Source organism: Lactobacillus sp. UCMA15818, assembly GCF_030400225.1.
Lineage (GTDB): Bacteria > Bacillota > Bacilli > Lactobacillales > Lactobacillaceae > Liquorilactobacillus.
On sequence record NZ_VJYB01000001.1, the window covers coordinates 403,699 to 519,041 of the forward strand.

The window sequence follows — 115,343 nt, forward strand, 5'->3', positions numbered from 1 at the left end:
TGCCCAAAATATCGGCCAACTTTGAACCCTGAGCTGCGGGAAACCAACTCATTAATACATACACTATAATCGCGAACGAATATAGCTCAAAAATACGATTAATAATTGTTAAAATCATATATATAACTCCTTGAATTAGTTAAAATCCGAATCTGTAAATTCTGACGTAACATTTCCCTCAACGACAAAACCAGCAGGTGTACAAAGAAAAATTTGGTCGCCAATTCTTTGAATTTCGCCATTGATTGCAAAAATAGTTCCCGTTAAAAAATCAACGATCCTTTTAGACTGTTGTTCATCCATCCGCTGAAAGTTTACAACGGCAGCTTGATCACTCAGTAAACGAGTGGCTATAGCCTTGACATCAGAATAAACTCTTGGTTCAAAAAGTGCAATCTTCTTCTCAGACATTGTTCGCCTCTTTCCATCAAGTGAAACAACGTTTTTATTAGTATCAACTTGCGGCGTTTGTTGCTCTTCATATTGATAATTTTCATCTTCATCAAATTGATCATCCGATATTCCAAAAAACTTGCCAAACTTTGCTCCTAAAGCCATTCTTTCACCTCCCAATCATAATTTTACATCTTATTTACGTCGATGACGGAAAAATGGAGGTGTATTCAACCCATCTTCATCATTATCATCTTGTTCTTTCTCAGTATCGGCCTTAAATATATCAAATTTTTTCTTTTCAATATTCCTAAATTCATCTGTTTTTGCTTCAGAAGCTGGATGTTCTTCTACAATTTCACGTCGCAAATCCCAATCTTTTAAGGGATCATTACTCTCAACTTCTCTTGTTACTTCGCTACCATCATTCTTGCGAATATTATTATGTTTAACTTGTGTCGCTCTCGATCCCCTGCTGTTCTGGTTTTTCTTATCAATCCCAGTTGCTATCACAGTCACGACCACTGTATCTTCAAGGTCTTCGTTGATTGAGGTTCCAAAAATAATATTAACATCACTTGTTGCAGCTTGAGCAACGATATCAGAAGCATCTTGTGCTTCAAAGAGGCTTAAATCAGGACCACCTGTAATATTAAGCAGCACTTGCTCTGCCCCATCAATTGAAACTTCCAATAATGGTGAAGAGATTGCTTTCTTTGTTGCATCAGCAGTTCGATTTTCACCGTTGGCCGAGCCAATTCCCATCAAAGCAGAGCCTTGATTTTCCATGACAGTTTTTACATCAGCAAAATCCAAGTTAACATATCCGGGAGAAGTAATTAAGTCTGAAATTCCCTGGACACCCTGGCGCAAAACATTATCAGCTTCCTTGAAAGCCTCCATCATTGGAGTCTTTTTGTCTACAATTTCAAGTAACCTGTTATTTGCAATGATGACTAATGTATCAACATGTTCCTTCATTTGAGCAACGCCCTCTGCTGCAAAACGAGCGCGCTTGGGACCTTCAAAGCTAAATGGTCGTGTAACAACACCTACCGTTAAAGCCCCTTGCTCTTTAGCAACTTTGGCAATAATAGGTGCAGCACCTGTCCCAGTTCCGCCACCCATTCCTGCGGTAACAAAAATCATATCTGCTCCTTTAAGAGATTCGGCTAAAGCCTCTTCACTTTCTTGTGCTGCCTTATCACCAACTTCAGGATTTGAACCTGCTCCTAATCCACGTGTAAGTTTCGGCCCAAGTTGAATTTTTGTCTCAGCCTTTGAACTCGCTAAAGCCTGCACATCTGTATTAGCAACAATAAATTCAACACCTTTTACATCATCAGCAATCATTCGATTTACTGCATTTCCGCCGGCACCACCAACACCAATAACTTTGATTGTTGCTCCTTTGTTTTCATTTGCATCCAGTGAAAATTCCATTGCATTCCCTCCAAATTATTCTCAGTCAAAAAAGGTATTGAAAAAGTTCTTGATTCCCTCAAAAGAACTGCTCTTTTTATTTTTTTGCTTTTTCTGCTCAGTCTCTTTACTATAATCGACCTGTTGTTCTTGTACACCAGCTGCAGTTCTATTTTCAATTTCCGGAGCGCTATCATCCAGAGAAGCCTTGACAACTTTTTCAATCTCGCTTTGCTTAGTCATATATGCAACCAACCCAATCGCTTGCGTAAACGATGGGTGTCGCAATCCCATTTGTTGCGGGATAAATAATTTAATATTTGTATCAAAGATGTCCTCTGCTAGTTCCTTAATACCTGGCAGCGCAGCAACACCACCAGTAATAACAATGCCTCCTGGAAGTTTTAGCGCATCAATTCCTTGTAACACATTTTTAAGCTTTATAAAGATCTGCGTCAATCGTGCTTCAATAATCTCACTCAAGTATTCTCCACTAATTTGAACAGCGTCAGCCTTGCCAACCACTTCTACCGAAAAAACATCATCTTTCGATGCTAAATAACTGGCAGCATATCCAAAATTACGCTTAATCTTTTCAGCATTCTCAAGCGACGTATTTAGAACAACGGAAATATCCTTGGTAACGAACTTCCCGCCTTCTTGATCAACATATGTATACTTTAACTTATGATCATGTACAACTGCTGCCGTTGTTTGACCGCCACCTAAATCAATTAAAACTGCCCCAAAATCTTGTTCGCCATCACTAAGTGCCTGTGTCGCAAGTGCCAAAGGTGCAACGACTATGTTCTTAACAACAAGTCCCGCACGCTCAACACACTTAACAGTGTTATGTAAAACCGTCTTTGGTCCAGTATATAAAACACCACTCATTTCAAGACGAACACCGACCATTCCGCGAGGATCCTTAATTCCATCAAATCCGTCAACCGTAAATTCATTAGGAATAACATCAATAATATCTCGTTCTGGTGGCAACTTTTGAATAAGTGCTGCCCTTGTTACATGATAAACGTCAGTACTATCGATTTCCTTAGAATTTCCATTACCATCACCGACAGCTATTATTCCATTGCATGGAACAATTTCTAAGAGATTAGCCGGTATACCAACTGTTATTTCTGAAATTTGAATATTCGCTTTTTGTTCCGCTTGATCAATTGCTGCTTTAATTGCATCTACAGCCCTGTCAATGTCAACAATGACCCCACGGCTCAACCCATCAGAACGCTCACTGCCTACTCCAATAATATTAAGTTGTCCCTTGACAAATTCTGCTACGATTACTTTGATCGAAGTAGTTCCAATATCAAGTCCAACATAAATTCCTGAATTATCCATTGGTTGAGCTCCCTTCTAAAAATAAAATTAACTAATATTTACTCAAACTAACAACTAGAATTTTACCACAACACTTAGCATTTATACACTTTTCAAGCTTTTTTATTGTACAAATTATTAATTTTTTTATTTTAATTCTGTTGAATATGCACCGACTTCAAAATTTATTTTAATTTTTCCAGTTGCTTTGGCTTTAATTTGTGAATAATATTTCATTTTTCCTGAAAAGGTTGGGAGTGTCGCAATGATTTCGTTTCCATCATTCATGTAAACCTTAATCCTCTCTGGATTAACAGAATCAGGAGCTGCATGAATTTCCGAAATACCTGTTAATAAACTTGTTGTCAGTTTATTCATCTCCTTTGCTAATAACTTAGTTTCAGAAGAAGTTTTAAAATTTGAGAAAACTGGCAAATTGCCTTCAGGTGACGTCCGTTGTACAATTGAAGCGTTCCCCTTACTATTCAACGCATAATAATTATTACTTATTAACAAATATCCAACAACTTTTTCCTTGGAAATTTGGATATTAACACTTCTATCTTTCAACACAAAACTAACATTTTTAACTTCACTAATATCATTTTTGATCTGTCCAGCTGCCTTTTTTTCTTCCAAGTATACTTGCAGCAGATAATCATTTGTTTTGATTCCGCTGGCCTTCTTAATCGCTTCTTGTGTAGCTTGATCCACCCCAGTAACATTTACTTCTTTAACTTTGCTGATTGGTAAAATAAAATAAAATGAAATTATAGTAATGAAGCCAAAAAAGATTAAATTAATAATCATTTTCTTATGCAAGAGCATTTTTCTTTGCTTGACCAATTTAGGCAATTTATTACCCATCCGCTTTTTTTTAAAATCTTTCTTTTTCAAAGCCGCCTTATGTCTCTTTTTTTGAGCTTGTTCCCAAGGTGTAAGAGGTTGGTTACTATTTTTTTCTCTGCCAAAAAAATTATTTAATCTAAATTTCATACCAACCTCCATTAATTTCTAATTATTGGTAATTAAATCTGTCAGCACTCTTTCAATTCGCTTAGATGAATCTGGAATGCCAGCCTTCCTAGCTTCTTTCGCAATTTGACTTCTTCTTTCATCATCTTTCATCAACTCGTTGACTTCATCTGCCAATGTTTGACCGCTTAGTACATCTTCCTTAATCATTATCGCTGCATCTATGTCAGCAAGACTACGTGCATTATAAGTTTGATGATCATGTGTTACATTGGGACTTGGAATCAATATTGAAGGGATTCCCAATACAGTTATTTCAGCCAGACTTGTTGCCCCTGATCGGCCAACTATTAAATCAATTTCGGGTAAAATCGCCGGCATATCCTGAATATACGGCTTAATCACAATGTTGTTTAACTGTTTTTCTCCAATTTCACTTTTTATTTTCTCATAGTAGATACTACCTGTCACAAATAAAACCTGGAATTCATTCGTGTCAAACAAAGCAAATGCATCCATTGCAGCTTCATTGATACGCCGAGCACCTCTTGAACCACCAAATATCAATACTGTCTTTTTGTTCTCCGATAGGCCCAATTCAGCTAATCGTCCGGTTGATTTAATATCAGCTACTTGTTGTGCCCGCGGATTTCCCGTAAAGACAACTTTTTGACTTGGAAATTCTGTTTTAGCAGCTTCAAAACAAATTCCAATTTTATCTACAAAATGACTTAAGAATTTGTTTGTCACTCCTGCAATGCTATTTTGTTCATGAATGAATGTTGGAATATGCAATTGCGATGCAGCATAAACAACTGCCCCACAAACATAACCACCAGTACCCACGACAACATCAGGTTTGAATTCCCTAATTATTTTCTTAGCTTCATGAACACTTTTTAAAAATAAATAAATAGTCTTAAAATTTTGCAACGATAAAGAACGTTTAAATCCTTGAATTTCAATCGTCTTAAAATCAATTCCTGCATTCGGAACAATTTTACTTTCCAGCCCTTTATTCGTTCCGACATACAGAAATGAACTACGAGTGTCATCTTTTTTTAAAGTCTCAATTAATGCTAGCGCCGGATAGATATGTCCACCCGTGCCGCCGCCAGATATTAGTAAGCGCACTATCTTACATCTCCAATTCTTTCTTTAAATCTTCGATTGCTTGAATAAACATATCTCCTCGCACTTCAAAAGTTGGATACTGATCCCAACTTGCACAAGCCGGTGAAAGTAAGATCACATCATTCTCCTTACTCATATCGTACGCAATCGGTACTGCAGTCTTAACATTTTCAGTTTTAACGATTTGTTTAACTCCTGCCTGCTTTGCCGCTTGTGCAACTAGATCACCAGTTTCACCAAATACAATTATTCCCCTCAAGTTTTTAAAATATGGAATCAACCTTTCAAACGTAAAACCCCGGTCCAAACCGCCGGCGAGCAGCACTACTGGATTGTTAAAACCAGCCAATGCCTTTTCTGTTGCTTCCATATTAGTTGCTTTTGAGTCATTATAGATTTTACGTTGATTAATCGTTGTAACATATTGCGTACGATGTCTAACACCTGAGAAGGTCTTCAGAACTTCCACAATATTTTTATTCTCTTGGCCCATTAATTTTACAACAGTAATAGCTGCAAGTGCATTCTCAATATTATGTTCACCCGGAATCTTGATTTCAGATGCGAGCATGATCTTTTCTTCTCTAAAATAAAGCCAACCATCCTTTTCGTAAGCCCCTGCTTTGCTGGTGCCCTTTCGAGAAAAAGGAACAATTGTTGCATTTGATTGTGTACTTAACTTGCGCCATTCTTCTGAATCCCAATTAACAACAAAGTAATCAGCTTTTGTCTGATTCTTTGTAATATTCATCTTTGCTTTAATATAATTCGCGCGCGTTCCATGGTAATCTGTGTGGGCCTCATAAATATTAGTCAGTACTGCTACATGTGGGCGAAGTTTTGTTGCTCCTAACAATTGAAAGCTTGATAATTCTGTGACCATCACATCTTTCTTAGTCGCCTTTTGTGCTACCAAAGTTGCAGGAATACCAATATTTCCCGCAACATATGCCTCTCCATCTTTTCTTCCTTGATTAAGCATCAATGAAATAAGAGTGGTTGTAGTAGTCTTGCCATTTGTTCCTGTCACACCAATCATTTGCGCATCCAAAATTTCATATGCTAATTCAGGTTCGGTAATAATCGTAAATCCACGTCTTACAGCTTCTGCAATCAACACATTACTATAAGGAATTCCAGGATTCTTTACAATCAAATCTGTGTCATCTAAAAGTGAAAGCGGATGGCCTCCTGTTATTACTTTGATTCCTTCAGCCTGTAAGTTATCTACAATATTTTGTGGTGCTTTTTTTAAATCATTCACAGTTACTTTTGAACCTAATTTGCAAAGAAGCTTTGCAGAATTAATTCCACTTTTTCCCAACCCAACAACTAACACTTTTTTATTCTTATAAGTTGTTGTTGTTTTCATAACAGCCATCCCTTTTCTAATAAAAATTTAAAGTATTACTATAAGGCTCAAGATACTTGCGCCCAGACCAATTAACCAAAAAGTTATATCTATGCGCCACTCACTCCAACCACTCAATTCAAAATGATGATGAATTGGGCTCATCTTGAAAATACGCTTTCCAGTTAATTTAAATGAAGCAACTTGCAACATTACACTTGCAGTTTCTATCACAAATATAATTCCAATTACAAGTAATGATAGTTCATGATGTAATAATAATGAGACTGCTGCCAATGCACCTCCTAAGGCCAACGACCCCATATCTCCCATAAATATTTTTGCAGGTTTATGGTTAAATAATAGAAAAGCAAAGAGTGCACCAATAACTGCTAAGCAAAAGAGCAAAACATCACTTTGCCTTTGATTAGCCGCAATTACAGCATATGTTCCAAAAGCTATTATAGCTTGTCCTGCTACAAGTCCATCAATTCCATCTGTCAGATTTACCGCATTTGAAAATCCAACAAGCCAAAAAACAACAAAAAACACAAACAGAAAACCAATATTAATCTCATTACCAAAAAAATGCAATGCAAGTGGAAATCTCTCATGCCAGTACACAGCAGTGAAGATCAAGCCACCAATTATTTGACCAAGCAGCTTCTGCCAAGCTTTTAATCCTTCATTTTGCTTCTTCCACAACTTGATAGAATCGTCCCAAAATCCTAATATTCCATATAGTAACAAAATGAAGTCTAATACCAGTAATCTGGCACTCAACTGTCTATAGATAACAGGAATTACAATTGCAGTTAATAATATCGCAATATTAAAAACAAAGCCTCCCATTGTTGGCGTTCCTGCTTTTTTTTCATGCCACTTTGGTCCCTCTTCACGAATCATCTGTCCTTGTTTTTTCTGATGTGCATAATCAATAAAGACCGGTAAAAAAATTAATGTTATTAAAAAACTAACTATTATAGTAAGAACCATTTCAATTGAATTCATCTAATTTCCCTGCTCCTTTAAATCGAGTGCTTTTCTTGCTTCCTCAACATCATCAAAATGGTGCTTTGTTTCTCCAATAATTTGATAATCCTCATGTCCTTTTCCAGCAATCAAGATAATGTCTTGTGGCTTTGCCATTGCAACGGCGAAATTAATTGCTGCACGTCTATCAATAAATGTTGGAATTTCCACTAGTTCAGGAACACCTAAGAGCATCTCATCGATTATTGTTTGTGGATTTTCTGAACGCGGATTATCTGATGTAAAAATGGGATAGTCACTATGCACAACGGCAATTTTAGCCATTTTTGGTCTCTTCAACTTATCACGATCTCCACCGCAGCCAACTACACAAAAAACTTTGCCCTTTGCAAAATCATTGATTGTCTCTAAGGCATTCAATAATCCATCCGGTGTGTGCGAATAGTCTATAATTGCAGATACTTTGCTTTCAGAGGTAATCAACTGCAATCTTCCCCTGACACCTGGAAATTGCTCAAGCGCCGTAATTACACTTTCAGAGTCTATTCCACAGGCATATGCAGCTGCAAATGCAGCCAAGATATTGTAGACATTAAATAAACCCACCATTTTGACACCTAGATGAAATTTCTCGCCAAAAACAATTAAATCAAAATCAGTTCCTTTGCTATGAATTTCAATATTTTCCGCCTTGATCATTGCCTCTTTTTTAATTCCATAAGTCAAAACCTCAGCAGCAGTATCCGCTGCAAATTGTTCGCCAATTGGATCATCAATATTCAATACCGCCACTTTAGGATTTCCAGAGTGTGTGTACTTGTTTCCTAGTTGTGAAAACAATAAGCTTTTTGCATGTGCATAATTTGCCATTGTCTTGTGATAATCCAGATGATCCTGTGTCAAATTAGTAAAGACCGCAACATCAAAATCAATTCCCCACACTCTTCCTTGAATCAATGCAATTGAAGAAACCTCCATTGCGACCGTGCTGACACCCTTTTCAACCATCTTATTTAAAGTACGCTGCAAAGTAATAATGTCAGGAGTTGTATTCTTGGTTTTTAAAATTTCATCATCAATTTTTCGGTACATCGTGCCAATCAATCCGGTTTTTTCACCTAGATTACGGAAAATTGCTTCTATAATGTGGGTGACTGTTGTCTTTCCATTTGTTCCCGTTACTCCAACTATTCGAAGTGCTTGGCTCGATGTTTCATAAAAAAAGCTACTCAAAATCGCCATCGCTTTGTTAGTATTTTGAACATATACAACTGGTACCGAAACTTCGCCCAGTTCTTCTTGTGCAATGATCATTGCCGTACCCTTTTTTATCGCTTCTTGTACCAATTCGTGTCCATCAACTTTTACTCCTTTAATCGCAACAAAAATACTCCCCGCAATAACTTCGCGTGTATCTTGTGTCAGTAAAGAAACCGAAAAATCTTCAAACTTTTCAGGTACTACTTTTTTAAATTTTAAACTCTTAATCAATCTGCTCGCTTGCATAAATTCACCATACTATCCCTATTTAAGCTTTACCGTAATATTTGTAGTTCCATCCAATGATTTATTGGCAACCAGGCTTTGTTCACTGACATAGCCTGAACCTTCAATATCAAAATTAATTCCTAGTAGTTTGCCAAGTTTCACAACATCACTTCTAGACCATCCCGTCAAGTCAGGCATCACCTTTTCCCCATCTGTCATTAAAATTATTCGTTCTCCAGACAAAGAGGTGCTTCCAGCTGTTTCTGATTGTGCCGTGATTTTATTACCATTCCCAACTTCTGTAACTAATAATCCAGCATTTCGTAACGTAGCTTTTATACTTGTAGCATTCTTACCTATATAATTTTTTATTGCAATTTGTGTATTACTTGCAGTTTGTCCAGAATTTTCGTCGAGTGCACGTTTTAAGAGCGGATTAAACACGCTGGCTAACATCTGGCCTGAAGTTCCACCAGCAAAAGTTGTTGGTTGCTTCATAGTGATGTACAAAATATATTTTGGATTATTTGCAGGTGCCACTCCTGCGACAGAGAAAATATAATTCATTTCTCCTTTGAGATATCCTGTTCCTGTACTATCGCCAATTTGTGCAGTCCCAGTCTTCACCCCTATCCGGTATCCATCAATTTTAAAAGCACTCCCTGTACCATTTTGATTATAAACAACATCTTGCATCATACTCAACACTTTTTTTGCGGTTGAGGCTTTAATCGGATGTCCTACAACTTTTTTGTTAAATTTATAAACTGTTTTTCCATTATTAGGATTCACAATTTTTCGAACTAACTGTGGCTTTACCATTTTACCATTATTAGTGATTGCTGAAAATGCTTGAAGCATCTGAAATACTGTTACAGTTATTCCCTGTCCGTATGCAGTATTCGCTTGGTCAATCGGATATTTATATTCTATACTACCCTTAGCCTCATTTGAAAGCCCTGAATTTGTCGACTTCAATAATCCAAAGCGTTTAATATATTTCAGCCAACTCTTGGCTCCCATCATTTGTTCTAAATGTGCCATTCCGACATTAGACGAGCGAATAAAGGCATCACGATAAGTGATATTGCCCCATCCACTTGGATACCAATCACTCACTGTCTGTCCATTAATCTTATAAGTTCCCGATTTATAAGTTGCATTTGCATTGTATTTTCCACTATTGATTGCCGCTGCCATCGTCAAAATTTTTATAGTGGAACCAGGTTCAAATCCATCTTCCACTAGGGTGTCACGCCACATGTCGCTCAACCCAGTCTTGGTTTGCGCATTAAAAGTCGGCCGTTGAGTTGCAGCAACGATTGCACCTGTTTTTGCATTCATCAAAACAGCATTCATTTCTTTTGCATGATACTTACTTTGTGCTTGCGACATCAAGGTCTCTAAGTAAGTTTGCAGCCTTGAGTCCAAGGTTGTATAAACATTATTGCCATTTTTGGCCTTCCTAGATTTTATTTTTGAACCAGGAATAGGTGTTCCTTTAATATCCTTCTCAAATTTTTTTACTCCATTTATACCTGTCAACAATTTATTATATTGACTTTCAAGTCCCATGACACCAGTCATTTTCCCATTATTATTCTCAGCAATCCCTATTAACTGAGAAGCAAAAGTTCCGTTAGGATAGAGTCGAGCTTGCGCTTCTGTAAAGTTAATTCCCTTTATGTTAGCATCTTCAATCTTATTTTTAGTTTCAAGTGAAATGTTTTTTCCGGCGGTTCCAAGTTCTACTTGGTATGTATCTTGGTTCTCTGGATTCAAAGCTTTCTTAACTTGTGCATATGAAATTGATAAATTTTTGCTTAAAACCCTTGCTGCTTTATCTTTATCCTTATCAGCCAAATATTCTCTTTTTCCAAATGCTACGGCGGTCTTTGATAAAACTATGTAAATTGTATAAGTTGAAGTATCTTCTGCGATTGGTTGATTATCAGCATCATAAATCGTTCCACGCTGGGCCTTTATCTCAGTCTTACTGGCATACAACTTAGCCACACTTTTTCTCAAATTCACATGATCCACAGATTGAAAAATTGCAATATAAAAAAAACGACCGATAAACATTGCGAAAATGATTGCAACGCTAAAGAAAATCCATCGACCGAATCGTTTCCTATTTTGCTGTCTTCGCTTTATTGTTTCTCGTCCATTTTTTTTAATCATTTTGAAACATTCCTTATTGAATTATCATTTATGGTTAAACCTGCATCTTGTGCAACCTTCATTAACCTACTTTTGTTTGAAAGTTCACTAACTTCTTGTTTTGTATTAACATTATCGTTTTGAATCTCGACAATTTTTTGATTCACATTCTGTAATTTATATTGAGTACTTGAAAGGCTCACCTTGGAAGACACCACAAAAATCATCATTCCCATGAATAATAGACTCAATAATATTGCACTCATAATTTCAAATCCTGAAAATGGTACTCGAGTGCTTTTTACTTTTGATTGTTTCTTATGTATTGGTGCCGTTTGTTCTTGTCGTTTAGGGAGTGTTGTTTCTAATTGTCTTGCGGTATTTTGTGCCATTTTCTTCACATCCTTTATTATCTTTTTATTCTTTCAATCACTCTCAATTTTGCAGAATGCGCTCGATGATTGTTAAGTAGTTCTTCTTCACTCGGTAGAATCGGCTTTCGTGATACTAATTTAAACTTCGGCTGTAATTCATCGGGAATCACTGGCAAGCCTTGTGGGATATCCTGCACTTCACTCTTTTCCTTGAAGATTGACTTAACTAGTCGATCTTCAAGCGATTGAAACGTAATGACACTAATTCTTCCGCCAATCTCAATCAGTTCCAAAGCTTCTTCCAATGACTGTTCCAGCGCCCCAAGTTCATCATTAACGGCTATTCTAATTGCCTGAAAAACCTTTTTTGCTGGATGTCCACCTGTACGCCTTGCCCTGGCAGGAATCGACTCTTTTATCAGTTCAACCAGTTGACCAGTTGTTTCAATTCGAGCAACTTGTCTCTCTTTTTCTATTCTTCTAGCAATCGATTTAGCATATTTTTCCTCACCATATCTAAAGAAAATACGAACTAACTTTTCATATGACCACTCATTAACAATCTCTTCAGCGGTCAATTCTTGAGCCTGATCCATTCGCATATCAAGCTTAGAATCATAACGATAGCTGAATCCACGCTCTGCATTATCAAACTGTGGTGATGAGACTCCTAAGTCATATAAAATCCCGTCTACGCTAGTAATACCCTCCGCTAATAATTTTGCATTAAGAAACCTGAAATTTGCTTTTACGAAGGTAACCTTTCCAGAAATCAACTCGTCTTTAAACCTGTTCTGATTGTATGTAATGGCTGTTTGATCTTGATCAAAGGATATGAGATGTCCCTCTTCAGAAAGCTTAGAAACAATTAATCCACTATGTCCGCCACCACCTAAAGTACAGTCAACATAGATACCATTTTGTTTAATTGCTAATCCTTCTACTGCTTCATTCAATAGAACAGTTGTATGTCCAAAATCTGCCACGTTAATCCCCCATTATTAAAGACCAAAATCAATCATATTTTCAGCAATTTCATCAAAGTTAGTTTCTGCTTCTGTCGAGAAGTCATCCCACCGTGCTTCAGACCATATTTCAAATCTGTTTGAGACGCCCACAACAACACACTTTTTATCAAGTGAAGCATGACTGCGAAGTGACTTTGGAATACTTACTCTTCCTTGCTTATCAAATTCACACTCAGTAGCTGCGGAATAAAAAAATCTTACAAATGAACGGGCATCTTTTTTTGTGAGTGGAAGTTTCTGCAGCTTTTCTTGCAAAATGTTCCATTCAGATTCAGGGTATCCAAATAAACAGCCATCCATTCCACGCGTTATTACAAAGACTTCGCCTAAATCTTCACGAAACTTTGAAGGAATAATCAAGCGCCCCTTCTCATCAATTGCGTGCCGATATTCACCCATAAACATGTAAGACACCCCCTTGACACTACTATATTTTGATACTACCACATTTCCCCACTTCACACCACTTTTTCACCCACAAATTACCACTTAATTATTAAATTCTCTTTTCAACCTCTAAAACAACTTTTTAATAGACAAAAACTTTCGTAATTAGAAAATTCTTCAATGCATTAAGATACTAAAAAAGCTGTCTCAAACAATTAAGTTTGAGACAGCTTTTGAAACCAATAAATCTTATATGCTAAGAATAAATAATGGGATAAATAAGCCATATACCGCAAGTCCACAAAAACGAAAATATGATTTAAAAAACACACGATAGATTATTTCGCCTTCAATATATGCATACACCAGAGTCATCATAATTCCTAGTAAGCCTAATCCAAAAAACAAGAACGGGATTACTGATAATTCCAGTTGTGTTAGTGAGGTCATAAAAATACAATATATCACCGGAATAATCATTAAATAAGGTATTCTAAGCTTTCTTCGAATTTTCCTAGGCAAAAATTTCTTCAGAATTACTAAAGACAAAAATACAATTAGAATTAGCAGTAACTGATAATACCATGTCATCTCAATCACCTATGCCCTTACTCCCGTAATAAAAAAGTATCATGCAACGCATTTACTGCTACTTCTAAATCGGCTGCCTTAACTAGCACCCAAATTGTTGTATAGCTATCTGTTGTTTGCAAGATTTCAATATCATGACTGGCCAGAGCCGTTACAATTCTTGCTGCTATTCCAGGTGTACCCATGATTCCAGCACCTACAATCGACACTTTCGCACAGTTTTCTACCAAGGTATGAACAATCTTTTTACTCTGAAGCAATTCCTTAGCTAGTTCAGATTCTTCATGGTTTAAGTTGAAAACCACTTTTTCAGGTAAAATATTAATGAAATCAACACTCAAATGATTATCTGCCAATAAGTTAAATACCTGATCAGCTGAAAGATTCTCTGTTAAAACACTGAATTGAGTCAACCCAACTTGATGAGCAATTCCTGTGACGCTCCGATAATCTTGTAAGGCAAGGTTCTTATCCGAAATTAGTGTTCCTAATTCGTCCACTCCGTCCCAAGTTGAACGAATTCTCAATGGGACATGCGCTTGCTGTGCAATTTCAACAGCCCGCGGATGAATAACTTTTGCCCCTTCATGTGCCATATTTGCAACTTCTTCATAGCTCACATTTTTTAAAAATTTAGCTTTCTTTACAAGCCGTGGGTCGCCAGTCATCATTCCAGAAACATCAGTAAAAATATCAACTCTTTTAGCTGATAAAGCTGCCCCCAAAAGTGCAGCCGATGTGTCACTACCACCTCTGCCTAGAGTTGACATATGACCTTCTCTCGAAAGTCCTTGGAAACCAGCCACGATCACTACATCATTTTCAGAAAAGGCTTTATTGATATTTTCGGTTTTAACATCTAAAACCTTAGCATTTTGATAATCATTGTTAGTCCTAAAGCCAGCATCTGGACCAGTCATTGCCGCTGCAGAAATGCCCTCTTTTTTTAATAGCTGTGTAAATACAGCAGTTGAGATAATCTCACCAACTGAGACAATCATATCTAATTCACGTGCTGACAAACTCGTTTGATCTGCATCTACAAGATTCAAGAGCGAATCTGTGGCATACGGTGCCCCTTTTCTTCCAATTGCAGAAACAACCACTACCACTTTATACCCTTTCTCTAAGGCATAACACACATGTTCAAGTGCCTTGTGCCGTGCCTTATCATCTTGGACCGATGTCCCACCAAATTTTTGTACCATGATCTCCATTACTCTTTACCTCGTTTCGCTTCAATTGTCGTCGCTATTAAATTACAAATAAATGAAATTTTGTTACTAGATTTACTCATTCAATTATAATTGTTAGTTTATGTAAATTCAATTTGTTTTAGAAAGTCTTTGTATACATAGTTTCCAACAAAGACCGTTTGACACAATTCACAGTAAAAAGTATAGTATATTGTAAAGCTTATACGAAAGGTGAATTTTGTTGTGGCAAAGAAGAAAAAATCACGATTTCAAAAAATTACAATGGTAGTTGTTTGGCTGATGATTGTTGTTACTTTAGGTACCGTAGTTCTTAGTGCAATCTTCTCAGTAATGGGATATTAGTTATTAGAACTCCATAAAAATATATACTAAATCCAAAAAAGGGACGCGTTAATACGTGTCCCTTTTTTTTGGATACATTTATATTGAATTAGCTTGTGAGCTAGCTATAAATATTCTATTCTTAGTTCCTTTTGAAGTTCTAGGAACCCACGCCTGCATATATACAAATTTTTTTAATCCACTCATCAGTATTTTCTGTTGGTGCAACTCTACCGTTAATCAATTGGTTTACATACGGTTTAGAAAGACCAAAATGATCGGCTATATCAGACTGCGAACTCGGTTTTAGTTTCATCCGTTTATTTCTTTTTAGACTTAATAATATTGCATCCGTAAGATCATACTCCACTTTAACCACTCCAATTCACTAATAAATTATCTAACTTATTTGACGATTACCACATCTTATTATAGAATCAATCAGTAATATCAAAATAATTTTCCCTAACTAATGTATCAATTTTATTTTCTACATTATGTTAATAGGTAAATTATACTAACTTATACGTTAGATTTCAATTGTTTTTCTAACTTTTTAGTTATATTAAATTTATTGGGAGTTTTAAAATGTATACATTAGAAGTAATTAAGCAACTTGCTAAAGAAAGAAATATTTCCGTTTATGAACTTGAAGAAATATTAGGGTTTGGAAGAAATACGATTTATCAATGGTCACATCGAACACCATCTATTGAGCGCGTCAAAAAAGTCGCTGATTATTTTGGGGTTTCCTTAGATTACTTAACTGGTCGAAGTTCTAAAAAAGATATAAGCAAAATTGATTTAGCAACTGTTCCCGATGGCGTACTTACATTTGAAGGGAAAGAAATTCCTGAAGACGAACTTGAAATAATTCGTCATCTATTGCGAAACAAGCCTTCAAAATAAGCGAGGTGTGTAGCCCATTGGAGGAATTATTAAAATTAGCAAAAAAAGAGCATATTAAAATTATTTGGACGCAGGAACTTGCTCCCACAACTCCACCCGTTGCTATTTATAATCTAAGAAGTATTATCATGAATTCTAATTGGCATAACCCCAATCAATTCATTTTTCAGTTGGCACATGAATTAGCTCATTTAATTTATGGGGATCCACTTGATCTCTATTTATATAATCAAACCCCTGCACAAAAATTTAAAATTGAGTCAAAAATTAATGATTATGCGTTGCAAATTATATTTAATTTGTATAATGAAATCCCCTACAGTGAGATCAACATTGTATCCTTTATGCAAAAATATGAGATTCCGGCGCATTTAGAAAATCGCGTCCGTTTCTTGATTGGCGAGAGTGTGTTGTAAATATATAAAATTCAAGATTACACAAGGGATTCTCCTTTATTCAGGACACTATTTAAAATGTAAAGCAAAAAAATCTGGCATTAACTGATTTTCATCAGCTAATACCAGAACTTTTTTATTCTAAATAAATATACTCCATAAGTCAAAACTCTCCGTCTAACTTCGAATTACTCATAGCAAAGTGCCTGCTATGTTCGTAATTTCGAGTAGTACTCAAATTTTCCCGACCTTGTACTGCCTATCTATATTAGTAATTTGTGTTAATATTCAAGCTCTCTTACTTTATAGCACAATTCCTTTTACACGTATTAACGACGTCTTTCAGGAATACGAGCTGCCTTACCATGTAATGCACGAACACAACATAGGTATTTAGTTGATACTCTTTTTATATTCAGATAATTATCTCTTCCTATTATATAACTTAAGTGATGTGTGTTTAGCATTCGCTTGATTTTCACATCATATTCATATTTTTGCCCCTTATTTGCCCCTTTTTCTTTATGATTGTATTTTATCTTATTTCTCTATCGTTGCTATGCCATCTTTGGTCGTTAAAGCAGATGAACTTAATCGTGAAGTTTGTCTGCTTTTTTTATTTCTAAAAAAGTTTGATTTTCCTATTGACGTATCTATAAAGATACGGTATTATATAAACATAGAAAGAAATCCAAAAAATAAAGGGGATAATAAATATGATTAATGCAAACTTTGGAGATTATGATTTAGTACAGGTATCAGAGAACGAGTTCAAGAAAGTATTCCATTCAAACGTTCAAGGTAAAAATGAAACATTCACGATTCTTAGCAAGGATTTAGACGCATTCAAAGCTACCGTTAAGGAGATCGAAGAAACAGAAGATACAGATACTAAATTCAATGATATTGACTATATTGAACGTGAGTATCTAATCTAATTTGAACTTTTAGGGCATTAAGCCCTATTTGTGTTTATGGAGGCAAAATGGAAAATATCATAGATCTATCAAAAATTAAGAAGCTGCTAGATAGCGATATATCTGCTTATGCTATTTCAGAAGAAACTGGTTTAACTCGTGCTATGATTAATCGCTACCGAAAAAATGAATCAAAATTAGAAAACATGACTATCAAAGTCGCTTTAAAACTGCAGAAATGCTATGATGAGAAATTTAATATGGGATTAATTGGAGATAGTGGACAAAACATTAGCTATGATTCAGAAGAACTCATTGCTGAGCTAAAAGAAGACATCACAGATTTTGGAGACTTTGAGTGCTGGGCGTGGATTAAAAAAATTGACGGTGTAAAGATATATACGAACTACGACTTCAAAGATGGCGCTACACAATTAACAAAAGACGAGGTTAAGACTGCACACGAAAATGGAGAACAATTCGAGATACTGAAAGCTAAGCATTTACTGGAACTGTTAGAGAAACAGAATGAAATTTTGTAAACAAAAAAGCCCCACTCAATTAAGAGTGAGGCTTTTAAAATGCGGTCCAACTTGCATATCTGAAACAGATTAGCATTTTAGAACACGAATATTATTTGATTTTTAAGTATCCTGAATGTTCGTCACAATTTACCCAAGCCTAGCAGTCTAGCTGCTTTATATTCGGAACCTGTTCTTGTTGATTTCACAACCTTAGAAAGATTCTTACCGTTGATAGATATATCACCAAACCCTTTACTGTTAGCCCACTTAAAAGCTTTTCCAATTTTTTTAGCTCTGTCCTTGCCAATCCAAACTGTTTGTCCTTTTTCAACATGGCCTTTCATTGAAGTATTCGCTATCTTGTCAGCCAACGATTTCAACGTAGAAAAACTGGATGTCTTAGGTCCTGAACTTCCTCGACTGCCACTCTTTCCACTGCTTGAACCTCTCCCACCCATTGTTTAGTCATCCTTCCTATATTTTTATTTTCAAAATATTCTATTCTATCAAAGTCTACATCAATGCTTTTGCCATAAATCAAAACCTCTCGCGGATCAATCCGCTCTATCATTTCATTAAACCCTTTTATGAACATCTCTTTATTAAACTTATTGTTCATAATACCCACTGTACTAACTGTTACTATGCTGTGTGTAGGTAGGCCCTCAAAACAAAAATCAAAACTTTTTTCATCAGACCATGAAACAGTTGGAATAACTTTGATTCCTAAGTCTTGATAATATCTTCCTAAAACTCTGCTACGATAAACGTTATATATTTGAATTGGTAATGGCATATCTTTATACAAAGAAAAATCGGGTGTAAAGATACCATCAAACTTTTTAAAAAGCTCAACATATTTTTTTGGACTGTTCCAAACACGTTCAAATTGATAATCATCTAAATAGAAATGAATAAAAGAATTGTGTTCAGATTTTGAAAGTGCATAATTGAAGCCTGTCAGTTGTGTAGGTATTGCTCTTTCAGCTTTCAATATTGGCATCTCAAAAGTATCAAATCCGACATTGCTTAAAATATCTAGGTTATATTTGCTAACCGTCCTTTTACTTCCCAATTATCACACCTCATTTTTAGAATGGTTTAACACCTGCATTTAACTTCTTCTGCATGGCAGCAACCATATTAGAATATCCACTTGAAATTTTACCATCTACTGGTGTTCCTAATTTACGTTGCATAGCTCTAATTGTTTGCGGACCCATGTATCCGTCTTGTGTCACGCCTAAATGCTTTTGGAGTATCTTAATTAGTGAACTAGGTTTACTAATCTTTCCGTCTTGATACTTCATGTTGTAAATTTGCTGAAGTCTTAGGGTAGTTGCTGAACCCCATATACCGTCAACAGTCAATCCTGTTTTAACCGTCTTCTTAGTAACCTTAGTTACATTGGTTGTTGCTGAATTTGAGATAACTGAGGTCGTCCCTGCGGTGTAGTAAGTGTCATATAGCTGTGATATATCAAAGCGTCCTGAAATGCCTGTAAACGTCATTTTAGAGCTAAACTGCCAAGCATGGTTAGATGTATACCTATCGACTGTCACTGTATATGGATATGCTGCAATCCAGCCTGTCCCACTCGATACAGATAGATATTTGCCTATCCAGCTTGCAGATGTGTAGATGTCTGTGCGATATCCTGCTGCTTGCACGATTGCGTTAAAGGCGGAGATATTAGCGTCATTAACTGCTTTAGAGTTCTTCTTGAATACACTTGATTCAACGTCAACAGCTAATACAGCACCTACGCCTAGCCCGTCAGCTTTAGCATTTTGAACAGCCCAATATGCTTCCGATTGTGCTTTAGCAAGTGTGCCGAATCTTGCAAAGTGGTAACCATTAGTGTACAGTCCTGCATTAGTTGCGTTTGCGATTGCATTCTTGGCACCACTCCAGGCATATGTGCTACCTTCCGAAATTTTGACTGTAACAGCTTTTACACCGTAATTATTTCTGATTGATGTAAAATCAGATTGACTAAGTGTTGTGTTGTTCCCCGATATATCAATCATATCTGTACGTGCGGCAAACACACTGACTGCAAAAATAAAAGGAGCTATGAAAGCCCCCAGTCCTGCTAATATTTTTTTGAGTTTCATAGTTACCTCCTATTTTTTGTTCCAACAATATTTCCATCTTCATCAAGAATGATACCTAATGAATTAGCTTTTGAATTATTCTCACTCCCCGTCAATTTATCCACTACTGCGCTAATTTCATCAATCTTCTTCTCTATTCCGCTCGTATCAACTGATTTTGATGCCTCAGTTAGAGCTTTGTTTCCAGTAAAACTACCAATGAAGCCAAGTACAGAACTCAGTAAAAGTCCAATAATGATCACATCTGATTGGCTAAAAATCACATGAAACCCATATTTTGCAATCAGCACAAAAAGTACAACCATGAATGTAGCTAACTGGACCCAAAATGATGGTTTATTAATATTTGCAGCTAACATCTTTTTTAAACTTTTCATTATTCTTCCTCCTTGATTTTTAACACCTGAACTTTTTTGTATAAAATCTCTCCCGTTCCATTTCCACCTAATGCCTTATAACTTGTAAAAATGTATTCCAAGTCATTCAGTTGTCCAGGAGTCACATATCCACGTGAAATATATTCAGTACAATTTGCATACAATTCATGATGCAGCATTGCAACCACACCTGCTTTGAGTAAAATATCAGATTTTCCTAGATCAATAATTTTTTGATTTTGTACATTGTCTTTATTTTGTTGAAGTGCCTTTTTATGATTAAGGTACTTTCCCCATTTTGACACTGCTTTCCAAAAAGCCGTTACAAAACCTAACTCCGCCATAATACTTATGAGCTGTTTGACCATCTCAAAGTCTACACTCATCTCACACCCCTTTTTGCCAACCGCCCGCCCTATTTGCTGTAAAAAAATAAGCCCTTAGGCCGTTACTGCTGTGAGCTTAGCAAGCATTGACTTAGCTAATGTTTCAAAATCTGCTTTTGTCATGTCGTCAAACGTTTTTCCGTCTGGTAAATCAGTAGAATTAATCTGTAAACTAGCACTAATTGAATTTCCGTCTTGTGAACCTGAGAGCCCTACCTGAACGCTTGTTGTAGCATTATCTGTACCAAATTGATAAGCTAATCTATTTAATGTGATTGTCATAATTATTTATCCCCTTTTTCATAATTTTCTTCAAGTTTGTCTAAAAGCAAGTCATAGATAACAGCGTCTGCATTACTCAGTTCATAATTGTAGTTATTCAGTGCTTCATACAGTGCTTTAATCTTCTCACTGTATTCAGTGAACTCAATACCTACCGTTTCTTCTGCCAAATCAGCAAGCTCCTTATCAAGCTCTTTGCCTTTTGACTCGTCCTTTAGGATATATTTATTATCTTTAACAATTTTTTCGCCTTTCTCGTCAACCTGAAAATAAGGGTCACGGACGGTATTTATCTCGTCGTTATATTCCTTATTCTTGTCCTCAATTGATTTAATTAGCTTAGTACGTCCTCGACTGGCTTTTCCCTTTAACTTTGCTTGTGCTAAAAAGTTACCAACTGCTACTAATTCTCCATTTTCAAACTCGATTAATTTACTCATTTATACTGTTTCCTTTCCGAAATCTTCATCAATTTCCAAACGTGTATTTTCATATCCCAATCTCTTAGCTTTGACTTCATAACTAACTTCAAGATTTGGTACATTAGATTCAATAATAAAGTAGTCTTTACCCTGCTCAGATACCCATGCATAGCCATTCCCGTAGCTTGATACAAATACATGGTAATCAACATTTGTATTAACTGTTTCAAGAAATAGACTATCCATCATAACTTTTACTTTTGAACCTGAACCAGTGTTTACTTTTGCCATATCTCCGAAGTAATATTCAGCTGTTTCATAAGCACTAATAGCAACCCATCCTTTTGAAGTTTGGACTATAGCATTCTTAGTACCCGAGACTGAAAAGTCACCAACTACCCATCCCTTCCCATACACACTGAATTGCTTAGTTGTAACATCAACCTTATTACTTGAACTAGAACCAATAGTAATACCAGTGCTTGACATTTGAATGCTATTTGAATAACTATCGCTTAACTGAACACCATAACCACCGTATACAGATGTAGGCAACTTTGTTGAAACATTTGAGAAACTGATATAGGCGGTTTCTGAACTAGTTGTCACTAAATCTGATGAGACACTTTCGTAAAAACCTATTTCAGAGCCATCAATAACAAGTCCTTTTGATGTTCCACTGCTTGTCTTTAATGCCATTCTTGATAGATTAAAATATACTCCTTGTCTTGATGTATCAGTAATACTCATTGTTCCACTATCAATCTCAATATCTAGGGTTCCACTGCTACTTTTAATTGAACCTTTCTGAAATAACACTTCGCCAGTGCTTAAATTAAGTGACAAATTAGAACCTGAAATTATTCCAGTACTAATATTATTCGCATTCAGATTAATAACGTTAATCAAACTTGCATCAATCTTGCCTGCGGTCAATTTGCTTGCTGACAAACTGGAAATCATAGCATCCTTAATAACAGCACTATCAATCGTTGTCGTTCCTGTAATGTGGACTTTTGCGCCATCAATGAGAATGCCCTCTGATGATACGTTTATCTGGTTAATAACATCTTTTTTCTGAACGCGTAGATTGATGTTGTCTGAAAGCTGCTGAACTTGTGAATAATTAGCAATTTCTGAAGCCGCAGGACACCATGGTGTAGCAGTTGACCCTAACTCAACTTTTACCTCATTAAAATATAAATCTGCAGAGCTACCGCTAGTTGATGTCGCATTATTATCAAAGCGTAAATACGCATTCCCGATTCCAGAAGCTACGGTAAACGTGACTGTATAATATTGAATACCAGATGTCGAAAATTTGACACTTTTTACTAATTGCTGAGAAACAGTATAGTTATCAGTCGTGTTATTTGCTGCTCTCCCTAGTAGGAAAACATCTGCGTTTGTTAATAAGCCATTGTTAAACGCTTTAAAACTCAATGTATACGTTTTCCCAGATGTTATAAAAAATCTAGGACTTGAAGCTGTTACTTCGCTAGTTGTTGTGTTGTGAATGACAAATAAATAAGATTGACCACCATTATAAAATGAATGCTTAGTAAGATTTGTATTGTCCCATGCAATCTGACTAGTATCAGCATTTGAATTCGATACTAAATTCGCTCCCACTGCACTGTTAGACCAATCAGTTTGACTAACTTTACTATTAATTAGGCCACTTAGGATTGTTTGGTCTGAATTATAAGTATCACTTGTGACACGTTGTTGAATAGCTTGGTCTGTCTGCGTTCTGTAAGATGTGAAAGCTGAACTATCTACTTTGTTGATAAAAGCATTAGATACTTGCGTTTGATAACTTGTAAAAGTATCATTGTCCACTTTCTTTGAAACAGTTGTTGCAAGACCATCAACGGTAGCTGATAAACTAGTAACTGCTGTTACGGTAGCATTATCTGCTGGATTGGTTGAATAATCAGTAGCAGTTGAACCCTTTTCGAGTTTGAAATTATTGTTATATGTTCCTGTGTTGTTCGGAGTATTAGGTCCAAACTTAATATAAGATACTCCCACAGGTATTGTTATTGTTTCAGGAGAACTTGTATTTATTTGTGCATCATTCATCCTACTAATATATGTTTTTGCGGAGTCATATGTCGCAATTCTTGAAACATACGAACCAGAGTCACCAAAAATAGATATTGTATACACTTCACCAGCTGTAACAGGAATATAGTCTGTTGTAAAACCATTCTGAAAAGTAACAATAGTGTTACCGCTGAATGTTGTTTTAGGTGAGACTGTTTGACCTATGATTAGGTTAGTACCAACTGCACTGTTATTTACCTGTGTTTGAACACTGGATATGGTTGCGTTGATTCCAGACGCAGTAGTAGTTATCTGATTTGTCGTCCACGTTTGCGTCGCATAACCTTTGGCATTTATAGCGTTATCAACCTGTGAAGCGGACATCTTTAATGCCAAGCCATTCTTCAGCTCTGCGATAGTCATGGTTGAACCATCTTTTAGATCTGTAACGGACTGGTTAACAGCATTTGCGACATTTGAAGCGCTAGTTGCCTGTGATATTGCAGTATTAGCAATCTCTGATGCAGTGTTCGCAGTATCTGCTGCATTTTGAGCGTTAGTAATTGCTACACTTGCATTATTTATTGCAGTATTAGCTGTCTCAACTGCAGTACTTGCATTCTGCTTAGCTGTATCTGCTTCTGTCATCGCAGCTGTTACGTTCTCAGATATCTCAACCCCTGTTGCATCAGAAACTTCTTGATTCCAGCGAGTACCATCATAAATCCATAATTCTTTTTTATCTCCATTAGTACGCCAATAAATATCACCTGAAATCAAATCAGTCAGACCAAGCGTGTTAGGGTCGTCAGTACCTGTGAATGTTCTATTTTTACCATTAGCAGAGTAATACACGGTTATTACATCTTGCTGTAACTGTTGAATAGCATTTGTCGCCGATACTTGTGCGCTCTGTAATTGTTCCGCTTGTGATAAATCTCCTGCAGTAACTGTGTAACCAATACGTTTCTCATTAGCATCAAACTCTTCTTCAAGTTTGATAATTCTAACTTTGCGTTTGAAATTAAGTTTTTCATCTATCGCTAGAATCCAATCGCCAACCTGTGGGCTATCATAGTTAGGATAACCAGCATTTTCTAGATCATACATATTAAGAGATACAGACACAGCAAATGTTGCATCAACTCCTGTTTTAACAGCAGCTAACAAGTTATCTGAAATGGTATAACGCTCATCAACGATAGGATCCAAGTCAAGAATGCCATATGTTTCAGCTAAATCAGAGGTATATTCTACTTCAAGCCTGCCCTTAGACGTATCATCTTCATCATTGTAAGCACCAAATCCCTTACCATGAGTTGCAAAATTAGATATGTTGTTTTCCTCGATTAAATCAGATAAGTTAATTCCATACCTAGCAATACTTGTTAAATCTGAACCTATTTGAGCCTTTATAGTGACTTTAAGATTACTAATTTCAAGTTCAACGCCTGCATCGGAAATAATATCTGATAGTAAGTCAGCTTTATTTTTCATACCCCAGTTGTCTTTTTCAAACGCTGCTACAGTAGTTTGTAAATCATATGTGTAACCACTACCACTAAAAAGAGCACTAAGATAAGCTTCAAAAGTATGTGACCCACTCCAACTTTCATAAAATACTGACTTAGAGAAATCCCACAAAAATTTATGCACTGCATCAAATTCAACTGTATTATCTTCATCATTTAATTTTGTGTAACTTATGACATATTTTTCATCTTGAAATTTAAAACTCCAACCATAACCTATATTCTGTAATACATCATCACCATTAAAAATAGTGCCTGAAATAGAAATATTCCCCGAAACATCAATTGTTCTCGTAAGATTCATTTGAGCAATATATCCATTGCCATCTTTATCATAAAACAACGTCAATTCTGCTCACCTCCTACAAGTAAAGATTCTTGACGCTCTTTAAAACAATAGTCCCAGCAAGTGTTGATGTAACAACATTCTTACCTGGATTTAAAACAAAGTATTCTGCATTGGTTAAGGCATTAAAATTAACTCCATTCAATAAATTGGTGATACCAGCTAGTTTAATTACATCACCAGATTCAATTGCTTGACTGCATTCCCATTTACGAGAACCAATTGTTAAATCAAAGCCTGCACTTTTTGCCTCACTCGCAGTTATTTGTACATACCAACCAGATTCGAGCTGATTATTAGCTACTGTTCCACCGTAATCAACAGAACCACCACTTGAAACACTAATATCCTGTGCAATGGTTTCTCCAAAAGGTAACTCTTTAGTAGTAAATTCTAGCTCCCAAGTTGAACGCAATTTTTCACCAACTTTACCAACAAATTCAGGTGAATTAGTATCAGAACGATAAACTAAAAAACGCTTGTTAGCAGTTGTATCACCACTAGCAAACGTTATTTCTCCTGAAGTTTGACCAGGTCTTAAAAAATCATATAAACCATTATCACTATAAAGTTGTTGAATGTAATACCCATCAATATTTAAAAGCAAACCATTTATCTGTTGTTGTTTACTCAAATCATCACTTATACTGCTTGCTTCAATCAGAATGGTTGCTGTTATCGTTTTAGAAATAAATCTACCACCGTAATCAAGTGAGCCATTACGCCCATTGAAACTTTGAGTAGTTCTATCAATTTCAGCAGGTCCTTCATCAAAAGCAATCAAACTAGCACCATAATCACTTAATTTAACACTTGTTCCATCAAGAGTTGTAATTTTTAAATCCATTTACGAACCTCCTAACTTTAGCGATGATAAATTAGTCTTTCGTGCCTCATTTGTTTTGACAGATGTATAAATCTTATCACCAACAATTTCATTTGATACATAAATATTGCTGTCCTTTTGCTCACTTGAATCAATTGGTTGTATAGCAACATCACTCGTTGTTGAATAGTTCAAATCTCCCGCAGTAACTGCAGCAGTTGAATCAGCAACTGTATTAGCTAATTGAGATGCCATACTCGAAACATTGCTCTGAACTTCGCTAAAAGCGTTTTGCAGTGACTTATTAAAGCCACCCATAATAGCTTGTCCAGCAGGTATTAACAGTTTTTTATCGTAGCTGATTGGTCCTTTGTGTTTACGGATCCATGAAGCAATATTTCCAACAAAACTTGTAATCGAACCCCAAACTGACTTTAATCCATGTAGGAAACTGTTCATGATAGCTTTACCTGCATCCCAGAGATTAAAACTAAGAGCCGATCTAATAACAGATTTTACACTGTTCCACAGACCACTAGCCCAAGAAACGACACCATTCCATGCTGAATGAATACCATTTATTACTGCTTTTCCAGCATTAACCACAGTTGACTTTAATCCATTCCAAATTGAACTGGTTATTGATTTTATTCCATTCCAAACAGTCGAAGTTACTGATTTAATACCGTTCCAAATTGATGTAACCGTGCTTTTAATTCCATTTGCCACTGATGTTACAACTGATTTAATACCATTCCAAATTGTTGAGATTACCGACTTGATTCCGTTCCAGATAGATGAAGCAACAGACTTGATTCCATTCCAGATAGTTGTTAATACTGACTTAATACCATTCCAGATTGTTGTTGCCGCAGCTTTTAAATTATTCCAAACACTTGACCAATTGCCTTGAATAGCACTTAAAATAGCTTTTAATATGTCCGCAATTGCATTAATTACTGTTGATATTACTGTTTTGATGACATTCCAAATTGTTGAAACAACCGTCTTAATCACGTTCCATTGAGTGCTCCATACTGTTGATATTGTCGAAAGGACGGTTGTAATAATGGTTTTTACAACATTAAAAGCAGTTGTAACCACTGTTTTAATGGTATTCCAAATGGCTGTTACTACTGAAACAATAGTATTCCAAATGGCTGACCAAATTGTTGTTAAGGTTTGCCAAACAGCTTCAATGGCTGTTACAACTACTTGAATGATCGGGGTAATCGCATTCCAGATTGCGCTTGCGGCTGATACTAGTCCTTGCCAAACAGCCTCAATTAAAGCAACTGCTGCGTTCCATAAATTGACGATTGCACTCGTAATTGGTGAAACTGCCGTTACTATTCCGTTCCAAAGAGCAGAAAAGAATGATGTAATCCCTGACCAGACACTTTTAATAGTTGTTACTGCTGTTGAAAATGCTGTAGTAATTGCACTCCAAACGGTTTGAGCGATTGAAACTAATCCTTGCCATGCACTACTTAAAAACGAAGTAAAGCTTGACCAAAGTTGTTGTCCAGTTTTTGTTTGGGTGAAGAAGACAACTAAGCCAGCTACAAGAGCTGCAACCAAAGCTATGATTGCAACAATAGGATTAGCAGACAAAACAGTAAAAAGTGCTGTAGCAGCTGTTTTAATACTATTAATAATTTGAATAACTTTGGTTATAGTGTTAAAAGTTGCCACAAATGTTACTACACTTGTTGCTAATGGTAACAACCAATCAGAATTGCTTTGAACCCACGAAACTATAGACTTTAAAGTATTCCATGCACTTTTCACATCAGAAATCAATTTATTTGCCATTGAAGTAAAATCAATTGTTCCAACATAATCTATCAATGAACTAATGGCATTTATGCCGTATTGAGACACTTTATTAAACGCTGGTTGCAATTTATTAGTTAATGTTTCCTTTAACCCGTCCATTGCTTGCCCGACTGTTTTATATTGTTCAGCCATTTTAGTGAACGTTTTATTCGTACCAGTTTTTGCTACGGCTGCAAAGAAATCTTGTGTTGATACTTTGCCTTCTTGAACATTTTTAACCAATTGAGCAGTACTAATACCCATTGTTTTTGCAACAGCTGCAATACCTGCAGGAGTCTGCTCGAGCATGAGTTTGAAATCTTGCCACTGCACCATTGGTTTAGCAGCCATTTGTGTTGCTTGTTGGCTTAAAGTCTTCATAGCCTGCTGTGGATTTTCAGCCGCAGAAGCTAACCCACCGAAACCTTTAACCAATTTCAGTGTTGATTTTGTTCCTACAGCGGCTAGTTGAGAGTATGTTGATGCCATATCAGATGAACTGTAAATTGTCTTTTGTGCGAAGCTTTGTAAAGAACTTTTTACTTTGTCAATTTGACTAGAACTTTTACCGATACCCTGCATATTCTGAGTGAACGTTTTCCAAGTCGCACTTGAATTACTCAGCTCTGAAACCATGCTACCTATTCCGCCTTTTATCAAGTTAAAAGCAGAAACTGCCACACTTGCACCCAATCCAGCCAAAGCACCCATCTTTATAAAAGATTTTCCACCAGTACTTGCTGAGCCTGATACTTTGCTCGTCATACTTTTAGTTGCACTCTGCATCTTGTTCATAGCACTTGTATAACCGCTTATATTAGCTGTAAATGTTGCAGCTACATTAGACATTAACTATCACCTCCAAACGCCTTATTAAGCCTTTCTAGTGCCTTTAAACTAGGTTTGCTATTCGTAGTTGGTTTATTACCTGTTATTTGATTTTCAGCTTTACTAATAGCTTTTTCTGCTGACTTGACCGAACGTTTAGGATTCTTCGCATTCTGTACGTTTGCAATATTAATCGCTAATTCAAGAGAACGTTTACGCTCGTCATTGTGCATTAGTGCAGCACCTTCTATAAGTGCTCTAGCTTCCCAAAAATAACTACTCATAACAAGCTGTCTATCAAATATACCTACACGCGCGAAATCAATTAGGAGAGACTCTTCTTCACTTCTTCCAGCGTATTTTTCATTACTTTCAGTTCCATTTTGTCGTTCTCTGTCTTCGCTTCCTTGCCCTCCACGAACAGATTTGTAAATTTCATCCAACGTTTTGCGGCTTTCTTGAAAAAAGCTGATTCTTGTAATTCCTCTTTCAAATCTTCACTGATATCGCCATCGTATTTATTGATAGTTTCCACTACCTCGTCTTCCGTAGCCTTTGCAGGCAATAAAGAACTAACAGCATTGAAAATTGCTGAATCATCACCTGTAACTAGAGATACCCAAATACTCCCAGCTCCATCATTATTAGAAGTCCCATTCTCCGGATTTTTAGTTGAAAAGAGCTTATTTGCTCTGAAAAATGATGCGTAATCGAACTTATATTCTTTGTCTTTACCTTTGAAATTTAGTGTTATCATTTTAATCCTCCATTTTTCGTCTCATTTTTATCGTCTCTGTCTTAACTAATTATTAGCCTGCTGTTACAGTTACAGCGCATGTTGCTGTCAAGCCATTTGATGTCGTAGCAGTAATTGTTGCTGAACCAGCTGCAACGCCAGTTACTACTCCACCATCATCAACTGTTGCAATTGATTCATCACTAGATGAGTAAGTCACCACACTACCAGCATCATCAGGTGTTAATGAAGCTGTTAATTGTACAGTAGACCCAACTTCTACACTAGCTGTCGTTTTATCTAAGGTAATTGCTGTAGCTGGCGTTTCTCCGAATTGACCACTAGTTTCACCAGGGCGCTCATAGTCGTATAATTTCTGTAATGCAGATACTTGTTCGTCAGTGAGTGGGAACGTTCCTGAAACCAGCTTTCCTAAAATATTCAATGTAAAGTCTAGTTCACTGAATGAATCTTCATCTGAAATATCTGCTGAGTCAACAACACCATATCCAAACATTGAAGGATAAACTGATAACCCATCTTCTGTAGTTTTTAAGCGGTCATCAACGATTACACGCCAAACTTTAACCTGCTTTCCATCATGTTTTGCGTTAATAATAATATCTACCGCTTTATCGCCCGGCACCATGTAATGAGTTAATTCGATTGAATCTTCATTTGTTGATGGTGCTACAATGCGACCCATTTTGCTTTGTTCATCCAGTGAATCGCCTTCGATTGAAGTATCACCAGACTCTTGATGTGCTGGTAAAATAGCCTTACTTCCGATTGGTGCATCTGTAGATTGGATGAAGTACCAAACATCTTTACCACGATATGGTGTCTTCTTAACGTACTCAATTCCGTTGTTTACACTTGCCATTTAAATTCCTCCTAAATTGTTATTGTCATTAAAAAAAGAGCACGGCGTAAATCTCTGCCAATGCTCTCATCTATCATTGTTTGTACAGTTAAACTATTCCACCTAACGCATTTACTAAGCGATAATTTAACCTGTCTTACATACTCTTCAAATTCAATTACACTCACATTCTCAGTCCATACATCGATTTGCTGTTCAACTTCATTTAGTGCTGGTCCAAATTTAGTTGACACATCAGAATCAGTATGAACACCTATTTGGACGAGTGGTAATGTGTCATCCGTCGTAGGTTGTCTAAAAATAACTGTTATCCCATCACTAATAAACTGAGTTTTGATATTAGTATAAAAATCTGCTAACCTCATCACATCACTCCTCTAAGAGCAGCTTCGACTGTGCTGTAAAAGAAAGGTTTAGCCGCCGCTACTCCGGGTCTCATGAATGGCTGTGCACGCATCTTATACGTTCCATCTTCCACGAAACTAGAATAGTCTGCATTAGCATCATACTCACCCGTCACCGTGTCACCGCTAATTTTTACTGGTTTTACCATTATGTTGTTCCTCAGATAACCCGTTCTATGTGGAGCAACTTTTTGAGATGTTTGCTGTGCTTTTGCTACAGTGGCTTTCATGGCCGATGCTGTGACATTCCTAGCCTTTCCTTTTGAAGATTCAAATTGTGCAAATAATTTGTCTAGTCCACTAAATTCTACTTTTATGTTACTTGACATCTATCCACCTCCTGACACAATCAAAACAGTTGATTTACGATTAACAAATGTCTTTTTGACTGTGTATTCAACGTTATCAATCTTCACTCTATCAACTAGTGCTACTTTATTCTTAATATGAATTTCATATGCATTAGTCGATAATAACCCAAAACTTTCCAAATCTTGTACGTTCGTGATAGGTATCAATTCACAAGGAACATTCTCTGTTTTTGTAGAAGCAGGTGCATCCCCTAATCCATCATTGTCCTGAGAATATCTAATAAGTGTAATTCTATCGCTATATCTCATTAGACAAACCTCATTCCCGACCTTCGCCTTAAACTTGATTTACGGTATTGATCTAGGCTATTAGCATACTCAGATAAGTCAATAGATTCCCAAGAATTGCTAATATCACTTTCCCCACTTGAGGTCTTACCCTCATCACCGATACGATTATACATTTTGATTACAATGTCTTTGACTATCCAATCAGTACCACTAGGCAAAGCTACTAGTCCAGCATTACCATCTTGATTGATATAACTCACAATTCTGTCTTGCGCATCAGTTATTAAATCATTCAACAGCCCATCTTGAACTGTATCTGATATCCCAACACGCAGTTTAATGCTTGATAATACATCAGCCATATAATCACCTCTTTAATAGCCGCCGCATAAGCTATTGTTTATTTCCTAAGCGACTAATGATTTGACTATTCCGTTACAGTTACAGCAACAGTCGCAGTGAATGAACCACTTGTAGCTGTGATAGTAGCAGAACCTGCAGCAACACCACTAATAGTTCCGTCTGCAGCTACTGTAGCTACTGCTTCATCACTTGAAGCAAATGTTGCAGCAGAAACAACAGCACTAGCATCAGATGCGGTTGCTGGATCAGCAGAAACCGTTACTTGTTTAGTCGCTCCAACCTTGATTGAAGCTGTCTTTTGACTCAATGTAATACCAGTTGTAACAGTTGAACCTGCGGTAAAGATTGCCGCTTTATTATCATCAAGAATGAATGTACCACCCTTACCAGCACCTTGGAGAGCAACACCATCAAAATCTTCTGACTCGATAGTACGTGTTGTTACGATACCAGTAAACGCACGACCAATGTTGTCAGGAGCAAAAATAATCTGTTTTCCATACATGTAGCGTGCTGGTGTCTTACTGATAGTAATTCCACGGAATGACAAGATACCATTTTCATCAATATTTACTTTTGAACCTTTAACATTACTTACTTTGTCATAGTCGATAATTGCGTTGTAAATGTCAGCAGTCACGTAAGCACGTGCAGGCACGATAATTTCCAAGTTAGTGTATTTTTCAACAACAGATTCGAATACTGCATTAATCTTGTCTCCTGTACTTAAATCAGTGCCTAAATCAGTTGCAGCAGCTACCAAAGCAGCACCTAATTTAACGTTGAATAAACGTACTTTTGCTTGTGCTTGTAAATCTAAACGGTCTGCAACGGCAGCGTCTAAATCGTTGTTAACTGTGAAACGATCTAGCCCTTCATGCAGTGCCCAGTTGAAATCGAAGGGTACATCAACATCGTTGTAAATGATTTCTTTACGTTCACCAAAGCGGTTTGAATTGCTAGTACCTGTACCAAATGCTACATTTTCATCTGTGTTGTACTCTCCAACAACTACTGGTACGTCATTAACCTTAACGGAAAATGCTGTAGCGTTGTTTTGGATTCCATCTAAGACCTGTAATGAACCAAATGTTGGTGTAAATACTGATTGCGCTTGGAAAACTGTCTGCATTAATTGTGCAAATTGTTTCTGATATGTTCGTGCTGCTAAATTGTTGTTATTTGTAGCCATATTTGACTACCTCCCTATTTATATTTTTTGATTTTCTGTGCAAATGGGTCTGTTTCAGAATCAAGAACAGACGCACCTGTTTTAGGTTGTTCTGTTCTAAGTGATTCTTTGATACGTTTGTTTACTTCTTCTTCAATTGACTTACTTAATACGCCAATAGTGTCATTAATTTTGTCTGCATCGCCAAGAGCAACCAACGAATCCGACAAACTGGCAGGTAATCCTTTTTCACTCAAAATGTCTTTAACATTTGCAGATAATTCACGCTTGTTGAGTTCTGATTCACGTTGAGCAAGTGCATCTTCTTTAGCTTTCTGCTCGGCTTCCGCTTTCTCAGAAGCACTCATCTTGGCCAACTTAGCGCCTTCTGATTTTGCTTCATCCAATTTACTTTGAAGTTTTGTTTCAAAGTCTGCTTGTGCTTTTTCAAGAGCCTTGGCAACACGCTTATCAGCTTCTGAATCGAGTTTTGACTGTAATTCTTTTTGAGTGAGAGTTACTTGTTCTTCTTGGTTCTCTGTTTGTTCATTTTCATTATTTTCAGTCTCTTCTTGTTCTGCAAAATACTGCAAATCCATTAACATATTTATTCCTCCTTAGCCCAAAACAAATGGACTTGCTATAAGAACCCAGCCACGCAATTTGCTCAGCCACGTTCACACGTCTATTACTTCACGCTATTTAGTTTGTTTAAGCAGTTTAGTGACTTGCTCAGGTCATGCTATTTAACGCATAGCTGCGAGATATTAGACCACCAAGCCTTTCTAGTCTACATATGCCGACCAAGCGCAACGACAAGAGGGGTGAAAAGGGAGTACACCTTGAGCCTTTTTTAATGTGTACACTTCACCAATATGTGATTGGCATTCATCACATGCTTTAGAATTAGCAACCCATACCACTTTCTCATATCCAGCTTGTTTTACGCTCTCAATACCCGACTGTGCCATTACTCGTGAACTCTCAGTACGCAATATTCGTTCTGCTTGGTATCTTGCTACACCAAATTTCTTACGTAACTCATTCGTTTGTGTAACTGGATTAGTATGAGTTAGCAAAGCATTCTTCATTGTCTTAGTTAAATCGGATCTTAGAGCGTCCATATTAGACCATATGCGGTCACTCCAAAGTGTCTTATCAATAGTTCCATTAACTAGATTCTTGATCTGATAGTGCTTTTTTAATTTGTTAGCTAATTTTTTAGTTGTGTCTTTAATAGATTTTGCTAGTTTCTTCAAGGCGGCATTTTCATACGTTTGCGCATTAAACTTAATGTTAAAAACCGCCTCTTGATATAGTTGGTTGCCCACATGGTCAATAACAGCGACTGCGATAACTGACGCAATAACATACGTTGAGTATTGTAATAAGTCATCATTGTTAGCCGCTCCTTTTATTTTTATGCCATTTTCTTTAGCCAGCTTATCTAATTCAGCTTTTAACTTCTTGTTAGCCAACCTAGAATCATCTGCTTTGGTGTAATCTTCGAAGTCTTCATTAAATTTATGCCAAAACTTTAAGAACTCGTCCATTGAAGAATTAATTATCGTGCGTATCTGTTGGTTGTTCAGGTCCTTGTTGTATTGACTGTCCGCGAACTTCTGAATTATCTTGTTCAGTTCTTCCTGATTCATCAGAACCACCACCTAACTGGTATTCTTGCTGTTCCTCTTGTTGCTTCTGCATCATTTCAGTGATATCGCTAGGGTCCGTTACACCAGGCAAAAACTGATAAAGATATTCTTGCGGTAACGTTGCTCCTGCTGATTGAAGTTGCTGAATCTGCGCAATATCATCAGTTGGTAGATTATCCTTAAATGTGAATACAAGCTCGTTAGGGTCATTTTTCATACTTGATGATGCTTTGGACTCTAAAGTGGCAATAATCTGATAACGTGTATATAACCCACGTTCAAATAATCGTCGTTTAGTAGCAGCTAACTCAACTGTTCCAAGTAGCTTATATTTCATTGCAACACCTGAAACATTTGAAGCAAAATTTTCATCCGTTAAATCTGGTGTATGACTGAACTTGTGAATATCACTTGCTAAACGCTTCTTATATGCTTCTGTGCCATTTACGTCATACTCCTTATGAATATATCCAGCATCAACATTTGTTTGTGTTCCTGTTGCAGTTACTCCTGATTTCAACAGCAGTAAATTAGCTGACTTCATTTCTTTTAGAATGTCTAGCTTATCCCTTGCTAGTTTGGCCATTGCATCTTTATCAGTTGGATCCACACCCTGCATTAAAGTTGAACCATCTAGCAAAGTATCAATATCGCCTTTAATAACCAACATAGCTTCGTTTAAATCAGTCATGTAGTTAGCAGTATCTGATTCGGCAGCATCATACAAATCAATCAATGAAATGACATTCTCGTAATCACCCAAACGGAATTTGTTATTCCAGTATTCAACTACAGGAAATGAAACGATTGATTCTGTTTTGCCATCAGCATTCATAACACCATCAATCGGAGTTGATTTATAAATAATATGTTCTGACTCTGTCCACGTTTCAGGAATATAATTAATCTTCGATACCTCATTATCATCAACAATCTCAACTTGATGATATCTAACAGCCATGATCGGTTGTGGATCCACATCAAGCGAATAAATAATGAATGTGTCTAAAGGATCTAATCTCACAATGTGTTCAACATCATCAGTGCCTCGATAGATATATTCAAATGCACGCCCATATCTTGTCATATCAAGAAATAGGTCATAATTTAATGCATCAATATCATTAGCTTGAGTTATTTCAGCAAATCGTTCATCATTTTTAATTGGTAATTTAACGTTAATTGGGTTACCTACTGAATAAGATGTCTGAAAATCAGCAATGTACTTGGCAAAACTGTGCGATGCACGATAATCTGCTTTGCCATCTTCATGCCTGCGCTTTTTGTTATCAAATATTGCTGTGTTAAATCCTTGATAGTAATTATTTAATATCTGTAATCGTGGACGCTGAAAGTTAAAGTGATGTGTGATGAACTTCATAATTCTATCAGGTGTTAATTTGTCCAAATCTTCTTGATAGATTAAATTTGCTTGTTCTAAATCCCATTTAAATTTAATTGTGATCACCTCCTAACCAAATTGTTCAATCAAGCTATGAATATATTTTGACTGTATTATTAAATCTTCTCCGTCATTGATAGTAAATCTTAGAAACTTTTGGTTATTATTTGATAAAGCTTGCGTTATTGTCTCTGGTGAAACTAACACATCTATTTCATGCATCACAGTAGTAGTTTCATCGTCCTCATTACAATCCCAAAACATCAACTTGTATGTTTTCATAGAAAAGTAATCTTTAATGACTTTTTGAACAACCACCCAAAATCGACATGCAAAAACAAGTATAGAAACAAATATATTTTCAATAAATTCTGATGTTTAATTGAAATTTTGTAATTAACATTAATGTTTTTCATAATTGGTTCCTCCTAAAGTCCTAAATCTCTTACTGCCTTTTGTCTTTCTTGATAGCTCATGTATTGTCCATGTTGTGTAAACATGAATAATTCCATTGCATACCTCAATGAATCACAATTATGCACAATAAAACCACCATTAACAGCAAAGTTATGGTGGTTTTTTACATACATATCGTATACATCTTCATAGCCTGAAAATTTAATTGATTTGATTTTGTTTCTTTTTACGGTAGCCGAACGTTGAAGCACATTGTTTTGAGCATGTTTTCGCTTTTGAATACTTGTTGACCTTAAATTTGTTTCCACAAATAACGCACACCCTTTCCACATCATCTAAATGATGTTCCCTACGCCATCTTGATTTGCAGATATTTGAGCAAAAACGATTATGACCGTTATTTTGAGCTATGAATACTTTTCCACAATTTTCGCATATAAACTCCTTTTTGAACCAAAGTTTGTCTTTCGTTTCTTCAAAGTGTTTTAAATGCCATTTATGCCCTTCACTCGATTTATGCCATTCTGGTGCTTTGGCAATTCCATTCGTATGAAATCTTTCAAACCATTCTGGATTATTTTTAGCTCTTTGGGAGCCATGGTAATGTTGATGGTCGTGCATTGACAAACACGCTAAATTTGAAATGTCGTTATTATCTTTGTTTTTGTCAATGTGATGAATTTCATATCCTTCTGGAATAGGGCCATAATATTTTTCCCAAACATATCGGTGCAATCTTTTGGGTTTCCCCTCTTTTGCTATAAATTGGTTGCATTGCCAATAACCACTAACTACATCTTTTAAAAACCTATATCCATCAATAATTTGTTCCTGCATAAATGATCATCTTCTTAGATACATTATAACATGCATAACATATCTTAGAGCATTAAATTGAGATTATCTCATCATTTTCAGTAAGCTCACAAAGCTGTTTCCACCCTGTAGTGGTTAAGAACTTATGGTCTTCAGTTGCTTTTATTTTCTTACCGTTTTCAAATTCAATTTCGAAAACAGATGCCCTTTTTCTTGTTAAACAAACGTTGCTAAAATCATCAATTACTGATTTTTTATTTCTTTCATCAAAACTAAAGACTTTACCAGATTTACCAACGAGGCTTTTGATTGGCTTGCTTCCTCCGACAGTCTCAATGAGAGTGTCTCCCGTTAAACATGCATGGTTGTTTGCATCTTCTGGTGTGTTTAACCAATTGCCCTCTTTGTCCTTGTCATAGACATACGTATTAAATTCTTCTAGTAGTCCTTTAACCCTTGGATGCACCACATACTTATACGACTGCATATATTGAATACCTTGGATAACTGAGTCCTTGCCTTTACCTGATGGTCGAATATTTGGAATGTTGAATACTTGTGCTAGTTCAACAATTAAGCGTTGCTCGGCACTATCGGCGATAATTGGTAACCCTATGGCTTTATGCTGCGCCAATGCTTGTGCTATTGGTTGAGTCAACATCCCTTGTTGATAGAATTCGTCGTAGATGTAAACGATTCTGTTCTTCTGGTCGATTGCAATGAACTCTCCTGCAGTCGGATCATGTTTGAAACCAAAATCTAAACCAACCGCTTTTGGTAAATTAGCAATCTCTTCATAGCTGAAATCACGTTGTTCAAATAAGCCATCAAATACAAGCCCTTCTGCAATTCCCCATTCTCCCAAAACTGCCACTCTAGCACGATTAGGATTTCTAACTAACATTTCTTTTAAGCTCTCGACATAAGCATTATCCAAGTGAGAGTTGTCTTGATATGTTGTAGTCTTAGGTAAAACACTTTTAACGCGCGTTTCTTTATCAAAAAATTCAGCTTTCAGCCAATGCCTATCACTCCAAGGGTTAAATGTTATGACTGATTGATAAAAGCCGTCATCAGGCAAAACGCCACGCAAAGATTCTTCAACGGTGTTAAAACCTGCTAAGGATTTCAATTCATATGCCTCTTCATACCAAACACGACATAAATAGCCAACTGTTGTCTTAATAGATGTTATCTTCAAAGGATTATCCATTCCTCTAAAAATTATCTTTTGACCAGTTGGCTTATATATTATTTCCATGGGACTATTTTTAAATTTGAACAAATCATGTATTCCTAAATCATTGGCCACACTCTCTAATGTTGAGAACGTCGAATCTTTGTGAGTGTTGAAATACTGGCGAACAACAAGCCAATTGACATACTTAAATCTCATCACATCAATCAACACTTTGATAGCTGCTGCATATGATTTTCCAGAACCACGAGAGCCTTTATAGGCTAGATACCTACTACGATTAACGAACATAGAATAATATGCAGGACTAACCATTTCAGATACGTTTAAATTAATCACTGGCATTCTTATCCACCTCCGGTAATTTTACGTTTATAACTACTTGGCTATCACTTGCATTCAGGTCAGGCAAACGTTCAAGCAGTTCTTTCAGTGCTTTCTGCTTGTCATACATTTCAACCACAGCCTCACCTTTATCAATTCGAATTGACTTGATATTGGAAGTATCAATCTCCTTACTATCACGCATTTTAACGACTTGATTAAAATGAAATTTCTGTTCTCCTGTTGCAGGGTCAATCTTTGGATCCATACGATAATGCCCGCCGCTATCTTCGTAGGGCCCAGTTTCATCTTTTATTTTTTGCCACTCAAGAACCTTAACCGTCTCGAACTCGACAACGTCCGTCACATCTGCTGTAGCCTGTTTGAGGTAACTCTGCAGAATATCATTTGCGTCAACATAAAGCTCCTGCGACTGCTGTTTCTTTAATTCTGTAAGCAATGATTTAATCTTAGGAATTCCTAGGAGCCTATGTCCTTCTACCATTGCCACTTCATAACTGCATTCATATGCTTGTTGATACGCCCACGTTGCATTAAATCTCTGCAAATAAAAAAGACAGAAACGTTTTCGCTTTTCTGTCAGTTCATCATTCTCTGTTATTTTTTTAACTGCAACCTTTGCAATTTTGTGTGCACCCTTTTTGGGTTTTGTGTGCATACTTTTTTTAGTGGGTGCACCCCTTTGCCACCCATATCTATTCTTCCAAGATTTTAAGGTGTTGATAGGTATTTCATACTTAGCTGCAATGTCTTTGTACTTCATTCCTGCTAAATAGTCTTTCTTAGCTTGTTCTCGCTCTTGCTCTTGCTTTGTCATGTCATATCACCACCACCTCCTGAAAATAAATTTTAAATATCATTTGTGTCTTTCAATCTGTTTCCGTATATCATTAGCAATTTTTTCATTATCAGATTTTAATTTTAGATAATCTTGGTGTTGAGCTTCCATATTTTTTCGGACCTCATCACTGAATTTCTCATTATCTTTTTTAAGTTTTTTGAAATCTTTGATTAAACCTATAATCATCAAAATCACCACCTTAAATTTTATGTAAAAAAAGAACCATCAACTATTTGTTGACAGTTAAATAAATGGACTTCTACAAGTTAACCAAACAGTAGAATTGCTGTCATTTTAAATGATGACAAGGTTAACTGACCATTTTATTATCCAGTTAGGAATTGCTCAGACAACTTGTCCTACCCCATTATGGGACCCAGCTGATATGGAACTGGCTAGATTCGAACTAGCATAAGCTATTACACTTATTCCCATTGTCGGGCCTTACTAGTATTTCCCGATTCAGTTCCGCAAATGCAAGCGGTATGGATTTGCACCATACAATCTGTTTTCTCGTGTTTTTACTAACCGAGTCTTCTTAAGACCCCTTGGAGTTACTTACTAGACTCGAGCGATACCTACTCCGCCACACTTGCTATGCTTTTATGGGATATCGCAATAACCCAAGTATGTATGCAGTCCCGACGACTGCGCTGATAATGGAGCTACCCAAAATATTTGTGAATTGCGTACCGAGCTTATATCATTACGCACACATACGCCATATAATAATTACATAAGCTAGATAGCGGAATCGAACCGCTAACCAACCGTACCAACGGTATCTAGTTCTCATATTCAGAAAGAGAGTTTTGCCTCATGTCCAACTTGGCATACTATCATTTTATAGGCAAAAGGGTGCTTAGTTTTGATGAATTTTTCCTTTTCTCACAAATCATACAACCCTAGTCCTTTGGCAACATCTTCAATAAAATTATTGCGCAACTGATATGCCTTGTTATAGCCGACTAAAACTATATGATTTTCAACAAGTCCATTCAACGTAAATTGAGGATAACGTTTGAAATATAACTCTTTGATAATTGTTTCAGTGTCTTTCCCACACTCTCCTAAGCAATCATCAATCACGTCTCGTTGTCGCTTGAACGCATTTAAAGCCTCATCCTCGTCAATAGTAATAACCATGGTTTCAATGGGTTCAGCACGTTTATTTTGAGCTCTACCACCTCCAATATTTTCATCAGTAGGTTTGATTGGATAACGCAGCTCTTGCTCTCGCTTTTCGATATGTTTATCAATCTTGGGATAGTCTCGAAGGATATCCTCCACTTTTCTAAAAGTCGATTTTTTCATGTGCTCACCCCCTGAATTTACTAGCTCCATTTCTTTTTCAAATATAAGCAACGTTGACAAAGCTGATGTTCTTTCACAAAATCAGAATCGCTATCAGTTTCAAAAAATTCAACTCTTTGGTTCGTCTTGATGTTTCTCAATGATGAGCCTTTTATTTTTGCTACAACATCATCGCAATTGCTGACTAATGAGTAACCTTTCTTGTAGCAGATATGCCAGCTATTTTTAGTTTTGACTAGAATCATCCCCTTTCCTCCTTTTCAAAATCATCTTCAAACCATGCATATTTTCCCTTGTCCTCTTTGATGTGGTAGACAATATCATGACTACCAACATATTTTCTAGATCCGGCAATCGTCACTCTCCAGCCACAATATTTGTACATCCCATTTGCCATTCGTTCGTTGGGAACTTTTGCTATTTTGACTTTGTCTCCTTTTTCGTATCTCATGCACATCACTCCTTTTCTTCATAGTTTCCTGCAACGTGAATCTTTCTCAGTGTTTCAACATCTAACTTGATACCTGTAACTGGAACGTGATACTTGTAACCAAAATTTCTAGCTCCGATTTGTTCGATTTCTCGGTGGTGAGAGCGGCAAAGAGCCATTACATGTCGTTTGGTGTGATCTACGTGTGTTCTATTACCGCCCATGCCAATTGTTTCTAAATGGTGAATATCCGCGTGTCGTCCACATATTGCGCATTTACGGTGCTTGCAACACAGGTACATGTAATATATCTCGCCCTTTGGCAAAAGCTCGTAGCCGTCCTTAAAAGGGACTCTGTAATCAAACATGAAGTCGATTACTATTTCTAATAGCTTGTTAGCATCTGAAACAGTATTCTTTGTATCATCTGCTAGGCTTATCATTCCACCTGCCGTTCTGATGGCATATTGGATATAGAAGTATTCCTTTAACTCTTCGACAGGTTGACCGCTCCAGTTCCAAATATCACCAATCAAGGCAAAGAATAATGCTCGTTGTTTCGGTCTAGCCTTGCGTGGATCCACAAACTCAATTTTTACAAGAATTCTGCTGAGATTACCGTTGTACATTGTTCTAAGTCTTTCGAGACTCACACTTTGCTCAAGTTGGATAACAAGCTGACTCCCTCTGAAATTCCTAACAAATGCAGGTAACCACATAGCAACCTCCTAACTTATTTTTCTCCCCATAAGCTCGTCTACACTCACACACAGCACATCTGCTAACTTGTTAAGTTCATTTTCACCAGGAAAGTTGCGACCACCTTCATAAGCAGTAATCGCTTGTCTGGTTAGTCCAACTTTGTCAGCTAGCATTGCTTGTGTCATACACATCTTCTGTCGTATTTCTCGCAATTTTTTCATGATGTCACCCTCTCATAAGCTCAACAATGATATTTCTGCATGGTCAATCATTTGTTCTTTTGCCTGCTTATACATATCTTTCATAATCTCAAAGCCATATGCAGACCTATTAAGTTCCATTGCAGCTCTTAACGTGCTGCCACTTCCTGCACATGGATCAATCACCACATCACCAACATCTGTAAATATTTCAATCAGCCTTTTTAATACTGGAATAGGTTTTTGTGTTGGGTGTATCTTCGGATAGCCGTTATCTGTTTCCCACTTGAACCAGTTCATTATCATTCGACCGTCATTATTAAACTTTGGTAACTTATCCCGATATAGAACTACTGCATACTCGCAAGCACCAACTATTTTCATGTTTGCTTTTAAAACTTGTGAGCTTGACTTTTTAACAAATACAAGCGGGTAAGAATTATTGAAACCATATTTTTTCCCATATTCGACAACCATTTGCATTTGTTGGAATGAGCAGAATACAATCATTGCTGGTGCTTTCCCTGTTTGCTTAGGCTCTTTAATCAACATGTGTGAGCAGAAATGCATAAACTCTGCAACTCTGAAATCAACATCAGTATTGAAAAATGTTGCATTAGCCTTATTACTCTCACCATTTTTGTTATCTCCGTCCTTGTACCATTCAGGGCTTGAGGCATAAGCATTATTGCCAATGTTGTAAGGAATATCAGCAATTACTAACTGTGCTTTTGGAATCGCATAACGCTTGAAATTTTGGAAATGGTCGTTAAACAATTCAATTTTTGGTTTCATACTTCCACCCCCAAAGATTCTTTAACAAGTTTTTCTATCACAATTTTTTCTAGTGAATCAATCAATTCAGAGTTGTTTTCATTATCATGTTGAATAACAAAATCGGCTATCCATTGGTAACTTTTTTCAATACCAACATCGTTTAAAAATAGCAACGCCATTTGTTGTTTTTCTTGGTAATCTAATGGTTTCATCTCATAATGCTGTGCAAAGCGACGTTTAAAAGCTGGGTCAAGTGCTTCATATCGATTAGTAATAGCAACCAGTATCCCATTAGAATGCAACTTGTCCAGATACTGCATAAGTGAAATAGTAACTCGATTCATGTCACCAACTTCTTGTGGTGAATTATCACGTTTAAGCGCAATAGCATCTACCTCATCAAGTAGTAAAATTCCATTGGATTGATCGAAAAATCTAAATACCTTGGAAACGTTTTTTGCAGTTCCACCTAATGCACTATCAATTAGCTGACTAAAATCAACGTAATACAATGGCATTTTTAACTTATGCGCCATGTACTTAATAAGCAATGTTTTCCCCAATCCACTTTTACCATGAATCAATAGAGTGTTTTTAGAGTTAAAATGAAGTGCTTCAAGCTTATCTTTCAACTTGATTCTTGCCTTTACACTCTCAATCTCTTTGGCATTGTCTTTAGTGATATAAACGCGACTAGCACTAAAACTCTTATCACTAACATCGACGGGCAATATGATATCCTTAACTTCTTCTGGAATATCAGGTGCTTTTTCGGAATATCCTATCTTGTCTGTATAATAATCAACTAGTTTTTGGTCTCTCTGCGATTTTTTAGTTGCTAATAATTTGAGGGCAGATAGTTTTGATCTTTCCAAATCATTCTGTGACAAATAATAAAAAAGGTTTTTCTCTTCTTGTTTCATACTCCCAACTCCTCTAGCTGTTCGAGTGGCACCTCAATATTGACAATCCGTCTGTGCCCATTTTCAAATATTAAATCTTGCAATAGCGCTGTCGTGTACGCTCCACGGTTGATTATTGCTTTGACAAATCTGTATTTACCACCGTATTTCACTTTGCTGCCTGCTTTAATCATTCCGACACCTCATTCCATTTTTAAAATGTGTAGCCCGACAATAAAATCCTGTCATCTCTCCAACATAGTCCGCAGCATTTTCAGCACATTCCTTAGAACAAAATTGAGTTTCCTCATCAAAATCTGTTACCCAAAAATCATAACTATCTATTTCCTGACCACATCTTTCACAATAGTTTTCAATCATTTAGACACCTCTTTAATATCCATAAATCAAAGCTAGAATTATTTCTTGCTGTCTAAAAACTTCAAGCAGTCTATCCTCTTCTAACCAGTTCTTGAATTCATCACTAATTGGCAACCAGTCATCTCCAGCCATCACTTCGTAATCTTTCTTATCTTCTTCTGTTGGATTAAGCATTAAAGTGATTGCTCCTAAAAATGTAATCCCTGTGTCTGCTTGCTCATTCACCCAATCAAGGCGTTTTATAACAAAATCGGGGAAATCATATTTAGGTGGTACAACCTTGTTAGCCTTTGGATCATAACTCCATCCATAGACTTTCTTAGCTTCTTTTTGCCAAATTTTTTCTTCTTTTTCAAACGCCATTTTTCCTAGCCTCCTCAATCTTCCTGTCAATCATCTTTCGCCAGTAGCCTGCTTCATGCTTTTGTACCTCAGTTGGCACTATTTCAATCACTGTTCCTGTTACGATATATTCCATGTTAGATACCTCGTACATCTTTCAAATCAAATGCCAACTGTCTTTCAGGATTGCTAGTCATTAATCTGCTGATTAGTTTTTCGTTGTACATTGATTCAAGCTGTTGCCTTGAATTATTTGTCGTGATAATCGTTGATCTCTTAACTTTATTGTTTTCAAAATCAACTCGTGCATTAGCAACTCGATACATGAATTCCTGCATATCAGTTCTGACTGGTTTAATAGCACCCTTCATTCCACCCTCAGTTCCAAAATCGTCAAGTATGAGTACGTCAGTTTCTTTCATTGCCCTCTCAATGTCGCTCAGACGGTTTTTAACATCAGTCAGGTCGTATTGCTTGCCTATCAAAGAACTAAGCTCGTCAGTTGAAACAAACATCACTCCTAGGCCTTCCTGTTTAGCTTGATACATGATTGCTAGAGCTAAAGATGTTTTACCTGTTCCCCTAATTCCTGCAAGCACATAATTATTAGGCTGGTTTGCTATTGACTTAGCAGCCTTATATGCTTGATTGCCTAGTTGCTTAGCTTTTTCGACATTAGGTTGCAAGTCAGGTTTCCATTTTGAAAAGTCAAACTTCAAAGGGATATTTCCAGGCCATACAGACATTGAGAAATATTTGCGCCCTTTTTTGATTCTCAGTGACCTGTTAAATTGCTCAATGTTTTCTTTTTCAAATTGTTCACTAGGTGTTAGATGCTCAACGTCAACGCCTTTTTCTTTGGCAATTTCTTTAACTCGATCAATCTGCTGTTGACTGATTAATCCTTCCACCATTAGAACCACTCCTTTCCAGTTGGCATATTGTTTTGTTTAACATTTTGATTTAAGTAGCTCTCAAACTTAGTTCCAAATAGTGTTTCAGGTCGCAAGAACTTATTCATAGCCGTATCGTTCTTCCATTCAGCTACTTTGTTATCAATAACTCTTTTAAAATCATCTAAACTGAATTTTTCGTTAAACCTAGCTTTAATTAAAGTTTGAGTTTTTTTAGTAGCTGTTCGATAACTCGTTCCTGCTTTTTCATTCAAGTAGTCGACTATTTCTTTGTAAGGGAGACGTGGTTCTGCTTTAGCAGGACTATATGTTTTACTATCCTTACCTAACCTATCCTTACCTAACCTAACCTGTGCGGTCCATTTGTTGTCCAGTGGACGTCCAGTTGGCTTACCCGTGTCAGCACGGGGTTTAGGATTGATTACTTCTGCTTCAGGAAGAATCTTTAAAAGCATGTTTTTGTAGATTGAATCAACTTTTCTGTCAGCCCTAATTCGATTGTTTTCATTCCAATCGGTAATGTAAGTGACTAAATCTTTGTTAAGTACTACGACAAATTCTTTTGCTGCTAAGATTCTAAGGTCATCTTCAACTGCCCCAACTTGTCGCATGATGGTAAAAGCTTCAACCACTCCGTCATCATCAGCATGCAATCCAAGATGAAAATATAAAGCTTGACTACTAAGCGGCATTTTTAAAAACTTTGCACTGTTAGTAATTCGATTACTAAACATTCTTCTTTGAGCCATAATTGGTATACCTCCTAGAACGGTAGATCATCATCTTGAACATCAATCTCTTTGCCTTTTGAATATTGATTATTCTGCTGGCTGGATTGAGCATTTTGATTACTGCTTTTTGATTCCAAAAATGCAATCTGCAAAATATTGACTTCTGTCGTATAAACCTTTTGCCCATTTTTTTCATAACTGCCTGTTCTAATTTCTCCGCTAACCCCTAGTAGGCTTCCTTTATGAAGAAAATTAGCGAATGTTTCTGCACGCTTTCCACTTGCTATTAACCGGATAAAATCAGATTCATATTCTCCTTGTTGATTTTTGAAATTTCGCTGAGTTGCAATTGTTGAGGTTGCATAGGCTGTTCCGCTTGGGCTATATCTGAGTTCAGGGTCTACAACTAAGCGACCAGTTAAGTTCACACTATTCATCATTTTTATCTATCCTTCCTAATTTAAGTTGTCTTGCTATCTCTTCTGTAACCTTGATTGGTCTAATATGATATTTCTGACAAAACGTCATGATTCCTAGCTTATGCTGTTCTACGTGATGATCTCTGCAAAGCATCATAATGTGCATTCCAACATGGTTAATCTTGTTTCTGTTACGCCCACTGCCGACTGCTTGATAATGTGCTATATCTGCATGTTTACCGCAGATGACACACCTTTTTTGGCAAATACATAACATCTGCTTTGGAAAATCTTGCGGTATGCTCTCCCAAGTTTTCAGTTTGAAAGGTATATCCTCTGTGAACAGATAATCTAATATTTCCAATATCATGTAGTTGGCAATTGTCATTGAACAGTTGCTAAGACTAAATTGGTCTACGTTGAAATCACACTTAGTTTTGTACTTAAATCTCTTTTCCCATTCATCAGGAATATCGCCAGTGTAGTTACACAAATCATTTATCAGCGCCCATATCTTCTTACGTTGATCAGGGCTAATTTGGCGCCCATCTTGAACACTCAATTCAACTGTCGGCTGTTTATCATTTGCCAGCTTTTGCAGCTTGTACATATCTAGTTCTTCATCTAATTTGATTTCCACTTTGCTGTTTGAAATCTTGATTAGCTTGCCAAACATGATTAGACTTCCTCAAATGTGTTGTCTTTACCAAGACTGTTCTTCATTTCTTCCAAAATATGGCAAGTGATATTTGCCTTTTCATTCGCATCTGCTGTTTTCCACTCGGGCTTAGTAGCTGCTTGCTTTAGCGCCTCTTGCTGAACTGTTTTTACGTCAGACTGAGTAGCGAGAGCAATTGCTTTTGCATACCCAGTAATTAATGCTTTTTTCTGAATTAGCGGATCATTTTTTTGGTATGACTTTTTAGCACTCTGATTAGTAGTTTTCTTTGTTTCACGATTCGTTTGATTGTAATATTCATCAGTATCAGTGTCCTTTGTATCATCAATTAGAAACAATCCATTCAAGGCATATTTACGTGCGTATGAGCTTGCTGTACCTGTTATCTGTGATTCGTCCATACCCTTTTTCTTATCGGCCTCACGTGCATATCCTGTTGTCTTAAACTCACCATCAGGAGTTTTAAGTGTTGCTGTTGCTTTGATGTAATGCCACTCCCCAATTAATGTAGGTTCATCAGTAATGATAAGTGTTGAATTCAAAGCTCTTAAAATGGGCTTTAAGGCTGTTAAAATATCTTCTGTACTTCGATATTTATATTTACCAAAGCTGTTATATTGGCCTTTAGGAGCTTTCAACGTGCTTTGAATAGTAACTAAAGTGTTCTGCTTTTCCTCAGTCATTTAATTACCACCTTTCGACTAGGCTTTAATTCAACTCCATTAATATCCTTACCATTTTTCAAATCTTCATACAGCAACTTCTTATCAATCTTAGTAACCTGTTCAACATTCTTATAGCTATCAGGAACTGCGCTTTCATTGCTAACAATCACACTTGGTCGGTAATTTCTAGGTTTCAAGAAGTGATTGTCAGTCTTAACCTCTTTATATCCAGCATTATCAATAGCCTCGGTTAGATACTGATTAAGCTGCTTATTCTTGTTTTTCAAAGTAGTTTGCAGCTCTCGCAGCTCTTGAATTTTTTTAGTAAGCCAATCTATGTTCATCTGATTTCGTTCTATCCAGGTCGCAATGTTATCAACTTTGCTATTGAATGTATCTTCAATACTGTCCAACGTATCCTTAATCATTTCAGGATCTAAATCATCTCGGTTAGCCAGCTCTTTATATTTATCTGTTAGTTCAAATAGATTCATTCCATTTCCTCCAAACTTATGCCATATTTTGTTGCCAGTCTCATAAACACATTTAAATGATTGTCACAAAATGAGTCATGGTGTTCTAACAGTTCTTTGTCATCGGTTAATATCCAGTCCCACATTTCAACAACTGAGGCCATGAATGCAGATGAAATTCCCCGACTATTTATTGCCTTTGTATATCCAAATCTAATATCGTCTTTCAAATCATGAAGAATATTTTCCTCACACCATTCTTTTGGAGTGTGTGTTTCACCGTCTTTAAGTTTGAGTCCTAAAAGCTTACTTTTTGGTGTATATTCTCCCAATCTATAGGCATCTCTACTGTCGATACAGTTACTTTTGAAATTTTTTAAAACAAATTCAAGGCTTTTCATTCCAATTCCTCCAATTCATTAATTCTCGTGTAGTTAATTTCATTGGCAAACAGCCAGCCCTCACAGAATTCTTCGTCTATATTAGGTAGTTTTGTCTCGAATACATATTCTATCCATTTATACAAGCCCTCAGCTTTAACTAGGTCTGCCGACTGTGAACCAAACTCAATCAGAAAATAGCTCTCGTCGGTTAAATCATTTGACTCCCAGTCTTCATATACACGAGTGCCATTCGGCAACAATGCACCAATTTTAGTTTCCATCAACTTTCCCTCCTGGTATCTTTTGCTGTTAGATTTTTAATGAAGTTGATTATTTTTTTCTGTGTTGACTCTTCACTTTTATTAAACACATTTACAAAATCATCAAATGTATTACTAGCAACACGATTTTCAGGTTCTGTAGCAGAAAGTTGTGTCAAGATTGCATACTCTTTGTCTTTTAACTTATATTTGAGGTAGCCGCCACCCGCTAAAATTGAGATAGACTGTCTAGCAACAAAACCAATGACTCCATTTTCAAAGCTAAAAGAAGGTAGTTCTTCTTCTAAATTAAGCTTCAGCTTGCTACCGATATTTTCTAGTTCTTGTTGCGCTTGCTCATTATTCATATTTAGTCCTCCTCAATTCCAAGCTCTTCAAAAACTTCTTCTTTATGTTCTTGAAACCATCCAAACACTGCATCAGAATTTGCATTATCATTAAGCAAGTCATCAATGAATTCATAGTCATCTTTTACTAGCTCAACTAGCTCATCAAAATTTCTATCACATATTCTGTCAAACTCTTCTTCATTCATTTTCATAGCCCCCTATTTGTGTTATACTTTCCGTAGATATTTTTGATATGGAGTCTACTCGTAATAGGCTCTTTTTCTATCTCATGAACCAACTAATCACAACCTCAATACATAATGCATACGTGGTTATGATTGCCGTCCATGTTGCCAATTTGACTATGTGAAGCAACTTATTTTCTTTCATTCTTAGCCTCGTATCTTCCTGCCAAATAGCCTCCTATTGCAACCAACACGATTACTATTGCATTCATCAATTCATCTCCAATCTTGCTAACACCCTAAATCTGTTTTGTGACTTCCACATTAGAAAGTCTTGAAGTATTTCTTCATCGATCCATACTTCCTTGTTTGAAGGTCTGATAATCGCATCTCTGTATTCAGATTCGAGTATCTCTTTTACAAATGCTTGATACTTAGTTTCTTTGTAGCCATATTTCTCTTTAAACTCTGCTTTTGATAACCACGCTCTTACCATATTTATCACTCCCTTATGTTTTCTTTGTTCACATCTTGAATTAGATCGTAAGGATTAATTCTTGCTTCTTGACAAGCTGCAAAAAATGATAGTGTTTCTGTTGATATTTCACATGCAAATTTTCTTAGATACTTGTGTGTAACTTCGTGCTGCTGCCTTGTTCTTTCCTCATATCTAATTCTGAAAATTCTGTAGGTTTCATCATCTAATTTCTGCCTATCCATTTCCTCGTCATCACGTAAATCACGAATTAGAAATGTATTTTCGGGATAACTTAAATCCTTAGTAGTACGTTCAAGCAGTGTCCCAAAATATTCTGTTGCAGCATGTGTACCAAACTTCGCGTCATGCAGTACGTCTTGCATTTCTGATGCCTTCAAAGCAGACATTTTTCGATAGCCAGTTCGATAATTAGATACCGCTTGTTTTGACAACCTAATGCTTTCTGCAAAATCACTAGTAGTTATTAGCTTGGCTTTTAAAACCTTGTCTAAAGTTGTTGCTAAATTCATATAAAAAACTCCCTCTCTGAATGTGTTTAAAAAGCTGGTTAGGCTTTAGTTTGCGTACTGAGTGTATTTCTATACGCTAGTTTTGCGCGTAGAATAAAATTAGAAACTTGGTTAAGCCTCTATCAATAGAAACTTCTTAATAAAATATTGCTGCCCTTTTCCAGTAACTTTTGGTGTTTTGCTAATGGATACTCGACCGTCCGAATGTGTAATTGATGTTTCCTTAATCCCAAACAATCCAAGTTCCATTGATTTTTGAGTTGGCATGTTGTAACTTGTACCCTTTTGTCGAATCAGATAGCCATTCTCACGTAACCAACTGAACAATCTATTAGCGCCGATATTGATACCGTTTTGTTTCAGAAGTTTTGCAAGATCACCCACTAGAATGCTTGTATTACTCAGTGAAACTGAATCAGCGAACAATGCTTTAGGCTTCATCTCGGCAATTGTGGCCTGTGCTTCTTTCAATTGAGTGCCAGCTTGTAATAGTAAGTCTGCCAGAGCACTTTTGTTATGAGTGATGTCATAAGCCTTTTGATTAGTAAGGTATGCACCATGTTTGCGGATACTTGGCAAGACTTCATCTGTCACCCAGTCTTGAAATTTTTCAGCAACTTGGTTATTAGCTTTGATTGCCAACTTATAAAATTGCGGTTCTGTGATGAAATCGCCTTTCTCCACTTGTGGAGAATTTAGATATTTTCTTACACGTTCCCAGCGAACATACCTGATACCTGCTTTTTCAAGACAAATTCCTAGTCCAATTGCTGATTGTTCTGCATCAAATTCGATTGTGTTATCTTTGTAAACTCGTATTGGTAAATCAATTAATCCATTACTATATTTTTTAATTTCCATAATTTAGTTCCTCCTGTACTTTGAAAACTTGATATACTTTAGTTACTCCAACTAAAGGTGGTGAGAATATATGGCTGTGCAACACGAAATAACCCGTGATTTGCTTGTTGAATTCATGCACCAACACAAAATTGAAAACGTTGGTGTTTTGCTTTCTCTTTATAAGGAAATCTATAATACTGTTGAATCTTCAACTAACATCAACAAATCACTTCACGGTTTCAAAAATGACAAAAAGGGCTAAACAATTGTTTTAGCGCTTTTTACAAGTTCTGCGATGGCTGCCACCATTTCAGGACTTGTTTTTGTACTTGTTTCTTTCAAGACTGAGATAACAAATTTTTCAATTTCTTTGTCCATTATTTCTTCGCCTCCATAAATTTTTGATATAATCACCTTGAAAAGAGGTGATAAAAATGAGTAAATTGTCTAAAAATGATGTTGCAAAAGTTGTTGCTACAAAAAATACAAGATGACCATAATTCTATTCAGGAAAAACTTCATGATTTAGTTTTGGAAGACTTAGAAGTTCTATTACCTGATAAGGAATGGAATGGTAAGGAAGCTGCTGCTATTGACAACATTTTGCTTAATATTTCTCAAGTTACTGCAGTTCAAACAATTGATGTAACTCTTGAAATTTTGGCAAAACACGGTCTTATTACTAAGATTTCTGATTAGACCTTGGTTCAAAAAAATATTCAGCAGTTTCGTATTCTTCAATAAGGTCTTTGTGTGTAGGCTTTGTGCCATCAACAATTAGATTTTTATTTTCGTCTGCGATATTTTTCCCCGTTCTTTTCTTGAACGGGTTATTTATTTTTAGCCATTTCATTTTTGTTTCCTCCTTTTTAAGATGTTGTTTGCATTTTTTGTTCCGTTTTAGTTAACCTAATGTCTAAAAAAATAGAATCTGGGGTTGTATTTAAAGCCCTAGCAATCGAAATAGCTGTATTGTAACTAACACCTCTTTTTCCGTTTTCAATTTGCCAATATCCCGGTTTACTAATATTTGCAAGGTCCGCTACATCTTTATAGCTAAGGTTTAATTCCTCTCGCCTTTGGCGGAGTTTAGTTCGTATCATAACATCACTTCCTTTCAAGTTAACCTTACGTTAATTATAATAGTTAACTATTTGTTAATTGTCAAGCGTTTTATTTCCTTTTTTGTTAATAATTCAAAAAATAATTGTATTAACCATAAGTTAATATTATTATTTCAAGTAAGCGAGGTGTTAATTAATGACTTTCGGAAGCAAATTAAGAGAACTCAGAAATAGTAAGAAAATGACGCAAGAAGAATTAGGAAAGATTTTAAATGTGTCAAAGGTTTCTATTTCTGGTTACGAAAATGATACAAGAGAGCCTGACAAGCAAGCTATTAAGAAGTTGGCTGAATTGTTTAATGTCTCAACAGATTATTTGCTGGGCGTGGAAAACTCACAAGATGAAAAAGATTTAAAGGATTTTCTTGATGAAAATCTTGAAAAAGGCATGACTTATGCAAACGAGGAACTTACTGATGAGGACAAAGAAAAACTAAAGATTGCACTTACTCAAATTTTTTGGAAACATCACAAGGACAACAAATAAAAGGTGTGTTGCTATGAGAATATACGAAAGAAAGGCTATTGTCTTAGCAGATAAATACGGAACAGCTAACCCGTTTGAAATCTGCAAAATTATGGGGATTATAATTGAATATACTAATCTAGACAATCCACTTGGGGACACGGTTTACCTTAGTAAGTACCCTATTATTCTTCTGTCTGATAAGATTCAAGAAAAGTCAAAAAAGTATTTAATTTGTGCTCATGAACTTGGCCATGTCGTTTTACACAATGGAATACAAAATTATTATCTTATTAATAGGACAACTAAGCGTAAAATGGAATCAGAGGCGGATAGATTTGCTATTGGATTAATGGAAAAATTCTCAATAGATGAATTTGGTGTGTCGTACGAATATTTAGTAAACAATAATTAGCTCCATAGTCCAAATACTGACGACTATAAAAGCTGAATACATATTCCGAGGGGGAGTATACATGTCAAAAAAGATTAAAGATGAAAATGGAAACGTTTATATCAAGAAGAAGCCGTTCTATAAAAGAATATGGTTTTGGATTTTAGTTGTTATAGTTATTATTTTCGCAGGTTCACAAATGGGTAAAGGTAGCTCCGATAATACAAAGTCTAGTTCTTCTAGTTCATCTTCTGCAAGTTCTTCATCAAAAAGCACTACCGGATTAACTAAAGCTAACTTTGATAAAATCACTCTTTCAGATTCAACAGGAACATCAGAAAAAGATGTTAAAGCAATGTTTAAAAAAACACCCTCTTCTACTGATACACAAACTATAAACAATGTGTCCGCAAACATGTATACATGGTCTGGTATTGACGGTGGGGATATAGCCTCGGCTATTGTTGTTGGATTTGAAAATGGTCATGCAATATCAAAAGATATCACGGGCATTAAGGTAACCCGCTCAAGTAAAATAACATTGGCTCAATTTAATGAAATTCAAAATGGCGCTTCAAAAACGGATATTCAGAAACAATTTGGAGATCCAAATGGATATGATTTAACAAACATTGGAGGACAATCATCCGAAATGTGGAGCTATACATCAGGTGTTAATGGAGATGTAGGAGCCAACTTCAATATTACATTCACAAATGGTGTAGTCAGCGGTAAAACCCAAGTAAGCATGAAATAAAAATTATATTTGCCCTTTCGGGGGCTTTTATTTAACACTTTAGGCGAACATACGTGCGTATTTAATAACTAAGAATACGCAATAATAAGTAAATATTGCTTTTTTATAATGCAAATAGTATTGATATGTGTAACAGAAGGAGGAAATACACAAATGTGGTATGAGAAGCTTGCTGAAAAAAAGTTCAAATTTATAGAGCGGTATAAAGATCCTTATACGGATAAATACGTGCGTGTATCTGTTTTGATGAACAGTAACTCAACTCATGCAGTTAAGCAAGCTCAGCAGACACTTGATAGAAAAATCAGTAAAAAGTTGCACCAACATTCTCAGAAAGTTACAGAAATTACAATCGGTGAATTAATTAAGGAATGGCTTGCACTTTATAAAAAAAGAGTACGCAATTCAACGTATATGTCTGCTGTTTATAATTTACATACTTTTTCTGATAAAATTAACAATGAAATTGTGGTTTCTAAGATAGACTCAAGGCTCATTAAACGGGTTCTTGAGAGCATGATCTATGATGATGAGCTGTCTAATAAATATGTATCAATAGTTAAGTCGAGGCTTAACAAGCTATTTAAATATGCAATCTCGCAAAATTACGCAAAAAATAATCCAGTTGAAGATTTAGAAATATCTTTTAAAAATAATGAGTCATCAAATACTAAGAATAAGTTTCTAGATAGTGATGAGCTTGCTATGCTTTTAGAATATACCTATCACAGAAACGCTATGTACGGTTATTTATTTGAATGGCTATATTTGACCGGCATGCGTGCTGGGGAAGCTCTAGCGTTAAATAAGAGGGATATTTTCAACGACAAAGGAGTATACTATGTTGATATTAACGGGACACTAGATTATCATGGATTAAAAATCAGTGATCAGAAAAAAACCAAGGTAACGAAAACGGCAGCAGGAATGAGAACTATCTCTTTACCCAACAAGGCGGTTGAGATATACAAAAAACTCTGCTCACTTAACTCTGCAAGTGATTATCTATTTGAAACATCTAATCAAACGCCTTTAAGCATTTCGGCAATAAATACTTTTTTAAGAAAAGCTAAATTGGAACTAAAAATAAATAAGCCACTCTCAAGTCACATTTTTAGACACACGCATATTTCTAAACTTGCAGAAATTGGAACACCCCTTTATGTAATCCAAGAAAGAGTCGGACATGAAAGTAGCAAGATCACTTCTAAAATATATTTGCACGTCACTCAAAATGCACAGAAAAAACTTAGAAATGACCTCGACCAACTCTAGTTTGCCCCTTTTGTGCCCCTTAAACATAAAAGTACAGTTTTTTACAAAGCAAATTTATTCTTGTAAAACAAAAAAAGCCTTGATAAACAAGGCTTTTTGAACGTTATATTAACGACGTCTTTCAGGAATACGAGCTGCTTTACCATGTAATGCACGCAAATAATACAACTTAGCACGACGTACACGTCCTTGACGAATTACTTCAATCTTTTCAACACGTGGTGTGTGAACTGGGAATGTACGTTCAACACCAATTCCACTACTAATCTTACGAACTGTATAAGTTTCGCTGACACCTTCACCACGGCGTTTGATAACTACACCTTCAAAAATCTGGATACGTTCACGTGTACCTTCAACGATTCGAGCATGAACACGAACAGTATCTCCAGGACGGAAATCCGGAATATCGCTACGCAACTGAGATTCTGTAATTTTTTTGATTAATGGGTTCATTTTATTTCTTCCTTTCGCCAACATTCTTGTCTCTCAACAGCGGAATATCGTTAATGTGGCATATAGCCGTCAATAATCTTATCATATCGTAAAAGTATTATCAAGTTCTTAATTCTCAAGTTTGTTCTTTATATCTTTTAATATCTTTTGTTGTCGTGCAGTCAATTTTAATTTTGCAAGTAAGTCCGATCTTCGTAAATAAGTTCGCTTCAGAGACTCATATTCTCTCCACTCAGCAATTTTTTGATGATTTCCACTAATAAGTACCTCTGGGACGTTCATTCCTCTATATGACGCGGGTCTTGTATACTGTGGATACTCCAGCAAGCCACTTGAAAATGAATCCCCTGGTGCAGACTCTTCGTTGCCTAAGGTTCCCTGCAATAATCTGGTAGTAGCATCAATTATCACCATAGCTCCCAGTTCTCCGCCAGTCAGAATATAGTCTCCTAGTGAAATCTCATCAGTAACTCTCTCCCTGATTCTTTCATCATAGCCTTCATAATGGCCACAAATAAATGTTAAATGCTCTTTTGCAGATAGCTCCTCTGCCACTTTCTGATTGAATTGTCTTCCTGCTGGATCAAGCAAAATTACATTCCCTAATCCTTCATTTTTTGTTTCAATATAATCCAAAGCATCAAAAATTGGCTGTGCTTGTAATAACATTCCAGCACCACCCCCATAAGGATAATCATCGACATGTCGCTGATTGTTGCTTGTAAAATCACGATAATTTGTAATATCAACATCAATGATTTTACTCTCAATCGCCTTACCAACAATAGATGCTTCCAAAGGGCCCTTGAACATTTCCGGAAATAGACTTAAAATATCAATCTTCATTAATCATCCAACCCATCTAACAAATCAACAACTATACTTCCACTTGCAATATCAACTTTTTTTACAACATCATGGATAGCTGGCAACAGAAGTTCTTTTCTACCAGCCCTTTTAATAATCCAAACATCATTGGCACCCGGACTGAGTATCTCACTAACTATCCCAATCTCATTTAATTCTTCATCGAATACCTTTAAACCGATAATTTGATGATGATAAAAATTATTGTCTGTAAGTTTCTGTTGCTGTTCTTCTTTAATTGCTAATTTAAGTCCCTTAAACTTCTCAACTAAATTAATATCTTGGTAATTCTCAAAAGACAGTAAATAAAATTGCTTTACTCTACGGACCGTAATTATTTTTAGTGCAAGTTCTTTGTCAGGCCTTAGTAGATACAGCAGTTTACCCTTTTGAAAGCGTTCATCTGCAAAATCAGTAATTACTTTAATCTTCACTTCCCCGTGTATTCCATGAGTATTAATAATCTGTCCCACTTCATAAAAGCTCATTATTTCACCTCTTTAAAAAAAAGAAAACCCCTGAATAAAACATCACTGCTTCATCTAAAGGGATTCACTAATTATATACAATTCTTAATCAAACATGCAATATAGTCCAATTATTATAAACCAATCAACTATTAGAGCACATAAGCTAAGTTTACAATTAAGGGTCTTTTTATATGCAATAAGTTTTATTATTTGCTGAACTTTGCATCATGAAACTTCTTCATGACACCATTCTTTGAAAGAATATTACGTACTGTATCTGAAGGTTGTGCACCGTTGCTCAACCAGTTCAAAATATTCTCTTCCTTAAGCGTAACACTTTCAGGTTCTGTTAATGGATTGTATGTTCCAACTGTTTCGATGAAACGACCATCACGTGGTGAACGTGAATCTGCAACAACGATACGGTAAAATGGACGCTTTTTAGAACCCATACGTTTTAAACGAATCTTAACTGACATTAACTACACCTCCTATTAACTTTCTTAACGTTAATAATATAACAGTAATTCAGCTTGGTGTAAAGGATTATTTCTTGACAGACACAAAAAAAATTATTTCTTACGCTTTTTATTCTTTAGGCGCTTAAGTTTGCGTTTCTTATTCTTTCGTGCCATCGAATTCATTGACATCTTTGCAAGCTTGCCTGATAATCCGTTACCAAACATTCCTTCCATTCCTTCAAAGTTTCCTTTAGAGACTTTCCCCATCATTTTCTTCATTTCATTAAACTGCTTTAACATTCTATTAACTTCATGAATTGGACGACCTGACCCAGCCGCAATTCTTCTTCGGCGGCTAGGGTTGAATAAATCAGGATTCTCGCGTTCCTCGTTAGTCATTGAATATACTACAGCTTTAAGATGATCAATATCTTTAGGATCCACCTTCAAGTTTTTGATTGCTGGATTATTTGCCATCCCAGGAATCATTTTTATGACGTCTTCCATTGGTCCCATTTTTTGAACTTGTTCCATTTGGTCAATAAAATCATTGAAATCAAAGCTATTCTCACGCATCTTCTCTTGCATTTGCTGAGCTTTTTTCTCATCAAAATCTTGCTGTGCCTTTTCAATCAAGGTCAGCATATCACCCATTCCTAAGATACGTGAGGCCATTCGATCTGGATAGAAAACATCCAAATCTGTCATTTTTTCACCCTGACCAATGAACTTGATAGGCTTGCCAGTAACTGAACGAATTGATAATGCAGCACCACCACGAGTATCACCATCTAATTTGGTTAATACAACCCCCGTGACGTCCAACTGTTCGTTGAATCCCTTGGCAACTTCGACTGCATTTTGACCTGTCATTGCATCAACCGTCAGCAAAATTTCGTTAGGTTGTGCTAATGTCTTGATTTGAGCAAGTTCATCCATCAGCAACTCATCAATTTGCAAACGACCAGCTGTATCAATCAATACATAATCATTTTTCTTTTCAGCAGCTACTTCCAACCCTTTTTTAACAATTTCAACTGGTGAAATATCAGTTCCCAAAGAGAAGACTGGAACATCAATACCCTTGCCTAAAATTTCCAATTGGTCAATCGCTGCAGGTCTGTAAATATCTCCCGCGATCATCAATGGACGAGCATTCTTTTCATTCTTTAACTTTAAAGCTAATTTACCTAAGGTCGTTGTCTTACCAGCACCCTGGAGACCCACCATCATAATAACTGTTGGAATCTTATCAGACTTGTTTAACGCGACGGCTTCTTCGCCCATAACTTTTGTTAATTCATCATTAACAATCTTTACAATTTGCTGTGCGGGAGTTAAACTCTCGAGCACCTCCGCTCCAATTGCACGAGTTCTAACTGTCTTAACAAAATCTTTTACCACTTGGAAGTTCACATCGGCTTCGAGTAATGCAAGCCTAATCTCACGCATAACCTCTCTTACATCGGCCTCACTAATCTTACCTTTTTTTCGAAGCTTGCCAATTGCATTTTGGAGTCGCTCTGTTAATCCTTCAAATGCCACTTAATCCACCAACTTTCATTCTTCTAATTCTTCTAATTTTTCAACTAATTTGTTTAAAACTTCATCATCTGGATAATTCTTCTGGACATAACTTTGAAGTTCATCAGTCCGCTGACTTTGATCTTGGAAATTTCGCAATAAATGAAGTTTCTTTTCATAAGACTCAAGAATCGTTTCCGTTCTTCTTATATTATCATATACAGCCTGTCGCGAAATCTGATAATTTTCGGCAATTTCCCCCAGCGAATAGTCATCTCGATAATACAAAGCAATATACTCCATTTGCTTACTAGTCAAAAGCGATTCGTAAAATTCAAATAAGGCATTAATTCTATTTGTCTTTTCAATTGCCATTGCTCGTCACCTGCCTCAATCAGATTAGTTTTCCTCTTTTGGAGTCTCAACCAGCCCATTAAAGAGTCCGTAGACAAATTCAACTGGTTCAAAATCACGTAAATCATCCATCTTTTCACCAAGTCCAACAAGCTTAACAGGAAGATGTAATTCATTACGAATTGCCAAAACGATTCCACCTCTGGCAGTCCCATCCAACTTAGTCAAAACAATCCCGGTCACATTTGTAACATCTTTGAACTGTTTTGCCTGTGTTAATGCATTTTGCCCTGTAGTCGCATCCAAAGCTAGTAAAACTTCTTGCGGGGCATCTGGTAATTCACGAGTAATCACCCGTCCAATTTTACCCAGCTCATTCATTAAATTAACTTTATTTTGCAGTCGACCAGCAGTATCCACCAGTAAAATATCGTAGTTTTCGTTCTTGGCTTTTTGAACAGCATCAAACACAACGGCTGCTGGATCACTTCTTTCCGGTTTTCGCACAACTTCAACATCTACTCGTCTTCCCCATTCGACAAGCTGTTCAATTGCACCAGCTCTAAACGTATCAGCTGCAGCAAGCAAAACCTTCTTGCCCTCTTGCTGGTATCTATGAGCAAGCTTCCCAATTGTTGTCGTTTTACCAACACCATTAACACCTACAAAAAGAAAAACAGTTGGTCCATTCTGTGCAAAATGAAGTGAATTATCTTCCGTTGTTCCTTCTGCCTCATATAAAGAAACAAGTTTTTCAATAATTGCATTAGAAACATCTTTTTTATCTTTTACATTGCGCAATTTTACTTCTTCTTGGAGTTCCCCACTAATCTTAACAGCAGTTTCAAAGCCAACATCGGCTTCAATCAATTTTTCTTCCAACTCTTCAAAGAATTCCTCATCGACACTGCGAAAATTCGCAAACAGTTCATTAAGCTTATCACCAAAAGTTTTACGTGATTTCTCTAATCCCTTTTCATACTTTTGTTCTTCAACAGTCTGCGACTCTTCTTCTTGACCCCTAAAAACATGTTTAAGTTTATCAAAAAAGCCCATTTTTATCCTCCCTTAGCGACACTTTCTTCGAGTATATTTTCAAGAGAAACTGAAACCGTCCTTGATATCCCTGATTCTTGCATCGTTACTCCATATAAGATATCAGCTCTTCTCATTGTCCCTTTTCTATGTGTAATGATAATGAATTGTGTCTGATCATGGAATTTCTGTAGATATGTTGAATAACGATCTACATTTGCATCATCTAAAGCTGCTTCTGCTTCATCTAAAATTGCAAAAGGAACTGGTTTTACTTTCAAGATGGCAAATAACAATGTCAGCGCAGTCAACGCCTTTTCACCTCCGGATAGCAACGACAGCTTTTGCAACTTCTTTCCAGGTGGTTGAGCCATGATTTCTATTCCAGTCATCAATAAATCGCTTGAATCGGTCAGTTTCAAAGCTGCTTGTCCGCCACCGAACATCTGTGGAAAAACTTCAGCAAATGCGTCAGCAACCGCCTTAAATGTATTCCCAAACCGAACCTTGACTTCATTATCCATTTCCTGCATACTTTTTTGCAACTGTCTTTTTGCTGCCAACAAATCATTTTGCTGCAGCGATAAGAACTCAAAGCGTTCATTCACACGTTCATATTCATCAATTGAGCCAATATTAACCTGACCTAAATCTGCGATACCTAATCGCAATAACTTTAACTTCTGCAACACTTGATTCAAATTCTGTTCTTTATTTTGCACCTTTGCAGCTTCATAGGTCAGCTCATATGTCTGAGCTAGCTCAGACAAGCTCTGGTCAAGTATACCATTTACCTTGCTCAATTTAATACTTTGTTCACGCTGTTCATTAAATGTTAATTCTTGCAAGCTATTAACCCTTGTCAGTTCTGCTTCATTTGACTGTAACTGTTCATGAATCTCAGTTCGCTGCTTCTTACCCTCTGCAAGATTAGTAGCAATTACTTCTTGTTTCTCACTAATCTGTTGCAGTTGCTGCACTATTTCTCCAGATTTTAGGGAGTCTATTTTTTGTTTGTTGTCAATCTCAGTTAATACTTTCTGTGCAGCTTGAAGTCCAGTTTGGTACTCATTAATCTGTTTTTTGCTAATTGCAGCTTTGTCATTCAAAGAACTCAATCTTTCTGTAACAAGTACCAAGCGCTGCTTCATTTCACTGCTTTTTTTAGCATTTTGCTCTTTGGATTTGTTCAATTCAACAAGCATGTTCTTCTTATTGTCAAATTGGAATCTGAGTTTATTTATTTTCTGTTCCAAAATAAGCTGCTTTCCAGCAAGTGAATCCTTATCTCTGACAAAAGCATTATTCTTTATTTCCTGTTCAAATTCTTTTTGCTGTAGTACAAGTGCCTCTTTTAAATGCCTTACTTGGTTTTTCAAAAATTCAAGTTGGGCTTCAGCATTGTGGCTCTCATCTTTTCTTGCTGTCACATCTTTTTCTACCATTTGTACATCTAGTTTCTTTTGTTCAAAATCTTTCTTTGCTTTAGCACCTTCAAACTCAATTTGCTTCATTTTTTGTTTCATTTCTGCGAGATTTTTTGCTAATATTTTAATTTGCTTCTTTTGTTCTATTAGACCATTGTTCTTTTGTTTGTTTGTGCCACCAGTCATCGCACCACCAGGATTAACAACATCACCTGCCAACGAGACAATCTTCAAACCATGGTCAAGTCGCCTAGCAACATCCACAGCAATATCGATATCCTTCACAATAACGGTTGTCCCTAGCAAATAATTTAAAACCGGCTGATCCACTTTGGTACACTTCACCAATTCACTGCCAACACCAAGCACACCCGGAATTCTTTCCAAAATCTCGGACTGGTACTTACTGATTTGCCGCTGTCTCACTGTATTTCTTGGTAAGAAAGTAACTCTTCCCAGACGGTTTTTTACTAAATAATTTATACCAGCTTTTGCTGCTCGCTCATCTTCGACTACAACATTTTGCACTTGGCTTCCCAGAGCAATTTCAATCGCATACGCAATCTTTGTAGGGACATCTAGTAATTCTGCAACTGCACCTATAATCCCAGCAAAGTTTGTTCTTTTTTGCAAAATTTCTTTAACACCACGATAATATCCAGCAAAGTTATCATCAATATTCTTTAAGCTATCATGTTGTGCTTGTGCACGCTGCACTATCTCTAAAGCCTTGTACCAATTATCTTTTTGTTGTTGCAGCTTCACTTGCAAGCCTGTTAACTTATCTTGTTCAACTTCAAAGCGCTTACCTTCAATTTCCAACTGCTTACATTCTTCTTCATAAATCAATTGTAAATCAACAATTTTTTTATTAAGAGCTTTAATGTTTTCTTGCTGTTTTTCTGTTTTTTTGATAAAAATATCTTTACTTGCCTTAGTTCGCTGCTCTTCTTTTGTAAGATACAAAACCTGATTTTTTAAGGACGTCTGTTCTTGCATTCGTTCAATTATTTGTTGTCTCAAATCCTCAATTTCATCTGTAATCTGATTCGCGTTCGCTCCATGCAACGCTGTTAAAACACTAATTTTACCTTGTAGCTCTTCTTGTTCCCCTGTAAAGGCCTTAATCTGCTTTATTAATTTCGTACGTTCAATTTCAACTTGTTTCAGTTTGCCTTGATTTAATTCTCTTCGTGTCTTAACTTCCGTAACTTTTTGTAACTGATAATCCTTTTCTTTTTGTGTAATTTTTTTTTGTCCGCCATAACGCTCTTTTTGTCCAGTTAGAAGTGCTGACTCTTCTTGTAAACGATCAAGGGTGTGATTTAGTTCATCTTGTTTCTTGTGCAATAAATTAACAGTTGCCTCGTACTCTTCAATCTTTTTTTTATTTTTAGTCTTAACCGTATCTAACCGCGCTATCTCACTTTCAAATACATCCTTTTTCTGATTGTTTTCAGCAATTTCCAGAACTAACTTACTTAAATTATAATGATCAAAGTCCTTTTTTTGTTCTAGATAATCCTTTGCAATGCTGCTTTGTTCCTTTAATGGCTCTCTTTGTTTTTGCAATTCAACAACAATATCTGCGACCCTGTCTAAATGATCCGCAGTTTCAGCCAGTTCTTGTTGTGCCTTTTGTTTCTCTTTCTTATACTTCAAAACCCCTGCGACTTCTTCAATAATTACACGACGTTCTTCTGGCTTGCTATTAAAAATTGACTCAACTCGCCCCTGAGAAATAATTGAAAATGATTCTCTTCCAAGTCCAGTGTCCAACATTAATCCCGTAATGTCCTTCAAGCGCACCTGTTTGCCATTCAACAAAAATTCGCTATCTCCATTACGATAAATTCTACGCGCAATTGCAATCTCGTCTTCATCCAATGATAAATAGCGATCCTGATTGTCAAAAATAATCTCGACTTCTGCGCGGTTAAGTGCTGCACGAGTATTTGTACCAGCAAAAATTACATCCGGCATTTTTTCTCCACGAAGGTTTTTGGCAGACTGCTCCCCTAAAACCCAGCGAATTGCTTCAATTACATTACTCTTCCCGCTTCCATTTGGTCCGACAATTGCAGTCATTCCATCTTGAAAATCAATTTGCGTTTTATCTGCAAAAGATTTGAAGCCATTGATTATCAGTGACTTTAACTTCATCCAGCACTGCTCCTTTATTTCCTTACTATTTGTTAATCGTCTTTTTAACCGATTATATACGACTTACTTTAAGGCTTTTAATGCAACATTTGCAGCTGCTTGTTCAGCCTCTTTTTTTGAATGTCCGCTACCCGTTCCCAAAATTCTTCCGTCAGCACTAACAGCCATTGTATACATTTTGTCGTGTTCTGGTCCAAGATCAGCAACTTCAGCATAAGTAATTGCGACCTCGCCTTTTTCTTGCAATAATTCTTGCAACTCCGTCTTATGGTCCAACAAATGATCAAACCAGCCTAAATCCAGTTTCGGAAAAACAACTTTTGCGATGAATACTTCTACTGCTTTTTTCCCTTGGTCTTGATATAGTGCCCCAATAAATGCCTCGAAAATATCACACAATAAAGCTGGCCTTTGCCTTGCATTGGCTTTTTCTTCACCTTTACCAAGTCTGATATATTCATCAAAATTACATTCCTTTGCAAACTTACTGAAGCTATCTTCACAAACCATTGCTGCACGCAATCGTGAAAGTTTTCCTTCGGGCATTCCTGGATAGCGGCGATACAAGTATTCGGAGACACAAAGTTGCATCACGGCATCTCCTAAAAATTCAATTCGTTCGTAATACTTCAAATGTTCTTTCGGGTGTTCATTAACGTATGAAGCATGTGTAAATGCTTCATCAAGCAGCTCTGGTCGCTTAAAATCTATTTCAAAGTCATTTTTTAGTTTTTGTACTAATCCGATTATCACTTATTGTCTTCTCCTTTTTAAAACTTAATACCTTATATTATACCCTTACACATCTATCTGAACAAAGTATGCTAATTACTACCCTAAAAAAAGACAGATTGCTCCAGGATCTTCTCCGCTGCAATCTATCTTCCAGAATTTTAAATGTCAATAACTATCCTTGGTGATTCGCAATATATTTAACTGCATCTGCAACAGTGAATAATTTTTCGGCCTCTTCATCAGGAATTTCGGCCGAAAATGTATCTTCTAACTCAAGCACAAATTCAACAATATCTATTGAATCGGCATTCAAGTCCTTTGAGAAGTTCAAAGCAGGTGTTATCTTATCTTCTTCAACATCAAAACGTTCATTAATAATTTTCGCAATCTTGTCATAAATTTCTTTTTCTGTCATCTTCTATTCCCCCACGTCATCTGTTTTTTTTGCTGCTTCTTCGAAATATGCAACTAAATCCGGAATCATCTTTTCTTCTAACATCTTATGAATCTGCTTTAGTGTATAGTATACGGCCGCACTATCACTTGAGCCATGAGCTTTCACAACAGGTGCCTTGACACCAAGCAATACGGCCCCACCATACTGTGATTGATTCATCTTATTTTTCAACTCACTAAAAGTCGATTTGAGTAATAATGCACCTAATTTACCAGATAAACCGCTACTAACAATCGAGTCCTTCAGCAAGTGCATCGTCGCCGAAGCGGTTCCTTCAATTGCCTTTAGAACCGCATTTCCAGTAAAACCATCCGCAACAACCACATCAGCAACATTTTTTAAAATTGCATTAGCCTCAACATTACCAACAAAGTTCAAATGGGAATCTGCCTTTAATAATTGATATGCTTCCTGTGTCGTCTTATTTCCTTTGTGTTCTTCTGTTCCATTGTTCAGCAAGCCTATTCTTGGATTGGTAATTCCCCTGACTTTTTGTGCATAATATTTACCCAAAATCGCATATTCGTGGAGATGTTCAGGTTTATTATCCGCGTTTGCCCCACTATCTAGCAGGTTGAATGCTCCTTCAGTTTTTGAAATTATCGGAAGTGTCGAAAGTAATCCTGGACGACTAATTCCTTTGATTCTGCCGACAATCAACAATCCGGCAGTAAGAATTGCTCCAGTATTACCACACGAAAAAAATGCGTCAGCCTCGCCATCTTTAACTGACTTTGCAGCCAAAACCATTGAGGAATCCTTCTTTCTCCGCACTGCGTGTACAGGTTCATCATTCATATCGATTTCACTATCAGTATGAATAATCTTAATTCGTGACGTGTCTTTTAAATACTTCTTAATTTCATTTTCTCTTCCATAAAGATTGAACTCAAGCTCACGGTATTCATCGCGTGCTCGTTCAACTCCTTCAACAACCGTTTGTGGTGCATTATCTCCACCCATAGCATCAACTGCTATTCTCATTAAATTCATCCCTCTTTAATCGAATGATGTCCCTAATAAAGTACGCTTTAAATACTTCATTAGTTCTTCATTTTCTTTTTTTTGTTTGAAATATTCATCGCTAATTATTTGCTGTGCTTCTTCCTTTGCTATCTGTAATATTCTTAAATCAGCTATTGGATCACCTAATTTAAATTCAGGCATTCCAGATTGTTTGCTTCCTAAGATGTCACCTTGACCACGGAGCTCCAAATCCTTTTGTGCAATCACAAATCCATCATTTGTCTCAGTCATTATCTGCATTCGGGCAATCCCATATTCGTTTTTGGGATCAGCAACAAGGAGACAATAAGACTGCTTATCTCCTCTGCCAACCCTGCCGCGCAACTGATGCAGCTGTGCCAGACCAAACCTGTCTGCATCAAGAATCATCATGACAGTTGCATTTGACACATCAACTCCCACCTCAATTACTGTAGTTGTTACTAATACATCTATTTTATGCTCTTTAAAAGCAGACATCACATCTTCTTTTTTATCACTACTCATTCTACCATGAAGCAATCCAACATGATATCGCGATCCTAATCGTTCATTGGTTTTATTGAATATCTCTTCGGCATTCTTCAAATCCATTACCTCAGATTCTTCAATTAATGGGCTAACAATATATGCCTGTGAATTACTGCCTAACTCACGCTCAAGAAAATCGTAAGCACTCGCCAACTGAACGTTCTTTACCCACTGAGTTCTAATGCCTTTGCGTCCCTTTGGTAACTCATTGATTGTGGAAACATCCATTTCTCCATAAGTTGTTAATGCTAACGTTCGCGGAATTGGTGTTGCAGTCATCATTAATACATCAGGTGACTTACCCTTTTCTCTGAGAATTTGTCTCTGACTGACACCAAAACGATGCTGTTCATCTGTTACAACCAGGCCAAGGTTCAAGAACTCAATATCCGGTTGGATTAATGCATGAGTACCAACTACCAGATTGATTGTACCCTTTTTTAAATTGGATAATAACTCCCGCCTTTGTGCTACCCTGGTGACAGTTGCGCTTGTCAACAGCGCAACTGTAATTCCCATCGGTTCAAATAACTGCGCTAATTTAATAGCATGCTGTTGTGCTAATATTTCAGTTGGAACCATTAATGCAGCTTGAAATCCTGCTGTAATAGCAGCATACATGGTTATTGCTGCAACAATTGTCTTTCCTGAACCAACATCACCTTGCAACAACCTATTCATATGTCTTTGCAAGTGCATATCATGACAGATTTCATTTACCACTTTTTTTTGCGAATTTGTTAATTCAAAGGGCAGACTTGCTATAAATCGCTTGAGCTTATCCAATCTGTAGTTAATTTTCAGTCCATCATTAATATTCTCATTTTTCTTAAGATACTGCATTCGAGCTTGAAAGAGAAAAAATTCCTCAAAAGTTCCGCTACGACGTGCTAGTTTTGCAGATTTCTGACTTGTTGGAAAATGAATCTCATGAATAGTTTCTTTTCTTGAAAGCAATCGGTATTTCTTTGCTAGATAATCTGGAACAATATTAACAATCATATCGGCATATTCACTGTATGCCTGCTCAATTATCTTTTTTACCTGTGACTGTTTAATCTCTTTTGAGGAACGATATATCCCCCCCAATTCATTGCTGCTTTCATCTGCTAAAATTTTCATTCCAGTTAAGTTTTGCCTTTTATGGTTCCATTTACCATAGACAGTTAGTTCTTTACCTAATTCGATTCTGGACCGCAAATAACCCTGGTTAAAAAAAGTCACCATAATGACATCATGTTCAACCAGCAGTTTAAAATTCAAGCGATTTTTCTGGCGGCCAAAATGACTCAGCACTGGTTCAGTTGCCACTGTCCCTTTTAAAGCAACCTTTTCTTGATCACTAATTTCAGTCAAATTGCGTGCAGCATAGTCATCATATCTGAATGGGTATGCAGTTAACAAATCTTCAATGGTGTTTATACCCAACTTATTCAATGCCTGAACTTTTTTGGGACCAACACCTGCTAGAACCGCTACTGAATCACTAAGTTCTTTTGCCAAAGCCATCACCTCTATTTTGAATGAATTAAAAATCTGACTAATTCCAATTTTATGCAGGAATTAATCAGACTATTATGGAAAATATTATTCGACAGAAATTAAATACGGATACACAGGTTGATTGCCTTGATGAATTTCAATTTCTAAATCCTCATCAAGTTTCAAAACTGCACTTTTGATATTTTCAGCTTCAGCAGAAGTTCCGTCTTGACCAATAATTATTGTAACAATTTCACTATCATCATCAAGCATTTTTTCTACCATTTGCACAGCTGCATCAACTTTATCTGGATTAGTCAATTCAATTTTCCCATCAATAATCCCCATATAATCATCTTTTTTGATTATATTTCCTGCAATAGTTGTATCACGAACTGCAATCGTAACTTGACCAGACTTCACAGAATCCATCTCGTCGCTCATATTTGCTGCATTTTTGTCTAATTGTTCTTCAGGATTGAACGCGATTAATGCTGTCATTCCTTGAGCAATTGTCCTACTTGCAACAACCCTTGTCGGAACCTCCGCAACTTTTGCAGCTTGTTCAGCAGCTAAGAAAATATTTTTGTTGTTTGGTAAGATAATAACCTTTTGTGCATTAACTTTCTTAATTGCATCAACTATATCTTGCGTACTTGGATTCATTGTCTGACCACCACTTAAAACATAAGTTGCACCTAAACTCTTAAACAAGTTAGCAATTCCATCTCCAGAAGCAATTGCTATAATACCATATCCTTCATTATTTACACTTGCTACTACAGCTTCTTCTTTGTTTTCTTCTTGCTCATCATGCTCCAAAATTGTTTCATGTTGTAGACGCATGTTATCAACCTTAACTTTAATCAAGGATCCAAAACGTTGTCCATAAGACATCACACTTCCTGGATGCTCTGTATGAACATGTACTTTGACAATTTCCTCATCGGCAACAACTAATAGTGAATCACCAATCGTATTTAAATGATTGCGAAACTCATCATAATCGAATTTTGAGTCAACTAGACGGCCCGCACCTAGCTTAACCATTATTTCAGTACAGTACCCATACTTGATATCTTCTGTGCTAAGCTGACTTTGAACACTCTTATGATGTTCAGCATTGACCATTTCTTCCATCTCTTCAACACTTGGTTGGTGCGCATCATCTTCAGCACGCTGATTGCCAGACAGAGCATCAAAGAAACCTTCATATACAAAAGTCAAGCCCTGTCCACCTGAATCAACTACCCCAACTTCCTTTAAAACCGGCAATAAATCTGGAGTAGTTGCCAAGGCCTTTTTTGCAGCTTCATATGCGGCTGCCATCACTATAACCGTATCATCGCTTTCACCGGCTGCCTTGTTAGCCGCCCTAGCTGCCTCACGTGCAACCGTTAAGATTGTTCCTTCAGTAGGCTTCATTACAGCCTTATATGCAGTCTCAACCCCAGCAGTCAAAGCAGCTGCCAAATCATTTGCATTCAAACTATCTTTCTTTTCTGTACTCTTATAGAATCCCCGGAATATCTGTGATAGTATTACTCCAGAATTTCCACGAGCGCCCATTAATAATCCCTTAGCTAATGCCACAGCCAAGGAACCTACAGTGTTAGCGGTAGATTCAGACACATATTTTGCACCACTAACAAAAGAAAGGCTCATATTTGTTCCAGTGTCTCCATCAGGAACAGGAAATACATTTAAAGAATTAATAAATTCTGCATTATTACTTAATCTTTTTGAACTGATCGCAACCATCTTTCTAAAATGCGCCTCAGTTATCTCTGTGACTTTCAAATTCGCTTATCCTCCTTGGTCCCCATAATACTCAACTATTCTTCAATAACCCGCACACCTTGTACAAAAACATTGACTGAATTAGCTGTTATTCCTAACATGGTTTCCAAATTATATTTAACTTTATCTTGGACATTACGGCAAATTTCAGAAATTTTTGTGCCATAACCTACAATAATATACACATCAACTGCAACTCCATCATCCTCTTGGCGCACAATAACACCTTTTGAATAATTATCGCGCTTCAGAATCTCGTTCAGATTATCCCTAATCTGGTTTTTACTTGCCATTCCGATAATTCCGAATATTTCAGTTGCAGCACCACCAACAACTGTTGCAATAACATCATTATTGATATCAATGTTTCCAAATTGCGTTTTGATTTTTACAGCCATTAGATACAGCCTCCTTAATTTAACACACAATAACTAATTTCATTTTAGCATAAAATGAGCTAAATCACTATACCGCATGATTGCGCCAAATTCAAGCAATGAACAACAAATTTGTCTGCCAAGTTATTTTACTTTACAGAAAATTCTTGCAATCATTCGTTAATTATGATAACTTATTCTAGTGAGTAAGCAGTACGTATGCTTTGAATCCTATCATTAAAGGAGGAACTAATAATGGCAAAAGATTTTATTACTGGTCGTAAAACAACTTTCGGAAAGAAACGTTCACATGCTTTAAACCAAACGAACCGTTCATGGAAACCAAATTTGCAAAAAGTTCGCATCTTGGTTGATGGTAAACCTAAGAAGGTTTGGGTTTCAGCTCGTACATTGAAATCCGGTAAAGTTACTCGTGTTTAACTACTAGAGACTCGTTTTTGCGGGTCTTTTTTATTACAATTATGATTGTTAATCCTACTAAATAAAAAAATTCCTGCTTAACACAGAAATTCCTTCAAATATTAATGAAATTAGATACTTTTAACTTTTTATTCCCTCTATATCACATTCTAATCCTTGCTCTGAATCACACATACGACTCCTGTAGTAAAACTAAACTTACCCTTTTCACCTACAAATTCGTTACTTGCTAACGATACTGGAAAATTAAAATTTTTTTCATCTAAACGATATTTTTCATCAACCAAACTCAGCTTCTCGACACTTGTCAATGGTACAAAAGCCAAATATTTCTTGTCTTTTTCTTTTTGAATCGTATAAGTACCGGGTTTATAGAAGTTAATAGTATTGAAACGATCAAAAATAAAAATTTTATCTGCATATTCGTAAAATGGTTTTCTTAGGATAAAAAATAGATTAGCCAAGAGATGATCTATTCTACCACCAGTTGCACCAAAAATGTTTATCCTATCAATATTTTGAAAATTTTCAAAAACAATTTTCAAGGCTAATTCTGTATCAGTATCATCTTTTTCAGGTTTGGCAGTATAAATCTTTTTGCTATTTCTCCTGACCAAATCTTGCTCTTCTTTTGTTGAAGAATCAAAATCACCAATCGCAATCGCTGGTTGAATTCCATTTTGAACAAGTCGCAAAGCTCCACGATCTGCACCAATCCAGATCTGCCCATCATTTTTTTTCAGCAACTCTGCCGGCCATTCACTGACTGGTCCTCCAACTAATAAATTGATTTCCATTCTAATCACCTGTCACTTTGTGTAATAATTGGATTTTTTCAACTGGATTAGCCGCATTAAAAACAAACGATCCGGCCACTGCAATTGTAGCTCCTGCTTGTTGGCACTGCTTAATTGTCTCATCATTGATTCCGCCATCAACTTCGATGTCAAAATCAAATTTGCTATCTTTTTTAATCTGATTCAATTCTTGAACCTTTAAAAGCATGCCAGGCAAGAATTCCTGACCCCCAAATCCTGGATTAACCGTCATGATCAGCACTGCATCTACCATTTCTAATAAATTCGCAAGAACAACTACAGGTGTTCCGGGATTGAGCACAACCTCAGCTTTGCATCCTGCTTCCTTAATCTGCTGTAAAATGCGGTGAATATGTGGAGTTGCCTCATAGTGTACCCCAATTACATCAGCACCAGCATCTGCAAGCATTGCAATATAATCTTCAGGATTATCAACCATCAAGTGACAGTCAAAAATTTGTTTTGAATATGGCCGAATTGCTCTTAAAATTGGCTCGCCGAACGAAAGATTAGGTACAAAATGACCATCCATTATATCAATATGCAGGTATTCAGCACCTGCTTTTACTGTCATTTCTACATCTCTTTTTAAATTTGCAAAATCTGCACTTAAAATCGAAGGAGCAATTTTCATTCTAACACCTCATTTTCGATATTTTATTTTTTGCTTACTGATTTCTTTTTGAAACTGTTGATAATTCTCATATCTGCTTGTCTTGATTTCTCCACTTTCTACAGCCGCCTTAACTTTGCAGCCTGGCTCGTTCAAATGGATACAACTTCTGAACTTGCATTCTCCAGCATATTCTTGAAAATCTGGAAAATACCTTGCTAACTCCTCTTTTTTTATCTCTAATAAATCAAAAGAGGAAAAACCAGGGGTGTCTGCAATCAAATTATCTTTAATAGGTAAGAGCATTACTTTCCTTGTCGTATGCTTTCCTCGGCTCAAAGCCTTTGAGACTTCACCCGTTGCTAATTCAAGTTCCGGCTTGAGATTATTCAATAATGTCGATTTCCCAGCGCCGGTCTGTCCCATTACAACAATTACCTTTTGCTGAAGTTTGCCAGTTAATGTTATGACAGAATCAAGACTTCCTAATTGACAAGCATATATTCTTTGATAATCTGCAACAATCTGCTTTATCTTTAAATATTCTTCATCAGTCAACAAATCGACTTTTGAAAAAAATAATAACGGCGTAATTTCATTTTTCTCAAGCATTACCAATTGTCGATCTAATAAATTTGAAGAGAATTTGGGCTCCTTGCAAGCAGTTACCACAATCGCATAGTCAATATTAGCCACTGGTGGCCTTACTAATTCATTTTTTCGCTTTTCTATTCGTAAAATGTAACCTTCATCCTGGTTTTCAGCCTTGAATTCTACCCAATCACCCACGAGCGGAGCTTCACCTTTTTTCCGAAAATTTCCACGTGCACGTGTCCGATAAGTAACGCCTTCCAGATCAACATCATAATATCCACTTAATGATTGTCGAATTTGACCTCTTAACAATAAATCACCTTACCTTTCAAACCTCATCTGATTAGCTCGTCACATTTGTCTTCTCAGCAATAACTTGCCCATCTCTAACAATTTTATATTTACCAGAAGTTGAACCGCTCAGCGTAAAGGGTAGAGTCACACTTGTATCTGATGAAATTGTAAATTGCTGATAGATATCACTATAACTATGAGTATCATCTTGCAAATAAATCTGAATCGTGTTCATTGTACTGGAACTCGTCGAAGAACTCGTAGAACTTGATATACTACTAGAAGAAGACTGGTATGGAATATTTACACTAACAGAAAACGTATTAGCTGCACTGCTTGTACTATCCGAGGAACTACCACCCGACTGCGATTCAGCACCTGATGAACTAGCAGAAGTGGACCCCAAAACCACATTCAGAGTGTCACCTACTTTAATGCTAGCATTCGCTGCAGGTTCTTGTGAAATCACTAATCCCGTACTAGAGCTACCAGAGGAATTGTTTTCAATATTTAATACAAGTCCCAATTCATCAGCGTAGTCCTCCACACTTTTTTCCGTATAACCTGTCAAATCACGTAAAATAACTGTCTTTGCACCTGAACTAACGGTAAATCTGACTGTCGTTTGTTTCCAAACTACTTTCTTTCTGGCTGAAATATTCTGACTAATAATTTCTCCCTTGGCCACTGAACTGGATGCCTTTGTTTCCTTGACAACTGTAACGCCCTTATTATCAAGTTTTTTCTTCACTTTAGAATATGGTTGCCCTTTATAATTGCCAAACATATTCTTTTCAGGGCCTTCTGAAATTATCAGATTAACTTTCGAATTTTGACGCACACTTGAACTCTCAATCGGATCAGATGAGATAACTTGCCCCTTATCATATTTTGTACTATTTCGCTTGATAATATTTCCAACAACTAATTCTTGGGACTCAAGTGCGGTTTTAGCCTCTGTTTCGTTCATTCCTTGCAAATCCGGAACTGCCACATTCTTTGGGCTCATTGCTAGTGCAGTAATAAAAATCATTAAGACTATTATCACCGTTACAATCAGTGACCAAACAAGCCATTTTTTCTTTTTGCTCCACTTTTTCTTTGGTTTCTTGTCTTTTTCAGAACCAGTTTTATTATCACTTAACCCAATATTCTTTTTAATTTGTTGTGCACTCAATGGTTCCAAAACCTTAGTTTCATCCTCGATTGCACCTACAGGTCTCCATTTTTCTTCATTACTTCTGGTATATGAAAGTGCAGTTTCAATATCATCTTTCATCTCTGAAACTTTCTGATATCGCTCTGTTAAACTTTTTGCAGTTGCTTTTAATACGACATTCTCAAGTGCCTGTGGAATTTGATCGTCAAAGGACCTGACAGATGGCATGTCATTTTGAAAATGCTTCAAGGCTATCGAAACAGCTGTTTCACCCTGATATGGAACTCGACTTGTCAATAATTCAAATAAAATTATTCCAAGTGAGTAAATATCTGATTGTTTAGTAACTACGCTTCCCCTGGCCTGTTCAGGTGAAAGATAATGAACCGATCCCATTAATGTATTGGTCTGTGTCAATGAGTATTCCGAGGTTGCTAACGCTATTCCAAAATCAGTAATTTTTACTTGTCCATCAGCATTAATTAGGATGTTTTGTGGTTTCAGATCACGATGGATAATATCATGTGCATGAGCCTCTTCAACGGCCGACAATACTTGATCCATGATATTAACTATCCGCTCATAAGCAATGGGATAGTTTTGTGCTATGTAACTCTTTAAATCCATTCCTTCTATATATTCCATCACTAAAAACTGTGTACCATTATCTTCATCAATATCATAAATACTAACAATATTTGGATGGACAAGTTCTGTCAAAGAAATTGCCTCACGACGAAACCTTCTGATTGCAGCCTCATTATCTCGTAAATCAAGGCGCATCAATTTAACAGCAACATCTCTTTTTAAGATTAAATCATATGCCAAATAGACATTGGCCATTCCACCTTCACCTAATGTCTCTACAACCTGATATCGTCCGCTCAATACATATCCTGGCTTCACTGTTCATTCCTCCTCTCAAACGAAGAAGAGGCAAGTAAAAGTGTAACATTATCATTTCCGCCAGCTTTATTTGCAAGATTAATCAGCTTGTCACATTTATCTGCAAAGGATTTATTATTCAGCAACACTTCTTTTATTACTTGATCATCAACCATATTGGTAAGTCCATCAGAACATAGTAATAAAATATCATTATCTTCCAACTTAATAATTTTCTCATCAATATTTGCGTTTTCCGAAATTCCTAGTGTTCTAGTAACAATATTTTTTTGCGGATGATTTTTCGCTTCTTCAGTACTGATCTGACCGCTTTTCAATAATTCATTTACTAAAGAATGATCTTCAGTCAACTGCAGTAAATCACTGTCTCGCAGCAAATATCCTCTGCTGTCACCAATATTAGCCAGAAGCACCTCATCACCAAAAAAAAGGGCGCATACAATCGTAGTTCCCATACCATTCAAATCTTCATATTGGTTAGAGCGCTCTAAAATTAATTTATTTTCACGCTGAACTTCATCTATCAACCATTTTGCAGCAACGTCAATTGTATCAATTTCAGTCTCTTCAAAACGAAATCCTAAATGAGAAACTGCCATTTCCGAAGCAACATCTCCACCCTTATGACCACCTAGACCATCCGCAACAATTGCAAAACTTATCCCAGTAAGGTTCTTAAAAACACCCACGTAGTCCTCGTTATTGGGTCTTACTTCTCCCACGTCACTCTTATATGCAAAATTCATCAGGTAACCACCTCATTTATCTTACTCTCTTCAATCGGGTAATGAAAAAGCCATCAGATTCATAGTCATCTGGATAAATTGTCAAACTTTTACTAATATTAGGCAATTTTAGTTTTGTCTTTACCTCAATTTGTTCAAATTCATGATGCATTTCCAAAAATTCGGTAATTACCCGTGTATTTTCAGTATCCAGTATCGTACAAGTACTATATGTTAAATAGCCATTAACTTCAACATAGTCCGCAACTTTATCCAATATTCCGACTTGAACCTTATGCAAGTTTAAAGAATCTTGCAAAGACTTTTCATATCTGACTTCCGGTTTTCTTCTCATTAATCCTATACCAGAACAAGGTGCATCAACTAATATTTGATTAAAACTCTTGGGTTCAAAGTATGCGCCCATTTTTCTAGCATCTAGCTGTAGTAGCTTAATCTTTTCCTCAAAACCGCATTTCAAAGCATTCTCTTTAATCAGCTTAATTTTATGCTTGTGAATATCTAATGCTGTAACTGTCCCTGTTCTCAGATAATCAGCAATCTGCATTGTTTTTCCACCGGGAGCAGCACAGGCATCTAGAACCCGTTCATCTCCGTTCAACCCCATAGCCTCAACCACAAGACTTGCACTTTCATCTTGCAGCATGACCTTGCCTTCCGCAAAGAGACTAGTCAAACTGACATGCCCTCCTTTTTCTACAATTAAGCTTCCAGCAGCAACTTGACTATTTTCAACTTTGAAACCTTGACTAATCAATTCACTTGCAACCTCTTCAACTGAAATCTTTGATTCATTTACTCTAAGCGCTTGCTTGGGTGCTTTATTCAGGGAAACCAAAATTGAAACTGTTTTATCATACCCGACTTGTTTCTTTAACTCTTCAACTATCCACACGGGTACACTATAACTAATGCTTAGACGTTCAGTTTCATCTTCAATTATTGCAGTCTCAAGAACACCCTTACGCAAAATTGCATGCAAAACACCTGTCACGAATTTTCTCGTACCATCATGCCCCTTGTTTTTTGCAATCTTGATTGCTTCATTGAGCACTGCGTGATCTGGAACTTTGTCTAGAAACTTCAACTGGTACAAAGACATTAACAATAATTGGTTAACCCAATCATCCATTTTTTTACCTTTAACAAAAGGTTCTAACCAAAATTCAAGTAATAAAAGATTCTGAAGTACTCCATACACAATAATTGTCAATAGATTAGCATCCACTCTTGACAGCTGATTTTTCTTAAGAACCTGGTTAAGCGCTAAATTTGAATATGCCCCATTTTTTGCAACCTTAGTTAGAATTTCAACTGCCATTAATCGTGGGTTTTTATTTTCTTCATTCATTTGTTATAATCCTCTGTCCTGCTTTTATCCCTTGACCTTGACCATTTAGAAAATTATTAATCGTCATTCGTGGCTTCCCAGCAGGCTGAATCTCTCTTATTTTATATACGCTTCCTTGAGCAGCCGCTACCTTCAACTCGTTTTTACCAACGAATACAGCTACTCCTGGTTCGTACTCAGTTTTTTCATCAAGCGGCTTTATATCCCATAATTTTGTTCTTTTATTCAAGAACTTTTCAAAATACGAACCCGGTTGCGGCCTAAGTGCTCTAATCATATAATCAAGCTGCTGTGCGGTCAAATCTAGAGATAGTTTTTCTTGTTCTGGTGAAATAACTGGAGCAAATGTGACTGCCGCTTCATCCTGCATCGTTCCGGTTATCTCTTTGCTGATAATCTTAGGGAGCATCTCTATTAAAACAGTTCTTCCTAAAAGACTCATCTTAGAGAAAATAGTTCCATTATCATCATTCTGCAAGATTGGTAATTCGGCTTGTGCCAGCATCTCACCAGCATCCATCTTCTTAATCATATAAATCAATGTGACCCCGGTTTTATCATCGCCATTCATAATAGCATATTGAACAGGTGCTCCTCCGCGATATTTAGGTAGTAACGAGCCATGGACATTTACTGCTGCAATCTTTGCAGAATTGATTAACGACATTGGCAAAAATTGTCCAAAAGCTGCAGTGATTATTACATCTGGTTGGATTGCAATCAACTGTGCAAGCTCTACACTCTTTCCCAGCTTCTGTGGTTGGTAGACTGGAATGTCATGCCTTACTGCCACTTGTTTGACTGGTGATGCAGTTAAAATTCGTTTTCTGCCTGTATACCGATCTGGTTGTGTCACAACTGCTTTAACGTCATAATCAGCTGCAATCACTCCTTCAAGGATAGTTGCTGCAAATTGGGGAGTCCCCATAAAAATTACTGATGTCATTGAAATACCTCGCTTCTTTTTAAATAAAATTAAGTGGTTCTTTATCAATCGAAATTAAAACTCCTTGGCGCTCATCTTTTTGACTCTTCTGTAAAATTTCATCCAAAGCTGCATCTAATTTAGGTTCTTGTTTATATTTGATAATCAGCTGATAATAAAATTGATTATTAATACGCATTATTGCTTTCGGTGTGGGTCCTAAAATAATTGATTTTGTACTCAAAAAAGATTTTAATTCAGCATAAATTTGATAAATTTTTTTTGCAGCTAACCCTTCTTCTTTTGCGCCAGCCGTAATTTGAATTGTATAGAAATATGGCGGATAGCCATTTTGATGCCGCACATTCATTTCTCTAAAGAAGAAACTTTCATAGTCCTGTTTTTTTGCCAATTGTAAAGCATAGTGTTCGGGATTAAAAGTTTGAATAATAACTTTACCCTCTTTATCAGCTCGGCCAGCCCTTCCGCTAACCTGCGTTAATAATTGAAACGTTCGCTCACTTGCTCTGAAATCAGCTAATCCAAGTGCTGTATCTGCGTTTAATACACCGACCAGTGTCACATCAGGATAGTCCAACCCCTTAGCGATCATTTGTGTTCCCAATAGAATATCGGCTTTCTTATCACCAAATTGTTTCAAGAGTTTCGCATGCATTCCCTTTCTTCTAGTAGTATCCACATCCATTCTCAAAACGCGAGCTTCAGGAAATAGATTTTGCAATTCCTGCTCAACTTTTTGAGTTCCAGTTCCGTAGTATCGAATTTTATTACTGCCACAATTTGGACATTTTTGCGGTATTTTCTCCTCATGTCCGCAATAATGACACTTCATCGAATGACTGTCCAAATGCAAGGTCAGCGAAATATCACAATTTGGACACTGCAAAACCTCCCCACAATCACGACACATCATAAAAGAAGAGTAGCCTCGGCGATTAAGCATCAATATAATTTGTTCCTTGCGTTCTAGTCTTAATGCGATTTCACCACATAATTCGGATGAAAAATCAACGTTATCAGTAATCCTTTTCGTTGCTATTCTCATGTCAATCAACTTAACTTCTGGCAGTGGCATCTTATTAATTCTTTCATTCAGATGAAGCCACTCATAAACACCCTTTTGCGCACGCGCCCTTGATTCAAGCGAAGGTGTCGCACTCCCTAAAACTAAAGAACATTTATGATACCGTGCACGCCACTTGGCCACTTCTATGGCATGATAACGCGGCATTTTTTCTTGTTTGTAGCTTGCCTCATGTTCCTCATCAATAACAATTATCCCAATCTCCTTCAAAGGAGCAAAGACCGCTGATCTTGCACCAACAACTACTTGGGCATCACCATTTTGAATCCTGTGCCATTCATCAAGCCGTTCACCTTCTGACAATCCACTATGAAGTAGTGCAACTCTTGAACCAAATCTTCCAACTACATTTTTTACCATTTGAGGTGTCAATGCAATTTCAGGAACAAGCATCAGAGCCGTCTTACCATTTTCAAGTGCTTGCGCCATTGCCTGCAGATAAACTTCCGTCTTTCCACTGCCCGTTACACCCTCAAGTAAGAAAGTTCGTTCATTACCTTGACTCATAGAATTACAAATTTTAGCAGTAACCTTTTTTTGAGCAACAGTCAGCTTTCTAGGTCTTGTTCTAACAAATTCACTTTGTTTATAAGCCACTCTTCTTTTAACAACAGCTTTGCGTTTCAACCATTTTTTTGTTTCCGCATTCTTTATTACGGTACTTGTAATTCCTAATTTTTGTTCAAGAACCGTTTGTTCAACCTCTACCTCTCCAAGTTGAATTAAATAATCTAGCAGCCGTTGCAATTTTAAAGCATTAGCACGTAATTTGTTTTTTTCTTTTTTATAACCCTCCGCTGTCAATCTATTTAAAATAACCTGAACTTTTTTTTCAACCAGATTATCTTTCATTAAATATTCTAGCTCGATTTTTCCTGAGACCCTTGCAGCTAATAATTTTTTCAGCAAGCCTGAATCTATCTTATCCTCATTCAGAATTTGTTTTCGATTAGAAGAAAAGTATCCCCTAACGGCTGAATCTACTTCATCGTCAACTAGAACCAATTGTTTATAATATTTAGCACGCATTGCACTTGGCAACATTACCTGTAGACAACTTATTAAAAATGAATATGTTTCATGTGCCATCCATTTTGCCAATGCAATTGCTTCTTCAGTTAATACTGGTTCCACATCAATCAAGGACTTTATTTCTTTGATTTTCCCAGAGAAATCATTACCCATTTTTAATCCTATTACAAATCCCTGAATTAACCGATTACCGTTTCCAAATGGTACACTTACCCGCATTCCTACCTTAATCATATTTTCAAATCTTGTAGGAATTTGATATACAAAAGGCTTGTCAGTCTGCTTAGCCGGTACGTCAACAATTATTTCAGCAAAAGATACGATTGTGAATTCCTCCTAGTCTTCGGTAATGAGATCAAAAATCATTTTAGCAATATCATCCTTATTAGTTTTTGGACTATTGATGTTTTCCTTGCTTGGTCGCATAAAAATCACCTCATTCTCATCACTGCCAAAGCCGATATCTGAGCGTGATACATCATTTGCAACCAGCAAATCAAGATTTTTATTAATCAATTTTTGTTGACCATTTTCCAATAAATTTTGTGTTTCAGCAGCAAAGCCAACTAATTTTTGTGCTTTCTTCTCTTGACCAAGTTTCTTTAAAATATCAATATTTTTTTCCAACTCAAGCGTTAGTCTTTTTCCTGTTTTCTTAATTTTTTGTTTTGCAGGCTGAATTACATGATAATCGGCCACTGCAGCTGACATAATTACAATATCTGCATCCGAATAGCGCTCTTTTACAGCTTCATACATCTGCGCTGTTGTTCTGATAGCTATTAACCTCGCACCAGTATCATTAATCAGATGACTTGGCCCACTAATCAAGGTCACATCAGCCCCTCTTTGTACTGCATTTCTGGCAACTGCAAATCCCATCTTACCTGAAGAATGGTTTGTAATGTATCTTACAGGATCGATTGCTTCAATTGTGTGCCCTGCAGTAACCACAACTCTTTTCCCCTTTAAATCTTGTTTATTTGCAATAATATCACTAACCCACTTAAAAATCGCATCTGGTTCCGGCATACGTCCCTTGCCATCATATCCTTCTGCAAGAAATCCAGTATCAGGTTCTAACATGTGATAGCCATCCTCGATTAATTGTTTTAGATTTCTTTGCACTGCCTGATTATCATACATTTTATCATTCATTGCAGGTACTATAAATTTTGGACAATTCATAGCAATCAAACAAGTCGTTGCAAAGTTATCGGCAATTCCATTGGCTAGTTTACCAATCGTATTAGCTGTTGCAGGAATAATCACTGCAATATCTGTCCATTTGGCAAGTTCAACATGCTCGACAATTCCCTGCTGCTGGCTATTTTCATAGTATACTTGGTTTCGACTAATTGTTTTAAAGGTTAATGGGGTTACAAAAGTCGCTGCTTCTTCAGTCATTATAACCTTAACTTCTGCGTTTGCCTTGATCAATTTTCTAATAAAAATAACCGCCTTATAAGCTGCAATTCCTCCAGTTACGCAGACAGCAACATGCATATTTTTCAATTGTAACCCTCCTTTAGTAATAATTATATTGTATCAATAATACGGTCAAAAAAGAACATCAAAAAAGACCATTGTGACTATTATCCTGATACCATTGAATATCAGCAGTCCCATGGCCCTTCTCTAAAACTCAAAATTACACTTCTTCTCTTTCATCTGGATCAATAATCAAATCATTTGCAACAACCTCTTCAAGTGCCTTGCCAACATTCTTAACTGACTTATATTCACTAAGCATTGGAATCGCGCCAGCATCCAATTCATGTGCTCTCTTACTAGCCAGCATTACCAATGAATAACGTGAATCAACACGTTCTAATAAATCATCAACTGATGGATATAAAATCATTTTAAAACATCTCCCAATTGTTTTTTATAATCTGGTAAAAATCTCTTTACCCGCCATCTTTCAGCCCTGATGATGGTCTTTACCTTCTCCACTGCACTCAAAACTTCATCATTAACAACTGCGTAATCATAATTCTGCATCATTTCGATTTCATCGACTGCTTTAGCCATACGCTTATCAATAGTTGCTAAATCATCAGTTCCACGTCCACTTATTCTATGACGTAACTCCATTAAATCCGGCGGTGTCAAAAAAATAAACAGCCCATCCGGACACTTTTCACGAACCTGCATGGCACCATTTACTTCAATCTCAAGAAAAACATCCTTACCTTGATCAAGCATCTCATTTACATATTTTAGCGGTGTTCCATAATAATTGTCAACATACTGTGCATATTCAAGCATGCCGCCATCTTTAATTTCTTTTTCAAACTCAGTCTTCGAAACAAAATAATAATCCTTTCCGTCAACTTCTCCTTGACGCATCAATCTCGTAGTCATAGAGATTGAATAATGAAACTTATTATCATCTTGCGCAAAAATAGCTTTCCTGACTGTTCCCTTACCGACTCCTGAAGGTCCAGACAATACTATCAACATTCCCCGTTTAGACATGTTTGCAAAACTCTCCTCTAAAATATTGTATTAAGATTATCATGTACTTTTTTGCAACATATTTCAAGTTATTCTTAATTAGAATTTCTTAATAAAAAATAAATTTATGGCTTGCTTTTTCGAACGTTTGTTCTATAATATAAATATCGAACAGACGTTCTAAAAAAGGAGAGTGCTTCTAACATGCTAGAATTGAAAAAAACAACACTACAGCAAATAACTCAGGGTATTCAAAAACAATTTACCTCGTACAGCAGACAAGACTTTAGTAATTGCATACAAATGCCCCTTTTCCAGCTTAATTTTTTTATTAACCAAGCAATCCAAAAACATAAAGTTATCAGCATCAGTTATAAAGATATCCATGATAATGAATTTGCAGCAACGGGATTTATTTCAAGAAATAAAAATAATAAAACAATTTTCAAACTTGATAATCTTGGAGATAATTTATCACATCTGCTAAACATTAATCAAATAAAATACATTAAGCTTGCCAAAGAATAAATCACCCTTAATTATCTTGTTTAACTAATAAAAATCATCAGGAGTATGACATCGGACATAATAAGTTTGAATATAAATAAGGGGGTGGTTCAAAGCTTAACTTTTGAGCCACCTCCTCTATTTATTTCGTATAAACATGTTCCATAGATCAAAATGCTCCATCTAACTTCGAATTAATACTCAAATTTTCCTGACTTATATCACAACTCCTTATTAAGTAAAGAACTTTGACTTATGAAACCAATTTAGTTGGAGTCAAAAAGAGGCTAAATCAAGATTTAACTTTTGATCTAGCCCCAACAATTTTTTATTTCTAGTACAATTCTAAGTATTGATCCCGTTCCCATTGTGAAACTTCTTGACGATAAGCACCCCATTCGAGTTTCTTACCCTCAATGAAGTTTTGATACAGATGAGGACCCATTGCCTTTGCAATTACTTCGTCTTTTTCAAGCTCTTTAATCGCATTATGCAAAGTTGATGGAAGATCAGAGATTCCATTTGCTTTACGCTCTTCCGCATCCATTACATAAATGTTACGATCAATTGGTTTTGGAGCTTGAAGTTTTTTACGCAATCCATCCAACCCGGCTTCAAGAATTGATGCAATCGCCAAGTATGGATTTGCACTTGGATCAACACTACGCAATTCAAGACGCGTTGACATACCACGAGCAATTGGAACACGTACAAGTGGCGAACGATTTCGACCAGACCAAGCAACATAAACTGGTGCCTCATATCCAGGTACTAAACGTTTGTATGAATTAACAGTTGGATTAGTCACAGCTGTAAAGTTACGTGCGTGCGTCAGCAAGCCGCCCAAGAAGTAGCGTGCTTCTTGAGATAATTGCATTTCATCACTTTCATCGAAAAATGCATTTCCTTCACTGTTGAATAATGACATATTGATATGCATACCCGAGCCATTAATACGGTCAAGTGGCTTTGGCATAAACGTCGCATGTAATCCGTGCTTTCTTGCAACGGTCTTCACAACTAATTTAAAAGTTTGAATATTATCACATGCCTGAAGTGCTCCAGCATACTTAAAGTCGATTTCATGCTGGCCAGGTGCAACTTCATGATGGGAAGCTTCAATATCAAAGCCCATGTTTTCTAATTCCAAAACGATATCGCGACGACAGTTTTCACCTAAATCAACAGGAGCTAAGTCAAAGTAACTTCCCTTATCATTAAGATTCAGCGTTGGCTTACCAGTTTCTGGATCAAGTTTAAACAAGAAAAATTCTGGTTCAGGCCCAATATTAAAATCAGTAAAGCCTAATTCCTTCATTTCACCAAGAACACGAATTAAATTATTACGCGGATCACCGATGAATGGTGTACGATCAGCATTGTAAACTTCACAAATGACACGAGCTACTTTTCCATGTTCACTTCCCCATGGGAAAATCATCCAAGTTGATAAATCTGGATATAACCACATATCACTCTCTTCAATTCTAACAAAACCGTCTATTGAAGAACCATCAAACATTAGTTTATCGTCTAATAATTTTTCAAGTTGGCTAATTGGAACCTCAACGTTTTTGATAACACCATATAAGTCAGTGAACATCAAGCGCAAAAATTTAACATTTTCATCTTTGGCTATCTTACGAATATCATCTTTTGTATAATTAGGCTTTACCATCATTAAATCGCTCCTTATTAAATTTTTAGAAGTTATTATTATGCTTAAAAGAAGACTCATCCTGCTTGCTAAGCCCACTTACTGCAATAAATTCATCACGCAAAATTCGTCGTACATCAGTGTCGGTCAGCGGTTTTTCCAGTTTGGCTTGCTTCTCAGCAAGTTTTCGCTCATTCTCATCGTATATATGCTTAATCCCAGCCATGTTAATTCCTTCATCCAAAAAATCTTTGATCTCAAGTAAACGATCGATGTCATTCAAAGAATACATCCTACGATTACCTTCACTACGCTTAGGCATAACCAACTGCTGCTCTTCATAATAACGAATCTGACGTGCTGACAAATTTGTGAGCTTCATTACTGTACCAATGGGTAACACGGCAAGCGAACGTCTGAGCTCCTTCTCTTTCATAACAACCCTCCTCTAAGTTACGCCCTTATGATAGCAAGGGCTATTATGAATGTCAACGCCAAATGTTATATCTTCTTACATCTTTTTGTTTTCAAAGAAAGTTTCGCCTACTGCGTTACTAATCGCAATTTTTACATGGGAATAAGTTAATCCTCCTTGAACATACAAAGTAAACGGAGCTCTCAAAGGCCCGTCAGATGATAACTCAATTGTTGAACCTTCTGTAAAACTACCCGATGCCATTATTTCTTCATCCTCATATCCATCCATATAACTTGGTACTGGGTCTACAAAGGAATTTACAGGTGAGTAATGCTGAATAGCTGCGCAAAATGAAATCATTGCTTCTGGATTTCCAAAACTAATTGTTTGGACTAAATCAGTCCTCGATTCGTCCCATTTTGGAGAAACAGCAAGTCCCATTTTTTCTAGTAATGCACTTGCAAAGACTGCACCTTTGATTGCATTTGCGGTCACATTTGGTGCCAGAAAAAAGCCCTGAAACATATCACGCATATGTCCAATAGTTGCCCCTTCATTTTTGCCTGCTCCAGGGACATTTAAACGATTTCCTGCTTGCTTAATTAGGTCTTTTCTTCCCACTATATAAGCTCCTGTCTTAGCAATACCTGCACCTGCATTTTTAAACAATGATCCTGCCATTAAATCTGCTCCATATTCAGTAGGTTCATGCACTTCTGAAAACTCACCGTAACAATTATCAATAAAGATAATTACATTCGGCCTGATTTGCTTTACAAATCTAATCATTTGTTTGATCTTTTCAACCGTGAAGCTTGCACGGTCTGAATAACCACGTGAGCGCTGAATAGCGACTACTTTAATCTTCTCGTCAGCTTTCAGCTTTTGTTCAACATCTCTATAGTCAACCTCACCACTCTCAAGTAATGCTGAATAATTAAAATTAATACCAAAATCTTTCAATGTTCCAGGTTCATTTCCAACAATACCAACAACATGTTGGATGGTATCATATGGCATTCCCGTCATATAAAATAACGTGTCTGCGGGCCTAAGCACCCCAAAAAACGCTGTCGTAATGGCATGCGTTCCAGAGATTAACTGTGGTCTAACCATTGCATCTTCAGTGTTAAAATAATCTGCATAAATTGCATCCAGCTTGTCTCTTCCGACATCATCATAACCATAACCCGTAGAACCTGCAAAATCTTCTTCTGCCACATGATGTTCTTTAAAACATTTCAATACTTTCATTTGATTGTATGTAGCTTGATCATCAATTTCTTGAATCTTACCCTCTATCTGCTTTTCGACCTCTTCAATTTTTTGTTGTAATTTTACTGGTAATTCATCCATCCATGTGCTCAAATTTCATCTATCCTTTCTCTTTAAGCCATAACAAAACTGTGTTTTCTATTTTTTCAATCTCTGTTTCATCAGAAAACAAATTAAACCACGTTACATCCATTTTATTTCGAAACCACGTCAGCTGTCTTTTGGCATAGTGTCTCGAATTTTTCTTTATCTCTGCTACCCCATTTGCTAAGCTATCTGTCCCATTGATGAAAGGAAAAAGTTCTTTATATCCAATTCCCTTACCTGCTTGAAAATCTATCCCACCTTTTTGAAACAACCAGCGAGCCTCATCCACCAAACCCTCGTGTATCATTTGATCGACCCTTTGCTCAATTCTTTCATACAAAACATTACGTTCTGTATTCAAACCAATTACCAAAGCATCAATTTCCCGATCTGGTTGATCAAATTGTTCCGAAAACTTGCATCCTGTCACTTCATACACTTCAATAGCACGAATAATTCTTCTGACATTATTAACCGGAATTTGTGCCGCAGCAACCCTATCAATCTCATTTAAGTAGCTCCACAGAGCTTTTTTCCCATTTTTCAAAGCAAAATTTTGAAATTTGATTCGTATATCCTGACTGTTTTTTACTTCATTACCACCTAAATTATATCCAGCAAGTAACGCTTGTAGATAGAAACCTGTTCCTCCTACAATCAAAGGTAATTTTTTTCTGTTGCTGATTTTCTTAATTTGGTCCTTAGCATCCTGCACAAAATCTGCAACCGTAAAGCGCTGATTAACTTCTCTGATATCAATCAAATGGTGTGGAACTAACTTTCGCTCGTCCACAGTAGCTTTTGCTGTTCCAATGTCTAAGCCACGATAAACCTGCATAGAATCCCCTGAAATTATTTCGGCATTAAATTTCTGTGCCAATGCAAGCGACAACGAGGTTTTTCCAACTGCGGTAGGTCCGACAATAACGATCACTTTATAAGCCAAAAAAATGGCTCCTTTCAATATTTTTATTCTATTTTTAAGCAAAATAATCAATAAACTGGAATTTGAAATCAAAATACTTCATAATGAATATGTATTAATTAAATTGAGGGGGTTTTTTAATTGAAACAATTTAATACAGGATTTTTATTAGGAATTGTTACAACAATCGGCGCCGCTGCAGGTTGTTTTTATGCTTTCAAGAAGAACGTTATTGAACCAATTGAAGTAAAAGAAGAACTCGACGATCAACACCGACGTCGTGCAATCCGTAAAATGCATTCTGCACATCAAGGATAACACCTTTAGATTAATCTATGTACAACTATCCTAAAAGCTAATTAATTGTATCTGAGAAAAGGGCTGCCACAAAACATTCGTTTTGGCACAGCCCTTTTTTCATTACCTATAAATATATTACTTTCACTAACTCACTATAGCACCAAAAAACCTCTAAATTTTCTACCCTATGTCAAGTCTGCTACTTTCTCTTCTTAATCTTACCATCCCAACGTTCAAAACCGTTCTTTAGCACAAAAATATCCTTATAACCATCTTTATGCAGTTTAACTGCAATTCTTGTACTTAAAGACTTGCCTTGATCATATAGATACACAGGCATATCCTTACGAATCGATTCTTTCATAATCTTGAATTGAGTATATGGAACATTACGTGCCCCCATTATATGGCCTGCATCAAAATTATCCTTATCCCTTAAATCGATAATTTGTCCTACATGCATTCCTTGCCTGAAATCTTTATTTTCAAGCAACGTAGCGACACGTCTTCCTTGATACCATAAATACAGTTGATTTCCAATAATGTAAAGTAGAATTGCAATGGCGATAATATCAATTACAACCCAGATCGAAACATTTAATACCATAAACTATCATCCCCTTTTTCATTCTAAACTCTTATTTGAAGCGCAAAGCCAATGATGCAGCGCCAATCACACCAGCTTCATTCCCTAACTGTGCTAATTTAAGCTGAGTAGACTTCCTGACTGTTGGAAAAGCAAACTCTAAGAAATATTTTTCAACTCGGCTTAATAAGAATACCCCAGCTGCAGACACACCGCCACCGATAACAACAGATGAAGGATTTAGTAAATTCCCAATATTTCCACAAGCTAGTCCCAAGTAATAGCAGACACGATCAACAACCATCTTCCCAAGGAGATCATCTTCTTTTGCCAAATCAAATACAATTTTAGATGTAATTTCCTGTCCATCATCTAATGCACGCTTTATTTTTGAATCTCCAGCAAATTCTTCTGCAAGATCGCGGGCAACACGAACAACACCTGTAGCTGAAGCATATGTCTCCAGACACCCATGATTGCCACAAGTACACAAATACCCATTTGGCTGCACAACCATATGGCCGATTTCACCTGCTGCACCAAGGCCATGGAGAAGCTCGCCATTAGAAACCAATCCACCACCAACACCCGTTCCCAATGTAATAAAGGCGACTTCTTTATCGTTTTCACCGGCGCCCTTCCATTGTTCACCTAAAGCAGCAACGTTTGCATCATTATCAATTGCAAAAGATATCTTTGTTTCTTCTTCAACAACTTTTTTTACTTCTTGCTGGGTTTTCCAATTAAGATTATAAGCGCCCGTTACAGTTCCTGCTTCTAAGTCAACTGTACCGGGTGACCCCATACCAATTCCAAGAAATTGTTTAGGCACCATCCCATATAAACTTAGATGATGATTAATAGATTCAACTATGTCTGGAACGATATGCGCCCCATCATCAAGAATATTAGTTTCAAAACTCCATTTTTGTTGAATTTCACCTTTTTCAGTTAAAATTGCAAATTTGATTGTTGTACCACCTAAATCAATACCAATTAATTTTTTTTCCATTAATTGTCCCTCCAAAAAGTAAATGTCTAGTTATTTTCTTCAACCCTATGTTCACGAGTCAAAACCAGTTTAGCATTCAAAAATGTTTGCTTATCGATAACTCCCGCCTGATACAAATTATCAATCTCAAGTGCCATTAATTCAATATCCCATAGCCGCTTACCGACATAAACAAAAACTCCAAATTTTTTTAATAGCTGTTGTACGTCGTAAAGTGTCTTCAAAAAAACATCTCCAATTAATTATAATAGAAAACTTTAATTTTTAAAACCCAAAGTAAACATCATAATACATAGACACACTAATGCTAGACCGCTGACAACCCTTTTTGGGAGTGGAACATTGCCTACACGCGGAACACCTACACAATAACCAATCAAAAAGCCGCCAATAAGCCCACCAATATGTCCTGCCAAATCAACACTGCCATAAAATCCAAAAACAATATTCAATACAACCAACAGCAAAAACTGCCTTGCCATTGCCCTGATATATGGGTTACTACTAAATGATTCTCCCATCATCAAATAAATTCCAAATAATCCAAACAATGCAGTGCTCGCACCTGCAGATAAAGCATTTGGATTGAATGCAAAACTTGCAAGATTTCCAGCAACTCCACTCACTAAGTAGACAGCCAAAAATCTGACACGGCCTAAAATACCTTCAAGTTGAATTCCTACAAAATATAAGGTTATCATGTTCAAAACAAGATGTTCAAATCCAATATGCAAAAACATTGGTGTGATTAAGCGCCACCATTGTCCCGCAATAATGAGCGAATTAACTTTTGCGCCAAATTCAACTAATACCCCGATGCTTTCACTGCCGCCCGCCAAAGTCATTAATACAAAGACGATTACATTAATCCCCAAAAGTGTATAGGTAACCACAGGTTTCTTTACCACCATAAATCATCCTCACAAAGTCAATATTTTTTCTATCAAAACATCAGTTTCTTCAACCGGCCAAACTGATTCCTCAAAAAAGCGCGCCTTTTCAGCGAGACTAACCGTTGTACCTCCATAATCAGCTAAAAAGCGATCAAAATATCCACCGCCAAATCCCAGCCGCTCTCCTTTCGAAGAAAATGCTAATCCTGGAACAATAATTAAGTCAATTCGGGACTTTTCAAGCGTTATACCGGAACTTTCAGGCTCTAATATTCCAAATTTATTTCTCGCAACTTTCATCGTTGGAGTTAATAATTTAAAACTCATTTTTCTCTGTGCCAAAGTGAGTGGGATGCAAACCTGCTTAGATTCCATCCATGCTTGCAAAATAATTGGTTTAGTATCAATTTCAGAAGGTAAACTCAGAGTCACACCTACCGTATCAGCCTTACTCCATTCAGAAGAATTAAAAAGCTTTCTGTACAGTAATAGTTCATCTAATTCTTTGTCCCATCCACTCTTTCTCTCTTCAAATATCGCCAATTGTTTTTTTCTATATAGTATTTTTTCTTTATTCATTACCAACAAGTAACCCCCAAAAAGATTCTATATTAAGAATTTCAAAGAGTGTAACATAACAAAAAACAACAGGAAAAAGTTCCTGTTGTTATTTTGTTTCGCGATGTAATGTTACCTTGTTGTCACGTGGACAGAACTTATTCAATTCCAAGCGATCTGGGTTATTACGCTTATTCTTACTAGATAGGTATGTCCTCTCATGACATTCAGTACATTCCATTGTAATGTGTACACGCATATTCAAAACCTCCAAACTACGACTTCATTTCAAAAAGGCGACTAAGCCCTTAACGTAAATATAATACCATCTTTTATACAAACACGCTAGTATTTTTTCAAAAAATGTTAAGGAAATTCCCTTGACAGCCTAATTCGTAGTATAACCATCACTGGATTGTACATCTTTCCAGTAAGCTGTATAGATTGCACTCATTGACGTCATGTTGATTGAATCTTCTTCAGACATCCCAGGAAACGCAATCGCAATCACAACTTGCGGATTTTTAGCAGGTGCATATGAAACACCACTTAATGTCGTTGTTTCATTAGTTCCATAATAGGTCTGCGCAGTCCCAGTTTTTGCAACGACTTGTGGATTCAAATCTGCAAGTTTTGTCCCAGTTCTCAATGAATTAGATCCATGAACTACGTCCCAAAAACCAGTCTTTACAACATTCCACTCTGCACTTGTTGCACTTACAACGTTCAAGATGTTCGGTGTAAACTGATATTTAGTCTTCCCCAAAGTACCATCTTTATTTGTACCTCGAATGGCCTGTAAAATGTGCGGTTGCAAACGATAACCACCATTCGCAACAGTTGCCATATACTGTGCTAACTGAATTGTAGTATACGAATCATAGTTACCAAATGACAAGTCAAGTGCTTTACCAATATCGCTCTGACTTGAGGGTCCCTCATAGCCGGAAGCTTCACCTGGAATATCAACCCCAGTCTTCACACCTAAACCAAATTGGTTAAAATAGCCCCTAAGTTTGCTGAATATTGAGGTTGACATATTCAATGAAGCATTTTCCTGATAATTGAACCCAGCTTCACGCATTGCCAACTGCATCATATATGAGTTTGAAGAAATCTCCAAAGCATCAGAAGCCGTTAATTGTAAATTGTCATTTCCTGAAGCGTTAAACCATGAAGATTTACTTGCTGTATCTTTCAGTTTGATTGGCTGATCAGTAAAAGTATTACTTGTGGGCGTAATTGCACCAGACATTAAACCTCCCATTACGGTTGCGCCCTTAACAACAGACCCCATAACAAATGACTGATTGATTGTTCCAAGTGCGTTTTCAGAAACCTTACCGGTCTTAATATTACGGTTAACACCTGCTAAACCATAAATTGCTCCTGTATTAGGGTTCATTATTACCGCATACGCACCAGCGAGATAAGGATTACTTCCCGAAACACTCTTAACTGCACTTTTCATAATACTTTGAACATCTTGTTGGAATTTTTCATTGATTGTTAAAACAACATTGTCACCCTTTTTGCCACCATAAGTCTTAATTTCTTTGGTAATTTTATTATTTTGAGTTTCAAGTGTTGTAACCGAATTAGTGCCCTTCAATACATTTTCATATTCAGCTTCAATATAGCTTGAGCCAACACTATCATCTCTTGCGTAGCCTTCTGCTAGAAGTTCACTTAACTGATCACTTGGTAATCCCTGCTTTTTACTTGTGACAGTTCCGATAACACTTTTAACAGAACTACCATTCGGATAACTTCGCGACCAACTCGTGCCAATCTTTACACCGGCCATTTGAGACAGATTTTCCCCCACCTCAGACATTTCACGATCGCTAACATCCTCATACTTCAAGTACACAGTTGAGAGTGAATATGCACCACTCATCTTCGAATAAACAATTGCTGCCTGCTTTTGTTTGCTTGTGAGATTAGCCGTGAGCTTATGCTTCTTCACATAAGCTACTTCAGCTTTGTAAGTTGCTGTTCCACTCAAACTTGAAAACTTGGTTATCTGTTTTTTTAATTTGTTGTTAACTGCCTTGAGATTTTGTTCATTTCCAAGATAGTAATCAGATTTCATTGCCGTGGTCATTGTTGAAGTGTCGATCTTGACATATTTAACAAGTTCGTTAGCAATTTGATACATCTGTTTTGAGGTAACAGACAACGGTTTTGTATAAGTAATCGCTCGCGAAGCGCTATTTGAAACCAGAACCTTTCCAGTTGAATCATAAATCATTCCACGCTGAACACTCCCTGTCTCAGTCTGTGTATCTGTACTACTGATTTCAGATTCAAATTTGGTTCCGTTAACAATTTGGAGATTTGCTAACTGCCAGATTAAAGCAGCAAATAGCAAAAAAACAATTACAAAAAGAAAATTCAGTCTAAAAGGTGTCTGTGATTTCTTTATTTGTCTTTTTTTACTTGTTTTTCTAAGAAACTTCAATTTTTTTCCCTCACAATAAATAATTAATTAGCCTTTTTCTAACATCGGCCTACCACATAATAACTCACCTAATAATGTTACCATAAATTAGTCTTGATACTTTATTAATTGTCTAAACTTTAATAAAAACTACATGCTTTTTTCAACTTTGCATTTAAGTATGTATTATAATTGAAGATGTTACATAAATCATTATTAGGAGTCTAGCATGAAAATAAGATTAGCACATTTTGTTCGTAGTCACTATCCTTTATTACTTAGTTTCTTCTTACCTATTTTTCTAATGGGCGGTTATTTCATCTCACAAGGAATGTTTCCTTTTGGTAAAAGTAGTTTATTAACTGTCGATTTAGGACAGCAATACATTGATTTCTTCTCATATTTCAGAAGAACCCTTTTATCAAATCCAAGTGGCTTCTTCTATTCATTCTCCAAAGAAGTCGGCGGCAACATGGTTGGTGAGTGGGCATATTACCTCATGAGTCCATTTAATTTATTCTTGCTGTTATTTCCCGAAAAGTACTTAGCAGCAGGAATTATGCTGATTACACTCCTAAAGTACGGCTGTGCTGGTTTATCTTTTGGCTATTTTTTAAAGAAAATGCGGACACAGTCAGGTCTGACAATCGTTGCCTTTGCAACTTCATACGCAATGATGGGTTGGTTTGTTGCAAACCAATTAAATTTGCTGTGGCTGGATGCAACGATTTTCTTACCACTGATTGTCTTGCAGCTTCACAGACTTTTATCAGGTAAAAGAAGCTGGCCGTACATTGTTTTATTAGCCATTATGCTAATTGACAATTATTATATGGGCTATATGATCTGCTTATTTTTAATTCTATATTTTATTTGGTTTGTATTCTCAAGCAAACGAGATTTAAAGCAAGTTTTCTCATTGAGCCTTCGCTTTATTGCCAGCTCACTTATTGCGGTCACAACCTCAATGATCATTCTGCTGCCAACAGTTGCTTCTTTACTTTCAAGTAAAGGGCAGTATACGCAAAGCTCTGTAAGTTTTAAGTTCGAATATAATGCTCTAAAAATACTTTCCAAATTCATTGTCGGTTCATTTAACTTTCAACAAATGCCCTCGGGCTATCCCAATCTCTTTATTGGCTCTGTTTTCTTGATTGGATTCTTTTTATACTTTGTCGATTCAAGAATCAGCTTACGCGAACGAATTTTGGCATTTTTAATTAGTATTTTCCTAGTCTTATCTTTATGCTTTGAACCTCTTGATCTCTTGTGGCATGGGTGGCAATTTCCAGTCTGGTATCCATATCGCTTTTCGTACATCATAAGCTTTTGGATGCTTCTTCTAGCAAGTCGAACTCTCAAAAATTTTATAGCCATTCGCCCTTGGAAAATCTGGCTGAGTTTCATTCTTTATGCCGGTATAATTGCATATTCCTTCGTAAACGAGAAAAAGTTCTCCTATATAACGAACGAGACCTTGATTTTTACAGCCGTTTTTGCAACCCTTTCTCTTGTAGTCCTAGCTTTTGCTGTAAATTCAAAATATAATAAAATCAAAATTTTCTTACTGTGTTTGATCAGTATTGTTGAGATATCAATGAACGCCTATATTTCGTTAGGTAATTTGAGTTATCTCACACAAAAAGACTATGCAACTCCTACAAAGGCACTTGTAAAAGACAGCAGTTACCTGAACAGTCTCAAAAACAGTGCTTATCGTACCGGACAAACATACAGTCGTACCAAAAATGATGGCCTAGCTAATAATTTGAATACCGGTTCATATTTTAGTTCGGCGCTTGAAAAAAGCATTCCAGATTTTTATGGTATGCTTGGAAATCCTGATGGGGATAATTATGTTACTTATTCAAACGGCACAATTATTAGTGATGCCCTCTTGAATATGAAATATTTCATTGCACCAATTGATAGCTCATTGCTAAAAAAAGGGCAGCCGCTCTCGTCCTTGACAGAGAAACCTGATTTATCTCGTTATACGTCGATTAAACAAAATAAATTAACTCAAATTTATAAAAACAGCAATGCACTAGGCTATGCTTATCTTGCCAATAATCAGTTGAAAAATCTGCAAGTACTCTATGATAATCCAATTGAATATCAAACTGAATGGTTGAATGACACAATCGGCAAGCAAAATACAAAATACTTTGAAGCACAAAACTTCAACGAAGTCGTATTCCAAAATATTGAACAATCAACTAAATTGACGAATACTGTTTTTAAAAAGAAAAATTTTGCGAAAACAGCCCAAATCATTTTTAAATTTACACCTAAAACAAATAATTCATACTATTTAACACTTGGTTCTGCTTTTGATTCAGACAACGTCTCATTATACTTAAATAATCAGCCGTTGAAACAATACGGAACTTTCAGGCATACTGTCGTAGTTAATATTGCAAACCATTCAAAGGGACAGGAGATTGTGTTAACTGCACGTTTTAAAAAATCTTCACTATGGTTAAATAATTTTGTTCTTTATAAAATGAACAATAATTTGGTTCAAAATAAGATTAAGCAGATTAAGAAACATTCAGTTAATCTGAAACAGATTTCATCCCGTAAACTAGTGGGATCTTATAATGCTACTGCAAACCATCTCTTAGCTACCACAATTCCCTATAGCTCTGGGTGGACAATCCGTGTAGATGGCAAAAAGGTTTCGACTTTCAAAATTCAAAATACATTTCTTGCAGCAAATGTAGCTAAAGGAAAGCATTCAATTACTTTAACCTATACACCACCCTTATTTGTGATAGGTACCATAACTACGCTAATTAGTTTAGTCATATTGCTATTCATAATTATCTTTGACCACAAAAAAAGACGACGCAGAGGTCAGCAAAGCAAACCTCTGCACACATCTTAATAACAGTTATCAATCCATCAAACTATTGAAATGAGCAACATCCCTTTGATAACCAACAACTAGTAGACTATCTCCCAGAACCAATGCATCACTTGGTGCAGGAGAGATGTCTATTTTTTTATCATGCCTAATTGCAATCACATTAAGTGCATATTTTTTTCTGAATTCAAGTGAGGCCAATGATGCTCCCACAAATGAATTTTTTGTAATTTTGATTTCAGCAACCTTAATATCAGAGGATAAATCAAGATAGTCCAGCATATTCCTTGAAAGGAGATTCTTTCCAATTCTTGTCCCCATATCTCGTTCAGGATGTACAACTTTATCCGCACCTAATTTTGTCAAAACACGTGCATGATACTCATTTTGTGCCTTGGCAGTAATATATTTAACTCCTAACTCCTTGACCATCAATGTCACAAGAATACTCGCCTGAATATCTTCACCAATTGCGATTACAACATGATCAAAGTTTCGAATACCAATTGATTTGAGTGTACTTTCATCTTGTGCATCAGCAATAACTGCTTGTGTTGCAATATCCTTAAAATCATTGATGCGTGCCTCATCTTTATCAATCACCAAGACCTCAGCCCCCGCGTTTATTAAAGTCTGACAAACACTTGACCCAAACCTCCCTAATCCAATCACAGCAAAAGTTTGTTTAATCATTCTATGAAGTTCCTCCTGAACGAAAAAAGGCGCCGCGACACAAAATAAATTCTGTCAAAGCCCCTTCTCACTAATATTTTCACATCTTCAAAACATAAAAGGCAACTAAATTAATAATTCATTAGGCTTAAAATATCATAATCCTTAATTTTATCGCGTCCATTTAAGGCATCAAGCTCAATAATAAATGCACATCCCACAACAATGCCACCTAATTGCTTGACTAAATCAATTGTTGCTCCAATTGTCCCCCCAGTAGCCAGTAAATCATCAGTAACCAACACTCGCTGTCCTGGTCTCACAGCATCCTTATGCATATAAAGCGCTGAAGTACCATATTCAAGCTTGTATGTTGCTTCAATTGTTTCACGAGGTAATTTTCCCTTCTTGCGTGCAGGTGCAAAACCAACACCAAGTTCATAAGCCACAGGACAACCAACAATAAAACCGCGAGCTTCTGGTCCAACAATCATCTCAACTTTTTTGTCACGAGCAAATTGAACAATTCGTGCCGTAGCTTGCTTATAAGCTTCACCATCAGCCATCAAGGGTGAAATATCCCTAAAGATTATTCCCTTCTCAGGATAATCAGGAATATTTGCAATATACTTCGTTAGATCTAGTGCCATTTTATAAACGCTCCTTTAATTAAACTGTTATGAATTGAGAAATAGTAGCCTCAAATTCTGCAGTTTTACTCGTCAATAAGACATTTTCTGCTTCAAGCAATCGTTGTCTTGCACGATAACTAGGAGCATCTTTCAAATTAATTTGCTTACTTGAAGATGATCCAGCCATTAATCCATTGTCTATTTTAACAAATCCAACTTCAAAAAACACCTGTATGGTAAAAATCAACAAATCTTTTTTCATTTTCAGGTAATCTGCTAATTTATTCAAATCTTTTTTTAGATCCACATTTTTGTGTGAAATTACAAACCTGTAAACTTTTCCCAGTTCCTCCTTAGATGGCATTCCATTAAGAAGTACCGGCTTATACGGATAAAGAATTGTTGTTATCTCTGCAAACTCAATTTTTTTTAGTAAAATACCGAAACTCTCCAAATTAGGAGGACAATCAACGACAACAAGATTATCTACTTTTATTCTCCCAGATAACTCTTCCAGACCAACAATAATTCTTGCATCATGCTTAAAATAACCAGCTAGTTTTTTATAAACTATTGCATTAAAGAAAAAGAATTCGCCATCCGTTTGCAACAAACCAGCGGTCAATCTACTGCGTCTTAAGTCATTAAGTCTAATCTTAGGTATCTCTGTGACATTCAAACAAAAATCCTTAATCATTACCTGCAGCTTAGTTTGACCCTTCCACACATTGGTAGTTAATTCGCCAACAAATTCAATGTCATCAGCATTAGCTACCAACTGTTGTCCATGCTCACCAACAGAAAATGCAATTGCATCAATCGCTGCTCCTTTGCCTTTTATAGACATTTTAAAATGATTTTTCTCTTGTCCCATTAAGATTGCATTTTGTATTTTGTAATTTGCAAAAGAAAAAATTGGCTTAGGATTATCTACCCCAAATGGTGCTAGTTGCTTCAATTCAGCAATAAAATCAAGACTAAGCTCATCTACCTCAAGCGTCTGCTCAATTCTCAATTGTGACTTTTTATCTAAATCTAGCTTCTGCTTTTTTGCTTCATCATCTAATATTGCTTGTAATTCCACAATTTTTGACTTTTCCAAAGAGAGTCCACACGCCATATGGTGCCCACCAAAACTGGTTAAAAGGTCACGATGGCTATTAATTGCATCAAAAAGTTGGAAATCCTCAATTGACCTTCCTGAACCCTTAGCAATCTTTCCATCATCCGTGATACTTAACACTAATGATGGTTTGCCTGTCTTTTCAACTAAATGACTAGCAACAATTCCCAGTACACCTTCGTGCCAATTCTTACCAGCAACAACGTTCACTAGATGTTTAGTGGTATTCTCCATCAGTTTTTGGGATGCCTGCTTTGAAATTGTTGTTACCAGTTCCTTACGTCTAGTATTCAATTCTTCAACTTGGCTTGCAATCTGCTTCGCCCTATCTTCATCAAGCGTGGTTAATAATTCCACACCAAGATTTCCATTTTGAATTCTGCCCAAAGAATTTAATCGTGGGGCAAGTGCAAAACCAATCGTTTCTTCATCGAGATCAGCAATGCCAATTTTAGCATTATTCAATAATGCTAATAGACCTATTCGCTGAGTGTTTCTCAGTGACATGATTCCAAACTTGACAAGCGCACGATTTTCATCAAGTAGCGGCATTAAATCAGCAACGGTTCCAATTGCAACTAAATCAAGCAGTTCTTGTGGAATATCTTCCAATAACGCTGAGGCTACTTTGAAAGCAACGCCAACACCTGCCAAATTTGGCCAAGGATACTCTTTATCAGGATGTCTCGGATGAACAACGGCAGCGGCCTCGGGTAACCTGTCAGGTAATTCATGGTGGTCGGTTATTACAACGTCCACATCGTGGCTGCGCGCATATGCAACCTCCGCGTAGCCGCTAACCCCGTTATCTACCGTAATAATCAGCTTTGTTCCCTCACTGATTAATCTCTTATATACCTCAATGTTTGGCCCATATCCATCGATAAAACGATCAGGTATGTAATAATTTACGTTGGCACCAATTTGTTCAAGCGTTTCGTACATCACTGCCGTACTTGTTAATCCATCTGCATCATAGTCGCCATAAATCGTAATTTTTTGATCGTCCATTACAGCAGCTTGAATTCGTTCTACAGCCTTATCCATGTCATGTAAAAGATATGGATCATAAATATTATTTTCACTAGGATTTAAGAATTCAGCAGCCGCCTCAGGAGTTGAAATACCTCTTTTGACTAACAACTGTGTCAGCAGTTTTGAAATGCCCATTTGCTTTTGCAGCTTGAGTTCCTTTTCTCCTAATGACGTAGACTCGAACTTCCATTCGTAGTGCGTGTCAAACAAAAAAATCAACTCCTACTCAACTTTACTTTAAATTCAAACTATTTGTTCGATTATCATTAATCTTGCGCTGATACTCAGCTCTTACTTCAGTTACTTTCTTCTGATAGTCTGCTTCAAACTGTTTTTTGATTTGCTCCTCGTGATCACTTTTTTTCTTTAATTCTCGTTTTAGACCAACAATCGTCATTGTTGATAATAAGACAGCAATCAAGGCACCTAGTAACAAAGAGACTACCAAGATTAATACTAGCGGTAAACTAAACTTGCCAAAGAGAAAATTCAGTTCAACCTTTTGCGTATTCAATAGTGCAAAAACAACGACAACAAGTGCTATCAAAAGTGCTAGAATCATCCGCCACTGATTTTTCATAATTAACTCCCCTTTTCAATGCCTATTCCTTTTAACGTCTATTTTTTATTGAACAAATCTCCTGCCAAATAATCACCAACTCGTGGAAACAAGTCATAGAAGCGATGAGCAATTTCAAACACAAAAGGTATTGTGAGCTCTCTTTTACTCGTTCCTATTGTGTTAACTACTTTTTGTGCAATTTCCTCTGGCTTCTGGATCAAAAAGCCAATCTTACTCAAATAATTGCCTGTCTGATCTGCAATTTCAAAAAAATTAGTATCAATTGGTCCTGGATTAACGGTTAGCACAGAAATACCCAATGGCCTCAGCTCAAGCCTTAATGCATTCGAATATCCTAGTACAGCAAACTTGGTTGCTGAATATACAGCAGATTTGGGAGTTGCAATTTTACCGGCCGCAGATGCAACATTAATGATGGCTCCCCTGTTGCGCTGTGCCATCTTAAGCGCAGTAAACTTCGATAGATACATCAAGCCCAGCACATTGACTCTAAACATTTTTTCTGCCGTCTTCATTTCGAAATTCAAGACATCCTCCATTAGTCCGAATCCAGCATCATTAACGAGTACATCAATCGGACCAAGTTCATCTTCAACCTCTCCAACTAAGTTCTCAATCTGCTCCGGGTCTTCAACATCCAACTGCTTCGCAACTGATATTCTTCCTGACAACTTCTGACATTCTTTAGCAACCTCTTCAAGTCTATCCAATCTTCTGGCACAAACAACCACAATTGCACCTTTTCTCGCTAATTCATACGCAATCTGCTCACCTAATCCAGAAGATGCCCCAGTTACAACAACAATTCGATTATGCAAATCCCTCAGCTGTTTATAATTCTTCATTCTTTCCCTCCTGTTTACGAGAAAATGGAACCACATAAGTATCAAAATCATTTGCCAATGTCGTATTTTTAAAAATCTTATGTGCATCTTTTTCAAGCTGCACTGCTTTTGCACCAATATATCTTGCAGAAATATGTGTGAGAAATAGTCGTTTTACTCCGGCTTGTTTAGCAATTTTTGCAGCTTGCATATTAGTTGAATGATGATAATTATACGCCAGTTGTGCCTCATCCTTGCCAAAGGTACTCTCATGAATAAGTACATCTGCATTCTTTGCTAATTCTAAAATCGATGATGTCTGTCTTGTATCACCAAGAATAGTCACAATTCTGCCTTTCTTTTTTTCCCCAAGATAGTCATTTCCATCAACAATTCTGCCATCAGCCAATGATACCCTCTCACCTGCCTTCAGTCTGCCATATATTGGACCAGCTGGTATATGCTCCGCTCTAAGTTGTTCAACTTGAAGTTCTCCGGCATAGTCGCTTTCAACTACACGATACCCAAAACATTCGATTCGATGATCTAACCTATCAACATAAACTTGAAAGCGTGCTTCGTCTACCAATAACCCCGTTTGTTCAATTTCAATGTATTTTATTTTGTAAGTTAATTTAGATTGTGAAACACGCAAACTCATTTGCACAAAATCCTTTACTCCTTTTGGTCCATAAATCACCAAAGTTCCCATCTGTTGAGCACCTTGGAAAGAGCGGCTACTTAAAAAGCCAGGAAGCCCAAAAAGATGATCTCCATGAAGATGTGTAATAAAAATCCTAGTCACCTTTCGTGGCCTTATCGATGTTTTCAATATTTGATGCTGTGTTCCTTCTCCAACATCAAATAACCAAACTTCATTTATTTCCTCTAAAAGCTTTAGGGCTATACTAGTTACATTACGTGACTTCGCAGGCGATCCCGCACCAGTTCCTAAAAATTCAATTTCCATATATAATTCCAATCTATTAAACCAGCAAAGATGGTTTAAAATATAATAATGTCTTACACTATTTTAACATCAAAATAAAAGCTGTCACTATTTTTAATTACAAAATATAATTAAAGTGGGATTTAAAAAAAATTTATTCTAAGAAGAGAGGAACAACATGTATCTAAAAGACTTTACAACACTTATATTTGGACTCAATCCTTATTATCAATTATATTTTCAGGTAGATAATACCTTGATTCCGATTACAAAATTTTCGGTCAATGATCAATCTGCGGTTTTACACACAAATTCTAATTCAAATACTGCATTAAACTTAAAAACATTTTTTACTCTGTCAAACCAGTCTGTTCTATCGGACAAAGAAATTCTGATTAACTACGACTTTAATACTTTTAAAGTCTTTGGATATCGAATAGCAGAAAATAAATTATTAATAAATGGTAAGCTGCGTCTATAGAATAAAAACGAGGTTGTCCGCAAAATATTTCTTTGTGGCATCCCTCGTGTCAATTACATTACGGCGTATTCCAGAAGAAACACTTCACCTGATTAATCAGAAAATATGCACTTCGTATACTCATAATTACGTATCAAAAGTCAAAAAATTGTTAAATTCTCTTATTTTCTTTTTTACTTATCTTCTAATATTTCTTTTGCAATAAAATTGCCGTAATAATTCAGTCCATATTCGTTTGGATGAACGTTATCATCATAGAACCAATTAGTATGATTATTACTATAATCATACCAATCAATTATCCGCAAATTAGAATACGTTTTAGTTGCAGCATTCAACGAGTCGTTAACTTGCTTTTGCCATCTTCTCGTTGGAACATGTGTATTTATCCAATACACTCTGCGATTTCCAATTGCTCCCATAATTTGATGCAGTTCTCCATCATTAAACGGTCCATTCGTCCCCAGACTCAACAAGACTGTATTGCTTAGCTGACCTTTTTGTGCAAGGTCATTCAAGATTCCAATTGCATCCCTTGGCTGTCTTCCGACCTTTGCATCAATATACATCTGCTGGAAGATTGATTTTAGTTTTAATGACCCATCAGCCAGTACAGAATCTCCAATTGCTGTGATTTTCATATTTGCCGCTTGTTGCTGTTGTGATTGTGTTAACTGGATTGACTTCGAACTTGATTGTGCTGAACTACTCGTACCTTTTTGTGAAGAAGCGGAACTCGAACTTGTGCCTTGTTTTCCTTTATCTTGCAGCTTTTTATTATCTTCTGTAACTTCTTTTTGGTTCTTTTTTATCACATTTTCTAATTGTTGATCTCCTTGATTACTTTGTGTTTTAGGCTGAAAAACTGCACCCGTCATGGTCAGTGCGACCATGAAAACTGCACCCGCTATCCATAATCTTTGCCAACCATAACGAGACTTTTTTTTGAAAAATTCCCCAATTACTTCTTTTGTCCTAGAATAATCAAAGTGCTGTAGTGGCAATTCAATATAACGATAGGATAAATGACTAATCATCACAATCAAAAGAATCTCAATAACAACATGTATCCATGGATGTGCAGCAATATTTACATGGGACTCATAAAAAATCATTACCGGATATTGATAGAGATATATCCCATAACTTCTCTTACCCAGCCAAGTAAATACGCGATTAGTTAGCAACTTGTTCAGATCGGCTCCAGGATGTGCAACGGTTGCAATTAGGAACACTGAAATCAAGGAAAAGAAGAACATCCCTCCATGGTATGTTAAGTCACTTTCCCCAGACATTGAGAAGAACATCAAAATAATCAAAATTAGACTAACTATTCCAATACAATCTAAAATTATTCGTGATTTTTTCTGAAGATTATTTTTCAATCCTTTACTTGGCCAGATAACTGCTAAACTAGTTCCTAACAAGATAGAAAACATCCTTGTATCAGTTCCAAAATATATTCTTGAAGAATCTTGGCCGTCTTTATACAATAATGCCATCGTTAATGCTGAAAAAAAAGCAACTATAAAAATAGTATCAAAAATCGGTTGTTTTTTTCGTAGAACTACCCACAAAACTGTTAGTATAATTGGCCAGAAAAGATAAAATTGACCTTCAATCGACAATGACCAGAGATGCGTAAACGGCGACTGTACTCCAAAACGATCAAAATACGATTGCCCCTGTCTAACTTGCACCCAATTATAGACATAAAACAGGTTACCAACGATCACATTTCGGATGCCATTCAGTAAACTTCTTTGAAATAGCGTTATATATGCACTCGTAGCAACAATCATTGTAACCAATCCTGGATAAAGTCGCTTCATTCTCTTCTTATAAAAGGAAAAAAGATTGACCTTTCCATTTTTTTGGATCTCTTCATTCAAAATATCCGTAATCAGATATCCAGATAATACAAAAAAAATTGGAACTCCCAAAAAGCCACCCTGGATATCATATGGCACAAGATGATATAAAATTACCCCAATAACTGCAATTGTTCTGATACCATCAAAGCCTGTAATATAACGTCTCTTCTTATTACTCGTATTCATTTTTTTCCAACCCCAAAATACAAAAAACTTCTACAATTTATTCAACAAATTCAAATGTAAACTTATCAATTCTAACTAGATCGCCTTGTTTAGCACCCTTCGTTCTTAGAGCGTCATCAACACCCATCCCTCGTAGCTGACGAGCAAACCGCATAATGCTTTCATCATGTTCAAAATCCGTCATTTTAAATAACTTATCCAATGCATCACCACTTAATACCCAAGTTGCATCTGGATCTCTTGTGATTTCGAATGGATATTGTTCTGATTCTTCAAACTTATAAACAATTCCATTTTCAAGCTGTTCCTGTCGTTTTCTATCTGCCAGTGTTGGAAATATAGGAGTCTCCTCAAGTAAATCAGCAGCTTTCGCTATCAATTCCTTAACACCTGTATGCGTCACCGCAGAAATTTCAACAACCTCTGGTACAGTTTTGAGCATTGTATCATTCTTAATTTTAACAATAAAATCAGCTAAATTTTCCTTAGCATCCGGTAAATCCATCTTACTTGCTACTACAATTTGCGGACGCTCAAGCAGCGTTTCATCATACGAAACCAATTCCTGATTAATTTTAACAAAATCATCATATGGGTCCCGTCCATCCATGCCACTTAAATCAACTAAGTGCAGAATTACCCTTGTACGTTCAATGTGTCTCAAAAATTGAATTCCGAGTCCAACCCCTTGGGAAGCTCCTTCTATTAGTCCCGGCAGGTCAGCCATCACAAAGTCGCGCCCATCATCCAATCTTACCATTCCTAGGTTAGGAACAAGTGTTGTAAAATGGTAAGCCGCAATTTTTGGCTTTGCACTTGTAACAGTAGCCAAAAGCGTCGACTTGCCGACTGAAGGGAAACCAACTAACCCAATATCTGCCAAAACTTTTAATTCTAACCGCAAAACACGTTCAATTCCTGGTTCACCATTTTCTGCAATCTCTGGTGCTGGATTCTTTGGACTCGCAAAATGAATATTCCCTCGGCCTCCACGACCGCCCTTTGCAACCACTAACTCGTCACCATCATGCAGCAAATCACCTAAAATTTCACCTGTCTCATCATCCATGACCGTAGTTCCTTCAGGTACAGAAACATAGAAGTCGCTTGCTCCGCGACCATACATTCCTTTATTCATACCCTTTTCGCCAGCCTTGGCTTTAAAATGACGATGATAACGAAAATCCATTAAGGTCCTTAGCCCTTCATCAACCTTTAAGATTACACTTCCACCCTTGCCACCGTCTCCACCAGCTGGGCCACCATTAGGAACAAACTTTTCGTGACGAAATGCAACTATGCCATCTCCGCCATTTCCGGCCTTTACATTGATTTTTACTTGATCGACAAACATTATTCATTCACCCTTCTTTCCATATTGATTATTTACATTTGCACTAATATGTGAGCTAATAAAGAAAAAATGAACTTGTTCATCGTTACCCTAAAAACTACCACCGCCAACTATAACAGTTTTTAGAATCAAGGTCAAAAATACGACTGCTCACATTCTTACGTATTTACACTACAAGGTCTAACAATTTTCTTTCATCAAAATAAATCATCTGATTTACGTATCTAAATAATAATCAAGAGGTGTTCAAAATGCAGCAAAGATATAAAAATCTAAAAACAGCTCAAAAAGGTGTCTTAATTAGTCTTTGCGCTTATATTCTACTCTCCCTATTAAAGGTCATCATCGGCCAATTAAGTCACTCTCAAACACTAATTGCAGATGGATTCAATAATGTGACCGATATTTTTTCATCCTGTGCTATCATGGTTGGACTGCGTTTAGCTACCCGCCCACCAGATGAACACCACCAATATGGGCATTGGAAAGCCGAAACAATTGCAACCTTCTTGACTTCACTAATTATGCTGCTGGTAGGTCTGAGTGTCCTTTATACTTCAATCAAAAATATCTTATCAGGTGATCACGAATCACCTGATATTTATGCCTTATTTGTTGGTGTTTTCAGTGGATTGATAATGTATAGTGTCTACCTCCATAATGCACACCAAGCAAAAAAAATAAACTCACAATCATTGCTCGCAATTGCAAAAGATTGCAGAAGCGATGCTTGGACTAGTTTTGGAACATCAATTACAATCTTCGCAGCTAATTTTAATATGGCTTGGCTTGATGGTGTTGTTGCCTTTTTGATTGGTCTTTTAATTCTCAAAACGGCTTATGATATTTTCTCAGCAAGTGCTTTCTCATTATCTGACGGTTTTGATGACGACCTGCTCGAAAAATACACAATTGAGGTTGAAAAGATTCCCGGTGTCGAACTTGTCCATAATATTCAAGGCCGTTCATATGGTGCGAATGTTTTTGTAGACATTATTATCTGGGTAGATCCGCAAATGACAGTGCGAAAAAGCCATCATATTACAGAAAAAATTGAGAGTCTCCTCCAACGAGAATATGGCGTTTTCGATACTGATGTTCATGTTGAACCTTGGGACGTTGACTATGAACCCCAACAACCAAATGAACTAAACAGTCATTAGTTACTTAAGACTTAATTTAATTGTTTGGGCAACCTTCTTAGAAATACCTAAGGCTTGAATATCTTCCAGAGAAGCATCTGCAATCTTTTTCATAGATCCAAATTTTCTTAATAATTTAATGCGTGATTTTGGACCAATTCCGGGAATTAAATCTAATCGTGAAGACAAAGAATTTTTAGAATGTGTTTGGCGATGAAATGTTATCGCAAATCTGTGAACTTCATCTTGAATACGTTGAAGCAAGTAAAACCCTTCACTTTTTGGGTCTAATGCTACTTTTTGATACTGCATATTCATTAAATCTGCAGTTTTATGATGGTTATCTTTGACCATTCCTGCCACCGGTATATTTAATCCAAGTTCATTTTGCAATATGTCTTGTGCAGCTTCAATTTGAATTTCCGCTCCATCCATTAAGATTAAATCAGGCAATTCACTGTGCTCTTTCAACAATCTAATATATCTTCTTCTGATTACCTCTCTCGTACTTGCACTTTCGTCTGCATGAGTGACCGTGCGTAACTTATACTTGCGATATTGACTTTTTTGCGGTCGACCATCCAAGAATGAAACCATCGCCGAAACAATATCGGTTCCCTGAATATGTGAATGATCAAATGACTCAATTCGATGTCCCAATGGCAGATTTAGAGCCTTCATTAGTTCATCCATTGCACCTGTTGTTTTACGATCATCCAGTTCCAGCAAACGGAATTTTTCTTCAAGAACCAGTCTTGCATTTTCTTGTCCAAGCTCCATCAAATTTTTCTTTGTTCCCCTAATTGGTGTTTTAACGGGGACTTGTAATATCTCACCTAATACATCGTGGCTTACTCCTTTAGGAACAAGAATTTCTTTAGGGAGAATTCTATTTTTTTGATTATAAAATTGTAAAATAAATGACTCAAGCTCGGCCTCTGGTGTATCTATACAGGGGAAAAGTCGTTTCTCACGTTTAATTAAGCGCGCCTGGCGAATAAAGAAAACTTGCATTGATATCCAGCCTTTGTCCATGTAAAAGTTGAACAAGTCTCTTGGCGTATTATCATTTGAGATTATTTTCTGCTTTTCTACAGTTACTTCAATATAGTGCATCTGATCACGAAGCTCAGCTGCCCTTTCAAATTCAAGCTTCTGTGCAGCAGCATTCATCTTGCTCTCCAACGTTTTTTTGATAGCACCTACATTACCATTCAAAAAAGTTTTTATTTTTTTGATTTGCTTATCATACTCTTCCGCTTTTACTTCTTTAAAACAAGCCCCTAGGCATTGTCCCATGTGATAATACAAACACGGTCGTTTCTGATAACCATTACATCGCCTCAGTGGATAAACGCGCTGCAAGAGGTGCATCGTCTCACTCGCGGCATAAACATTCGGGTAGGGTCCAAAATAATAGGCGCCATCTTTTTTGACCTGACTTACAATTTTCAATGTTGGGTCTTTTTCATTTGTAATCTTGATATACGGATAACCTGTTCCTCTTTTTAATTTTATATTGTAATAAGGTTTATGTTTTTGAATCAGTGTGATTTCTAACAGGAAGGCCTCTTTATCTGTTGAAGTAATAATCGTTTCAAAATCTCTTATTTCTGCAACTAATTTTGCGGTCTTACCTTCATGCATACTTTTAAAATACGAACGTACTCTATTTTTCAAATTTTTGGCTTTACCAACATAAATGATCTTACTATTAATATCTTTCATCAAGTAACAACCTGGTAAGTCTGGTAACAATTTTAATTTATTTTCAATGTACTGTGTTGCCACCTTAATATACACCTCCATCTACCGAAAGAATTCTTATAATATTATATTACAGCAACAATCAAGTTTATAGGAAAAGACTTCCACTTCTAATATTCTTCTTACTTGTGAGTACGTCATAAAACAGTGCGTCTTTCTTAAAATTTGAGCAAGAAAACTGACTTAAGAAAGCACACCAAAATATAGTTTCCGTTTCAACCGTAACAAAAAAAGAGCTGTTTTCAAAACTTGCGCCTTGACTCAGCTCCATATACAAATGTTTAAATAGTCTTAACAATTATTAAACTGGATTATTAAAAATAACTAACTCTTACTTTCAACTATACAATTATAGTATTTTTGACAAAAACTCTTTAGCACGACTTGTCTTTGGATTCGCGAAAAATTCACTTGGTGTACCTTTTTCTTGAATATACCCTTCATCCATGAACCATATCTGATCAGCAACTTTCTTTGCAAATCCCATCTCATGGGTTACAACAATCATTGTCATTCCTGATTCGGCAAGATCTTGCATTACTTTTAAAACTTCACCGACCATCTCAGGATCTAACGCAGATGTTGGTTCATCAAAGAGCATAACTTCTGGATTCATTGCAAGTGCCCGTGCAATCGCAACACGTTGCTGTTGTCCACCTGAAAGGCTCAAGGGAAACTGTTCAGCTTTATCTGCCAAACCGACTTGCTCCAATAACTGGCCAGCTTTTTGTATTGCTTCTTTTTCCATAGTTTTTTTAACTTTCAACGGTGCAAGCTTAACGTTGTCTATTACATTCATATTTGGGAAAAGATTAAAGCTTTGAAAAACCATTCCCATACGTTCTCTGAGTTTATTTAATTCAATCTCAGAAATGTTTGTTAAATCTTGTCCTTCAAAAATTATCTGCCCTGCAGATGGCTGCTCCAATACATTCAAACATCTTAAAAAGGTACTCTTTCCTGAACCTGAAGGTCCAATTACACAGATAACTTGACCTTTTTTCACAACCTCAGTAATATTTTTTAAAACCTGATTATCACCAAATGATTTTTCGAGGTTTTTTATTTCAATCATATTAGGCATGTTTCATTCTCCCTTCAAAATATCCTAAGACCTTTGAAAGCCCAAATGTCATTACAAAATAAATGACCATTGTAATAAAGATAGGAATTACACCCTTATACGTTGCTGATTGTACCAGCTGCATCTGGTACATCAAATCACCAACACCAATAATAGAGACAATTGAACTCTCTTTAATTAATGTAATAAATTCATTTCCTAAAGCTGGCCAAATGTTCTTTAAAGCTTGTGGAATCACAACATATCTATATGTTAGTGATTGTGATAAGCCAAGACTTCTTGCGGCTTCCGTTTGTCCTGTTGGTATCGACTCAATCCCTGAGCGAATGACTTCAGCAACATAAGCCGCTGAATTTAATGAAACAGCAATTATACCCGCAAGCAGCGCTGGCAATGACTGAATAACTGCGCCCACTCCAAAATAAACAAACATTACCTGAACCATCAACGGTGTTCCTCTGACAAATTCAATATATGCGACTGCAACTGCCTTGCCCAGCTTGTTCTTAGATAAACGCAAGAGTGCTAATATTACGCCTAATATGAATCCGAAGAAAACTGAAACAACAGTTATTATCAATGTATACTCAATTCCCTTTGCAAAATAGGTCCAATAATTCCACATTGAATTCTTCTTTGAATTATTAGTCATATACTTTCCTGCTAAAGGAATGTATTGCTTATTTATCAGATTTTTCTTCTGAATTTCAGCGATTGTTTTATCAGCTGCCTTAACTAGGCTCGTCGCACCTTTGGGAAATGCCATCGCTGAACCTGTCTGACTAGAATTGACATTAAATTCGGGATTGATAACTTTTAATGAACTATTATTTTGTGCGAATGCCTTTGCAGTTGCCTCTTCCATTGCAACTGCATTAACCTTTCCTGATTCAAGAGCTATTACCAAATCATTCAACTTAGCCAAACCTTTTACCTGATTATTCTTCATCTGCTTCTTAACAAGGTCATACTGCAGTGAACCTGTCTGAGCGCCAATCGTCTTATTCTTAAAACTATGAATATTTTTATAAAGTGCTGCATCTTTTTTATTAATCAACATATACTGCTGCCCTCTATAATAAACATTTGAGAAATCAACACTTTTTTGTCGTTCAGGCGTCGGATTCATTCCCGAAATAACAGCATCAACTTTGTGGGTCTCGAGTGCAACCAGCAGTGAATCGAAATTCATATTTTTGATTTCTAATTTCACACCCAAATCTTTTGCGAATTTTTTCGCAATCTCAATGTCCAAACCCACGTAACTTGTTTTTCCACTTTGTTTTACTGTAAATTCATAAGGTGGATAATCCGCACTTGTCCCAACCACAAGTGTACCCTTATCCTTGACTTTCTGTAAATAACCATCATTTGAGGCACTCACTTTACCCAAGGGTACCAGCAACATCATAATTAAAATTACCAAAGCAATCCAAATCTTTTTACTTTTCATTAAATTTCTCCCTTATCTTTTCTAACCCAACGATGTTAAGTATACAGTAAAAAGAATTATTATTCAATAAAATTGTCAAATAAACATTTTATATGCACCGATAAAGTGTATAAAGCATTAAATATACATATTATATTCTAATTGAACTTTTTCCTGCAAACTGATACTCTATTAGTAATAATAATTATGTGAAGGAGACTAAATTATGGGACTTACGGTGAACAGCCAGACAAAATTGGATGAACTCTTCGGCAAATTCGCGGTTGATCCAAAGCAACCGCGAACAACGCAAAAGCCAAAAGATGAGAAGAAAAAAACTGACGAAAAAGATAAAAAGAATTAATAACGAAGAAACATTTTTTAATTTATAGAACCATTTTATCTTTGTGCGAACTTGATAAATAGGCTTGGTGCAAAACAAAGTTTAATCATAAAAATACCGTCCTCCGAAAGTTATTTCTAACCTAACTTTTGGAGGACGGTATTCATTTCACAACAATAAGTCTCTTTTGCTAGCTATCTCTTTATATCTTTATTCTTCGAATAAAGATTCAACAATTGTAAATGTTTTCTTATTAAAATCAATCTTTGCCATACATCCATAAGGTATTAAAGTTCTAGGATATGCGTGCCCAAAATTAACGTTCATTAGTACAGGTAAGTTATGTTTTTCTGCCACCATCTGCAATTTTTCTTGATACTCTTCGTAGTACACATTATTTTGTGGTTTACCTGAAATTATAGCTTTAATCACACCAAATATTCCGCTTTGTTCCAAATTATTAAGCATTACTTCATATTCGCTCGGAGTAGGTCTCTCCTCACTAGTTTCAATAAAGAGAATTTTATCTTTCCATTGTTTTATTTCAGGAAATATTCCATATTTAAAACAAACTTCACTCTCATCAGGATACCTTGAGCTTGTCAAAATGTCATTTAGACTGTCTATACATCCACCAAGCAACTGCCCAGTTACTATGCCTTTACCATTTAAAGTCTCATATCCCAGACTTTCTGCATGACTAACCCGTGCAGTTCCAATAGCTTCAGGTGAAAAGTCAGTTCGCTCTTCATACCATATATCACTTGAAATAATTTTCAGACCAGTAGTATTCTTAAAATAGTTACTGATAGTATTCGCTGTGTATGGCAACAAATCATTATCCAGTTCTGCTAGATCATTTAAGAAGTTAGGTCCATAAAAGGTTTGCAATCCTAGCTTATAAAACATCAGATGATTAATTGTTGTATCAGAAAAACCAGAAAATAATTTTGGATGATCATGAACTGCCACAATAAATTCTTGATCATCAAGTAAATAGGGTAACAATCTATATGTATCGTCCCCACCTATCACACAGAATATTCCTTGAATATCATCACGCAAAAAAGCTTCCTTTAAATCCGCAGCACGTTCCTCTGGATGATTTTGTAAGTATGACATTCCTCGTAGTGCATTAGTCATGTAGACCGGCTCCACACCATAGTCACGAAGCCTTTTTTCTCCTAAGCTTCTTTGATGTTTTGCAAAATCTTCACCTAAAACACCACTAGATAGACTCACAATTGCAACCTTATCTCCAATTTTTAATGTCGATGGTTTCATTAAGATCCTCCTTTTTTAGATTTATTCTTCAGTTAGGTGAACCAATTCCTAGTTATCTTGTGCAAATCCATGTGGATACCGTTTATTAAGTGTCTCAATATTGTCCTTAGCGATTTCATCAAAAGGAATATCTGCCCAGGCAGCAATTTGTGACAAATACCATAGAACATCCCCCATCTCATGCATCATTTCCTCACGATTGAGTTCTTTCCCTTTAAATGTGTAATTCTTGATGAGATCTACTACCTGACCGCTCTCTCCAGCAAGTCCAAGTGCGCAATTTGTGAGTACCTGCTCATTGCCATACAGTGTTCTCGTAGCCGCTTCTTGATATTCATTAAATTCCATCTAATTCCAATCTCCCTTAACCATTTATTTTTTCTTCTATCCAATTCCAAACAATCTCATCACCAATTTTTTCAGTAGCAGAAAAGAGTATTAACTTGTCTTCCTCATTCAATCTTATCTTCTTTTTGATATCTTTTTCAACTTTATTCCATTTACTTCTTGGTACTTTGTCAATCTTTGTAGCCACCAATAAAACTGGCAGGTTATAATATTGCAGAAATTCGACCATTTGCACGTCTAATTCCGTTGGCTCATGACGCCCATCAATCAGAGAAATGACTCCTCTCAATGGTTCACGTTGCACCAAGTACGTTTCAATCATTCTGCCCCATTTTTCACGCTCAGTTTTAGAAACCTTTGCATACCCATACCCAGGAACATCAACTAGATAAAGCAATGATTCTACATCATAGAAATTCAATGTCTGTGTTTTACCAGGCTGACTTGATGTCCGTGCATAGCTCTTTCTATTAATTAAGCGATTAATTAAAGAAGATTTACCAACATTAGATCTGCCCACCAATGCAACTTCAGGGTATCCTTCCTCGGGATACTGTTCTGGCTTAACAGCACTTATTTTGAGATTTACATTATGAACTTTCATCTACTTACGATCCTTCCTATACTGTTAAATTCTACCATATCTTGTCTTCCTGACTCTAACAATAAAACATATTTTTGCAAAAAAAAACATCCCCGCTCATTTAGCTTGGGATGCATCATTCATCAAAAAAGAAATAAGGGCCATGGTCCCTCACCTCAATTATTAATCAACTTTTACAACTTCCTTATCACCGTAAAACCCACAACTTGGGCATACATGATGAGATTTCCTTAATTCACCACAGTTAGGGCATGCACTCATACCTGGAACTTGCAACTTGTAGTGTGTACGACGTAATCTCTTACGAGTCTTTGATGTTTTACGTGCTGGTACTGCCATCTTAACGCCACCTCCTTCGAATTAATAAAATTAATCAACAAAAAGAATTGTACTTTTAATTCAACAATTTTGCAACTACTAAAATTCCGTTTTTTCTATCAAAAAAAGTCCTTTAGTTTTGCTAATCTTGGATCAACAGTATTCTTATCTTTTCGTATTTGATCATTGCGACTATCGTCAGAAACTTCCCAATCTTTACCTTGAGGTAAGCTCGCACTAGCTTCTTCATCAGTTGTCAGAACTCTTGTTGGAATTTGTAATAATATATTATCCTCGACCGCTTGATCAAGATTGAAAATATCATTTTCCAAAATAATCACGACATCATTAGCATCAAATCTAGATAAATCATGTGTCCTGTAGCTCACATAATATTCACTCACTTCAAAATCAAGCGGAACTTCAACCAACTTGAGAGACCTAGTAGAAGGCAGTGTCACCTTGACGCTTACCTTG

General features: G+C 36.5%; 137 protein-coding genes (2 of these 137 only partly in view). 17 read left to right on the forward strand and 120 right to left on the reverse strand.

Going from position 1 to position 115,343, the window contains the following annotated elements:
- From FFX44_RS01960 to dapG, 15 genes are all read right to left on the reverse strand, one after another.
- Positions 1-118 carry the start of a YggT family protein gene (locus tag FFX44_RS01960; RefSeq protein WP_289977351.1) on the reverse strand. 161 nt of this gene lie to the left of the window's left edge, so 118 of the gene's 279 nt are visible here — the first part of the coding sequence; its start codon is at positions 116-118; the stop codon falls past the left edge of the window.
- Between the two features lie 17 nt (positions 119-135).
- Positions 136-558: a cell division protein SepF gene (gene sepF / locus FFX44_RS01965; protein ID WP_289977352.1), complete on the reverse strand. Its 423-nt coding sequence runs from the start codon at positions 556-558 to the stop codon at positions 136-138.
- Between the two features lie 30 nt (positions 559-588).
- A complete protein-coding gene (ftsZ, locus tag FFX44_RS01970) occupies positions 589-1,836 on the reverse strand; it encodes a cell division protein FtsZ (protein WP_289977353.1) in 1,248 nt (415 codons plus the stop codon).
- Positions 1,837-1,857: 21 nt separating this feature from the next.
- The gene (gene ftsA / locus FFX44_RS01975) at positions 1,858-3,177 is read right to left on the reverse strand and encodes a cell division protein FtsA (protein ID WP_289977355.1); all 1,320 of its coding nucleotides are present in this window, start codon (positions 3,175-3,177) and stop codon (positions 1,858-1,860) included.
- A gap of 126 nt (positions 3,178-3,303) precedes the next feature.
- Positions 3,304-4,152, reverse strand: coding sequence for a cell division protein FtsQ/DivIB (locus FFX44_RS01980; protein WP_289977356.1), 849 nt, complete (start codon positions 4,150-4,152; stop codon positions 3,304-3,306).
- 18 nt (positions 4,153-4,170) lie between these two features.
- Complete coding sequence (murG, locus tag FFX44_RS01985) at positions 4,171-5,265, reverse strand: undecaprenyldiphospho-muramoylpentapeptide beta-N-acetylglucosaminyltransferase (protein WP_289977357.1); 1,095 nt, start codon at positions 5,263-5,265, stop codon at positions 4,171-4,173.
- Between the two features lie 4 nt (positions 5,266-5,269).
- On the reverse strand, positions 5,270-6,637 hold the full coding sequence (gene murD / locus FFX44_RS01990; protein ID WP_289977359.1) for a UDP-N-acetylmuramoyl-L-alanine--D-glutamate ligase: 1,368 nt from the start codon (positions 6,635-6,637) through the stop codon (positions 5,270-5,272).
- 27 nt (positions 6,638-6,664) lie between these two features.
- Positions 6,665-7,627, reverse strand: coding sequence for a phospho-N-acetylmuramoyl-pentapeptide-transferase (gene mraY, locus FFX44_RS01995; RefSeq protein ID WP_289977361.1), 963 nt, complete (start codon positions 7,625-7,627; stop codon positions 6,665-6,667).
- A complete protein-coding gene (locus tag FFX44_RS02000) occupies positions 7,628-9,115 on the reverse strand; it encodes a UDP-N-acetylmuramoyl-L-alanyl-D-glutamate--2,6-diaminopimelate ligase (protein ID WP_289977362.1) in 1,488 nt (495 codons plus the stop codon).
- Between the two features lie 18 nt (positions 9,116-9,133).
- Positions 9,134-11,281 carry a penicillin-binding protein gene (locus FFX44_RS02005; RefSeq protein ID WP_289977363.1) on the reverse strand — a complete coding sequence of 716 codons (2,148 nt, stop codon included), beginning with the start codon at positions 11,279-11,281 and terminating at the stop codon, positions 9,134-9,136.
- A complete protein-coding gene (gene ftsL, locus FFX44_RS02010) occupies positions 11,278-11,652 on the reverse strand; it encodes a cell division protein FtsL (RefSeq protein WP_289977366.1) in 375 nt (124 codons plus the stop codon). The genes FFX44_RS02005 and ftsL overlap by 4 nt, the downstream gene beginning before the upstream one ends.
- 17 nt (positions 11,653-11,669) lie before the next feature.
- A complete protein-coding gene (gene rsmH, locus FFX44_RS02015) occupies positions 11,670-12,620 on the reverse strand; it encodes a 16S rRNA (cytosine(1402)-N(4))-methyltransferase RsmH (RefSeq protein ID WP_289977368.1) in 951 nt (316 codons plus the stop codon).
- A gap of 15 nt (positions 12,621-12,635) precedes the next feature.
- A complete protein-coding gene (gene mraZ / locus FFX44_RS02020) occupies positions 12,636-13,067 on the reverse strand; it encodes a division/cell wall cluster transcriptional repressor MraZ (protein WP_289977370.1) in 432 nt (143 codons plus the stop codon).
- Positions 13,068-13,298: 231 nt separating this feature from the next.
- The gene (locus FFX44_RS02025; RefSeq protein WP_289977715.1) at positions 13,299-13,640 is read right to left on the reverse strand and encodes a DUF3397 family protein; all 342 of its coding nucleotides are present in this window, start codon (positions 13,638-13,640) and stop codon (positions 13,299-13,301) included.
- 17 nt (positions 13,641-13,657) lie between these two features.
- Positions 13,658-14,857, reverse strand: a complete 1,200-nt coding sequence (gene dapG / locus FFX44_RS02030) for an aspartate kinase (protein ID WP_289977371.1) — start codon at positions 14,855-14,857, stop codon at positions 13,658-13,660.
- Between the two features lie 222 nt (positions 14,858-15,079).
- On the opposite strand from dapG, the gene FFX44_RS02035 reads away from it, so the two are divergent.
- A complete protein-coding gene (locus FFX44_RS02035) occupies positions 15,080-15,199 on the forward strand; it encodes a DUF4044 domain-containing protein (protein WP_289977374.1) in 120 nt (39 codons plus the stop codon).
- A gap of 139 nt (positions 15,200-15,338) precedes the next feature.
- On the opposite strand, the gene FFX44_RS02040 is transcribed toward FFX44_RS02035, so the two are convergent.
- Positions 15,339-15,548 (reverse strand): XRE family transcriptional regulator, encoded by a 210-nt coding sequence (locus tag FFX44_RS02040; RefSeq protein WP_289977377.1) that lies wholly within the window; start codon positions 15,546-15,548, stop codon positions 15,339-15,341.
- Between the two features lie 218 nt (positions 15,549-15,766).
- Between FFX44_RS02040 and FFX44_RS02045 the strand changes: the two genes are divergently transcribed.
- From FFX44_RS02045 to FFX44_RS02060, 4 genes are all read left to right on the forward strand, one after another.
- Positions 15,767-16,087, forward strand: a complete 321-nt coding sequence (locus tag FFX44_RS02045; RefSeq protein WP_289977380.1) for a helix-turn-helix transcriptional regulator — start codon at positions 15,767-15,769, stop codon at positions 16,085-16,087.
- Between the two features lie 17 nt (positions 16,088-16,104).
- Complete coding sequence (locus FFX44_RS02050; RefSeq protein ID WP_289977382.1) at positions 16,105-16,503, forward strand: ImmA/IrrE family metallo-endopeptidase; 399 nt, start codon at positions 16,105-16,107, stop codon at positions 16,501-16,503.
- Between the two features lie 695 nt (positions 16,504-17,198).
- On the forward strand, positions 17,199-17,420 hold the full coding sequence (locus FFX44_RS02055; RefSeq protein ID WP_289977384.1) for a hypothetical protein: 222 nt from the start codon (positions 17,199-17,201) through the stop codon (positions 17,418-17,420).
- A gap of 47 nt (positions 17,421-17,467) precedes the next feature.
- On the forward strand, positions 17,468-17,941 hold the full coding sequence (locus FFX44_RS02060; RefSeq protein ID WP_289977386.1) for a hypothetical protein: 474 nt from the start codon (positions 17,468-17,470) through the stop codon (positions 17,939-17,941).
- Positions 17,942-18,063: 122 nt separating this feature from the next.
- Here the strand turns inward: FFX44_RS02060 and FFX44_RS02065 are convergent, their stop codons facing one another.
- From FFX44_RS02065 to FFX44_RS02310, 50 genes are all read right to left on the reverse strand, one after another.
- A complete protein-coding gene (locus FFX44_RS02065; RefSeq protein WP_289977736.1) occupies positions 18,064-18,381 on the reverse strand; it encodes a hypothetical protein in 318 nt (105 codons plus the stop codon).
- Positions 18,300-18,998, reverse strand: coding sequence for a DUF4417 domain-containing protein (locus FFX44_RS02070; RefSeq protein ID WP_289977388.1), 699 nt, complete (start codon positions 18,996-18,998; stop codon positions 18,300-18,302). Before FFX44_RS02070 ends, FFX44_RS02065 begins: the two co-directional genes overlap by 82 nt.
- 16 nt (positions 18,999-19,014) lie before the next feature.
- Positions 19,015-20,040, reverse strand: a complete 1,026-nt coding sequence (locus tag FFX44_RS02075) for a GH25 family lysozyme (RefSeq protein WP_289977390.1) — start codon at positions 20,038-20,040, stop codon at positions 19,015-19,017.
- A gap of 2 nt (positions 20,041-20,042) precedes the next feature.
- The gene (locus FFX44_RS02080; protein WP_289977394.1) at positions 20,043-20,417 is read right to left on the reverse strand and encodes a hypothetical protein; all 375 of its coding nucleotides are present in this window, start codon (positions 20,415-20,417) and stop codon (positions 20,043-20,045) included.
- Entirely contained in the window at positions 20,417-20,803 is a 387-nt protein-coding gene (locus FFX44_RS02085; protein WP_289977396.1) for a hypothetical protein, read from the reverse strand. Before FFX44_RS02085 ends, FFX44_RS02080 begins: the two co-directional genes overlap by 1 nt.
- A 54-nt stretch (positions 20,804-20,857) precedes the next feature.
- Complete coding sequence (locus FFX44_RS02090; RefSeq protein WP_289977397.1) at positions 20,858-21,085, reverse strand: hypothetical protein; 228 nt, start codon at positions 21,083-21,085, stop codon at positions 20,858-20,860.
- Between the two features lie 2 nt (positions 21,086-21,087).
- Positions 21,088-21,525, reverse strand: a complete 438-nt coding sequence (locus FFX44_RS02095; protein ID WP_289977399.1) for a DUF1617 family protein — start codon at positions 21,523-21,525, stop codon at positions 21,088-21,090.
- A complete protein-coding gene (locus tag FFX44_RS02100) occupies positions 21,526-25,437 on the reverse strand; it encodes a phage tail protein (protein ID WP_289977400.1) in 3,912 nt (1,303 codons plus the stop codon).
- 13 nt (positions 25,438-25,450) lie between these two features.
- Positions 25,451-26,281 carry a phage tail domain-containing protein gene (locus FFX44_RS02105; protein WP_289977402.1) on the reverse strand — a complete coding sequence of 277 codons (831 nt, stop codon included), beginning with the start codon at positions 26,279-26,281 and terminating at the stop codon, positions 25,451-25,453.
- Entirely contained in the window at positions 26,282-28,927 is a 2,646-nt protein-coding gene (locus FFX44_RS02110) for a tape measure protein (protein WP_289977403.1), read from the reverse strand.
- Positions 28,927-29,139 carry a hypothetical protein gene (locus tag FFX44_RS02115; protein ID WP_289977405.1) on the reverse strand — a complete coding sequence of 71 codons (213 nt, stop codon included), beginning with the start codon at positions 29,137-29,139 and terminating at the stop codon, positions 28,927-28,929. The genes FFX44_RS02110 and FFX44_RS02115 overlap by 1 nt, the downstream gene beginning before the upstream one ends.
- Positions 29,140-29,231: 92 nt before the next feature.
- Positions 29,232-29,663 (reverse strand): hypothetical protein, encoded by a 432-nt coding sequence (locus FFX44_RS02120; RefSeq protein WP_289977407.1) that lies wholly within the window; start codon positions 29,661-29,663, stop codon positions 29,232-29,234.
- A gap of 52 nt (positions 29,664-29,715) precedes the next feature.
- Entirely contained in the window at positions 29,716-30,525 is an 810-nt protein-coding gene (locus FFX44_RS02125; protein ID WP_289977408.1) for a phage major tail protein, TP901-1 family, read from the reverse strand.
- 11 nt (positions 30,526-30,536) lie between these two features.
- The gene (locus tag FFX44_RS02130; protein ID WP_289977409.1) at positions 30,537-30,890 is read right to left on the reverse strand and encodes a hypothetical protein; all 354 of its coding nucleotides are present in this window, start codon (positions 30,888-30,890) and stop codon (positions 30,537-30,539) included.
- Positions 30,890-31,258 (reverse strand): HK97-gp10 family putative phage morphogenesis protein, encoded by a 369-nt coding sequence (locus tag FFX44_RS02135; protein WP_289977411.1) that lies wholly within the window; start codon positions 31,256-31,258, stop codon positions 30,890-30,892. The genes FFX44_RS02130 and FFX44_RS02135 overlap by 1 nt, the downstream gene beginning before the upstream one ends.
- Positions 31,259-31,549, reverse strand: coding sequence for a hypothetical protein (locus FFX44_RS02140; RefSeq protein ID WP_289977412.1), 291 nt, complete (start codon positions 31,547-31,549; stop codon positions 31,259-31,261).
- A complete protein-coding gene (locus FFX44_RS02145; RefSeq protein ID WP_289977415.1) occupies positions 31,549-31,893 on the reverse strand; it encodes a phage head-tail connector protein in 345 nt (114 codons plus the stop codon). The genes FFX44_RS02140 and FFX44_RS02145 overlap by 1 nt, the downstream gene beginning before the upstream one ends.
- Positions 31,894-31,958: 65 nt before the next feature.
- Entirely contained in the window at positions 31,959-33,086 is a 1,128-nt protein-coding gene (locus FFX44_RS02150; RefSeq protein WP_289977417.1) for an Ig-like domain-containing protein, read from the reverse strand.
- 14 nt (positions 33,087-33,100) lie between these two features.
- Positions 33,101-33,670: a DUF4355 domain-containing protein gene (locus FFX44_RS02155; RefSeq protein WP_289977419.1), complete on the reverse strand. Its 570-nt coding sequence runs from the start codon at positions 33,668-33,670 to the stop codon at positions 33,101-33,103.
- Positions 33,671-33,850: 180 nt separating this feature from the next.
- Complete coding sequence (locus FFX44_RS02160; protein WP_289977420.1) at positions 33,851-34,720, reverse strand: minor capsid protein; 870 nt, start codon at positions 34,718-34,720, stop codon at positions 33,851-33,853.
- Complete coding sequence (locus tag FFX44_RS02165; RefSeq protein ID WP_289977423.1) at positions 34,626-36,188, reverse strand: phage portal protein; 1,563 nt, start codon at positions 36,186-36,188, stop codon at positions 34,626-34,628. Before FFX44_RS02165 ends, FFX44_RS02160 begins: the two co-directional genes overlap by 95 nt.
- Positions 36,189-36,550: 362 nt before the next feature.
- Entirely contained in the window at positions 36,551-36,847 is a 297-nt protein-coding gene (locus FFX44_RS02170) for a hypothetical protein (protein WP_289977426.1), read from the reverse strand.
- Positions 36,741-37,376, reverse strand: coding sequence for an HNH endonuclease signature motif containing protein (locus FFX44_RS02175; RefSeq protein WP_289977429.1), 636 nt, complete (start codon positions 37,374-37,376; stop codon positions 36,741-36,743). The genes FFX44_RS02170 and FFX44_RS02175 overlap by 107 nt, the downstream gene beginning before the upstream one ends.
- Before the next feature lie 52 nt (positions 37,377-37,428).
- Positions 37,429-38,898, reverse strand: coding sequence for a PBSX family phage terminase large subunit (locus FFX44_RS02180; RefSeq protein WP_289977431.1), 1,470 nt, complete (start codon positions 38,896-38,898; stop codon positions 37,429-37,431).
- Positions 38,885-39,715 carry a terminase small subunit gene (locus FFX44_RS02185; RefSeq protein WP_289977434.1) on the reverse strand — a complete coding sequence of 277 codons (831 nt, stop codon included), beginning with the start codon at positions 39,713-39,715 and terminating at the stop codon, positions 38,885-38,887. The genes FFX44_RS02180 and FFX44_RS02185 overlap by 14 nt, the downstream gene beginning before the upstream one ends.
- A 39-nt stretch (positions 39,716-39,754) precedes the next feature.
- Positions 39,755-39,925, reverse strand: a complete 171-nt coding sequence (locus FFX44_RS02190) for a hypothetical protein (protein WP_289977436.1) — start codon at positions 39,923-39,925, stop codon at positions 39,755-39,757.
- A gap of 702 nt (positions 39,926-40,627) precedes the next feature.
- Positions 40,628-41,053 carry a transcriptional regulator gene (locus FFX44_RS02195; RefSeq protein ID WP_289977439.1) on the reverse strand — a complete coding sequence of 142 codons (426 nt, stop codon included), beginning with the start codon at positions 41,051-41,053 and terminating at the stop codon, positions 40,628-40,630.
- A 20-nt stretch (positions 41,054-41,073) separates the two neighbouring features.
- Entirely contained in the window at positions 41,074-41,298 is a 225-nt protein-coding gene (locus FFX44_RS02200) for a hypothetical protein (RefSeq protein ID WP_289977441.1), read from the reverse strand.
- Positions 41,295-41,504, reverse strand: a complete 210-nt coding sequence (locus FFX44_RS02205) for a hypothetical protein (RefSeq protein ID WP_289977442.1) — start codon at positions 41,502-41,504, stop codon at positions 41,295-41,297. Before FFX44_RS02205 ends, FFX44_RS02200 begins: the two co-directional genes overlap by 4 nt.
- A 5-nt stretch (positions 41,505-41,509) precedes the next feature.
- The gene (locus tag FFX44_RS02210) at positions 41,510-42,202 is read right to left on the reverse strand and encodes a putative HNHc nuclease (protein ID WP_289977443.1); all 693 of its coding nucleotides are present in this window, start codon (positions 42,200-42,202) and stop codon (positions 41,510-41,512) included.
- Between the two features lie 9 nt (positions 42,203-42,211).
- Positions 42,212-42,406 carry a helix-turn-helix transcriptional regulator gene (locus tag FFX44_RS02215; protein ID WP_289977444.1) on the reverse strand — a complete coding sequence of 65 codons (195 nt, stop codon included), beginning with the start codon at positions 42,404-42,406 and terminating at the stop codon, positions 42,212-42,214.
- Positions 42,407-42,418: 12 nt separating this feature from the next.
- Positions 42,419-43,180 carry a site-specific DNA-methyltransferase gene (locus tag FFX44_RS02220; RefSeq protein WP_289977446.1) on the reverse strand — a complete coding sequence of 254 codons (762 nt, stop codon included), beginning with the start codon at positions 43,178-43,180 and terminating at the stop codon, positions 42,419-42,421.
- On the reverse strand, positions 43,177-44,085 hold the full coding sequence (locus FFX44_RS02225) for an ATP-binding protein (RefSeq protein WP_289977448.1): 909 nt from the start codon (positions 44,083-44,085) through the stop codon (positions 43,177-43,179). Before FFX44_RS02225 ends, FFX44_RS02220 begins: the two co-directional genes overlap by 4 nt.
- Positions 44,082-44,258, reverse strand: coding sequence for a hypothetical protein (locus tag FFX44_RS02230; protein ID WP_289977449.1), 177 nt, complete (start codon positions 44,256-44,258; stop codon positions 44,082-44,084). Before FFX44_RS02230 ends, FFX44_RS02225 begins: the two co-directional genes overlap by 4 nt.
- Positions 44,251-44,445 (reverse strand): hypothetical protein, encoded by a 195-nt coding sequence (locus FFX44_RS02235; protein ID WP_289977451.1) that lies wholly within the window; start codon positions 44,443-44,445, stop codon positions 44,251-44,253. The genes FFX44_RS02230 and FFX44_RS02235 overlap by 8 nt, the downstream gene beginning before the upstream one ends.
- A 12-nt stretch (positions 44,446-44,457) precedes the next feature.
- On the reverse strand, positions 44,458-44,808 hold the full coding sequence (locus FFX44_RS02240) for a hypothetical protein (protein ID WP_289977452.1): 351 nt from the start codon (positions 44,806-44,808) through the stop codon (positions 44,458-44,460).
- Positions 44,798-44,923 (reverse strand): hypothetical protein, encoded by a 126-nt coding sequence (locus tag FFX44_RS02245; protein WP_289977454.1) that lies wholly within the window; start codon positions 44,921-44,923, stop codon positions 44,798-44,800. The genes FFX44_RS02240 and FFX44_RS02245 overlap by 11 nt, the downstream gene beginning before the upstream one ends.
- Position 44,924: 1 nt before the next feature.
- On the reverse strand, positions 44,925-45,701 hold the full coding sequence (locus FFX44_RS02250) for an ATP-binding protein (RefSeq protein ID WP_289977458.1): 777 nt from the start codon (positions 45,699-45,701) through the stop codon (positions 44,925-44,927).
- A complete protein-coding gene (locus tag FFX44_RS02255; RefSeq protein ID WP_289977464.1) occupies positions 45,701-46,450 on the reverse strand; it encodes a conserved phage C-terminal domain-containing protein in 750 nt (249 codons plus the stop codon). Before FFX44_RS02255 ends, FFX44_RS02250 begins: the two co-directional genes overlap by 1 nt.
- Before the next feature lie 14 nt (positions 46,451-46,464).
- Entirely contained in the window at positions 46,465-46,872 is a 408-nt protein-coding gene (gene ssb, locus FFX44_RS02260) for a single-stranded DNA-binding protein (RefSeq protein ID WP_289977465.1), read from the reverse strand.
- Complete coding sequence (locus tag FFX44_RS02265; RefSeq protein WP_289977467.1) at positions 46,862-47,527, reverse strand: putative HNHc nuclease; 666 nt, start codon at positions 47,525-47,527, stop codon at positions 46,862-46,864. The genes ssb and FFX44_RS02265 overlap by 11 nt, the downstream gene beginning before the upstream one ends.
- A 2-nt stretch (positions 47,528-47,529) precedes the next feature.
- Complete coding sequence (locus tag FFX44_RS02270; RefSeq protein ID WP_289977469.1) at positions 47,530-48,213, reverse strand: ERF family protein; 684 nt, start codon at positions 48,211-48,213, stop codon at positions 47,530-47,532.
- On the reverse strand, positions 48,210-48,689 hold the full coding sequence (locus tag FFX44_RS02275; RefSeq protein WP_289977470.1) for a siphovirus Gp157 family protein: 480 nt from the start codon (positions 48,687-48,689) through the stop codon (positions 48,210-48,212). Before FFX44_RS02275 ends, FFX44_RS02270 begins: the two co-directional genes overlap by 4 nt.
- On the reverse strand, positions 48,686-49,069 hold the full coding sequence (locus FFX44_RS02280; RefSeq protein ID WP_289977473.1) for a hypothetical protein: 384 nt from the start codon (positions 49,067-49,069) through the stop codon (positions 48,686-48,688). Before FFX44_RS02280 ends, FFX44_RS02275 begins: the two co-directional genes overlap by 4 nt.
- Positions 49,066-49,332, reverse strand: a complete 267-nt coding sequence (locus tag FFX44_RS02285) for a hypothetical protein (RefSeq protein ID WP_289977475.1) — start codon at positions 49,330-49,332, stop codon at positions 49,066-49,068. The genes FFX44_RS02280 and FFX44_RS02285 overlap by 4 nt, the downstream gene beginning before the upstream one ends.
- Positions 49,332-49,679 carry a hypothetical protein gene (locus FFX44_RS02290; RefSeq protein ID WP_289977476.1) on the reverse strand — a complete coding sequence of 116 codons (348 nt, stop codon included), beginning with the start codon at positions 49,677-49,679 and terminating at the stop codon, positions 49,332-49,334. The genes FFX44_RS02285 and FFX44_RS02290 overlap by 1 nt, the downstream gene beginning before the upstream one ends.
- Positions 49,680-49,681: 2 nt before the next feature.
- Positions 49,682-49,867: a hypothetical protein gene (locus FFX44_RS02295; RefSeq protein ID WP_289977477.1), complete on the reverse strand. Its 186-nt coding sequence runs from the start codon at positions 49,865-49,867 to the stop codon at positions 49,682-49,684.
- A gap of 250 nt (positions 49,868-50,117) precedes the next feature.
- Positions 50,118-50,342: a hypothetical protein gene (locus FFX44_RS02300; protein WP_003690552.1), complete on the reverse strand. Its 225-nt coding sequence runs from the start codon at positions 50,340-50,342 to the stop codon at positions 50,118-50,120.
- Between the two features lie 5 nt (positions 50,343-50,347).
- The gene (locus FFX44_RS02305) at positions 50,348-50,854 is read right to left on the reverse strand and encodes a transcriptional regulator (protein WP_289977485.1); all 507 of its coding nucleotides are present in this window, start codon (positions 50,852-50,854) and stop codon (positions 50,348-50,350) included.
- 111 nt (positions 50,855-50,965) lie between these two features.
- On the reverse strand, positions 50,966-51,718 hold the full coding sequence (locus tag FFX44_RS02310; protein ID WP_289977716.1) for a phage antirepressor KilAC domain-containing protein: 753 nt from the start codon (positions 51,716-51,718) through the stop codon (positions 50,966-50,968).
- Between the two features lie 67 nt (positions 51,719-51,785).
- On the opposite strand from FFX44_RS02310, the gene FFX44_RS02315 reads away from it, so the two are divergent.
- Positions 51,786-51,959, forward strand: a complete 174-nt coding sequence (locus tag FFX44_RS02315) for a hypothetical protein (protein WP_289977487.1) — start codon at positions 51,786-51,788, stop codon at positions 51,957-51,959.
- A 191-nt stretch (positions 51,960-52,150) separates the two neighbouring features.
- Complete coding sequence (locus tag FFX44_RS02320) at positions 52,151-52,396, forward strand: hypothetical protein (RefSeq protein ID WP_289977489.1); 246 nt, start codon at positions 52,151-52,153, stop codon at positions 52,394-52,396.
- Here the strand turns inward: FFX44_RS02320 and FFX44_RS02325 are convergent.
- Together FFX44_RS02325 and FFX44_RS02330 are read right to left on the reverse strand one after the other, a co-directional pair.
- On the reverse strand, positions 52,380-52,550 hold the full coding sequence (locus FFX44_RS02325) for a hypothetical protein (RefSeq protein ID WP_289977492.1): 171 nt from the start codon (positions 52,548-52,550) through the stop codon (positions 52,380-52,382). The two genes, FFX44_RS02320 and FFX44_RS02325, sit on opposite strands and share 17 nt — an antisense overlap.
- 16 nt (positions 52,551-52,566) lie before the next feature.
- Positions 52,567-52,800 carry a helix-turn-helix transcriptional regulator gene (locus FFX44_RS02330; RefSeq protein WP_003690545.1) on the reverse strand — a complete coding sequence of 78 codons (234 nt, stop codon included), beginning with the start codon at positions 52,798-52,800 and terminating at the stop codon, positions 52,567-52,569.
- A gap of 157 nt (positions 52,801-52,957) precedes the next feature.
- On the opposite strand from FFX44_RS02330, the gene FFX44_RS02335 reads away from it, so the two are divergent.
- The 4 genes from FFX44_RS02335 (at position 52,958) to FFX44_RS02350 (ending at position 55,713) form a co-directional block, all read left to right on the forward strand.
- Complete coding sequence (locus FFX44_RS02335) at positions 52,958-53,308, forward strand: helix-turn-helix transcriptional regulator (protein ID WP_289977493.1); 351 nt, start codon at positions 52,958-52,960, stop codon at positions 53,306-53,308.
- Between the two features lie 13 nt (positions 53,309-53,321).
- Entirely contained in the window at positions 53,322-53,702 is a 381-nt protein-coding gene (locus FFX44_RS02340) for an ImmA/IrrE family metallo-endopeptidase (RefSeq protein ID WP_289977495.1), read from the forward strand.
- 61 nt (positions 53,703-53,763) lie between these two features.
- A complete protein-coding gene (locus FFX44_RS02345; RefSeq protein WP_289977496.1) occupies positions 53,764-54,438 on the forward strand; it encodes a DUF3862 domain-containing protein in 675 nt (224 codons plus the stop codon).
- Positions 54,439-54,591: 153 nt separating this feature from the next.
- Positions 54,592-55,713: a site-specific integrase gene (locus tag FFX44_RS02350; protein WP_289977497.1), complete on the forward strand. Its 1,122-nt coding sequence runs from the start codon at positions 54,592-54,594 to the stop codon at positions 55,711-55,713.
- A 108-nt stretch (positions 55,714-55,821) separates the two neighbouring features.
- On the opposite strand, the gene rplS is transcribed toward FFX44_RS02350, so the two are convergent.
- The 14 genes from rplS to FFX44_RS02420 all read right to left on the reverse strand — a co-directional run bounded on the left by rplS (position 55,822) and on the right by FFX44_RS02420 (position 70,878).
- Positions 55,822-56,169, reverse strand: coding sequence for a 50S ribosomal protein L19 (rplS, locus tag FFX44_RS02355; protein WP_289977499.1), 348 nt, complete (start codon positions 56,167-56,169; stop codon positions 55,822-55,824).
- Between the two features lie 108 nt (positions 56,170-56,277).
- Positions 56,278-57,015, reverse strand: coding sequence for a tRNA (guanosine(37)-N1)-methyltransferase TrmD (gene trmD, locus FFX44_RS02360; RefSeq protein WP_289977500.1), 738 nt, complete (start codon positions 57,013-57,015; stop codon positions 56,278-56,280).
- Entirely contained in the window at positions 57,015-57,524 is a 510-nt protein-coding gene (gene rimM / locus FFX44_RS02365) for a ribosome maturation factor RimM (protein ID WP_289977503.1), read from the reverse strand. Before rimM ends, trmD begins: the two co-directional genes overlap by 1 nt.
- A 188-nt stretch (positions 57,525-57,712) precedes the next feature.
- Positions 57,713-57,985, reverse strand: coding sequence for a 30S ribosomal protein S16 (gene rpsP / locus FFX44_RS02370; RefSeq protein WP_003690523.1), 273 nt, complete (start codon positions 57,983-57,985; stop codon positions 57,713-57,715).
- A 93-nt stretch (positions 57,986-58,078) separates the two neighbouring features.
- Complete coding sequence (gene ffh / locus FFX44_RS02375) at positions 58,079-59,512, reverse strand: signal recognition particle protein (protein ID WP_289977509.1); 1,434 nt, start codon at positions 59,510-59,512, stop codon at positions 58,079-58,081.
- Positions 59,513-59,527: 15 nt separating this feature from the next.
- On the reverse strand, positions 59,528-59,866 hold the full coding sequence (locus FFX44_RS02380) for a putative DNA-binding protein (RefSeq protein ID WP_289977513.1): 339 nt from the start codon (positions 59,864-59,866) through the stop codon (positions 59,528-59,530).
- A 24-nt stretch (positions 59,867-59,890) separates the two neighbouring features.
- Positions 59,891-60,901 (reverse strand): signal recognition particle-docking protein FtsY, encoded by a 1,011-nt coding sequence (gene ftsY / locus FFX44_RS02385; protein WP_289977515.1) that lies wholly within the window; start codon positions 60,899-60,901, stop codon positions 59,891-59,893.
- 2 nt (positions 60,902-60,903) lie between these two features.
- Positions 60,904-64,470, reverse strand: a complete 3,567-nt coding sequence (smc, locus tag FFX44_RS02390) for a chromosome segregation protein SMC (RefSeq protein WP_289977518.1) — start codon at positions 64,468-64,470, stop codon at positions 60,904-60,906.
- Between the two features lie 63 nt (positions 64,471-64,533).
- The gene (gene rnc, locus FFX44_RS02395) at positions 64,534-65,223 is read right to left on the reverse strand and encodes a ribonuclease III (RefSeq protein ID WP_289977520.1); all 690 of its coding nucleotides are present in this window, start codon (positions 65,221-65,223) and stop codon (positions 64,534-64,536) included.
- A 154-nt stretch (positions 65,224-65,377) separates the two neighbouring features.
- Positions 65,378-65,620 (reverse strand): acyl carrier protein, encoded by a 243-nt coding sequence (acpP, locus tag FFX44_RS02400; RefSeq protein ID WP_289977522.1) that lies wholly within the window; start codon positions 65,618-65,620, stop codon positions 65,378-65,380.
- Positions 65,621-65,623: 3 nt separating this feature from the next.
- A complete protein-coding gene (gene plsX / locus FFX44_RS02405; protein WP_289977524.1) occupies positions 65,624-66,646 on the reverse strand; it encodes a phosphate acyltransferase PlsX in 1,023 nt (340 codons plus the stop codon).
- Between the two features lie 15 nt (positions 66,647-66,661).
- A complete protein-coding gene (recG, locus tag FFX44_RS02410) occupies positions 66,662-68,701 on the reverse strand; it encodes an ATP-dependent DNA helicase RecG (RefSeq protein ID WP_289977526.1) in 2,040 nt (679 codons plus the stop codon).
- 84 nt (positions 68,702-68,785) lie between these two features.
- Positions 68,786-70,480 (reverse strand): DAK2 domain-containing protein, encoded by a 1,695-nt coding sequence (locus FFX44_RS02415; RefSeq protein ID WP_289977528.1) that lies wholly within the window; start codon positions 70,478-70,480, stop codon positions 68,786-68,788.
- Positions 70,481-70,515: 35 nt separating this feature from the next.
- Positions 70,516-70,878, reverse strand: coding sequence for an Asp23/Gls24 family envelope stress response protein (locus FFX44_RS02420; protein WP_057869046.1), 363 nt, complete (start codon positions 70,876-70,878; stop codon positions 70,516-70,518).
- Positions 70,879-71,112: 234 nt separating this feature from the next.
- Here FFX44_RS02420 and rpmB point away from each other — a divergent pair, with 234 nt between their 5' ends.
- Positions 71,113-71,298, forward strand: coding sequence for a 50S ribosomal protein L28 (gene rpmB / locus FFX44_RS02425; protein ID WP_289977538.1), 186 nt, complete (start codon positions 71,113-71,115; stop codon positions 71,296-71,298).
- 149 nt (positions 71,299-71,447) lie between these two features.
- Here the strand turns inward: rpmB and FFX44_RS02430 are convergent, their stop codons facing one another.
- The 11 genes from FFX44_RS02430 to gmk form a co-directional block, all read right to left on the reverse strand.
- Entirely contained in the window at positions 71,448-72,095 is a 648-nt protein-coding gene (locus FFX44_RS02430; RefSeq protein ID WP_289977541.1) for a thiamine diphosphokinase, read from the reverse strand.
- 1 nt (position 72,096) lies between these two features.
- A complete protein-coding gene (gene rpe, locus FFX44_RS02435) occupies positions 72,097-72,750 on the reverse strand; it encodes a ribulose-phosphate 3-epimerase (protein ID WP_289977542.1) in 654 nt (217 codons plus the stop codon).
- Between the two features lie 9 nt (positions 72,751-72,759).
- Positions 72,760-73,635 carry a ribosome small subunit-dependent GTPase A gene (gene rsgA / locus FFX44_RS02440; RefSeq protein WP_289977545.1) on the reverse strand — a complete coding sequence of 292 codons (876 nt, stop codon included), beginning with the start codon at positions 73,633-73,635 and terminating at the stop codon, positions 72,760-72,762.
- A 31-nt stretch (positions 73,636-73,666) separates the two neighbouring features.
- Positions 73,667-75,682, reverse strand: coding sequence for a Stk1 family PASTA domain-containing Ser/Thr kinase (gene pknB, locus FFX44_RS02445; protein ID WP_289977547.1), 2,016 nt, complete (start codon positions 75,680-75,682; stop codon positions 73,667-73,669).
- Positions 75,679-76,428 carry a Stp1/IreP family PP2C-type Ser/Thr phosphatase gene (locus FFX44_RS02450; RefSeq protein ID WP_289977549.1) on the reverse strand — a complete coding sequence of 250 codons (750 nt, stop codon included), beginning with the start codon at positions 76,426-76,428 and terminating at the stop codon, positions 75,679-75,681. Before FFX44_RS02450 ends, pknB begins: the two co-directional genes overlap by 4 nt.
- A 16-nt stretch (positions 76,429-76,444) precedes the next feature.
- Complete coding sequence (gene rsmB / locus FFX44_RS02455; RefSeq protein WP_289977552.1) at positions 76,445-77,779, reverse strand: 16S rRNA (cytosine(967)-C(5))-methyltransferase RsmB; 1,335 nt, start codon at positions 77,777-77,779, stop codon at positions 76,445-76,447.
- Positions 77,772-78,725, reverse strand: coding sequence for a methionyl-tRNA formyltransferase (gene fmt, locus FFX44_RS02460; RefSeq protein WP_289977554.1), 954 nt, complete (start codon positions 78,723-78,725; stop codon positions 77,772-77,774). The genes rsmB and fmt overlap by 8 nt, the downstream gene beginning before the upstream one ends.
- A gap of 19 nt (positions 78,726-78,744) precedes the next feature.
- On the reverse strand, positions 78,745-81,165 hold the full coding sequence (gene priA, locus FFX44_RS02465) for a primosomal protein N' (protein ID WP_289977718.1): 2,421 nt from the start codon (positions 81,163-81,165) through the stop codon (positions 78,745-78,747).
- Between the two features lie 12 nt (positions 81,166-81,177).
- Complete coding sequence (gene coaBC / locus FFX44_RS02470; RefSeq protein ID WP_354669244.1) at positions 81,178-82,356, reverse strand: bifunctional phosphopantothenoylcysteine decarboxylase/phosphopantothenate--cysteine ligase CoaBC; 1,179 nt, start codon at positions 82,354-82,356, stop codon at positions 81,178-81,180.
- Between the two features lie 136 nt (positions 82,357-82,492).
- The gene (rpoZ, locus tag FFX44_RS02475) at positions 82,493-82,705 is read right to left on the reverse strand and encodes a DNA-directed RNA polymerase subunit omega (protein WP_289977555.1); all 213 of its coding nucleotides are present in this window, start codon (positions 82,703-82,705) and stop codon (positions 82,493-82,495) included.
- The gene (gene gmk, locus FFX44_RS02480; RefSeq protein ID WP_289977556.1) at positions 82,702-83,322 is read right to left on the reverse strand and encodes a guanylate kinase; all 621 of its coding nucleotides are present in this window, start codon (positions 83,320-83,322) and stop codon (positions 82,702-82,704) included. The genes rpoZ and gmk overlap by 4 nt, the downstream gene beginning before the upstream one ends.
- A 183-nt stretch (positions 83,323-83,505) precedes the next feature.
- Here gmk and FFX44_RS02485 point away from each other — a divergent pair, with 183 nt between their 5' ends.
- Positions 83,506-83,829 (forward strand): hypothetical protein, encoded by a 324-nt coding sequence (locus FFX44_RS02485; protein ID WP_289977558.1) that lies wholly within the window; start codon positions 83,506-83,508, stop codon positions 83,827-83,829.
- A gap of 313 nt (positions 83,830-84,142) precedes the next feature.
- Here FFX44_RS02485 and glnA read toward each other — a convergent pair whose 3' ends face one another.
- The 4 genes from glnA to miaA form a co-directional block, all read right to left on the reverse strand.
- On the reverse strand, positions 84,143-85,486 hold the full coding sequence (gene glnA / locus FFX44_RS02490; RefSeq protein ID WP_289977721.1) for a type I glutamate--ammonia ligase: 1,344 nt from the start codon (positions 85,484-85,486) through the stop codon (positions 84,143-84,145).
- A 25-nt stretch (positions 85,487-85,511) separates the two neighbouring features.
- The gene (locus tag FFX44_RS02495) at positions 85,512-85,901 is read right to left on the reverse strand and encodes a MerR family transcriptional regulator (RefSeq protein WP_289977559.1); all 390 of its coding nucleotides are present in this window, start codon (positions 85,899-85,901) and stop codon (positions 85,512-85,514) included.
- A gap of 75 nt (positions 85,902-85,976) precedes the next feature.
- Complete coding sequence (locus FFX44_RS02500) at positions 85,977-87,239, reverse strand: methionine gamma-lyase family protein (protein WP_289977724.1); 1,263 nt, start codon at positions 87,237-87,239, stop codon at positions 85,977-85,979.
- 19 nt (positions 87,240-87,258) lie between these two features.
- Positions 87,259-88,191: a tRNA (adenosine(37)-N6)-dimethylallyltransferase MiaA gene (miaA, locus tag FFX44_RS02505; protein ID WP_289977561.1), complete on the reverse strand. Its 933-nt coding sequence runs from the start codon at positions 88,189-88,191 to the stop codon at positions 87,259-87,261.
- 120 nt (positions 88,192-88,311) lie between these two features.
- Here miaA and FFX44_RS02510 point away from each other — a divergent pair, with 120 nt between their 5' ends.
- On the forward strand, positions 88,312-88,488 hold the full coding sequence (locus FFX44_RS02510) for a DUF3042 family protein (RefSeq protein ID WP_289977565.1): 177 nt from the start codon (positions 88,312-88,314) through the stop codon (positions 88,486-88,488).
- A gap of 181 nt (positions 88,489-88,669) precedes the next feature.
- On the opposite strand, the gene FFX44_RS02515 is transcribed toward FFX44_RS02510, so the two are convergent.
- The 7 genes from FFX44_RS02515 to FFX44_RS02545 all read right to left on the reverse strand — a co-directional run bounded on the left by FFX44_RS02515 (position 88,670) and on the right by FFX44_RS02545 (position 93,983).
- Entirely contained in the window at positions 88,670-89,077 is a 408-nt protein-coding gene (locus FFX44_RS02515) for a rhodanese-like domain-containing protein (RefSeq protein ID WP_289977566.1), read from the reverse strand.
- Positions 89,078-89,108: 31 nt separating this feature from the next.
- Positions 89,109-90,068 carry an ROK family glucokinase gene (locus FFX44_RS02520; RefSeq protein WP_289977568.1) on the reverse strand — a complete coding sequence of 320 codons (960 nt, stop codon included), beginning with the start codon at positions 90,066-90,068 and terminating at the stop codon, positions 89,109-89,111.
- A 26-nt stretch (positions 90,069-90,094) separates the two neighbouring features.
- Positions 90,095-90,292, reverse strand: coding sequence for a YqgQ family protein (locus FFX44_RS02525; RefSeq protein WP_289977569.1), 198 nt, complete (start codon positions 90,290-90,292; stop codon positions 90,095-90,097).
- Between the two features lie 33 nt (positions 90,293-90,325).
- The gene (locus FFX44_RS02530) at positions 90,326-90,979 is read right to left on the reverse strand and encodes a rhomboid family intramembrane serine protease (RefSeq protein WP_289977571.1); all 654 of its coding nucleotides are present in this window, start codon (positions 90,977-90,979) and stop codon (positions 90,326-90,328) included.
- A gap of 9 nt (positions 90,980-90,988) precedes the next feature.
- Positions 90,989-91,540 carry a 5-formyltetrahydrofolate cyclo-ligase gene (locus FFX44_RS02535; RefSeq protein ID WP_289977726.1) on the reverse strand — a complete coding sequence of 184 codons (552 nt, stop codon included), beginning with the start codon at positions 91,538-91,540 and terminating at the stop codon, positions 90,989-90,991.
- 88 nt (positions 91,541-91,628) lie between these two features.
- Positions 91,629-91,778: a 50S ribosomal protein L33 gene (gene rpmG / locus FFX44_RS02540; protein WP_003690623.1), complete on the reverse strand. Its 150-nt coding sequence runs from the start codon at positions 91,776-91,778 to the stop codon at positions 91,629-91,631.
- A gap of 129 nt (positions 91,779-91,907) precedes the next feature.
- Entirely contained in the window at positions 91,908-93,983 is a 2,076-nt protein-coding gene (locus tag FFX44_RS02545; RefSeq protein WP_289977577.1) for a penicillin-binding protein 2, read from the reverse strand.
- 208 nt (positions 93,984-94,191) lie between these two features.
- Here FFX44_RS02545 and FFX44_RS02550 point away from each other — a divergent pair, with 208 nt between their 5' ends.
- Positions 94,192-96,852: a YfhO family protein gene (locus FFX44_RS02550; RefSeq protein WP_289977579.1), complete on the forward strand. Its 2,661-nt coding sequence runs from the start codon at positions 94,192-94,194 to the stop codon at positions 96,850-96,852.
- Positions 96,853-96,861: 9 nt separating this feature from the next.
- On the opposite strand, the gene FFX44_RS02555 is transcribed toward FFX44_RS02550, so the two are convergent.
- The 8 genes from FFX44_RS02555 to obgE form a co-directional block, all read right to left on the reverse strand.
- Entirely contained in the window at positions 96,862-97,521 is a 660-nt protein-coding gene (locus FFX44_RS02555) for a TrkA family potassium uptake protein (protein WP_289977728.1), read from the reverse strand.
- A 113-nt stretch (positions 97,522-97,634) separates the two neighbouring features.
- A complete protein-coding gene (locus FFX44_RS02560; protein ID WP_289977582.1) occupies positions 97,635-98,153 on the reverse strand; it encodes an adenine phosphoribosyltransferase in 519 nt (172 codons plus the stop codon).
- Between the two features lie 19 nt (positions 98,154-98,172).
- Complete coding sequence (gene recJ / locus FFX44_RS02565; protein ID WP_289977583.1) at positions 98,173-100,503, reverse strand: single-stranded-DNA-specific exonuclease RecJ; 2,331 nt, start codon at positions 100,501-100,503, stop codon at positions 98,173-98,175.
- A 22-nt stretch (positions 100,504-100,525) separates the two neighbouring features.
- Positions 100,526-100,873, reverse strand: coding sequence for a lipopolysaccharide assembly protein LapA domain-containing protein (locus tag FFX44_RS02570; RefSeq protein ID WP_289977585.1), 348 nt, complete (start codon positions 100,871-100,873; stop codon positions 100,526-100,528).
- Positions 100,874-100,911: 38 nt separating this feature from the next.
- Positions 100,912-101,721: an SDR family oxidoreductase gene (locus FFX44_RS02575; RefSeq protein WP_289977587.1), complete on the reverse strand. Its 810-nt coding sequence runs from the start codon at positions 101,719-101,721 to the stop codon at positions 100,912-100,914.
- A complete protein-coding gene (rnz, locus tag FFX44_RS02580; RefSeq protein ID WP_289977589.1) occupies positions 101,708-102,670 on the reverse strand; it encodes a ribonuclease Z in 963 nt (320 codons plus the stop codon). Before rnz ends, FFX44_RS02575 begins: the two co-directional genes overlap by 14 nt.
- A 633-nt stretch (positions 102,671-103,303) precedes the next feature.
- On the reverse strand, positions 103,304-105,190 hold the full coding sequence (locus FFX44_RS02585; protein WP_289977591.1) for an acyltransferase family protein: 1,887 nt from the start codon (positions 105,188-105,190) through the stop codon (positions 103,304-103,306).
- A 37-nt stretch (positions 105,191-105,227) separates the two neighbouring features.
- Positions 105,228-106,544: a GTPase ObgE gene (gene obgE, locus FFX44_RS02590; RefSeq protein ID WP_289977593.1), complete on the reverse strand. Its 1,317-nt coding sequence runs from the start codon at positions 106,542-106,544 to the stop codon at positions 105,228-105,230.
- Between the two features lie 251 nt (positions 106,545-106,795).
- Between obgE and FFX44_RS02595 the strand changes: the two genes are divergently transcribed.
- On the forward strand, positions 106,796-107,707 hold the full coding sequence (locus FFX44_RS02595) for a cation diffusion facilitator family transporter (RefSeq protein ID WP_289977594.1): 912 nt from the start codon (positions 106,796-106,798) through the stop codon (positions 107,705-107,707).
- Here the strand turns inward: FFX44_RS02595 and uvrC are convergent, their stop codons facing one another.
- The 3 genes from uvrC to FFX44_RS02610 form a co-directional block, all read right to left on the reverse strand.
- A complete protein-coding gene (uvrC, locus tag FFX44_RS02600) occupies positions 107,708-109,477 on the reverse strand; it encodes an excinuclease ABC subunit UvrC (protein WP_289977596.1) in 1,770 nt (589 codons plus the stop codon).
- Between the two features lie 325 nt (positions 109,478-109,802).
- A complete protein-coding gene (locus tag FFX44_RS02605) occupies positions 109,803-110,528 on the reverse strand; it encodes an amino acid ABC transporter ATP-binding protein (RefSeq protein WP_289977730.1) in 726 nt (241 codons plus the stop codon).
- A gap of 1 nt (position 110,529) precedes the next feature.
- Positions 110,530-111,990, reverse strand: coding sequence for an ABC transporter substrate-binding protein/permease (locus tag FFX44_RS02610; RefSeq protein ID WP_289977598.1), 1,461 nt, complete (start codon positions 111,988-111,990; stop codon positions 110,530-110,532).
- Between the two features lie 205 nt (positions 111,991-112,195).
- Between FFX44_RS02610 and FFX44_RS02615 the strand changes: the two genes are divergently transcribed.
- The gene (locus FFX44_RS02615; RefSeq protein ID WP_289977600.1) at positions 112,196-112,333 is read left to right on the forward strand and encodes an SPJ_0845 family protein; all 138 of its coding nucleotides are present in this window, start codon (positions 112,196-112,198) and stop codon (positions 112,331-112,333) included.
- 189 nt (positions 112,334-112,522) lie between these two features.
- Here FFX44_RS02615 and FFX44_RS02620 read toward each other — a convergent pair whose 3' ends face one another.
- From FFX44_RS02620 to FFX44_RS02640, 5 genes are all read right to left on the reverse strand, one after another.
- Complete coding sequence (locus FFX44_RS02620; RefSeq protein ID WP_289977602.1) at positions 112,523-113,596, reverse strand: S66 peptidase family protein; 1,074 nt, start codon at positions 113,594-113,596, stop codon at positions 112,523-112,525.
- A 48-nt stretch (positions 113,597-113,644) separates the two neighbouring features.
- The gene (locus FFX44_RS02625; protein ID WP_289977606.1) at positions 113,645-113,944 is read right to left on the reverse strand and encodes a nucleoside triphosphate pyrophosphohydrolase family protein; all 300 of its coding nucleotides are present in this window, start codon (positions 113,942-113,944) and stop codon (positions 113,645-113,647) included.
- 16 nt (positions 113,945-113,960) lie between these two features.
- Complete coding sequence (gene yihA, locus FFX44_RS02630; RefSeq protein ID WP_289977608.1) at positions 113,961-114,548, reverse strand: ribosome biogenesis GTP-binding protein YihA/YsxC; 588 nt, start codon at positions 114,546-114,548, stop codon at positions 113,961-113,963.
- Between the two features lie 162 nt (positions 114,549-114,710).
- A complete protein-coding gene (rpmF, locus tag FFX44_RS02635; protein WP_057828860.1) occupies positions 114,711-114,887 on the reverse strand; it encodes a 50S ribosomal protein L32 in 177 nt (58 codons plus the stop codon).
- A gap of 98 nt (positions 114,888-114,985) precedes the next feature.
- A protein-coding gene (locus FFX44_RS02640) for a YceD family protein (RefSeq protein WP_289977611.1) crosses the window boundary here: on the reverse strand, positions 114,986-115,343 show its 3' portion. Its footprint extends 173 nt past the window's final position; the window shows 358 of its 531 coding nt (coding positions 174-531); the start codon falls outside the window, past its right edge; it ends in the stop codon at positions 114,986-114,988.

Bases quoted from the DNA above. Each gene is read 5' to 3' on its own strand.
- murD (WP_289977359.1), bottom strand. From the start codon at position 6,637: ATGAAAACAACAACAACTTATAAGAATAAAAAAGTGTTAGTTGTTGGG.
- FFX44_RS02570 (WP_289977585.1), bottom strand. From the start codon at position 100,873: ATGAAAAATCAGTGGCGGATGATTCTAGCACTTTTGATAGCACTTGTT.
- FFX44_RS02005 (WP_289977363.1), bottom strand. From the start codon at position 11,281: ATGATTAAAAAAAATGGACGAGAAACAATAAAGCGAAGACAGCAAAAT.
- FFX44_RS02515 (WP_289977566.1), bottom strand. From the start codon at position 89,077: ATGGTATTAAATGTTTCGATCTGGGTTGTAATTGATATTATCGCCATT.
- FFX44_RS02230 (WP_289977449.1), bottom strand. From the start codon at position 44,258: ATGATTAAAGCAGGCAGCAAAGTGAAATACGGTGGTAAATACAGATTT.
- FFX44_RS02285 (WP_289977475.1), bottom strand. From the start codon at position 49,332: ATGGAAACTAAAATTGGTGCATTGTTGCCGAATGGCACTCGTGTATAT.
- FFX44_RS02340 (WP_289977495.1), top strand. From the start codon at position 53,322: ATGAGAATATACGAAAGAAAGGCTATTGTCTTAGCAGATAAATACGGA.
- FFX44_RS02605 (WP_289977730.1), bottom strand. From the start codon at position 110,528: ATGATTGAAATAAAAAACCTCGAAAAATCATTTGGTGATAATCAGGTT.
- FFX44_RS02265 (WP_289977467.1), bottom strand. From the start codon at position 47,527: ATGTTTGGCAAGCTAATCAAGATTTCAAACAGCAAAGTGGAAATCAAA.
- FFX44_RS02120 (WP_289977407.1), bottom strand. From the start codon at position 29,663: ATGATAACACTAAATTTCAAAGGTAAAGACAAAGAATATAAGTTCGAT.
- gmk (WP_289977556.1), bottom strand. From the start codon at position 83,322: ATGTCTAAACGGGGAATGTTGATAGTATTGTCTGGACCTTCAGGAGTC.
- FFX44_RS01980 (WP_289977356.1), bottom strand. From the start codon at position 4,152: ATGAAATTTAGATTAAATAATTTTTTTGGCAGAGAAAAAAATAGTAAC.
- glnA (WP_289977721.1), bottom strand. From the start codon at position 85,486: ATGGTAAAGCCTAATTATACAAAAGATGATATTCGTAAGATAGCCAAA.
- FFX44_RS02160 (WP_289977420.1), bottom strand. From the start codon at position 34,720: ATGAATCAGGAAGAACTGAACAAGATAATTCAGAAGTTCGCGGACAGT.
- FFX44_RS02190 (WP_289977436.1), bottom strand. From the start codon at position 39,925: ATGATTATAGGTTTAATCAAAGATTTCAAAAAACTTAAAAAAGATAAT.
- FFX44_RS02195 (WP_289977439.1), bottom strand. From the start codon at position 41,053: ATGAAAAAATCGACTTTTAGAAAAGTGGAGGATATCCTTCGAGACTAT.
- FFX44_RS02095 (WP_289977399.1), bottom strand. From the start codon at position 21,525: ATGAGTAAATTAATCGAGTTTGAAAATGGAGAATTAGTAGCAGTTGGT.
- FFX44_RS02620 (WP_289977602.1), bottom strand. From the start codon at position 113,596: ATGAAACCATCGACATTAAAAATTGGAGATAAGGTTGCAATTGTGAGT.
- FFX44_RS02330 (WP_003690545.1), bottom strand. From the start codon at position 52,800: ATGATACGAACTAAACTCCGCCAAAGGCGAGAGGAATTAAACCTTAGC.
- FFX44_RS02145 (WP_289977415.1), bottom strand. From the start codon at position 31,893: ATGGCTGATGTATTATCAAGCATTAAACTGCGTGTTGGGATATCAGAT.
- rsmB (WP_289977552.1), bottom strand. From the start codon at position 77,779: ATGAATGAAGAAAATAAAAACCCACGATTAATGGCAGTTGAAATTCTA.
- FFX44_RS02185 (WP_289977434.1), bottom strand. From the start codon at position 39,715: ATGACAAAGCAAGAGCAAGAGCGAGAACAAGCTAAGAAAGACTATTTA.
- FFX44_RS02200 (WP_289977441.1), bottom strand. From the start codon at position 41,298: ATGATTCTAGTCAAAACTAAAAATAGCTGGCATATCTGCTACAAGAAA.
- acpP (WP_289977522.1), bottom strand. From the start codon at position 65,620: ATGACAGAAAAAGAAATTTATGACAAGATTGCGAAAATTATTAATGAA.
- FFX44_RS02485 (WP_289977558.1), top strand. From the start codon at position 83,506: ATGCTAGAATTGAAAAAAACAACACTACAGCAAATAACTCAGGGTATT.
- rpmG (WP_003690623.1), bottom strand. From the start codon at position 91,778: ATGCGTGTACACATTACAATGGAATGTACTGAATGTCATGAGAGGACA.
- dapG (WP_289977371.1), bottom strand. From the start codon at position 14,857: ATGGAGATCATGGTACAAAAATTTGGTGGGACATCGGTCCAAGATGAT.
- ftsZ (WP_289977353.1), bottom strand. From the start codon at position 1,836: ATGGAATTTTCACTGGATGCAAATGAAAACAAAGGAGCAACAATCAAA.
- FFX44_RS02105 (WP_289977402.1), bottom strand. From the start codon at position 26,281: ATGGATTTAAAAATTACAACTCTTGATGGAACAAGTGTTAAATTAAGT.
- FFX44_RS02150 (WP_289977417.1), bottom strand. From the start codon at position 33,086: ATGGCTACAAATAACAACAATTTAGCAGCACGAACATATCAGAAACAA.
- FFX44_RS02320 (WP_289977489.1), top strand. From the start codon at position 52,151: ATGATGTTGCAAAAGTTGTTGCTACAAAAAATACAAGATGACCATAAT.
- FFX44_RS02270 (WP_289977469.1), bottom strand. From the start codon at position 48,213: ATGACTGAGGAAAAGCAGAACACTTTAGTTACTATTCAAAGCACGTTG.
- FFX44_RS02130 (WP_289977409.1), bottom strand. From the start codon at position 30,890: ATGAGGTTAGCAGATTTTTATACTAATATCAAAACTCAGTTTATTAGT.
- FFX44_RS02595 (WP_289977594.1), top strand. From the start codon at position 106,796: ATGCAGCAAAGATATAAAAATCTAAAAACAGCTCAAAAAGGTGTCTTA.
- FFX44_RS02220 (WP_289977446.1), bottom strand. From the start codon at position 43,180: ATGAAACCAAAAATTGAATTGTTTAACGACCATTTCCAAAATTTCAAG.
- FFX44_RS02520 (WP_289977568.1), bottom strand. From the start codon at position 90,068: ATGGAAAAAAAATTAATTGGTATTGATTTAGGTGGTACAACAATCAAA.
- FFX44_RS02135 (WP_289977411.1), bottom strand. From the start codon at position 31,258: ATGTCAAGTAACATAAAAGTAGAATTTAGTGGACTAGACAAATTATTT.
- FFX44_RS02080 (WP_289977394.1), bottom strand. From the start codon at position 20,417: ATGAAAAGTTTAAAAAAGATGTTAGCTGCAAATATTAATAAACCATCA.
- FFX44_RS02305 (WP_289977485.1), bottom strand. From the start codon at position 50,854: ATGAATTTAGCAACAACTTTAGACAAGGTTTTAAAAGCCAAGCTAATA.
- FFX44_RS02045 (WP_289977380.1), top strand. From the start codon at position 15,767: ATGTATACATTAGAAGTAATTAAGCAACTTGCTAAAGAAAGAAATATT.
- FFX44_RS02180 (WP_289977431.1), bottom strand. From the start codon at position 38,898: ATGCCAGTGATTAATTTAAACGTATCTGAAATGGTTAGTCCTGCATAT.
- FFX44_RS02380 (WP_289977513.1), bottom strand. From the start codon at position 59,866: ATGGCAATTGAAAAGACAAATAGAATTAATGCCTTATTTGAATTTTAC.
- sepF (WP_289977352.1), bottom strand. From the start codon at position 558: ATGGCTTTAGGAGCAAAGTTTGGCAAGTTTTTTGGAATATCGGATGAT.
- FFX44_RS02110 (WP_289977403.1), bottom strand. From the start codon at position 28,927: ATGTCTAATGTAGCTGCAACATTTACAGCTAATATAAGCGGTTATACA.
- FFX44_RS02295 (WP_289977477.1), bottom strand. From the start codon at position 49,867: ATGAATGAAGAAGAGTTTGACAGAATATGTGATAGAAATTTTGATGAG.
- FFX44_RS02420 (WP_057869046.1), bottom strand. From the start codon at position 70,878: ATGGCTGTAAAAATCAAAACGCAATTTGGAAACATTGATATCAATAAT.
- FFX44_RS02075 (WP_289977390.1), bottom strand. From the start codon at position 20,040: ATGAAACTCAAAAAAATATTAGCAGGACTGGGGGCTTTCATAGCTCCT.
- ssb (WP_289977465.1), bottom strand. From the start codon at position 46,872: ATGATGAATAGTGTGAACTTAACTGGTCGCTTAGTTGTAGACCCTGAA.
- FFX44_RS02140 (WP_289977412.1), bottom strand. From the start codon at position 31,549: ATGAGATATAGCGATAGAATTACACTTATTAGATATTCTCAGGACAAT.
- FFX44_RS02000 (WP_289977362.1), bottom strand. From the start codon at position 9,115: ATGCAAGCGAGCAGATTGATTAAGAGTTTAAAATTTAAAAAAGTAGTA.
- FFX44_RS02625 (WP_289977606.1), bottom strand. From the start codon at position 113,944: ATGGAATTTAATGAATATCAAGAAGCGGCTACGAGAACACTGTATGGC.
- FFX44_RS02025 (WP_289977715.1), bottom strand. From the start codon at position 13,640: ATGACATGGTATTATCAGTTACTGCTAATTCTAATTGTATTTTTGTCT.
- FFX44_RS02300 (WP_003690552.1), bottom strand. From the start codon at position 50,342: ATGGTAAGAGCGTGGTTATCAAAAGCAGAGTTTAAAGAGAAATATGGC.
- rplS (WP_289977499.1), bottom strand. From the start codon at position 56,169: ATGAACCCATTAATCAAAAAAATTACAGAATCTCAGTTGCGTAGCGAT.
- FFX44_RS02250 (WP_289977458.1), bottom strand. From the start codon at position 45,701: ATGGTGGAAGGATTAATCAGTCAACAGCAGATTGATCGAGTTAAAGAA.
- mraY (WP_289977361.1), bottom strand. From the start codon at position 7,627: ATGAATTCAATTGAAATGGTTCTTACTATAATAGTTAGTTTTTTAATA.
- FFX44_RS02345 (WP_289977496.1), top strand. From the start codon at position 53,764: ATGTCAAAAAAGATTAAAGATGAAAATGGAAACGTTTATATCAAGAAG.
- FFX44_RS02055 (WP_289977384.1), top strand. From the start codon at position 17,199: ATGATTAATGCAAACTTTGGAGATTATGATTTAGTACAGGTATCAGAG.
- FFX44_RS02575 (WP_289977587.1), bottom strand. From the start codon at position 101,721: ATGAAGAATTATAAACAGCTGAGGGATTTGCATAATCGAATTGTTGTT.
- FFX44_RS02290 (WP_289977476.1), bottom strand. From the start codon at position 49,679: ATGAATAATGAGCAAGCGCAACAAGAACTAGAAAATATCGGTAGCAAG.
- FFX44_RS02325 (WP_289977492.1), bottom strand. From the start codon at position 52,550: ATGAAATGGCTAAAAATAAATAACCCGTTCAAGAAAAGAACGGGGAAA.
- FFX44_RS02210 (WP_289977443.1), bottom strand. From the start codon at position 42,202: ATGTGGTTACCTGCATTTGTTAGGAATTTCAGAGGGAGTCAGCTTGTT.
- FFX44_RS02215 (WP_289977444.1), bottom strand. From the start codon at position 42,406: ATGAAAAAATTGCGAGAAATACGACAGAAGATGTGTATGACACAAGCA.
- ftsA (WP_289977355.1), bottom strand. From the start codon at position 3,177: ATGGATAATTCAGGAATTTATGTTGGACTTGATATTGGAACTACTTCG.
- rimM (WP_289977503.1), bottom strand. From the start codon at position 57,524: ATGAGCTTTTATGAAGTGGGACAGATTATTAATACTCATGGAATACAC.
- FFX44_RS02255 (WP_289977464.1), bottom strand. From the start codon at position 46,450: ATGGCTCAAAGAAGAATGTTTAGTAATCGAATTACTAACAGTGCAAAG.
- rpsP (WP_003690523.1), bottom strand. From the start codon at position 57,985: ATGTCAGTTAAGATTCGTTTAAAACGTATGGGTTCTAAAAAGCGTCCA.
- FFX44_RS02090 (WP_289977397.1), bottom strand. From the start codon at position 21,085: ATGACAATCACATTAAATAGATTAGCTTATCAATTTGGTACAGATAAT.
- FFX44_RS02450 (WP_289977549.1), bottom strand. From the start codon at position 76,428: ATGAATTTTGCATATAAGAGTGACGTGGGAGAAGTAAGACCCAATAAC.
- FFX44_RS02615 (WP_289977600.1), top strand. From the start codon at position 112,196: ATGGGACTTACGGTGAACAGCCAGACAAAATTGGATGAACTCTTCGGC.
- ftsL (WP_289977366.1), bottom strand. From the start codon at position 11,652: ATGGCACAAAATACCGCAAGACAATTAGAAACAACACTCCCTAAACGA.
- FFX44_RS02335 (WP_289977493.1), top strand. From the start codon at position 52,958: ATGACTTTCGGAAGCAAATTAAGAGAACTCAGAAATAGTAAGAAAATG.
- FFX44_RS02125 (WP_289977408.1), bottom strand. From the start codon at position 30,525: ATGGCAAGTGTAAACAACGGAATTGAGTACGTTAAGAAGACACCATAT.
- FFX44_RS02060 (WP_289977386.1), top strand. From the start codon at position 17,468: ATGGAAAATATCATAGATCTATCAAAAATTAAGAAGCTGCTAGATAGC.
- FFX44_RS02205 (WP_289977442.1), bottom strand. From the start codon at position 41,504: ATGAGATACGAAAAAGGAGACAAAGTCAAAATAGCAAAAGTTCCCAAC.
- FFX44_RS02245 (WP_289977454.1), bottom strand. From the start codon at position 44,923: ATGGAATATATCGTAACAGGAACAGTGATTGAAATAGTGCCAACTGAG.
- FFX44_RS02530 (WP_289977571.1), bottom strand. From the start codon at position 90,979: ATGGTGGTAAAGAAACCTGTGGTTACCTATACACTTTTGGGGATTAAT.
- rpoZ (WP_289977555.1), bottom strand. From the start codon at position 82,705: ATGATTTTATATCCATCAGTTGATGATTTATTAGAACGTGTTGATTCA.
- rpmB (WP_289977538.1), top strand. From the start codon at position 71,113: ATGGCAAAAGATTTTATTACTGGTCGTAAAACAACTTTCGGAAAGAAA.
- rpmF (WP_057828860.1), bottom strand. From the start codon at position 114,887: ATGGCAGTACCAGCACGTAAAACATCAAAGACTCGTAAGAGATTACGT.
- FFX44_RS02235 (WP_289977451.1), bottom strand. From the start codon at position 44,445: ATGATTGAAAACTATTGTGAAAGATGTGGTCAGGAAATAGATAGTTAT.
- ftsY (WP_289977515.1), bottom strand. From the start codon at position 60,901: ATGGGCTTTTTTGATAAACTTAAACATGTTTTTAGGGGTCAAGAAGAA.
- FFX44_RS02155 (WP_289977419.1), bottom strand. From the start codon at position 33,670: ATGTTAATGGATTTGCAGTATTTTGCAGAACAAGAAGAGACTGAAAAT.
- FFX44_RS02280 (WP_289977473.1), bottom strand. From the start codon at position 49,069: ATGAAAAGCCTTGAATTTGTTTTAAAAAATTTCAAAAGTAACTGTATC.
- FFX44_RS02430 (WP_289977541.1), bottom strand. From the start codon at position 72,095: ATGGAAATCAATTTATTAGTTGGAGGACCAGTCAGTGAATGGCCGGCA.
- FFX44_RS02535 (WP_289977726.1), bottom strand. From the start codon at position 91,540: ATGAATAAAGAAAAAATACTATATAGAAAAAAACAATTGGCGATATTT.
- FFX44_RS02085 (WP_289977396.1), bottom strand. From the start codon at position 20,803: ATGAGTGTAGACTTTGAGATGGTCAAACAGCTCATAAGTATTATGGCG.
- FFX44_RS02225 (WP_289977448.1), bottom strand. From the start codon at position 44,085: ATGAAACAAGAAGAGAAAAACCTTTTTTATTATTTGTCACAGAATGAT.
- mraZ (WP_289977370.1), bottom strand. From the start codon at position 13,067: ATGTTTATGGGTGAATATCGGCACGCAATTGATGAGAAGGGGCGCTTG.
- fmt (WP_289977554.1), bottom strand. From the start codon at position 78,725: ATGACATCAGTAATTTTTATGGGGACTCCCCAATTTGCAGCAACTATC.
- rpe (WP_289977542.1), bottom strand. From the start codon at position 72,750: ATGAAAATTGCTCCTTCGATTTTAAGTGCAGATTTTGCAAATTTAAAA.
- FFX44_RS02065 (WP_289977736.1), bottom strand. From the start codon at position 18,381: ATGGGTGGGAGAGGTTCAAGCAGTGGAAAGAGTGGCAGTCGAGGAAGT.
- FFX44_RS02495 (WP_289977559.1), bottom strand. From the start codon at position 85,901: ATGAAAGAGAAGGAGCTCAGACGTTCGCTTGCCGTGTTACCCATTGGT.
- smc (WP_289977518.1), bottom strand. From the start codon at position 64,470: ATGAAGTTAAAGTCACTGATAATCAATGGCTTCAAATCTTTTGCAGAT.
- trmD (WP_289977500.1), bottom strand. From the start codon at position 57,015: ATGAAGATTGATATTTTAAGTCTATTTCCGGAAATGTTCAAGGGCCCT.
- FFX44_RS02350 (WP_289977497.1), top strand. From the start codon at position 54,592: ATGTGGTATGAGAAGCTTGCTGAAAAAAAGTTCAAATTTATAGAGCGG.
- FFX44_RS02560 (WP_289977582.1), bottom strand. From the start codon at position 98,153: ATGGCACTAGATCTAACGAAGTATATTGCAAATATTCCTGATTATCCT.
- yihA (WP_289977608.1), bottom strand. From the start codon at position 114,548: ATGAAAGTTCATAATGTAAATCTCAAAATAAGTGCTGTTAAGCCAGAA.
- FFX44_RS02240 (WP_289977452.1), bottom strand. From the start codon at position 44,808: ATGGCGTTTGAAAAAGAAGAAAAAATTTGGCAAAAAGAAGCTAAGAAA.
- rnz (WP_289977589.1), bottom strand. From the start codon at position 102,670: ATGGAAATTGAATTTTTAGGAACTGGTGCGGGATCGCCTGCGAAGTCA.
- FFX44_RS02610 (WP_289977598.1), bottom strand. From the start codon at position 111,990: ATGAAAAGTAAAAAGATTTGGATTGCTTTGGTAATTTTAATTATGATG.
- FFX44_RS02315 (WP_289977487.1), top strand. From the start codon at position 51,786: ATGGCTGTGCAACACGAAATAACCCGTGATTTGCTTGTTGAATTCATG.
- plsX (WP_289977524.1), bottom strand. From the start codon at position 66,646: ATGAGAATAGCAGTTGATGCTATGGGTGGAGATAATGCACCACAAACG.
- FFX44_RS02115 (WP_289977405.1), bottom strand. From the start codon at position 29,139: ATGCACAATGACGAGCGTAAACGTTCTCTTGAATTAGCGATTAATATT.
- FFX44_RS02275 (WP_289977470.1), bottom strand. From the start codon at position 48,689: ATGAATCTATTTGAACTAACAGATAAATATAAAGAGCTGGCTAACCGA.
- FFX44_RS02550 (WP_289977579.1), top strand. From the start codon at position 94,192: ATGAAAATAAGATTAGCACATTTTGTTCGTAGTCACTATCCTTTATTA.
- FFX44_RS02175 (WP_289977429.1), bottom strand. From the start codon at position 37,376: ATGCAGGAACAAATTATTGATGGATATAGGTTTTTAAAAGATGTAGTT.
- FFX44_RS02585 (WP_289977591.1), bottom strand. From the start codon at position 105,190: ATGAATACGAGTAATAAGAAGAGACGTTATATTACAGGCTTTGATGGT.
- obgE (WP_289977593.1), bottom strand. From the start codon at position 106,544: ATGTTTGTCGATCAAGTAAAAATCAATGTAAAGGCCGGAAATGGCGGA.
- FFX44_RS02500 (WP_289977724.1), bottom strand. From the start codon at position 87,239: ATGGATGAATTACCAGTAAAATTACAACAAAAAATTGAAGAGGTCGAA.